A 115,343-nucleotide genomic window follows, 5' to 3' on the forward strand; every position below is an offset into this window, starting at 1 on the left:
GTTCGCCGTTTTGTTTTGGCGACTTTAATAATATATCACGCTGAAGCACTAGAGTCAATAGCTTTCTTTAACTTTTTTTAAAAACATTTCATTGTGAAACATTTCATCGTGCTAACAGTTTATATTGTGCTGTTTCTGAGACAGCTTGATTAGTTTACCACGGTTACCAACCCATGGCAATACCTAAATTAAAAAAGCTTCTATCCTATGATAAAAGCTCTTCTATAAAGAGATCGTTGCGGTTTTTAAGTGCGATGATATCACCGTTTGTTTCTAACTTGATCATTGGTCGTGTCGGTTGGCTTTCTTCTATAAAGACGATCTCACCGATATCATAGTTTGTAAGTCTAACACGGCTGCCCACTGATAAGGTGGAAAGACCCGCTATCATAGCTTGCATAACTTGATGATCAAATTTCCCAAACTGATCTTTCATCATCATCTCAAGCACTTTAAAAGGAGACTGCTTGCTTCGATATGGTCGTTCGGCAGTCATGGCTAAGTAAACATCAGCAACTGCTAGAACTTTACTAAATGGATGAAGCTTGTTTCCTTGAACTTTTAAAGGATAGCCTGACCCATCTGTTCGTTCGTGATGTTGAAGGACACCGAGAAGAACACCTTCTTTAATAGAGGGAATCTTTTTCAGCATGTTGTAGCCTTGAATCGTGTGTTTCTTCACTTCATCAAATTCAGCTGTCGTTAATGACCCGCTCTTTTTTAATAAAGTAGGCTGGACTTTTGCCATGCCGCAATCGGACAACACGCCTGCTAGGCCGATCTGTATGCAATCTCCGCTAGAGAAGTTTAACTTTTTAGCCAGGAACGTGCTAAGGATGCCTACTGCTATTGAATGGTGGTACATATAATCAGCACTCGTAGCGTAGTGGTGTAGCAAGAGGATCTCTTTCGGTACACTCGATCCTTTCTCTAATACAGGAAGAACACTCTGACGTACTTCGAGCATATCGACCCCACTGCCAGATTGCCAGTTTGTAAACAATTGCTTATAACGTTTTACCGTTTGCATATATAGCGCTGGAAAAGAAAGCTCTTCTTTTTGAGGCACTTGGGTATGTATTTGTTCTTCAGATATCGTCGCATCACTTCTATGATTCAGTGAATCTTTTACTCCACGTGTTGTGTTCACACCGAAAGTTGACTCATTCAACACATCTATCTCTTCGATCTGAAAACGAGTAAGTACGCGCAGATGCTCAACATTCAATCTCGTGTTTTTATTGACGATCGGCTGATTAGTCATCGAGAAGACATCCTGAACCAGCATCTGCCCGGCCTTAGCTTGACTCGTTTTTATCTTCATACAAAAAAGCTCCTTTTATTTGGAAGGTCATAATTTTATTTTACATATAAAAAAGAGGAAAATGTAGATACATTTTCCTCTTTTTAGAAATTATTCGTTATTCTCTTCGTTTGTGTCTGTTTCTGGAGCTGTTGTTTCTTCAGCAGGTGCTATACCTTCTTCACCTTCTGTAATGATTGGGTTACCTTCTTCATCCAGCAACTCATCCGTTTCTTCTTCACGTTCTACAACAGCTACTGTTGCTACGTGATTCGTATCATTCATAGTCATCAATCTAACACCTTGAGTGTTACGTCCCATTTGGGAGATGCCTGAGATGTTCATACGAATGATGATTCCTTTTGCTGTAATGATCATAAGGTCTTCTTCGTCCGTTACAGTTTTAAGCGTAACAACTGGACCGTTCTTTTCAGTGATGTTTACGGTTTTAATTCCTTTACCACCACGTGACTGAAGACGGTATTCACTCATAGGTGTACGTTTTCCGTAACCTCTATCTGTAACGATCAAGATATCTTGCGTCTCATCTAAGACTTCCATACCTACAACCGCATCGTCATCACCAAGAGTGATCGCTTTAACACCCGTTGCTGTTCTACCCATTGATCGAACATCTGTCTCTTGATAACGAATCGACATCCCTTGTTTCGTTCCGACGATGATATCTTTTGTTCCATCTGTTAAACGAACGCCCATCAGCTCATCTTCTTCACGAAGGTTTATCGCAAAAAGACCACCTTTACGGATGTTGCTATAAGCTGATAACGGAGATCGTTTCGTGATTCCTTGCTTCGTCATGAAGTTAAGGTAGATCTCATCACTTTCCATGTCTTCTACAGGTATTACAGCAGAGATCGTTTCACCTTGCTCGATCTGCAGCAAGTTGATGATCGGAATTCCTTTTGCTGTTCTGCCGTATTCAGGAATCTCGTAGCCTTTTAGCCTATAAGCCTTCCCTTTATTCGTGAAGAACAGGATGTAGTTGTGCGTATTTGTCGTAAACAACTGTTCAACAAAGTCATCCTCACTCGTGCCCATTCCTTGGATCCCTTTACCACCACGACGCTGTGAGCGGTAAGTAGAGATCGGAAGGCGCTTGATGTAGCCTTTGTTCGTTAATGTAATTACGATATTTGAACGAGGAATCAGATCTTCGTCTTCAATACTATTAAATCCTACAGAGATGATCGTACGTCTAGGGTTGTCGTACTTCTCTTTGATCTCGATAAGCTCTGTACGAATGATCTCAAGAATTCTTTGTTCATCTGCAAGAATCGCTCTCAATTCCGTGATTAAAGCAACAAGATCATTGTATTCGTTCTCGATCTTGTCTCGCTCTAAACCTGTCAAACGCTGCAATCGCATATCTAAGATAGCTTGAGACTGCTCGTAACTTAATTCAAACTTCTCCATTAAGCCTTCACGTGCAAGGTCCGTTGTTCTTGAAGCACGGATAAGTGCAATTACTTCATCTAGATGATCCAGTGCGATACGAAGACCTTCTAGGATATGAGCTCTTGCTTCTGCTTTTTTAAGATCAAATTCCGTACGGCGACGGATGATGACTTGCTGATGCTTCAGATAATGGTACAAACATTCTTTGATGTTAAGAACTTTTGGATGTCCATCAACAAGTGCAAGCATATTGATACCAAAGCTTGTCTGTAGTGCTGTCTGTTTATATAAATTATTTAAAATAACATTTGCATTCGCATCACGGCGTATCTCCATCACGATGCGCATACCGTTACGGTCAGACTCATCACGAAGATCCGTGATCCCTTCAATCTTTTTATCACGAACGAGCTCAGCGATCTTTTCGATCAAACGAGCTTTGTTTACTTGATAAGGAAGTTCCGTTACGATAATCGCTTGTTTTCCGCTAGGCATCTCTTCGATTTCAGCTTTTGCGCGGATAATGATAGAACCTCTTCCAGTTGTGTAAGCTTTGCGAATTCCTTCACGTCCTAGGATTTCACCTGCCGTTGGAAAGTCTGGGCCTGGAATAATTTCCATGAGTTCAGGAATCGTGATATCCGGATTTTCACTTACTGCTAAAATTCCATCGATGACTTCACCTAATTGATGCGGCGGAATGTTCGTTGCCATACCAACCGCGATCCCTGCAGCACCGTTAACGAGCAAGTTCGGAAAACGAGCAGGTAATACAACCGGTTCTTGTTCAGATCCATCATAGTTATCTTTGTAGCCGATCGTATCTTTGTTGATGTCTCGTACCATTTCCATGGCGATCTTAGACATACGTGCTTCTGTGTAACGCATCGCTGCCGCTGCATCGCCGTCGACTGAACCAAAGTTACCGTGACCATCGATCAGCATGTGGCGGAAGTTGAAATCCTGTGCCATACGAACCATCGTGTCGTATACAGCAGAGTCACCGTGAGGGTGGTACTTACCGATTACTTCACCGACGATACGAGCAGACTTTTTGTACGCTTTATCAGCCGTCATGCCAAGATCGTTCATCGCATAAAGGATACGTCTGTGAACAGGCTTTAATCCGTCACGCACATCTGGCAAAGCTCGGCTGACAATAACACTCATGGCATAATCCATGAACGATGCTTTCATTTCCGTACTAATATTAATTTCTTTAATCCGGGAACGTTCCATTTCAGACATTCATTTTACCTCCATAACCTCTTTAGAACAGGTTTTTAAAGCCCCCTAATTCGGCTCTTAAACGCACCGAAACTGGACCTTGTCCAGCTTCAGTATCTCTTATGTTCAGCTTTTGCAATGTTTACCGCTAAGCATTTTATATGATTATTTACTTTAAAGTAACTGCTTACCGCAAGCGTGCCTCACTTATATATCTAAGTTCGTCACATATTGTGCGTTTTCTTGGATAAAGTCACGGCGCGGTTCAACTTTGTCACCCATTAAGATATCGAACGTTTCATCAGCTGCCATCGCATCTTTCATTTCCACTTGCAGCAATGTACGTGTCTCTGGGTCCATTGTCGTTTCCCATAACTGAGATGGATTCATCTCACCTAGACCTTTATAACGCTGAAGCTGAGGCTTAGGCACTTGCGGAAGTTCAGCTAGCAACTTTTCAAGTTCTTTATCGTTGTAGGCATACTCTATACGTTTACCTTGCTGTATCTTATAAAGCGGAGGCTGTGCGATATAGATATAGCCGTGTTCAATAATCGGACGCATATATCTGAAAAAGAACGTTAGAAGCAACGTACGGATATGTGCACCATCGACATCGGCATCTGTCATGATGATGATCTTGTGATAACGTGCTTTTGTTATATCAAACTCATCGCCGATTCCTGTTCCTAAAGCCGTGATGATCGCACGTACCTCGTTATTTGAAAGGATCTTATCTAGTCGTGCTTTTTCAACGTTGATAATCTTACCGCGAAGTGGCAAGATCGCTTGGAAATGACGGTCACGTCCTTGCTTTGCCGAACCACCGGCAGAGTCACCCTCAACCACATAGATCTCAGAGATGCTTGCATCTTTAGAAGAACAGTCTGCCAGTTTACCAGGCAGTGACGATACTTCTAACGCACTCTTACGTCGTGTTAGTTCACGTGCTTTTTTAGCAGCAACACGCGCACGTAGTGCCATCATCCCTTTTTCAACGATTGATTTCGCAACGACCGGATTCTCGAGCATGAAGGATGAAAACGTCTCTGAGAAGATAGATTCTGTAATCTGTCTTGCTTCAGAGTTTCCGAGCTTCGTTTTCGTTTGCCCTTCGAACTGAGGATCAGGGTGTTTGATTGAGATGATCGCTGTTAGTCCTTCACGAACGTCTTCACCTGTTAAGTTCGTATCATTGTCTTTGAACAGATTGTTCTTGCGGCCATAATCATTGATCACACGTGTTAGTGCTGTCTTAAACCCTGACTCGTGCGTACCGCCTTCATGTGTATTGATGTTGTTCGCGAACGAATAGATGTTGCTTGCGTAGCTGTCGTTGTATTGGAATGCGATCTCAACCGAGATGCCGTCCTTTTCCCCTTCAACGAAGATCGGTTCTTCATGCAGCACTTCACGCGTACGGTTGATGTGCTCTACATAAGATTTAATCCCGCCTTCATAGTGGTATTCCTTTACAACTGGCTCTTCACCACGTTTGTCTTCAGCAATGATACGAAGACCACGGTTTAAGTATGCCAGTTCACGAATACGGTTTGAAAGAGTAGGGAAATCATATTCTAATGATTCAGTAAAAATTTCAGGGTCTGGTTTGAAGTGAGTACGAGTACCTGTTTTGTCAGTTTCGCCGATAACTTTAAGATCTGCAGTCGGCACGCCGCGTTCATAAGATTGATAGTGCAGTTTCCCGTCACGAGATACGGTAACTTCAAGCATCGTAGACAAGGCATTAACAACTGAGGCACCAACACCATGCAGTCCGCCTGATACTTTATAACCTCCACCACCAAACTTTCCTCCGGCATGGAGAACCGTCATGATAACTTCTAGAGCAGGTCTTCCCATTTTTTCATGCATACCTACTGGGATACCACGTCCGTTATCTACTACCGTGATGCTGTTGTCTTCTTCAATCGTAATTCGAATCGTGTCACAATGACCCGCTAAGGCTTCATCGATCGAGTTATCGACGATTTCCCATACAAGATGGTGAAGACCGCGTACGTTCGTAGCACCGATATACATCCCTGGACGTTTACGGACGGCTTCAAGACCTTCAAGTACCTGGATATTACTTTCATCATAATTTTGCTGTTGTTCTAACTGTTGTTCAGTCGTCAATTCGTTCACCTTCATTCCGGTTTAAAAACGCTTTATTTATAAAACCTTTATTTTATATTCCAGCCATTTTCAAGTTCGAGGCGATCAGAGGCTCTCTTTTTTAACGTAGAGGCAGAAAGAGGAGATAGATAGATCGTTTTATCTGTAATGATTACAGATTTTGCAGCATTTCCGCTTAAATCGGTCAGTGTCTGATTGTTCTCATGCTTTTTAAGAAACTCTAAAGCTAACTCAGAAGCCTTTAACGCATTGATATCCAATATCGCCAGCACATCTTTTGAATGAATAACTTCTTCATCACCTAAATGCAGAAGCAATGTCCTCACCTCATTTCAAACGTTCTATAGAGCCTGCGTGAACTTTGTAAGTTGCGGCTTTCTCAAGTGTTTCGTGGTGTATCCCTTCCACACTAGTCGTTGTAACAAAGGTTTGTACTTTACCTTGAATCGTATTTAAAAGATGCGATTGTCTGAAATCGTCTAGTTCAGATAACACATCGTCCAACAATAGTATCGGGTATTCTCCGACTTCTGAATGAATCAGATCAATTTCAGCGAGCTTTAAAGAAAGAGCAGTCGTTCTTTGTTGTCCTTGAGATCCGAATGTCTGCACGTCTTTTCCGTTCACTGAAAAAAGCAGATCGTCCCGATGAGGACCAAATAAAGAAGTTCCTCGGTCAATCTCTTTTTCTTTTATTTTACCAAACTTTAGATGAAACGCTTCTATCATTTTCGACAAGTCGAGCTCATCGCATACCTCTATAGTTGGTTTGTAATGAATTTTTAGAGTTTCCAATCCTCTCGATATCCCGTGGTGGATCGGTTCTGCCCAACTTTGAAGCTTTTCCATGTATTTCATACGTTTCAACGTCACTCTGGCTGCTTTATCAATAAGCTGTTCGGTTAAGATCTCGAGCATCGTCATGTTTTGCTGACTTTTGTTGCGATACATCTCTCTTAATAAAGAGTTTCGCTGAGATAAAATCTTTTGGTACACAGAAAGGTCATTTAGATAAACCGCGTTAACCTGTCCGATTTCCATGTCAATAAAACGACGACGCACCTGTGGACTGCCTTTTACAAGATTAAGATCCTCAGGTGCAAACATAACCACATTTAGATGTCCAACGTAATCGGTTAACCGTCGTTGTTCAATGCGGCTGATTTTCGCTTTTTTTCCTTTTTGTGAGATGACGAGACTTAAATCAAAAGAACTGTTTCTCTTTTTGATGCTACCCTCTATTTTAGCATATTCTTCGTCCCAAGATATCAACTCTTTATCTTTTGCTGTTCGATATGATCTTGCCATGGCCAAAACATAGATGGATTCCATGACATTTGTTTTTCCTTGTGCATTCTCACCTAGAAAAACATTGACCTTATTCTCGAATTCCAGAGATTGTTCTTTATAGTTTCTGTAATTCCTAAGCTGAAGCTTTTCAATATGCAAAGGGATACCCCCTATTCCGTTGTTACCTTGAACTCTCCTACTTCTGGAATGGACACGACATCACCCGCATATAGTTTCTTACCTCGGCGTGTTTCATGTTCTCCGTTCACAAGAACTTCATGTTCTGCTAAATACCATTTTACCATTCCTCCCGATTGGATGACATCGGTAGTTTTCAACAGTTGTTGAAGGGTGATGAATTCAGTGTTGATCTTTACGTTTTCCATTTTTTAAAAAACCTCCTGGTTGTTGCTTATTGCTTTGAAAGTGATTGATTTGCACTCCAGGTTGCTCGCTTTCCGCGGGGCAGGCGGTGAGCCACTTGCCGCTATGCGACATTAAGTGTCTCACCTGACCGCTTGTCCCGCAGGAGTCTCGCACCTTCCACTACGATCAATACTCGATGATGTGAAATAAACAAAATTCAAAAATAAAATTCATAAAATCTGTTGTGAAAATATTAGTAAAAACATCTCACTCTTACTAGTTTCTCCAAAAAACGGTGGACTTAGAAAGAAAAGAAAGCCACCGGTGATTCCGGCAGCTTTATATTTTAGTAAGTTCTTACAGGCAAGATTAATTGGCGGATCGAATCGTCTGATACGGGTTGGATAAGAAACGGTCTCATCGCACCTGTAAACAGGATGCTGATCTCCGTGCAATCCATCACTTTTAGAGCTTCCATCACATATTTTGCGTTGAATGAGATTTTCAGCTCTTCTCCCTCAATCTCCTCTGCGATCATGTGTTCAAATACTTTACCGATCTCTGGAGAATTTGAAGAAAGTTCGATTGTTTGGTTATCGAGTGTTGCTAGTTTCACGACGTTGTTTCTTCCTTCTCTAGCTAATAAGGAAGCACGGTCGATCGCTTGTAAGAATTCCTTCGTCTTCAACACGAATGTAGTCTTGCTCTCTGAAGGAATCAGTTTTGAAGTATCCGGATAGTTACCGTCTAATAATCTTGAGAACAATAAGATGTTTTTAGCTTTGAACAAGATCTGATTGTTCGTTACAACGATTTGAACCTTTTCAGCATTCTCATCAAGAATCTTTGAAAGTTCGTTCAAGCTCTTTCCAGGAATCACGACGTTCTGGAAGGAAAGCTCTTCACTTTGAGAATCAATCGGCATTTTTCGTTCAGCCAAGCGATGACTATCTGTTGCAATACAGTTTAGAACACCGTCAGTTAACGTCCAGTTAACACCTGTTAGGATAGGGCGTGTTTCTGAGGTGGACACCGCAAAGACAGTTTGGCGAATCATTGCTTTCAACAGATCACTTTGGATCTCAAAGACTAAGTTCTCTTCGATCTGCGGTAATCTAGGGTATTCTTCAGGATCTAATCCTAAAAGGCTAAATTCAGAAGCGCCTGAGCGTAGAGTTGTTTCAAAACGCTCACCTACTTCAATCTCAACAGAATCATTCGGAAGTTTTTTAACGATCTCTGAAAAATAACGAGCCGGAAGTACAACACTTCCTTCTTGCTTCACTTCGATATGTACTAGATCCCCTTCTTCAACCGGTATCAGTCGTTCAATTGAAATATCAGAATCACTACCAGTCAGATGAACACCGTCATACGTTACTTCCATTTTGATTCCCGTAAGAATCGGAATTGTCGTTCTAGAAGATACAGCTTTCATTACATCTTGAACAGCTTCAATCAACTGGTTTAACTGAATCTTAACTTTCATTATTTTGCCCCCCTGATATTTATTAAAATCTTTTAAAAAAATAGTAGTAATAGTACTAGGCGCTGTGAATGTGTGGATAACCCTAGAAAACAAAGATAGAACAGCCTATCCACATGTGGACAGACTGTGTATAAAGTAACTGCAGTTATTCACAGTATTCAGTGCGCTTATTTAATTCGATTTAAGCTGATCGTGAATTTCTTGCACTTTTCTTTGCAAAACATGATCGGTAATCAGCATAGTAGAGATCTTTTCATGAGCATGAAGTACCGTTGTATGGTCTCGACCACCAAATTCTTCACCAATCTTAGGTAAAGAATTATCTGTTAGTTCACGAGAAAGATACATCGCGATCTGTCTAGGAAAAGCTACAGACTTTGTTCGTTTCTTCGCTGTGAAATCTTCTAACTTCACATTGTAATGCTTGCCAACTACTTCTTGTATATGATGAATGGTCAATGTTCTTGGCTTTGCAGAAGGAATTATATCGCGAAGTGCTTCTGCTGCAAGATCTGCATTCATATCTTGGTTAATGAGAGATGAATAAGCGACAACGCGAATAAGTGCTCCTTCTAACTCTCTAATGTTCGTATCGATCTGATTCGCTATATAAAGCATCACTTCGTTTGGAATATCAAGGCCTTCTGCTTTTGCTTTTTTACGCAAGATTGCGATACGCGTTTCTAAGTCAGGAGGTGTGATATCCGTAATAAGTCCCCATTCAAAGCGGGAACGAAGTCTGTCTTCTAATGTCGGAATCTCTTTTGGAGGTCGATCACTAGAGATGACAATCTGCTTGCTTTCTTCATGAAGTGCATTAAACGTATGGAAAAATTCCTCTTGCGTTTGTTCTTTTCCTGCAAGGAACTGAATATCATCTATTAAAAGCACGTCCACACTGCGAAATTTGTTGCGGAACTCAACCGTTTTATTGTCACGAATCGAGTTGATGAACTCGTTCGTAAATTTTTCGGAGGATAGGTAAACGACCTTCGCCCCAGGATTATGTTCCAATACATAATGGCCGATCGCATGCATTAAATGCGTTTTTCCTAATCCAACGCCCCCATAAATAAATAGCGGGTTATAAGCTTTTGCTGGTGCTTCAGCAACAGCTAATGATGCGGCATGAGCAAAACGGTTTCCAGAACCGATAACGAATCGGTCAAATGTATATTTTGGATTCAACATACTTTGAGAAACTTCTTCGTGAGGCTCGTTTGCTGCTTTTGGGGCTTTTTTCATGGAAAGTTCCAGATCTAAGTCTAGTTCTGTCTGATTTTGTGGAATGATGAACTTTACGTCAAGTGCTGCTCCTGTTACGTCCAGCAGCGTCTCAGAAATGATACCTGCATATCTGGATTCCAGCCAGTCACGGGCAAACTCATTTGGCGCAGTAATGACGAGCGTATCATTTTGTAAAGCATGTGCCGTTGTTGATTTTAACCAAGTCTCAAAGCTAGGCTTACTGACTTTTGTTTCGATCGCAGCAAGTGCTTTGGACCATAGGTCGTTTATGTTTTCCAACCAATTTACCCCCCTTATCTCTTTCGAATCATCCTATTTCAGCAGTCATTTCCCTGTTGTATAAGAATTGTACACCCAGTGAATACCTATGAATAAAAATAAAAAGTCCACACCTTATGTGAATGATAATTAATATAGTAGATAATAGGATTATGAACAGTAAAACCATGTCTGTGGACAACCTTTATAACAGCTTTTGATAACTGTCCACAAGTTTATCCACAGGTTGTGAATAACTTTATTAGCAGTGCAGGTTGTTAACGAGTTAAAACACAACAAGCATATCAAAAATAATCAGGCTTGGCAACGAGTTATTGTTACTTATCCACAACGCCCATACCTTGTGTAGAAAAGTTGTCCACAACACTAGATTTTGTGTAAAACGTGTCGATAATTGGTGTGGATAATGAAAAGTATGTCGAAAAAGATGTCCACAGGTTAGGTCGTGAAGATTTTGGTGAAGCTTGTAGAAGGATCATATGGAGTTATTTTGTTGTCCTGCGATAATAGGGAAGCTGCGGTGGATCGTTAGCTCTGCAAACTTTGGTTTGATTCTAAAAGAGTGTTTTGTTTCTATTTACTTCGTTGGTTTGTTGATTGGAATGGAAGGTGCGAGACTCCTGCGGGACAAGCGGTCAGGTGAGACACTTAAGGGCGCAAAGCGGCAAGTGGCTCACCGCCTGCCCCGCGGAAAGCGAGCAGCCTGGAATGGAAATCAACTACTTTCAAGAACTTCACTAGCATTTCGAAACAGAGATCATCACTTTCAAGGGCAAAAAACTTGCAAAAAAACACAAACTTAAAATCCAGCTTGACAAATTTATGGGTCAGTCATTATACTTTATTAGACTGTCTTTTATAAGAGATATCCTCAGGGAGGTGTAATATACATGAAACCTACATTTCAACCAAACAACCGTAAGCGTAAGAAGGTACATGGTTTCCGTGCACGTATGGCTACTAAGAACGGTCGTAAAGTTCTAGCTCGCCGTCGTCAAAAGGGAAGAAAAGTGTTATCCGCATAGGCCACTGACATCAGTGGTCTTTTTTTACTTTTATAGAGAGAATTTTGCTCACTCCGAGTCCGTATTTTCTGTACGATGTCGTTTTTTCGAAGTAAAAGGTTTTATATGAACCAAACAGGCCGATACTGGGTGATGATCGAAACAAAAAGACTTTGGAATGAGATTGCATAATTGATGGAGTGTTAAATGAATGAAGAAAGAACAACGCATCAAAAAAAATGAGGAATTTCAAGAAGTCTTCAAAAAAGGAAAATCAACGGCTAATCGCCAATTTGTAATATACAGTTTAAGAAAAGAAGATCAGCCTGTTTTTCGCATCGGTCTTTCTGTCAGCAAAAAAGTTGGAAAAGCTGTTACGAGAAACAGAATTAAACGATCAGTTAAAGAAATCTTCCATAAATATAGTGAACAGCTACTCTCAGGCAGGGATTACGTGGTTATCGCGAGAATACCTACTGCTAATATGGACTTTCACGAGATGGAAAAAAGTCTGCTTCATGTTTTGAACAGAGCGAACGTTTTAAAAAAGAGGGTGTAAAAAAATGAGATCCTTATTTATAGGGATTATTCGTTTTTACCAGCTATGGATTTCCCCGCTAACACCGCCTTCATGCCGCTTTTATCCGACCTGCTCGCATTACGGTATAGAAGCTTTCAGGCGTCACGGTGTATTTAAAGGAATGTGGCTAACTTTTGTCAGAATTTCAAAGTGCCATCCTTTTCATCCCGGAGGCGTTGACCTCGTGCCTGAAAAAAGGGACAATAAATAATTGAGATAAGATTTATGATTTTAAGGAGGATAAGAGTGTGCGTAAGAAAATAGGTTTACTGATTGCCCTTTTCGCACTCATGGCTGTCCTATCTGGATGTGGATCGATGAATGATCCCATTACTAGTGACAGCACTGGAATTTGGGACACATATTTTGTATATCCGTTATCATGGTTGATCACATACTTTGCGACCTTAACTGGTGACAACTACGGATTAGCGATCATTATCGTAACATTGATCATCCGTACAGCGCTTCTTCCATTAATGATTAAGCAAACACGCAGTTCAAAAGCGATGCAAGAGATCCAACCTGAAATTCAAAAGCTTCGTGAAAAGTACAAGTCAAAAGATGCGAACACTCAACAGAAGTTACAGCAAGAAACAATGGCGTTATTCCAGAAGAACGGAGTTAACCCGCTTGCTGGATGTTTACCTTTATTGATTCAAATGCCGATTCTTTTAGGTTTTTACCATGCGATTATGCGTACGGGTGAAATCGCAAACCATAATTTCCTTTGGTTTGACTTAGGAGATCCGGATCCGTATTATATCTTACCGTTAGTAGCCGGTATAACGACATTCTTACAACAGAAGATCATGATGGGCGGAATGGACAACCCTAATCCGCAGATGAAGATGCTTTTATACATCATGCCAGTTATGATCGTTGTATTTGCGATTAATTTCCCAGCTGCACTATCTCTATATTGGGTGATCGGTAACATATTCATGATCGGACAGACATATTTCATTACGACCCCAATGAAAAAGAAAGAAAACCAAGTTGATGGGGGAGCTAAAAAGTGAAAAAGGTACAGGTAACAGGGAAAACGGTTGAAGAAGCAGTAGCAGCAGCACTAGAACAACTTCAGACTTCAAAAGATCAAGTAGAGATATCCGTTCTTGAAGATTCCAAAAAAGGTTTCTTTGGACTTGGCGGGAAGCCAGCAGTTGTTGAAGTAACAGTGAAAGCTGATCCTGTTAAATCCGCGATCGACTACCTTAAGGATGTTACATCCAAAATGGGAGTGCCCGTTACCATCACACAGCGACAGGAAAATGATCATCTTGTGCTGGATTTATCCGGTGACAAAATTGCGATTTTAATTGGAAAACGTGGACAAACGCTTAATGCGCTTCAGCTTTTAACGAATATGGTTGCAAATTCTGATCCTGCAAGCAAGCATGTGAAAATTGTGCTTGATGCTGAAAACTATCGTACCAGAAGACAGGAATCACTCGAGCGATTAGCTGAGCATTCTGCACAAAAGGTATTTTTTACGAAGAAAAGCTTTGCTTTTGAGCCGATGCCTGCTAATGAACGAAAAGTGATTCATTTAGCACTCAAAGAAAACAGAGATGTTGAGACTACGTCTGAAGGGGTAGAACCTTTTCGTAAAGTCGTTATCCGCCCAACATCCTCAAGCAAAAGATAAAAAAGCTTCAGAGGTTTATCCTCTGGAGCTTTTTGTTTGCGTCATCTAATAGCTACTAATCTTAAGTTAATGGCACGAGCACATTTAAACTCGTTTTAAGGCTTGATTTCAGCCACGTTTTCTTTACTGTGAGCACATTATGCGATACACTATTTTTTATTGTGGATATTTATGTCCATTTTTACTAAAACCTTATCACAGTAAGTATTTAAGGCCATACTAAAGGTAATTTATATAGAGCGAAAGTAAAGAGGAAAGCCGAGGTGAAACAACAATGGAATTTGATACGATCACAGCGATCTCTACTCCGATGGGAGAAGGTGCGATTGCGATCGTTCGTTTGAGCGGACCTGACGCAGTAGCCATTGCAGATAAAGTGTACAGCGGGACAAAACGTCTCTCTGAAGTTGATACACATACGATTCATTACGGAAAATTGATTGATCCGAAACTCGATCAAGCGGTAGAAGAAGTGATGATCAGCGTCATGCGTGCACCACGAACGTTTACGCGGGAAGATGTTGTTGAGATTAACTGTCATGGAGGGTTAGTTTCTGTGAACAGAGTTCTTCAATTGATTCTTCAGCAGGGAGCGCGCTTAGCTGAACCAGGAGAATTCACGAAGCGAGCATTCTTAAACGGCAGGATTGATCTATCTCAAGCGGAAGCGGTCATGGATTTGATCCGTGCGAAGACAGACCGTGCGATGAACGTAGCCCTCAACCAGATGGAAGGCCGTTTATCTTCACTCGTTATGCGTCTTCGACAAACGTTATTAGAAACAATCGCCCATGTAGAAGTGAACATCGATTATCCAGAGTATGATGCAGAAGAGATGACTCATTCTTTATTGAACAACAACCTTTTGACTGTAAAAAAAGAAGTGGAATCGATACTGCAGACGGCAAGTCAAGGGAAGATCCTTCGTGAAGGGTTGTCTACGGCGATCATCGGAAGACCGAACGTAGGTAAGTCCTCACTCATGAATGCACTCGTTCATGAGAATAAAGCGATCGTAACCGATATTGCGGGAACAACACGTGACGTTATTGAAGAGTACGTGAACGTAAGAGGTGTTCCTTTAAGACTCGTTGATACAGCAGGGATTCGTGAGACGGAAGACATCGTTGAAAAGATCGGTGTTGAAAAATCACGTAAAGTATTAAAAGAAGCAGATCTCATTCTGCTAGTTATCAATGGGAATGAAGAGCTCTCACTTGAAGATGAGAACTTGTTCCGTGCAGCTGCAGGACTCGATAAGATCGTCATTATCAATAAAACAGATCTTGAACTGAAAGCAGATATGAATCGAATAAAGGAACTATCAGAGAATTCACCCGCTATCTCAACATCTTTAGTAAAAGAAGAGGGAATCGATGAATTAGAGCAAGCGATCGCAAACCTGTTCTTTGCAGGCGGAATTGAAGCTAATGACTTAACATACGTATCCAACTCAAGGCACATCGCACTTCTGCAGCAGACGATTCATCATATCGATGAAGCACTCGGCGGCATTGAAGCGGATCTACCTATAGATATGGTACAGATTGATATTACAAGAGCTTGGGAGATACTCGGAGAAATCATAGGAGACACGGTTTCAGAAAGTCTGATCGACCAATTGTTCTCTCAATTCTGTTTAGGAAAATAAATAAAGGAGGAAAAAAACGATGGGATATAAAGCAGATACGTTTGATGTGATCGTAGTCGGTGCTGGACATGCCGGTGTTGAAGCGGCACTTGCTTCTGCACGTATGGGCGCTAAAACATTATGTTTAACGTTGAACTTAGATACAGTCGCCTATATGCCGTGTAATCCGTCAGTAGGCGGGCCGGCTAAAGGGATCGTCGTTCGTGAAGTTGACGCACTTGGCGGAGAGATGGCACGCAACATCGACAAAACACACATTCAAATGCGTATGCTGAACACAGGTAAAGGGCCAGCGGTACGTGCACTGCGCGCGCAAGCAGATAAATACCTGTATCAGCATGAAATGAAAAAAACGATGGAAAACACAGAGAACCTTACGTTACGTCAAGGGATGGTAGAGCGTCTGATCATCGAAGATGGCGTATGTAGAGGTGTTATCACAAAAACCGGGGCGGAGTATGCGGCAAAAGCGGTCGTACTAACAACCGGAACGTACTTAAGAGGGAAGATCATCATCGGAGAGCTCGCATATGAGAGCGGACCGAACAATATGGCTCCTTCAATCAACTTGTCTTATCATCTGCAAGAGTTAGGCTTTGATATGGTGCGTTTCAAAACAGGAACACCGCCGCGCGTTAATAGCAAAACGATTGATTATTCAAAAACAGAAATTCAGCCTGGTGACGATGTACCTCGTGCTTTTTCTTATGAAACAACCGAGTACATCACAGATCAGCTTCCGTGCTGGTTAACGTATACAGGTGACGAAACGCATCAGTTGATCAACGGAAACCTTCATCGTTCACCGATGTATTCAGGAATGATCGAAGGTACTGGACCGAGATATTGTCCATCGATCGAGGATAAGATCGTCCGATTCAATGATAAGCCAAGACATCAGATCTTCTTAGAGCCAGAAGGACGCAACACGGAAGAAGTATACGTTCAAGGTCTTTCAACAAGTCTTCCGGAAGATGTACAGAAGCGAATTTTAGCAACGATTCCTGGTCTTGAAAAAGCAGAATTGATGCGTGCAGGATATGCGATTGAGTATGACGCGATCGTTCCCACACAGCTTTGGCCATCTCTTGAGACGAAGCGCGTGAACGGTTTGTTTACAGCAGGACAGCTGAACGGAACGAGCGGATATGAAGAAGCGGCGGGACAAGGACTTATGGCGGGAATCAACGCTGCGTTAAAAGTTCAAGATAAAGAGCCACTTGTGCTCGATCGCTCTGAAGCGTACATCGGAGTATTGATCGACGATTTGATCACAAAAGGAACGAACGAACCGTATCGCCTTCTAACATCACGTGCGGAGTACCGTTTACTGCTTAGACACGACAACGCAGATCTGCGCTTAACGAAAAAAGGTCATGAAATCGGACTGATACCAGAAGATCGTTACGAACGCTTTGTAGAGAAGAAAGCATTAATTGCGCAGGAAATAGACCGACTCGAGCATGTTTCGATCAAACCGAACGAAATCGTGCAGCAAGTTCTTGCAGAGTCACAATCGACTCCGTTAAAAGAACCAATGTCGGCAGCTAGCTTGTTAAAGCGCCCTGAGATCACATATCCGGTCATTCATAAACTCGTACCAGCAGAAACTGCCTTACCGGAAACGGTGATGGAGCAGGTTGAGATTCAGGTGAAATATGCAGGATATATCGATAAACAGCTCGCGCAAGTAGAAAAGATGCGCAAGATGGAAAACAAAAAGCTTCCTGTAGATCTTGATTACATGGCGATCAACGGACTAGCTACAGAAGCAAAACAAAAACTTCACGAAGTTCGGCCTCTTTCTGTCGGGCAGGCATCACGTGTATCAGGGGTAAACCCAGCAGATATCTCTATTCTGTTGATCTATCTCGAACAAGGTAAACTGGCGAAGATCGCCCGTTGAGGGGGAACGTGAAAATCATGAATATAGAATTGTTTCAAACTTCCTTAAAAGAAAAGGGAGTCGAATTATCAGAAAAGCAGCTATCACAGTTCGAAACGTATTATAACCTGCTCGTTGAGTGGAACGAAAAAATGAATCTTACAGCGATCACAGAAAAAGAAGAAGTGTATTTGAAACACTTTTATGATTCTGTGACGGCAGGTTTTTATTTTAATTTCAAGCAAGACATTACGGTGTGTGACGTTGGAGCTGGAGCTGGGTTTCCAGCCATACCACTAAAGATTGCATTTCCAGAGATCAAGCTAACAGTCGTTGATTCTCTGAATAAACGCATTGGTTTTTTACAGCACGTAGTAGATGAACTTGGTTTGGAGGATGTTTCTCTGTATCATGACCGTGCAGAAACATTTGCGCACCGTCCAGAGTTTAGACAGACGTTCGATCTTGTGACGGCTCGTGCGGTTGCTAGACTGTCTGTTTTATCAGAACTTTGTTTACCACTCGTGAAAATTGGTGGGCACTTCTTGGGAATGAAAGGTGCTAACCTTCCTGAAGAAGTGAGAGACGGAGAAAAAGCAGTCAAACTTTTAGGCGGCAGAGTTAAAGATATTCATTCGTTCGTATTGCCGATCGAGGAGAGCGAACGCAATATCATTGTGATTGATAAAGTAAAAGAAACACCAAAGAAGTTTCCTCGTAAACCAGGAACGCCAAACAAATCTCCTATTTCATAATCTGATGCTGTGTTTCTATGTGAAACACAGCTGTTACATAAAAGAAAGATTTTTACAGACTTGCAGGATTATTGAACTAGAGAGAAGAATTAGTTAACAGGCAGATTACAAAAGGTGGTGTATTCGCATGAAGCATCCTTTTTCACGTTTATTCGGCATCGGCGAAAAGAGCCAGCAAACCTTAGATCCAGAACCAGCTGAAAAAAACGACAACGAAGAAGTACTTCAACTTCCGGTTCAAAGAATCATACCCAACCGGTTTCAGCCTCGTACGGTTTTTATAGATGAACGAATTGAAGAGTTATCACAGACGATCGAAGCTCACGGAATCATTCAGCCCATCGTCGTTCGAGGTATCGGCGACGACAAATACGAGCTGATCGCGGGCGAACGTAGGTGGCGTGCTGTCCAAAAGCTCGGGTGGGAAAAGATTCCTGCGATCATTAAAGAGATGGACGACTCGCAAACGGCTTCTGTAGCACTTATCGAGAACCTTCAGCGAGAAGAGTTAACCGCTATTGAAGAAGCGATGGCATATGCTAAGCTTCTAGAATTGCACGGACTTACACAAGAAGGCCTTGCTCAAAAGTTAGGGAAAGGTCAGTCTACCATTGCAAATAAGCTGCGTCTGTTAAAGCTTCCGCAGTCTATTCAAGATGCACTTTTGCAGAAAAAAGTGACAGAACGTCATGCTCGGGCATTGATCGTTTTGAAATCTCCTGTAAAGATGGAGGCCGTTCTCCAAGAAATCATCGAAAAGCAATTGAACGTGAAGCAAACAGAAGAACGTGTGAAACGAATGATCGAATCTGAAACAGCAGAAAAGAAGCCTCAATCGCGTCGTAAATCCTATAGCAAAGATATGCGACTAGCGATCAATACGGTCAGACAATCGGTTGACATGGTCGTGCAAAGCGGGCTATCGATCGATACTGAAGAAGAAGAGCATGAGGAGTTCTATCAGTTCACGATTCGCATTCCGAAAAAATAAAAAGATAAGGCCATCAGCTTGAATGGGAGCTGGTGGTTTTTTTGTTGGCTTTTTGAGTGCTGAGGGCCGGACCAAGTAATGCTCAAATGGGATGGGTGTGGGGTATCTGGTTTTCTGTGATTGTCGATTGATGTAGACTCGCGGATAAACAGGAAAAATTCGCTGGATTATCGCCAAAACTCGCGGAATTAAGTCGAAAATTTCTTGAATTGATGCTAGAATTTGAGGGATTTTTAGGTGGAATACCCCTCTCCGTATAGGTGGTAATCAGTTTCTGAAGCCTAAAAAGCCATTTCTTCAATTCTTTCTAATTTAAATTCCTGAAGTGGTCGGATTTTAGAAGTAATAAGTTGAGAACCGGACAAAATAAATCCTTCTTTTTCTATAATTCCGTACGTCATTTTATTTTCTTCGTGATAGAATAATAGATAATGAATGTTTTTAAGTGAGGTAGGTGACAACGTGGCCAAGACCATTGCAGTAGCCAACCAGAAAGGCGGAGTCGGAAAAACGACTACGTCGGTCAACCTTGGTGCATGCTTAGCATATTTCGGTAAAAAAGTATTGCTCGTAGACATAGATCCTCAAGGGAACGCAACAAGTGGTGTAGGTGTAGATAAAGGGGATATTGACCAATGTATCTACAACGTTCTTGTTGAGGATGTGGAAGTTAAAGATGTAATCGTCGAGACCATCTGTGAAGGTTTACATATCCTCCCGTCGACGATACAGCTTGCTGGAGCCGAGATCGAACTCGTACCCACGATCTCTCGTGAAGTTCGGTTAAAAAGAGCGTTAGAAAAGGTAAGTTCCAATTATGATTTTATTATTATTGATTGCCCGCCATCATTAGGGCTGCTTACCATTAATTCATTAACGGCTTCTGACTCAGTCATCATACCTGTACAGTGTGAATATTACGCACTAGAAGGATTAAGCCAGCTTTTAAACACAGTACGACTTGTACAAAAACACTTAAATACCGACTTGATGATTGATGGCGTGCTGCTTACTATGCTCGATGCACGTACAAACTTAGGTATTCAAGTTATTGAAGAAGTAAAAAAATATTTTCAAGATAAAGTGTATGAAACAATCATACCAAGAAACGTCAGACTATCAGAAGCGCCGAGTCACGGGAAACCGATTATTATTTATGATCCAAAATCCCGAGGTGCTGATGTTTATTTAGATTTTGCGAAGGAAGTGATCGGCATTGGTGAAAGGGTTAGGTAAAGGGCTGCATGCCTTCTTTCCTCCAACAGAGGCAGGAGAAGAAGAGCAGATAAAAGAAGTCAGTATATCAGAGCTAAGGCCAAATCCGTATCAGCCCCGAAAAGTTTTTGACCAAAAAGCCATTGAAGAATTAAAAGAATCTATTATCGAACATGGCATTCTTCAACCAATTGTTGTACGGAAAAGTATTAAAGGATTTGAAATCGTTCTAGGGGAAAGACGATTCCGCGCAGCTTCAGAAGCCGGATTAAAAGAGATCCCTGTAATCGTAAAAGATTATGACGAACAAAAAATGATGGAAGTTGCTCTTATTGAGAACTTGCAACGGGAAGATTTGAATCCTGTTGAAGAGGCTCAAGCGTATCAGAAGCTGATGGAACACTTAAAACTCACGCAAGAAGAGTTAGCTTCCCGCGTTGGGAAGAGCCGTCCTCATATCGCAAACCATATTCGTTTGCTTCAGCTTCCAAAACCTGTTCTTGAACTTTTATCCAACGGACAACTATCAATGGGGCATGGACGAGCACTGCTCGGTCTTAAGAAAAAGACGAAGATGCAGCCAGTCGTTGAACGGGTAATGAATGAAAACTTAAACGTGAGACAGCTTGAAAAATTAATCTCTGATATTAATATGAATGTTTCACGTGGAACAAAGAAAAAAACAGTACCAGCGAACGTTTTCTTCCAAGAAAAAGAATCTTCATTACGAGATCGTTTTGGTACTTCTGTTTCGATTAAGAAATCAAAACGAAAAGGTAAGATCGAGATCGAGTTCTTTTCACAAGATGATCTAGAACGCATTTTAGAACTGTTAGAAAAGTAAGCAGAAAACCATCGCTGAGGTGGTTTTCTTTTTTGGTATTTCTAAAAGAGTTTTGATTAACAGCTTAGCACTATTGATTCAATTGAAAGTATGCACCTTGATTCTTTCGTTATAGTAATCAAAGAGGAACTGCTTAGATAGGAGAGCATAAAAAAAATGTCACTGTTAGGAACGATAGTAAACGGTATTGCCATTATTGCAGGAAGCTTTTTAGGATTATTTTGGACAAATATTTCTGATCGTTATAAAGATACGATCTTACAAGCGATGGCTTTGGCTGTTACGATTTTGGGAATCGGAATGGGGCTGAAGAGTGAACAGTTCTTAATCGTGATCGCAAGTTTAGCGGTCGGCGGCGCTCTCGGTGAGTGGTGGAATCTTGAAGAGCGATTGAACGCGATCGGAAAGTGGCTCGAGACGAAGATAGGGAAGCAAGACAAGGGATCGGTTGCTACCGGTTTTGTGACAGCGACACTTGTTTTTGTTGTTGGAGCGATGTCGATCGTAGGTGCTCTCGATAGCGGGCTAAGACAACAGCATGATGTTCTATATACAAAGGCATTGATCGACGGATTCTGTGCGATTCTATTTACTTCAACGCTTGGCATCGGAGTCATGTTCTCTGCCATACCCGTCGTTTTATACCAAGGAATAATCGCCTTGATGGCTACACAGATTGATCGCTTCGTTTCTCAAGAATTGATGGACGCCTTGATTGTAGAGATAACGGGAACGGGTGGAATCATGATCGTCGCGATCGGACTGAATTTGCTTGGCATCACTAAGATTCGTGTCGCGAACCTTCTCCCGGGTCTACTCATCGCAACGATTTTAGTTTTTATCGTTGAAAAATGGGAAAGTATTTTAGCGTTCTCGCAAGGATTGATGTAACAAAAGCCGCTTCTATTTGAACGTAGAAGCGGCTTTTGTTATTGAATTTTATAAATGTCTTGTGAACGAGATTCGGTGCTTGCTATCATGTTTTTTTGTTGAATCTTTTTGCGTAAACAAGCCATATGAAGAGAATCAGCGATCAGATCAGCCATCTTCATCACAATGCTGAGTCGTGTGTTTTGAAGGACAAAATACTCCATAAACCCACTTACATTTACGATACCTGTAATGTGCATATCACCCACTGGAGGCAGCTGTTTGTTAACGCCAGCTCCTGGTTTAACAGGACCATCGTTGATCGAGACCATGCCTACGTGGTTTAATCGACCTAAGCAAGCATCAATTCCTATAACAAAAGCACCTGGATGCTCAATCGCAATCATCTTTAGCTTTTCTTCTAAATTAACCGCGTGAACGGGGTCATCTAGTGTGCCGTAAACAAAGAACGGAAAAGTATCTTTATTATGCAATTTTGTACCAACAAGCGGGCCTAATGCATCGCCTGTCGATCTGTCTGTTCCTATACAGACAACGACAACTGGCTGATGAGTTGATTCCGGAAGCATAGGTAATATTTGTTCGGTGATTCTGAGCATCGCTTCCTTGTCTTCGTGGTGCAATTTATATTGAATGGGTTTCCCTAATCCCAGCTTCCGTTTGAGGAACATGACATCCTCTCCTTTATAATGGTTCTACTAGTATACGGAAGAAATCCTTTTCTTATACATGGTAGAATACAATAATCACAGACTTTTGTTTAAAGTCTATACCCGTTTCACGTGAACTCGTAACTCTAGAAGTTTTTCTCAAAAGTAGATCACATATTTACATTTGATATTCTTAGCAAAAGCTGATTAAATAATTTCATAATCAAAGAGAGGAAGATGACCCATTGGCAGGTGCTAACTTACCGGAAACAGCAGAAAAAGCTGTCACGATTTTTTCCGATAAAGAATGGTGGACAGGCATTGCTACGACGAGCTTAAAGATCGTAGGAATCATATTACTCGCTATTATTTTCAAATACATCGTAAAAGCAGCTATCGCTAATGTTTTTAAAGTCCGGCTGAAATCTCCTCTGCGTTTAAGTGAGAGAAGAGAGAACACCCTATTTAGACTGTTAGATAATGTTGCTTCTTATGTTATTTATTTTGTGGCGATCTTGACCATATTAACGGAGTTCGGTGTAGATATTAAAGCGATTCTTGCTGGTGCTGGAGTGGTTGGTCTAGCGATCGGTTTTGGTGCCCAAAGTCTTGTAAAAGATATCATTACAGGATTTTTCATCATTTTCGAGAACCAGTTCTCTGTTGGAGATACGGTACGGATCACAAACTTTGAAGGAACCGTTGAAGAAATTGGATTAAGGACGACAAAAATTAAAAGCTGGACAGGAGAATTGCATATCCTGCCGAATTCGTCTATCACAGAAGTTACGAATTTTTCTGTTCATAACAGTATTGCGGTCGTTGACTTGAGTATTGCTTATGAAGAGGATATCGATAAAGCGCAAAATATTATTCAGGATGTTGTGAAGAACGCTAAGCCAAACTATCCTGAGATGGTTAAAGAACCAGAAGTATTAGGTGTTCAGATGCTTGGTGCATCAGAAGTGGTAATCCGTGTTACAGCAGAGGTACTTCCGATGACACACTTCAAGATCGCACGTGAACTCCGTAAAACGTTAAAACACGAGCTTGAAAGAGCAGGAATTGAGATTCCTTATCCTAAAATGGTCACGTATCAAAAAGAACCGGTGCCAAAAGAAAATAAATAAGGGAGAGCTGAAGTATGCAGCAAAAAGAATTTCAACTTCACGATGAAGTAGAAATGAAGAAGCAGCATCCATGTGGAACGAATCGTTGGAAAGTGATTCGTATGGGTGCGGATATAAGGATTAAATGCATGGGATGTCAGCATAGCGTGATGTTGCCAAGAGCGGAGTTCGCTAAGAAAATTAAGAAAGTCTTATCCTCTCCAGGCGAGTAACAATTCCTGTTTCACGTGAAACAAAAAACACGCGATATAATTTTATAAAATGATTAAACGTTCGAACCGGGTTACACGACCCGGTTCTTCTTGTTTTTTAAGATGATAAAACCTATAATTGGGAAGGATATTTTTTTATTACAATGAAAAGTCTTAGGATTTCTAAGCTTTATATAAAACAGAGGAGTGAATGAACAGTGGCTCTTACAACTGGAATCGTTGGTTTACCGAACGTTGGTAAATCTACATTGTTTAATGCTATTACACAAGCAGGTGCTGAATCTGCTAACTATCCGTTCTGTACGATCGATCCAAACGTTGGAATCGTTGAAGTACCTGACCACCGTCTTCAAAAATTAACAGAGATGGTACAGCCGAAAAAAGTAGTACCTACAACTTTTGAGTTTACAGACATCGCTGGAATCGTAAAAGGTGCGAGTAAAGGAGAAGGGTTAGGAAACAAATTCTTATCTCACATCCGTCAAACAGATGCGATCCTTCAAGTTGTTCGTTGTTTTGATGATGAAAACATCACGCACGTTCACGGAAAAGTTAATCCGATCGATGATATTGAAGTTATCAACCTAGAGCTTATCTTTGCAGATCTTGAGTCTATCGACAAGCGTGTTGCACGTGTTGAAAAGCTTGCAAAGTCTAAAGACAAAGAAGCTGTAGCTGAGTTTGCTGTTCTTTCAAAGATCAAAGAAGCTCTTATGCAAGAACTTCCTGCACGAAGTGTTGATCTAACACCTGAAGAGAAGAAGATTGTTCACACGATGCACCTTCTTACAATGAAGCCGATCCTTTACGTTGCTAACGTAAGCGAAGATGAGCTTTTAGAAGGCACGAACGAGCATGTTGAAGCAGTTAAAGAATATGCGGCACGTGAAAATGCTGAAGTTATCGTAATCTGTGCAAAAGTGGAAGAAGAAATCGCTGAGCTTGATGGCGACGAAAAGATGGCATTCTTAGGAGAACTAGGCATTGAAGAAGCAGGTCTTGATAAGCTGATCCGTGCTTCATATTCTCTTCTTGGTCTAGCTACTTACTTTACAGCGGGAGTTCAAGAAGTACGCGCATGGACTTTCCGTAAAGGGATGAAGGCTCCTGCATGTGCAGGAATCATTCACACGGACTTTGAAAGAGGATTTATCCGTGCAGAGATCGTAGCTTATGATGATCTGATGGCTGCTGGCAACATGGCAGCTGCTAAAGAAAAAGGTAAAGTTCGTCTTGAAGGTAAGGAATATGAGATGAAAGATGGAGATGTTGTTCATTTCCGTTTTAATGTTTAATAAAAGACTGCTGAGAAGAGGTTGATTTCCGTTGCAGGTGCTTCGCTTTCCGCGGGGCAGATGGTGAGCCACATTCGTACGTTTCACTCTTAAGTGTCTCACCTATCCACCTGTCCCGCAGGAGTCTCGCACCTTCCACTCCAATCAACTAGTCAGTGAAGTTTTTAAATAAACGAATCCGAAGCAATTTAGAAAAAACGAAGGAAAAGTTATCGCTTTTCCTCTTTTTTATGCTTTTTTCGAGAGATGCTTGTTTTATGCGAGATGTTTTGATATAATTCTTTATTGTGAGTTAATTGTCAACAAAATTTGTTATGATGATTTTCTCCTTGCCCGAAATAAATGTTTTGGGCCGCTTAGACCAAAAGGAGGTGAACGGAATGAAAAAGTACGAAATTATGTACATCGTCCGTCCGAATATCGAAGAGGAAGCTCTTAAGGCAACGAAAGAGCGTGCGAAAAGCATCCTAACTGACAACGGTGCGGAGATCGCGAACGAAAAGGAAATGGGTAAAAAGCGTTTAGCTTACGAAATCAATGACTTCCGCGATGGATATTACACGCTATTGGAAGTTAACGCTCCAAACGAAGCGATTAATGAATTCGACCGTCTTATGAAGATCAACGAAGATGTTCTTCGTTTCATGACAATCGTAGACGAAAGAAATTAATCCTTTAAGGAGTGGTTCTGAATGCTAAATCGAGTAGTACTGGTGGGACGTTTAACAAAAGACCCAGAATTAAAGTACACTCCAAACGGTGTGGCAGTTGCTAACTTCACACTTGCTGTCAATCGACCTTTTTCGAATCAGCAAGGTGAGCGCGAAGCAGATTTCATTAACTGTGTCGTATGGCGTAAGCCCGCTGAAAATGTAGCGAACTTCTTGAAAAAGGGATCGCTTGCAGGAGTGGATGGACGTTTGCAAACTCGTTCTTACGAGAACCAGCAGGGTCAAAGAGTGTATGTTACTGAAGTAATGGCAGAAAGTGTTCAATTCCTTGAACCTAAAAACGCTAATGCTGGAGGCCAGCAATATCAAGGCAACAGCAACAACTTTGGTGGACCATCAAATGACCGCGGATTTGGGCAGCAAAATCAGAACCGCAGCTATGGAAGTGACAACGGCTTTGGAGGACAGCAACAACAGCAGAATCCAAAACGTAATAACTTCAACGATGACCCGTTTGCAAATGATGGCACGCCGATCGACATCTCTGATGACGATTTGCCATTTTAAACTAACGTAAACTATGAATCGGAATATATAAAATAAAACTAAAGGAGGGGACCAACTATGGCTGGACGTCGTGGTGGACGCCAAAAGCGTCGTAAGGTTTGTTTCTTCACTGTAAACAAAATCACTTACATCGACTACAAGGACACTGATCTTTTAAAGCGTTTCGTTTCTGAGCGCGGTAAGATTCTTCCTCGTCGTGTAACTGGTACATCTGCTAAATATCAACGTCAATTGACTCGTGCGATCAAACGCTCTCGTCACATGGCATTGTTACCATATGTATCTGAATAAGATCGTTTAAAGAACGCAGCTGGGTTTCCTGGCTGCGTTTTTTGTGTTCAAAGATAGTAGTGAGTGTCTGATTTTGTCGAGGATTGTAGACTCGCGGATAAAAGCCTAAAACTCGTGGATAAACCGCTAAAACTTTAGGATTCAGGCATGAAATATGTGGATTGGAGCTCAAAACTTTTGGATTTCTCATCTATACTCATGAAAAAACGGCTTTGAAATGGCCGAGTCAGCCTCTATTGAACCATCGTAGTAGCTTCCCACACCATCTCATAACATTTTCACACATCATTTCCATGAAAACAGGTGAATATCACCTATTTCTGACCCTGCTCAAGCAAACCTTCCATAATTTGTTTACTTCTCTTCAAGTACGTCTATGCTAGAATTATCGTTTAAGTTGAATTACAGCGGTTATGTCACTACAATTAGAACATATGAAGAATTATATGAGGTGAATCATGCGCAATACTAAAGTATTGGTGGAAGGTGCCGTTGTTTCGGGCATTTATACGCTTCTTTTTTTGATCAGTATGTACATACCGTTATTTAGCTTGGTCTCGTTATTTATTTTGCCGCTCCCGTTTATCATTTATCTGTACCGGCAGGATCTTAAAGCGGGATTACTCCTATGGGCGGTCACATTTGGTGTGTCGCTGGCATTTGCGGGGCTTAACGGTATCATCGTTACCCTATTTGCTGGTTTGACCGGAATTGTGATGGGGGAACTTTATAGAAGAAAAAAACCAGCATTTGCGGTTCTGCTTGGGGCGAGTTTGTCGAACATCGTGAACATGTTAGGAACGCTCGCTATAGCTCAAGTATTCATGGGCATCAATTTTGTAAAAGAATTAGAGACTCAGTTTCAAAGTGCGATAGGAACAGCGGAGGATTTATATAAATCCGGTGGACAAGATCCTACCCAGATTGAGAAATTTAAAGAGCAAGCGGAGTTAATTCCGATGATGCTTCCGACATATATTATCGGAGGAGCGGTTATCCTTGCCTTTTTAACGCATATCGCCGCAAGAATGCTGATGAAAAGAATGCGTTATGATGTTCCGTCGTTCCCACCGTTTCGTGAGTGGAACCTGCCAAAATCGTTTTTGTGGTATTATATTATAGCGATTGTTTTAACATTCAGTATGCCTGAAAAGGGTACGTCTTTATATATTGTAACGATAAATTTGTATATGATATTATCGTTTGTACTTATAATACAAGGTTTCACAGTTATTTTTTATTATGCCTGGATAAAGAATTGGAAGAGAAAAAGAATCATATTGTTGATTATACTCTTGTTTTTGCTGAACTCTTTCCTGCCGATTCCTCTGGAAGTCGTTAAATTCTTAGGTATAATTGATTTAGGGTTTATGATCAAAAAACGGTTGAAACCAAAACAGTAGGAGCTGAAAGTATGCCAAAGTTTTTACTAAAACGGTGGCATGGTTATCCCGTCATCGCCTTATTTGTAACTTCTGTTGTTCTGGTAAGTATCATCACGTATTTTCATTGGATGATTGGAATGGCAGGCTTCGTGCTGCTAGGCGGTTTGTTTTATTATGCCATGAAAGCCGAAGCTAGTTTTCAGGAGGAGCTGGGCGATTATATTTCGACTCTTTCTCACCGCTTGAAGAAGGTGGGAGAAGAAGCGTTGATGGAAATGCCGATCGGGATTATTTTGTATGATGAGGATTTTAAGATCGAATGGGCGAATCCATACATGGGAGCCCTTATTGAAGAAGAGTCCTTTATCGGCCATTCTCTAAACCATGTTTCAGAAGAACTGATTCCTCATATCAAGAGTGATGCAAAGGAAGAAGTTATAAAGATTAATACACATAGATTTCAAGTGAACTTCAAAAAAGAAGATAGACTGCTTTACTTTTTTGATGTGACCGAGCAGTTAGATCTTGAACGTTTGTATGATGAAGAACAAACGGTCATGGCGATTATCTATCTCGATAACTATGAAGAAGTAACGCAAGGACTAGATGACCAGTTTCGATCAACGATCAACTCAAAAGTTACGTCTGTGTTGAATGAATGGGCGAACGTACACGGCATCTTCTTAAAACGAACGTCTTCTGAGCGATTTTTAGCTGTATTCAACCAACGAATCCTTTATGAGCTGGAGAAAAATAAATTCAGCGTACTTGATGAGGTGAGAGAGTCTACAGCTAAGCAGAATATCTCTCTTACGCTCAGTATCGGGGTTGCCGCTGGAACATCTTCACTGCCTGAGCTCGGACAGCTATCTCAATCGAGTCTGGATCTTGCTCTTGGACGCGGAGGCGACCAGGTTGCGATCAAACAGACGAACGGAAAAGTACGTTTCTATGGAGGAAAAACAAATCCTGTTGAAAAACGTACGCGCGTACGTGCCCGCGTCATCTCACATGCTCTGAGTGAATTGGTGGCAGATAGTGACAAGGTCATCATCATGGGGCATAAGAACCCAGATATGGACTCAATCGGTTCTGCAATCGGGATTTTGAAGGTCGCGCAAGTGAATGGAAAAGACGGGTATATCGTACTTGACCAAGCCAATATCGATATCGGCGTTCAGCGCTTGATGGATGAGCTGAAAGAAACAGAATCGATTTGGAAGTTTTTCATCTCGCCCGAAGAAGCGCTCGAGCTCGCATCGAGAGACACGCTTCTAGTCGTAGTTGATACACATAAACCGACGATGGTTATTGAAGAGAAACTGTTATCCAAGCTTGATCATGTCGTGGTCATCGATCACCATCGCCGTGGTGAGGAGTTTATTAAAGATCCGGTGCTTGTATACATGGAGCCGTATGCTTCATCTACAGCAGAACTCGTAACAGAACTTCTCGAATACCAGCCGAAGAGACTGAAGATGCGTATGCTTGAAGCAACAGCCCTTCTTGCAGGTATTATCGTTGATACGAAGAGTTTCACCCTCAGAACAGGATCTCGTACGTTTGATGCTGCATCTTATTTAAGAGCGCATGGTGCGGACACGATTCTTGTTCAAAAGTTTTTAAAAGAAGATTTAAACACGTATACAAGACGTTCCAAGCTCATTGAGAGTTCGGATGTTTATAAAAAAGGTATCGTCATTGCCAAGAGCTCTCCTGAGGATGCGTACAATCAAGTCGTGATCGCTCAGGCGGCAGATATACTATTAACTATGAACGGCATTCAAGCATCCTTTGTTATTGCAAATCGCATTGACGGCAAAGTAAGCATCAGTGCTCGTTCGCTTGGGGACATCAACGTGCAGATGATCATGGAGAGACTGGAAGGCGGAGGACATCTTACGAACGCTGCCTGCCAGATTGAGAACAGCTCGATTGATGAAGCAGAGATACATTTAAAACGTATTATTGATGAGTATATTGAAGGGGGAGAAGAGGAATGAAAGTAATTTTTCTTCAAGATGTAAAGGGTAAAGGCAAAAAAGGCGAGGTTAAGAACGTTTCTGAAGGCTATGCACGAAACTTCTTATTTCCGAAGAACTTAGCTTCAGAAGCTACATCAGGCGCTATGGCAACACTTCAAGGCCAACAGAAGAGTGAAGAGAAGAAACAACAAGCTCAATTAGAAGAGGCTGAAGCGTTAAAAGCAAAACTTGCTGAGATGACCGTTACGATCAAAACGAAAACAGGTGAAGGTGGCCGCGTTTTCGGTTCTGTGACAAGTAAACAGATCGCTGATGGCTTGAAAGAGCAAGGGATCAAGATTGATAAGCGTAAGATTGAGCTTGCTGAGCCGATTAAAGCACTTGGTTACACGAATGTTTCGATTAAAGTGCATCAACAGGTTACGGCAACTGTAAAAGTACACGTAACAGAAGAATAAAAGAGCCGGGTTTTCCCGGTTTTTTTGCGGGCCAAGAAAGCGTTGATCTCCGTTTCAGATGCTCGCTTTCCGGGGGGCGTGCGGTGAGCCTCTTAGCGCATAGCGCTGTTAAGAGTCTCACCTGTCCTGCTGATCCCCCAGGAGTCTCGCATCTTGCGCTCCAATCAACTTTTCAAAGAAGAAAAAGCTAAAAACCAATACTTTAATATAGCAAAACTGTTAAATATCGAAAAGGATTAAGGAAAGGAGGAACTACTATGAGTGATTTATTTGCTGACCGTATACCGCCGCAGAATATTGAAGCGGAGCAGGCTGTTCTTGGTGCGATCTTTTTAGAGCCCGAAGCTCTTATTACGGCATCTGAGATTCTGCTTCCGGAAGATTTTTACCGTGCTACTCATCAAAGAATCTATCGCGTGATGCTCGATCTTAACGCAAAAGGCGAGCCGGTCGATCTTATCACCGTTACGTCAGAGCTTCAGGATAAGAACCAGCTGGATGAAGTCGGCGGCTTGTCCTTCTTAACGGAGTTAGCGGATAGTTCTCCGACGGCTGCGAACATTGAGTATTACAGCAAGATCGTTGAAGAGAAATCTCTTCTTCGCCGGTTAATTCGTACAGCGACTGATATTACAGCGAACAGCTATGCGCGTGAAGAAGAAGTAGAAGCGATCTTAAACGAAGCGGAAAAGTCGATCTTAGAAGTAGCGAACCGGAAGAACACGAGTGCTTTTACAGCGATTAAGGATGTCTTGGTTCACGCTTACGATAACATTGAAGCTCTTCATAACCGTAAAGGTGATATTACGGGAATACCGACCGGGTTTAATGACTTGGACCGAATGACGGCTGGCTTTCAGCGAAACGATCTAATCATCGTTGCCGCTCGTCCATCCGTAGGTAAAACCGCGTTTGCTCTGAACATCGCGCAGAACGTTGCAACAAAGACAGAGGAGAATGTGGCTATATTCAGCCTAGAGATGGGTGCTGAACAGCTTGTCATGCGTATGCTTTGTGCAGAGGGTAATCTAGATGCACAGCGACTTCGTACAGGGTCTTTGTTACCCGAAGACTGGCAAAAGCTTACGATGGCTATGGGAAGCCTGTCAGCAGCTGGTATCTACATCGATGATACGCCGGGTATTCGTATTAATGATATTCGTGCTAAATGCCGTCGCCTGAAGCAGGAGAAGGGTCTGGGTATGATTTTGATCGATTACTTGCAGCTTATTATGGGTAGCGGGAAATCAGGCGAAAACCGCCAACAGGAGGTTTCTGAGATCTCTCGTTCACTAAAAGCACTTGCTCGTGAGCTGGAAGTTCCGGTTATCGCCCTTTCTCAGCTATCTCGTGGTGTTGAATCCCGTCAGGACAAGCGGCCGATGATGTCCGATATCCGTGAATCAGGTTCCATCGAGCAGGATGCCGATATCGTTGCCTTTCTATATCGTGACGATTATTACGATAAAGAATCAGAAGCGAAGAACATCATTGAGATCATCATCGCTAAGCAGCGTAACGGTCCAACAGGAACGGTAGAGCTCGCTTTCGTAAAAGAATATAATAAGTTCGTTAACCTGGATAGGCGGCATGATGAGAGTGCCATACCGCCGGGCGCATAAAAAAAGCAGCTGGAATTTATTCCGGCTGCTTTTGCATTTCTATTACTTTATTTTCTATTAACCACATTTCTATTCTGTTTTTCACTTTATCTTTTTGAAACGTCTGCCATTTTTCATGTAAACCGAGCTCAATCACTTTATCGGTAAAACGTTTGAAAGGCTCATCCTCATTTAAAGCGTGAAGCAGTTCGCTGTCTTGATGAAAGCTCTCAAATTCAACCATCCAGCTGAAGGATTCAACGTTCATCACCTTTGGAATCTCAATAAATCGGTCTGGTTCTTCGGTATCTAGAAATTCTAGGTTGGGAAGGCCACCGGTTTCGATCGCATCAAGCAGTATCGTTTGTTCATTTTTGTCTAAATAATAGATGTGGTTTGCTTTTGTATCCATATAAGCCACCATTAATTTTTCGATAAGCAAGTAATCGTACCTCCTAAAAAAGGTGAATACTAAAGGATACGATAAGGTTTTCGATCTTTTGGCTATAGAAATGTAAAATTATTACGAACGAAAATATTAATTTATCTTTTAATGTTCGTGTTTTTGATTGACTTCTATCAGATATATTGCTAAACTAAGCTTGGTTTTCAAGATTAGATGATAAATTCGTCAATCGTTAATTTCATGGAGGTGCAACCATGTCATCAGTAGTAGTAGTAGGAACACAATGGGGAGATGAAGGAAAAGGTAAGATTACCGATTATCTCTCAGAAAAAGCAGAAGTAGTAGCTAGATACCAAGGCGGTAACAACGCTGGTCATACAATCGTATTTGAAGGTAAGAAGTATAAGCTTCACCTTATTCCATCTGGAATCTTTTATAAAGATAAAATCTGCGTGATCGGAAACGGAATGGTTGTCGATCCGAAAGCAGTTCTTGAAGAGCTTGCTTATCTACACGGCCACGGAGTAAGTACGGACAACCTTCGTATTTCTAACCGTGCGCACGTCATTCTTCCTTATCACCTTCGTCAAGATATCTTAGAGGAAGAGAGCAAGGGTGCTAACAAGATCGGCACAACGAAAAAAGGAATCGGTCCTGCATACATGGATAAAGCAGCTCGTATCGGAATCCGTATCGCTGACCTTTTAGATCGTGAAGAATTTGAAGAGAAGTTAGAGCGCAACTTAGCGGAAAAGAATCGTTTATTCGAACGCATCTATGAATCAGAAGGCTTTACGAAAGAGCAGATCTTAGATGAGTATTATGAATACGGTCAACAAATTAAAAAATATGTAGTCGACACATCAGTTGTTCTTAACGATGCATTGGATGATGGCCGTCGTGTTCTATTTGAAGGCGCACAAGGTGTTATGCTTGATATCGACCAAGGAACATATCCATTCGTTACGTCTTCAAACCCTATCGCAGGGGGAGTAACAATCGGTTCTGGTGTTGGTCCTTCTAAGATCAACCATGTTGTAGGTGTTTCAAAAGCGTATACAACACGTGTTGGAGATGGTCCGTTCCCAACTGAGCTTCATGATGAGATCGGTAACCAAATTCGTGAAGTTGGCCGTGAGTACGGTACAACGACAGGACGTCCGCGTCGTGTAGGTTGGTTTGACGCAGTAGTTGTTCGTCATGCTCGCCGTGTTTCAGGGATCACGGATCTTTCTTTGAACTCAATCGACGTTCTAACAGGTATTGAAACGTTGAAAATCTGTGTAGCGTACAAATACAAAGGTGAACTAACGTATGAATTCCCAGCGAGCCTTAAAGAGCTTGCTCAATGTGAGCCTGTATTCGAAGAAATGCCAGGCTGGACAGAAGATATTACAGGTGTGAAAGATCTTGGAGAGCTTCCAGAGAACGCGCGTCATTATGTAGAGCGTATCTCGCAAGTAACTGGTATTCCACTTTCTATCTTCTCAGTTGGACCAGACCGTAACCAAACAAACATGGTACGAGGCGTATTCGCTTAAAAATTTGTGGCCCCTTGGTGAAACGAGGGGCTTTATTTTTGATGAAATAGAAATGCTTTCGTGAGTATTTTTAAGGATTCCAAAGTTTTTTTGAAAAATATACAGAAAACATATTGCCAAAGCTTCAATATCGTGATAAAGTAACACTTGTCGTGAAAAAACGACAAACGTTTTAAAACAAAGCACGAGCCATTAGCTCAGTTGGTAGAGCATCTGACTTTTAATCAGAGGGTCGAAGGTTCGAATCCTTCATGGCTCACCACTTTTTTTAAAAAAGTGGCCCGTTGGTCAAGCGGTTAAGACACCGCCCTTTCACGGCGGTAACACGGGTTCGAATCCCGTACGGGTCACCATTTTTTCTTTAAGTAAAGTAAATAAAAGCATTTAAAAGTGGACTCGTGGTGTAGTGGTTAACATGCCTGCCTGTCACGCAGGAGATCGCCGGTTCGACCCCGGTCGGGTCCGCCACTTTTATGGCTCGATAGCTCAGATGGTAGAGCAGAGGACTGAAAATCCTCGTGTCGGCGGTTCGATTCCGTCTCGAGCCACCATTTTACTTTAAAAATCCTAAAACATGTTGCATGTTCCTTGAAAAGGGAGCATGCTTTTTTTATTTTTTTGCGTACGGTCGGTCGCCGTTAGTGGAGGGTATGTAGCAAGGACGTCTTTGTCGAGAATGATCGAATGGCCTTTATTTTGTCTCTAAGACTTAATTGCCATCGAATTAGACTTAATTTTTTTTATTTCGACTTAATTGCATCAAGATTAGACTTAATTAACAGCTCAAGTACCCCGTGGGGTATCAACACTGACCCCTTCCGGCAGCAGAAACAACACCGATACACCTCAAAAAAAGCATGCAAAGAGACATGCACAGCACAAATCAGCTTATCCACACTAAGATTCATAACATTTTCACACCAACCATATACTTTTAATGCTGATAAAGAGGGATAAGTACTCAATCGTTCGAATATAGTGTATCAATTGGGATGAGGAAGGTAGTGATCATACAGATGGAATTTGAATGGGCGCTGTATTTGATCGCGAGTTACCTTGTTGGTTGCATCATGACAGGGTTTCTTGTAGCAAAGCTTATAAAAGGCGTTGATTTACGATTGTTAGGCAGCGGAAATATAGGAGCACGGAATGCTGGAAGAGTATTAGGGCCATCAGGATTCGTACTCACGTTAGCTGGCGACATCTTAAAAGCGGCTGCGGTCGTTTGGGCAGGCATACAATTTCAATTTCCCCCATATATACAGCTTCTTGGTTTTCTAGCGGTGATTCTCGGACATCTCTATCCCATCTTTCTTCGTTTTCATGGCGGGAAGGGAGTCGCTTCTTTTATCGGAGGGATGATTATTTTTCACCCCATATCTGCTGTTCTTGTAGCAGCTGCATTTCTGCTCTTTTATGGAATTAAAAGAAGTCTAACTGTAGCGGGACTTTTTGCTTTTGCGCTCACTCCTTTCTTCTACTGGCTGTTTGAAAAGCAGTGGCTAGAGACGTTACTCCTGATTCCAATCAGCTTCCTTGTTGTGTATGTTCAAAAAGAAGATATAAAAGAGCGCATCAAATTAACGGAATAGGTGTTAAATAAGGGTATAAATCGGTGAATTTATACTCTTTTTTATGTCGTTTATTTACAGTTGCATTACAAAATCCCTGAAATTCTGACAAAGCGAAATTCCTTATGATAGGATACTAGAGGTGCTAAAGGCATAAAGAGTAGTAGGTCTTTAGGCATATTTTAGAGATTATAGAAAGAATCTTTAGGGGGAAATAGAAAAAGTGAACAGTCGAAAAACCACTGAAAGATTTATTAAATATATCGCACTGCCGTTCGTTGCAGTGATTTTAATAGTGTCAGCATTCACGATGAATCCATCGAACACATCTGCGAGTAGCGACGATAACCAGTTGATCAAGACGGTTTATCACGTTTATGTAGATGGAAAGAAGGTTGGAACGGTTCGTGAAGAAAGTGTTGTCGACGAGACAGTCGACCAAATTCTCCAACAGGCAAAAGGTAGAAAGAATAACTTTGCTTTTGCAGTGAGAGAGTCTATCGAGCTTAAGCCTGAAAAAATGTTCAGACCAGAGTTTGATAACGAAGAAGTAAGAGAGAACTTGAAGAAGCAGCTAACGGTTGAAGTTGAGGCTTATCGTTTAGTCGTTGGCGGACAAACTGTTGCGTATGTTTCTAGCAAAAAAGAAGCAAAAGATACGTTGCTGAAGCTAAAGCTCGAACATGTTTCAAAAGCCGAGCTAGATGACATCGAAAAAAAGAAAGCTGAGAACGAAAAGCTTGAAGTACCGGACTTAAAATCGGGAGAACGTAAAGTGGTTGATATCGACTTTTCAGCGCCAGTTCTTATTCAAAAAGCGCAAACATCTATCAGTAAGCTCGTTACGGTAGATGATGCCATTTCTTCTTTGAAAGAAGGCAGTCTGCACAAAAAAGAGCATGTGGTTCAAAAAGGAGAAACGGTTCAATCCATCCTAGAAAAATATCACTTAACGATGGATCAGTTATTCACGTTAAACCCAAGGCTTATGTTAGTACCCGTTGTTCGTACAGGACAGGCAGTAACCGTTACTGAAAAAGAGCCTTATACCGAGGTCCTTGTGTACGAAGCAACACGTGTTCAGAATGAACTTCCTTTCCAGGTTGAGAAGCAAGAAGATAGTACGTTGGAAAAAGGACAGGTTAAAACCGTTCAAAAAGGACAAGTTGGCTTAGAAGATATTACGTATACAACAAGAAAAGCCGATAACAAAGTGCTACAAAAAGAAATTTTAGAGAAAAAGCAAGTGAAGACTCCGGTTACAGAAATTCAAAAGATTGGTACGAAAGTGATTCCTTCTAAAGGGACAGGAACTCTTTCATGGCCGGCTGTAGGTGGATATATTTCTAGCCATAAAGGCACGCGCTGGGGTAAAGAGCATAAAGGAATGGATATTGCTCGACCTTCAGAACGTTCAATCTTAGCTGCAGACAACGGTAAAGTTGTTTCTGCTAGGTGGGATGGAGATTATGGAAACAAGATCATTATTGATCACAACAATGGCATGAGAACCATTTATGCGCATCTTGATTCTATTTCTGTTTCATCAGGTGATGTTGTGCAGAAAGGATCAAAGATTGGTCTGATGGGTTCAACTGGGCGATCGACTGGAGTGCATTTGCATTTTGAAGTGTACGAGAATGGTGTGCTTAAAGATCCAGCTGATTTTGTAAGTGAAAATTAAAAAAATGTGAAAGTAGGTTGATTTCCGTTTCAGATGCTCGCTTTCCAGGGGGCGTGCGGTGAGCCTCTTAGCGCTCTGCGCTGTTAAGAGTCTCACCTGTCCCGCTGATCCCCTAGGAGTCTCGCATCCTACACTACAACCAACCTTGCAATGAAGATAAATAACAAACAAACCTCTTAGGATCTATAGCATCCTGGGAGGTTTTTCATGCTCAAAACGAATTGAATTACTTTCAGGATGTATTCCACACAGCGAACTTTCGACGGTGATCTTATGTGAACCCAACTTTTCTTTGTCAAAAATTAGAAGGTTTTGCTAGTAGTATGGAGAAAGTTTCAACTGTGATAAAATAGTAGAGATACCATATAATCGATACTACAAAATATTCTGCTATATATAAAATAGAGTTTCCGAAAGAAGGAGCGTTCTCATGGATAAGAAAATTCTCGTTGTGGATGATGAAAAACCCATTGCAGATATTCTGCAGTTTAATCTTGAAAAAGAAGGTTTTACTGTAAGTTGCGCATATGATGGCATTAATGCGTTAGAAAAGGTAGAAAAAGAGAAGCCGGATATGATTTTACTAGATATCATGCTTCCACTAAAAGACGGTATGGAAGTATGCCGTGAGATCCGTAAAAAGTACGATATGCCGATCATCATGCTTACAGCAAAAGACTCTGAAATTGATAAAGTATTAGGTTTAGAGCTTGGGGCCGATGATTACGTGACGAAGCCGTTCAGCACGCGTGAATTAATTGCACGTGTTAAGGCTAACCTGCGCCGTCATCAGCAGGAATCAGAGCGTGAAGTAGACGAGAACAATGAGATCACGATCGGTTCTCTCACGATTCATCCTGATGCTTATATCGTGACCAAACGTGGCGAAACCATCGAGTTAACACATCGTGAATTTGAACTGCTGCATTATTTAGCAAAACATATCGGACAAGTGATGACGCGTGAACACTTACTCCAAACCGTATGGGGATACGACTACTTTGGTGATGTAAGAACGGTCGATGTAACGGTTCGTCGTCTGCGCGAAAAAGTTGAAGATAACCCAAGTCACCCATTATGGATCATTACAAGACGCGGAGTGGGGTATTACTTAAGAAATCCTGATCAGGAGTAGTCATGATGGATAAAGTCAATTTTTTTAAATCAATACACGTTAAGTTTGTATTGATTTATGTATTGCTCATTTTAATAGCCATGCAAGTGATCAGCGTTTATTTTATCAACAACTTAGAATCTGATCTTCGGCAGAGCTTCTCTAAATCACTTTACGATAGAGTGAATTTATTAGAGTTTAACGTTGAGCAAAAGATGAAAGACAAAGATCGGTACAAAGATAAAAAGACTGACGATGGTGAAGATCCGATAACGCTTGAAGATGATATTCAAGCGTTAATTGACGAGGAATTTGAAGAGAAAGAGATTCAAGTACTTAATGAAGATGGCATGGTACTTGCGAGCAATAAACGGCAGTTAGTGGGGCAGATCAGCTTCAACCCGAAGATCAAGCTTGCTCTTGAAGGAACGGTCGATGATGAGATCATGCTTCATGAAGGCGAGCGGGTCATGGTGCTCGCTAAACCGATCAAAATTGATGCTACCGGTGAGAATATTGGGGCTATCTATTTAGTCGCTTCTATTGAAGGCATATTTAAACAAATCTCTCGTATCAATAGCATTCTAGTGACCGGAACCGTAATCGCTCTTATTATTACAGGGCTACTAGGTGTCTTTTTGGCGCGTACGATCACACGGCCTATGGCAGATATGAGAAAGCAAGCTCTTGTTATGGCGAGAGGGGACTTTTCTCGTAAAGTTCAGCTGTACGGAGATGATGAGATCGGTCAGCTCGCTATGACCTTTAACAACTTAACAACAAAGCTGCAAGAAGCAACGGCTATTACAGAGAGCGAGCGTAGAAAGCTGCGTTCCGTTCTTACGTATATGACAGATGGTGTGATTGCGACAGATCGTGAAGGAGCGATTATCCTCATGAACGACCGTTCTGAAGAGATGCTGAACATCTCCAGGCAGAACGCGCTAGGCACGCCTCTTATGGAGCTATTGCGCTTAAATACGGAATACACGTGGGAAGAGCTTTATAACGAATACGAATCCATGTTGCTCGATTTTAGTACAGACGATATGCACTATGTGGTGCGAGCAAACTTCTCAACGATACAAAAAGATGACGGGCCAATCAATGGTCTTATTTGTGTTCTTCATGATGTTACTGAGCAAGAACAGATCGATAACGAACGAAGAGAGTTTGTATTCAACGTTTCACATGAGCTTAGAACACCACTGACGACGATGAGAAGTTATCTAGAGGCACTGGCTGAAGGGGCGTGGCAGGACGAGAACATCGCTCCGCGTTTCTTAGAGGTTACTCAGAATGAGACAGAACGAATGATAAGGCTCGTAACGGATCTCCTTCAATTATCCAAGATGGACAGCAAAGATTATCGATTTAACTTTTTTGAGATTGATTTGGTCGAGTTCTTAAACGGCATAATCGATCGCTTTGAGATGCTTGAAAAAGAAAACATTGAATTATCTCGCTCATTGCCAACACATAAGATCAACGTTCAGCTGGATACCGATAAGATGACACAAGTGCTTGATAACATCATCTCGAACGCGATGAAGTATTCTCCTGAAGGTGGAACGATTACCTTTACAGCGGCTGTTATCGGACGCAAAGTGAAGGTAAGTATCTCAGATCAAGGCGTCGGAATTCCGAAGAACAACGTTTCTAAGATCTTTGATCGTTTCTTTAGGGTGGACCGTGCTCGTTCTCGAGATATCGGAGGCACAGGCCTAGGTCTTGCGATTGCAAAAGAGATCGTACTTGCGCATGGCGGAGACATTTGGGCAGAAAGTGAATGGGGCCAAGGAACGACCATCCACTTTACTCTTCCTTTAAAAAAGGTTAAGGAGGGGCTGCAATGAACTGGTTAAAGTGGATTACACATGCAAAAGAAGTGATCACCTTTTTCAAGAAGAATTACGAACATATTAAGTCTATCGCGCTCACTGTCTTAATCGGTATGAGCCTTGTTCTTACATGGAGCTTGTGGACATTCAAGCCAAGCTATCCATCACTTGAAGGAGCTCGTATCGTTAAGAAGCAAGAAGTTGATATTGAAGCCGGCGTGAAACAACTCGTCTATCCTACACAAGTGATCTATCACAGTGGAGACGAGTTATACGGACTTGAAGCGAACAACTTATTGAAAGAGTTTCATATGGGCTTGAACGAAACGAAATTTACGTTTGATACAGGTTCAAAAAATAATCGAGCTTTCGATCCAGATGAAAAATTCCTACGAGACAACAAGTACGTGGAGATTATTTTTCCAGTAGGTATGAGTCAGGATATTTACAAAGAGATCTTCTCGTTTGAATCCGAGATACAAGCTACTAAACCACAAAATGTTGATCGAATCTTCTTATACCAAGATAAAATGACTGATAGTATTGAAGGCTATCTTGTTTCTTATCAAAATAAAAAGATGCAAAAGATTAGGGCAACAAATAACCAGCTAAATCCATTAATAAGAGATATGGATAAGTGGGTCGATACGGGGAACTTAATTCCTTATATCCAGCATGATATTGAGGATGACGGGAAAGAAGGACAAGCAGAGATCCTTAGAAGATTTTATTTTCCTAAAGACTCGCTAGCCTTAACTCGCTATACGTACCTTTCAAAAGCAACAGGTGAGGATACGTATGAAATGTATAAAAAAGCGCTGTTCAAAGATCCGTTAGCCGTAAAAAGTGCTTCTGATAAAAATCAGATCACGTATGCTGATGGAACAGCTGCAATGGTTGTAAATGAGGTGCAAAATCGTTTCGCGTTTACAAACTTTGCGGGAAATCGGAATCCAAATACAACACCAAACATTTCACCACTCTATCAATCCTTAGACTATATCAATACGCACGCAGGGTGGGGAAACCCGTATATCCTTTCCGCTCTATCAACGTACTCAGCAAACTTCTGGCTATTTGTTGAGAATTTGCCTGTGTTGGATCCGGAGATGCAGATGAGCCTAGTTTGGTATGAAAATGAGCTTAAGGAATATCAGCGCTCACTCGTTCAGTTACAACTCGACCAAAAGTCTTATCTCTCACAGAAAGTCAACATTCAGTCAGGATTAGAAGTTAAGAAAGAGCTCGAAGAAAAAGATTACAACAAGAACTATGTTCAAGATGTTCGTATTGGATTTACGATGAAAAAGCAAAAAGAACCTCACGTATATAAGCTAGAGCCGCAATGGTTTATTAACTATGATGCTAAAGGATGGCAGCCATTATTTACAGAGACGGGAAAGGAAGGATATTAATTGAATTGGCAAAGAACAAAAAGCATTTTTATCCTTACCTTTCTTATCTTAAATCTATTTTTGGGGTATCAGCTCTATCAAAAGAACGACATTAACAACATCTCGAGACTCACTGATCAGCCTCTAGAAGAGCGTTTGGCGAATAACGAAATTTCACTTTCTGAGAAGCTGCCAAAATATAAAGAAAAACAAACCTTGATCAGTGCTCAGCGTTACAAGTTTTCTGAGGAAGAAAAGAAATCTCCTTCAAAGAACGTTTCATTGGATAAGGAAGCGAGCACAGACATCACCCTTCACTACGATTTTAGTAAACCGATGGATCTTCCGAAAAAGGATACGAAAGATCTGATTTCAGAGCTTAATCAATTTGCAGAAGAAAACATCTCACGCGGTAAAGAATATGCTTTTTACGAATGGGATAAAGAGAGCAACATCGTCTGGTTTACGCAGGTCTACCAAGAGAAAAAGGTCTTCTATAACCCTACTAATTTTGGTATTGTTGCGGATGCAAAAGATTACGATGTGCCGAACGGAATGATCAAGTTCACGCTTGATGATAAAGGAAACCTTACTAGTTTTACGCAAACTTATCTCTTTATTACGAGACAAGGAGCTTTCCAACAAATCATCTCACCTAGCAAAGCACTTGAGAAACTATTAGAAACAAACCTTCAAAAAGGTGATCATATACAAAAAGTGGAGCTTGGCCACTATAGCCTTGTAGGTGAAGGGGAAGTTCAGGTTTATACACCTACATGGTTCATAGAAACCAAGGACGGCCAGTATTTAGTTAATGCGACTGACAGTTCCATTCAAGTTTTGACGGAAAAGGCAGAGTAGAGAGGAACATGCGGTTATGAGTTTAAAATTTAGCGTTCTTGCAAGCGGCAGTTCGGGAAACGCTGTTTACGTTGAAACCGAACAAACACGCTTGCTCGTGGATGCGGGCTTAAGTGCCAAACAGATTCAAATATTATTTGAAAAAGCAGCATGCGGTGAGGTGGCTGACATTGATGGAATCCTCGTCACGCATGAACATAGCGATCACATAAAGGGACTCGGTGTGCTGGCTCGGAAATTTAAGCTGCCGATCTATGCGAACAAAAATACGTGGAATGCCATGAACGGTTTGATTGGTGAAGTGGCGACCGAGCAAAAGTTTGAGTTTGAGATGGAAAGTGTGAAAACGTTCAACGATTTAGAAGTTGAATCCTTTGGCGTGTCACATGATGCGGCGGAACCGATGTTTTACGTGTTTCATCACAACGGCCGAAAGCTAGCACTTATGACAGATACAGGCTATGTGAGTGATCGTATGAAAGGAATCATCCGTGACAGCCACTCGCTCGTGATCGAATCTAACCATGATATCAATATGCTCATGATGGGGCGGTATCCGTGGAACATTAAACGCCGTATTCTAGGGGACCATGGTCATATTTCGAACGAAGATTGTGGACATGCTCTCGCTGATGTAATCGGTGACGGTACAAAACATATCTACCTTGCTCACTTGAGTAAAGATAACAATATGAAGGATATTGCTCGTTTAGCCGTGGAGCAGACGTTAAAAACGTATGATATTTCAGCGGGTGAACAAGTGATCCTTCACGATACAGATGCGAGTCAGCCAACAAAATTGGCTTTAGTCTAAAATACTTACTTGTTTAAAGTAAGCCGTTTCCGGAAATAACAATAAGTGTGGGAAATTATGAAAAATAACCCAAAATGTCCATAATTTCAGGACTAATTGCTTATACTAGGTTATGAATTCATCCATTTTATTGTTGAAAGGAACGGTGAGGAGCATATGGGCTATTACGATGATGATTATGAATCACCATCTCGACAAAAAGGAAACCGCGGAGGAAAGTTTCTACCAGCGTTGCTAGGAGCCATTCTAGGCGGATTGCTTGTCTTATTTACAGTACCTGCACTAGGAGGAGCTGGTCTTTTACCAGATAATCTGTATCCTCCGAACGAAGAACAAAATGGTCTGGGTACTGACGAAAATGTGGAACAGCGAAAAGTGGATGTCGATTTAACAACGAATGTAACAGATGCCGTTGATAAAGCATCCGGAGCGGTTGTGGAAGTCATCAACATTCAGCAGACTGATTTTTGGAGCCAGCAGCCTGCAGGTACAGGATCAGGGGTTATTTATAAAAAAGAAGGCAACAAAGCGTATGTGGTAACAAATGACCACGTTGTGGCGGACGCTAACCAGATTGAGATCACGCTAAGCAACGGCACGAAGCTTAAAGGTACTTTACGCGGAACAGATCCTCTCATGGACTTAGCTGTAGTTGAGATTGATGGCAGCAAGGTCGATAGTGTAGCAGAGTTTGGAGTGTCAGGTGACTTAAAACGTGGTGAACCGGCAATCGCAATCGGTAACCCACTCGGAAACTTCCCTGGATCTGTTACACAAGGTATTGTTTCTAGTGCAGACCGTTCGATTCCAGTTGATCTGGATCAAGACGGAAACCCAGATTGGCAAGCTGAAGTTATTCAAACGGATGCAGCGATCAACCCTGGTAACAGCGGAGGTGCTTTAATTAATATCTCCGGTCAGGTGATAGGGATCAACTCTTCTAAAATCGCGCAGAACGAAGTAGAAGGAATCGGATTCGCTATTCCATCTGATGTAGCAAAACCGATCATCGAAGACCTTGAGAAATATGGTGAGACACGCAGACCGTTCTTAGGCGTTAACATCATTCCGCTTTCTCAAGTGAACACGTATCAACGTGAGCAAACACTGAAGATTCCAGACAGCGTGCAAGAAGGTGTTGTTGTTATGGAGATCACGTCAGCCTCACCAGCAGCGCGTGCAGGTATTAAGGAAATGGACGTTATTGTCGAGATGGGTGGAGAGAAGATCAAAGACCCAATCGCTCTTCGTAAGTTCCTTTATACAAAAGCGAAGATTGGTGATGAGGTGGATGTGACGTTCTATCGTGATGGGAAGAAGAAGACCGTGAAAGTTGAATTGAGCGGTGGTAATCAATCTCAATAAAAGGGAAACAGGGGGCTTTAGGGTCTCCTGTTTTTTCTTTTTGGTGTGGCTCTGGTGACTTTGAGAGTGAGTTGATTTCCGTTTCAGGTTGCTCGCTTTCCGCGGGGCAGGCGGTGAGCCACATTCGTACGTTTCACGTATAAGTGTCTCACCTGTCCCACAGGAGTCTCGCACCTTCCACTACAATCAACTTGACGGTGAAGAATGAAAATAAAAGACAAAAGATAAGAAATACAAATACCCCTACCATTTAAGAAAAATCTAATGTTGATTCCACATGTGGACAACTTTATTTTAGCGGATTGTTTACACACAGCTGTATATTCGTTAGTGTAATAAGAAGAATTGTGGATAAGTTAGGAGTGAAAAGATTTGGTTATTATTTGCTGCAAAGACCATGCTGAGCTTGCGATTGACATCATTGTGGATGAATTTGAAACGCCACCAGTTGTAGAGTTACTAACAGAGAATGATGAGTTATCAACAGGTTGTGAATACTGTGATAACAAAGGTGTATATAAAGTATCGAACATATGAACGCCTACAAGATATAGCACTAATTGTGCATATGTGGATAAGTTCTGGGGATAACTTATTTGAAAGGAAGTTTTCAACAAGTGAATATTTCAATCGTTTCCGTAGGGAAATTAAAAGAAAAATACTTAAAACTAGGTATAGATGAATACTTAAAAAGATTAGGACCTTATGCAAAAGTAGAAATTATCGAGGTTCCTGATGAAAAAGCACCTGAAACATTAAGTGATCAAGAGATGATCATGGTTAAAAACGCTGAAGGTGAAAGAATTCTGGCAAAGATCGGCCAAGATGTTCATGTGATTGCAATGGCGATCGAAGGAAAGGCTGTTTCATCGGAAGATTTGGCTAAGAATTTAGATCAGCTAGCGACTTATGGGAAAAGCAAAGTGGCATTTGTCATTGGAGGATCCCTAGGGTTAAGTGACGCTGTAATGGAGCGGGCGAATGAGAAGATTTCATTTGGAAAGATTACGTATCCGCATCAGTTGATGAAGTTGGTGTTGGTTGAGCAGATTTATAGAGCTTTCAGGATTAATAGAGGAGAACCGTACCATAAATAATAATTCTTTTAATAAGAAACAGCACCTATCTTATAAAGGTGCTGTTTCTTTTTGCAGTTTGTATTGGGTATCTAACTATTCGACACAGGATACTTCAACCCATTTTTCTTAATCTTATCTTTAATAATTGTCTCAACATCCAGATCAAGTTCACTACATAGCATGAGTCCGTAAATGAAAACATCAGCGATTTCTTCTTTAATATTTTCTATGTTTTGTTCTACAGCCTCTTCACTGCTTCTCCATTGAAAATCTTCTAATAGTTCAGCAGCTTCAATTGAAAGAGAAATGGCAAGATCTTTTGGATTATGGTGAGGTTTCCAGCCTCTTTCATCTCGAAATTCATTGATAGCGTTTATTAGCTGTTTAATTTCATTCATGTATGCTCATCCTTAGTCATAGTCTTTTTTGGGTTAAAATCTAGTTCATATAATTTTATCACTTTAGTGCAGGTAGTAGAGGATAAACTCGTAAAGCAGTTATGTTCAATGCAATACCAGTATTGTACAGTTGACAAAACCCCAACTCCATAATAGTATTGAAAATTATATTCATAACTAAAAAATATTTATAGATAGCAAGCTATGATCGCTGTAGGTCGTACTACAGCAGGAGCAGCTTCTGGAGAGACCGCTTTGTTAGCGGCGCCGAAGGGTTCACAATCTCAGGCAAACGGACAGAAGAGTATCGAATTTTGACTTTGTTGTGCCTGTCATATCTAGCGCAGTGAATGCTTTTTTCATATTCTAATGTACAAGAGATTGGAGATTCCTCCAGTCTCTTTTTTACGTTGTATTTGCATCTTAGAAGGAGGATTCATACGTGTCACAGCAAGAGTTGAAGAGAGATTTAGCTAACCGTCATGTGCAGCTGATTGCTATTGGCGGAACGATTGGTACGGGGTTATTTTTAGGTTCAGGAAAAGCGATTCAGCTTGCCGGACCGTCTGTTATTTTTGCTTATTTGATCGTTGGGGTCGCTTTGTTTTTTATGATGAGAGCGTTAGGGGAACTGCTGCTTTCAAACGCAGGTTATGAGTCGTTTACCGATATTGCGGAGGATTATCTTGGTCCGCGAGCTGCGTTTATCACAGGATGGACGTATTGGTTCTGTTGGATCATGACTGCGATGGCCGATGTGATAGCGGTCGGTGTCTATGTTCAATATTGGTTTGATATACCGCAGTGGGTTCCGGCGATTGTTTGTTTGCTTCTTTTACTTGGACTGAACCTATTAACGGTAAAGCTTTTCGGTGAATTGGAGTTTTGGTTCGCATTAATCAAGGTGATTACGATTCTAGCGTTAATTGTGATAGGCGTAGTTCTACTCGTTATGGGTTACCAGACGGATGCGGGAACGGTTTCCTTAGGCAACCTATGGGAACATGGAGGTTTGTTTCCTAATGGTGTGACTGGTTTCCTACTCTCGTTCCAAATGGTTGTGTTCGCGTTTGTGGGAGTGGAGTTAGTCGGTGTAGCGGCAGCAGAAACGTCTAATCCAAGAAAGAATATCCCGTCTGCGATCAATAAAATTCCACTTCGAATTCTATTTTTCTATGTTGGCGCATTGATCGTGCTGCTCTGCATCAATCCATGGACAGAGTTAAACGCAACGGAAAGTCCGTTTGTTAAAACGTTTAGCTTGATAGGGATTCCGCTTGCAGCTGGGATTATCAATTTCGTTGTACTGACTTCAGCGGCATCTGCCTGCAACAGCGGGTTGTTCTCAACGAGTCGTATTCTTTTTACGTTAAGCAAGAGTGAGCAGGCTCCTCGTTCTTTTAAGAAACTAACGAAAAATGCTGTGCCAGGAAACGCGTTATGGGTTTCGACTATAGTTGTTTCAGTTGGAGCGCTCCTCAGCAAGCTTATTCCAGAGCAAGCTTTTGGCATCGTAACGACCATCAGTGCCATCTGTTTCATCTGGGTGTGGAGCGTAATCTTGATTAGCCATATTAAATACCGTAAAACACGATCTGATTTGCACAAGAAGTCAACGTTCAAAGCACCTTTTGCTCCATTCATTAATTATGTGGTGCTCGCGCTGTTTGGGTTAATTTTGATCGTGCTGCTCGTGGCAGAAGCTACACGTCCGGCGTTATTGCTGACACCCATTTGGTTTATTTTATTATTTTTCTTGTATGCTTTTAAAAAACCTATGCTGAAATAAAAGGATTGGTTATTTGGAATGCATCATTGATCTGGATCCTTAAAGACATCTTACATTTTATAAGTAGCATCTTTAAGCAGGTGAAATGCAGGAAGCGACGAATTTTCCTTTAGAGTTAATTACAAGGAGGTTTTTAGGGTGAATTTGTCAAGAAATCGGAGAACAGACACTGCTTCAAAAGTAATCCCAGTTCCACCTCAAATCGTCTATCTAGCTATTATAAATCCGGATTCACTAATTCAATGGCTTCCGCCTGAAGGGATGTCGGGTAAAATTGATACCTATGATTGCCGTGAAGGAGGAGCTTATAAAATGACGCTTACGTATGAATTGGATGAGTTGATTCTTGGCAAAACGTCGTATAACACCGATGTGGCGGAAGGAACATTTTTGGAGCTGGTCCCAAACCAGCGAATTGTCCAATCTGTTAACTTCAATTCCGAAGATCCTGCTTTCTCGGGTGAGATGATACAGAAATGGATATTGGAAGATGTTTTGGGAGGCACTAATGTTACAATCATTTGTGAAAACGTACCAGAAGGTATTCGTAAGGAAGATCACGACACTGGACTAAAGTCCACGCTAGAAAATCTTGCTGCTTTTACTGAGAAATTGTAAATAGACACATGAAATTTATCGGATTAACAAGCCAGAGATTTTTTAAAATCTCTGGCTTGTTTCAGTTATTTTATTAATCTTTTTGTTTTTTAGTTTAGGGGCGTGGGGACGGTTCTCGTGCTTCTTATTTTATAATTAGATGGAAAGGTGAATCCTTTAGTGTTTACAGTTGTAAGTTAGGAAGCAGCAGAACCGTCCCTTTGCTTTCCCTACCTCCTCGCACTCCATCGATTTATGAGTCCAACTAGATGACCATTTACGAAAATAACCCCAAGGATAATAATTGCTCCACCTAGAATACTGGTATAAATAACCTTTTCATGTAGAAGTAGCACGGCTGCTATCAGTGTAGAGACTGGTTCAAGGTATAAGAAAACAGATACTTGAGTGGCCTCCAACACCTCTAATGCTTTTGCCCAGTACCAGTAGGCAATACCGGATACAAAGACTCCAAGGAAGATAAGATGAGCCCATTCTACGCCATCTAGAAGAGTAAGCTTTTCCCAGCTTTTGTTCTGAAAGATGAATGGGAGAGTAAGCAAAAGTCCCAAAGTACTCATGTAAAAGGTGAGGACCAATGCAGGCAATGGCACTTTTAGGCTTTTTAGTAAAACTGAATAAATGGCCCAATTTAAAGTACTGAGAACCATCAGTAGATACCCGATGTTGATCGAGAATCCTAATGACCTGTCTCCACCTGCTGTTGTGACCAGCAATACACCACTAATGGCCAAAATAATTCCAATAGCCTTTGGAAATGTCATCTTTTCATGCAGAAAGACCATGGAAAGAACGACGGTAAAAATCGGGGATAACGTAATGAGCCAGCCTGCAGAGGATGCATCAATGGATAAAAGTGCGCTTGCCTGAATAACTTGATGAAGAAAAACACCAAGAATCCCTAATACGATTAAGTGAGGGATATACTGTATCGGCAGCTTCATGGAATGTTCCTTTTTTACAAGGATAAGCACTAATAAAAATAATGCACCTATACCAAAACGGATGACCAGAAGTGTAAAGGGATCAAGCTTGTCCAATACCGCTTTAGTCGAGACAAAGGATATTCCCCAAAGGCTGATGGACATGGTGGCATACAATGAGGCTCCTAGCATTTTTCGAAATGAAATCATAGATAGGCTTTCCTTTCCCAGTCAATTGTTCTACCATCTTATGCTTGTCCTCGAAAAAACATGAGGATGAGAAGCTTAGCTAGAATCAAGAAAGTTCTTGTGAAACGAGGAGAAGGAAGCGGCAGAACGCGCAGATATCTAATAATCATACAAGTGCAAAGGTGATAGAAAAAGGCTGATAAAATAGTGACTGACGAAGAAGGGAAACAAAAGGAGTTCTCTTCTTTTTGCTTTTTCGTTTAGATAGTTAAAGAACAACCGAACGACCAACCTTTCGTTTTCATCTGTTAATTTCCTCATAACACGTTTATCTTTTTAATGAATTGTGCTCTAATAAGAAAGAGTTAAAAAAGCAGGTAGTTTATGTACACTATGGGTTAAATGAGCATTAGTGTATGTATCAAGAGTTTGCGAAATGAGGAATACCCATGAAAAGATTTAAGAAGTTTTATATAGAGATTACGAGCATCTGTAATTTGGCGTGTCATTTTTGTCCTCCAACTGAACGAGCTAAACAATTCATATCCATTGATGATTTTAAGAAACGTTTAGACCAGATCAAGCCTTATACTGATTTCATCTATCTACATGTAAAAGGTGAGCCGCTGCTTCATCCTAAAATTGATCAGTTATTGGACTTGGCCCATGAAAGAGGATTTAAAGTTAACATCACGACGAATGGGACGCTCATTAAAAAGAATTGGGACAAGCTCATTAATAAGCCTGCGCTCAGACAGATGAATTTCTCCCTTCATAGCTTCGATGGCCACGTTGGTCAGAGTATGACGGATAAAGAAGAATACGTTAGAACGATCCTTGCATTTGTACAAGAAGCAACGAGAGAGTCTTCGTTATTTGTTTCTTTAAGGCTTTGGAACTTGACGCAAGACAATGCAACGAACTTGGAGAAACAGCGTAACCGTCAGCTGCTTGAGATTATTGAGAATGAATTTAATCTCGCTTTTAAAATTGAAGAAAAGCTCACGCCGGGTAAAGGTATCAAACTAGCGGATCAAATTTTCATCAATCAAGATTACGAGTTTAAATGGCCGGCACTGCATGAAGAAGAGGACGACGGAAAAGGGTTCTGCTACGGCCTTCGCAATCAAGCGGGCATTTTGGCGAACGGTACAGTCATTCCATGCTGCCTAGATGGAGAAGGGGTCATTAACTTAGGAAATATTAATGAAACAGACTTCTCAACTATTATTGAAGGTGACCGAGCGAATAATCTTGTAGATGGTTTTTCGCGAAGAGAAGCGGTTGAAGAACTTTGTAGAAAATGTGGTTATCGTAAGCGGTTTGGTAAATAGTAGGAAAACATATGCAAGACATTTAAGGCGGGGAGTTACCCTGTCTTTTTTTTGGGCAAAAAAACGCACCTAATCTCAAGAGCTCTGAAGCAGCAAATTCTGCATCAGCATTGTGATTAGGTGCGTTCATTATTTATTATTTTAATTTAACATCAAATCGATCAGCGTCCATTACTTTTACCCATGCTGCGACAAAGTCGCGTACGAATTTTTCTTGGTTGTCATTCTGCGCATACACTTCAGCGAGTGCACGAAGTTCTGAGTTGGATCCGAACACGAGATCAAAGCGGGAAGCGGTTCGCTTCACTTCTCCTGATTTACGATCGCGACCTTCGTACTCGTTAAAGCCTGTTGATTTCCACTCTACGCCCATGTCGAGCAAGTTTACGAAAAAGTCGTTCGTTAACGTGCCAACGCGGTCTGTGAATACGCCGTGTTTCGTATTCTTATAGTTTGTTCCAAGAACACGAAGACCTCCGACGAGGACAGTCATTTCAGGAGCAGACAGACCTAGGAGCTGTGCTTTGTCTACAAACATCTCTTCAGGGCTTGTACTATATTCTTTCTTTTGATAGTTGCGGAACCCGTCTGATACCGGCTCTAGTACATCAAACGAAACATCATCTGTTTGTTCAGGCGTTGCATCACCGCGTCCAGGTGTAAATGGAACCGTAACATCAAAGCCTGCATCTTTTGCTGCCTTTTCGACGGCTGCACTTCCGCCAAGAACGATTAAATCGGCTAGGCTCACCTTCGTGTCGAGCTGGTTTTGTAGATCTTGATAGATTCCTAGCACTTTCTCCAGCTGTTGGGGTTCGTTCGCTTCCCAACTCTTTTGAGGAGCTAGGCGGATGCGTGAACCGTTCGCACCTCCACGCATATCAGAAACGCGGTATGTGCTAGCGGAGGCCCATGCCGTTTTAACGAGCTCACTCACTGATAGTCCTGTATTTAGGATCTTTTCTTTTAACTGAGCGATGTCAGATGGTGATAGATCATAATCTACACTTGGAACAGGGTCTTGCCAGATGAGCTCTTCGTCTGGAACCTCTGGACCGAGATAACGCACTTTCGGCCCCATGTCACGGTGAAGAAGCTTGAACCACGCGCGTGCAAAAGCATCAGCGAATTCATCTGGATTCTCGTAATAACGGCGAGAAATTTTTTCATACTCCGGATCCATACGCAATGCCATATCAGCGGTTGTCATCATCGTTTTCACTTTGATGGATGGATCTTCTGCATCAGGAGCCATATGCTCTTCCGTCATATCGACAGGTGTCCATTGGTAAGCGCCTGCTCTACTTTTCGTTAACTCCCACTCGTAACCGAATAGAAGATCAAAGTATCCGTTATCCCATTGTGTTGGGTTCGACGTCCAAGCTCCATCAATACCACTCGAAATGGTATCACGGCCTTTTCCGCTGCCGTGACGGCTTAGCCAGCCTAGTCCTTGTGTTTCGATGTCTGCTGCTTCAGGATCGTCACCTACAAGAGAAGGGTCGCCTGCGCCATGCGCTTTTCCAAATGTATGACCACCTGCGATAAGTGCAACGGTTTCTTCGTCATTCATCGCCATACGGCTGAACGTATCACGAATATCACGAGCACTTGCGAGCGGATCTGGCTTTCCGTTAGGTCCTTCAGGATTCACATAGATTAGACCCATTTGAACCGCAGCTAGCGGGTCTTCAAGCTCACGGTCACCCGAATAACGGTTGTCCGCTAGCCATTCTTTTTCCGTTCCCCAATAAACATCTTCTTCGGCATGCCAAATATCTTCACGGCCACCAGCAAAACCAAACGTTTTTAACCCCATTGATTCAATGGCTACGTTACCCGTGAAAACAAGGAGATCTGCCCATGAGATCTTGTTGCCGTATTTTTGTTTGATCGGCCATAACAGACGGCGAGCTTTATCAAGGTTTACGTTATCTGGCCAACTGTTTAGAGGTGCGAAGCGTTGAGAACCTGATCCACCCCCACCGCGTCCATCAGCTGTACGGTATGTACCTGCCGCATGCCAAGACATACGGATGAAGAAAGGACCATAGTGACCGTAATCCGCTGGCCACCAATCTTGGCTGTCGGTCATCAACGCATGAAGATCTTTTTTCAGTGCGTCGTAATCCAATTTAGAGAACTCTTCACGATAATTAAAATCGTCTCCCAACGGGTTCGATTTTTTGTCATGCTGGCGAAGAACATTTAAATTGAGTTGGTTCGGCCACCAATCCTTATTCGTAGTACCATGTGGCGCTCTTGAAGTCGTAATCGCACTATCCTTGTGGTGTGTGACAGGACATTGACCTGCTGATGTGTGTTCTTTTTGATCGGGCTTGTTGTTGTTTTCCATTACAATTTCCCCTTCCTTTTTTGGAACTTAAAATTGCAAAACACGAAAAGCCATGATGTTAAATATTTGATAATTATGATAACTCAATTATAGAGGACAGGAATGTGGATTCAAAGCGTAATGCACTTTTGATGTTCACATTAAGGACTATGTATGAAACGACCGCTCTGAAAGGAATCTTGAGCCATAAATAAGTATGGTAAAATGAACAATAACAATTAGAAATGAGGAACACTGAATGTCTAACCTACCAAACTGCCCAAAATGTAGCTCTGCTTATGTGTATGAGGACGGAGCTTTTCTCATTTGCCCTGAATGTGCTAATGAATGGTCCCACGAAACAGAGAGTGAATCTGACGAAAAGGTTGTAAAAGATTTCAACGGAAACATCCTTCAAGATGGTGACTCTGTATCTGTTATTAAAGACCTTAAAGTCAAAGGTACATCTTCTGTTATTAAGATCGGCACGAAAGTAAAAGGCATTCGTCTCGTTGAAGGCGATCATGATATTGATTGTAAGATCGACGGATTTGGCGCGATGAAATTGAAGTCCGAGTTTGTAAAAAAGATATAGAGATTCAGAATAACCACCATTCTTCGGTGGTTATTTTTTTCGTAAAATAATCCTACTCCTCAAGATCCTAATTGGTTAATCCTTGTCCTTCCAGTATTTAACGCCTATTTTTTCTCAAAAAAAGCTGAAGAAACATAAATAAAAAAAGGTTAACAATCGAATACTTAGGGTATTTAAAGAAAGTATGTGTGCATAAAAATTTTAAATACAAACCTTTATATTCTACTATAGTAATTATTCATAGATTGATCGCAAAAGGAGAGGCAGAATGAATATACATTTTGAACAAAAAAAGCAGCAATTAGGTATTCGGGAAATTTGGGGAAGCAAACAGCAATCCATTTCTTCTGTCTGCTTTGATTCCAGAAACGTAACCAATAACTCTTCCTTTGTCTGTATAACTGGAGAACAATTTGACGGTCACACCTTTATTGAAAGTGCTATCCAGAACGGTGCAGTTGTGGTGGCCGGTGAAAATAAGAAGGTTTTAAAAGAGGCGAGCGAAGTTTATAGAGATCGTACATTCTTACTCGTTGAAGATGCTCGCGTATTTATGGCTCAATTATCTATCCTATTTAACGAACGTATACATGAACAATTAATAACAGTTGGTATTACTGGTACGAATGGTAAAACGACGGTTGCAGCTTATGTTAGATCGTTGATGAACCTTTGTGATGTAAAATCCGGTTCGATCGGAACTACCGGTATGATTTCCTCTACAGGAAATCTGGACATAAAACAGTCAACGCCAACAACGCCTGAAGCGCCTGATCTTCATCACATTTTCAAACAGTTTGTAGAGAATGGTGATCAGCTCGCTGCGATGGAAGTTACTTCTGTTGGAATTGAACAAAAAAGAACAGCGGGCATCCATTTTGATGTTGCCATCCATACAAACTTGTCACCAGAACATCTAGAGTTTCATCATACGTTTGAAAACTACAAACAAGCGAAGCTAAAGTTGTTTAAACAAGCCAAAAAAGCGGTTGTGAACATAGATGACGAAGGTATGGGTAAAGAAATCGTTGAGTTGTTTACTGGTCCTTTGCTAACGTACAGCATGAATGAAGAGAGCGATGCGGATGTGATCGCTACGGATGTTAAGCAGGTTTCGAACGGTACTTCATTTACCTTATCACTTCACGGAAAACGTTATTCTGTCATAACACCTTTTTACGGATCTTATAATATCGCGAATCTGCTTTCTGCAATCTGTACAGGCATGCATATTGGAATACCACTAGAAAAAATGCTTCAAGTTCTTCCTGAAATGACAGGACCAGAAGGAAGATTTGAAATCATCCATAAGCAAAAACGAAAGATCATTTTGGATTACGCGCACACACCGGTTGCGTTACAAAACCTTGTAACAGAAGTGAAAAAGCTGCCATACAGTCGACTGATTGTGTTAGTCATGGGTATCGGAATAAGAGATAAAGAGAAGATGCCAAAAATGGCAGAAACGATTGAGAACCAAGCGGATGAAATCGTCGTGTCTGTCGATCATCCAGGATACAACGATCCGAGTGAGATCGTTGGTCACGTGATGAAAGGGTTCAAAAATCCTGACGCACCTAACATTCATTCAGAACTTACGCGTCATGATGCAGTGATTAAGGCATTGTCTCTGAGTGAAGAAAATGACATTGTTCTCCTCACGAGCGGCTGCATCAATGGGGCTCAAATTGTAAAAGGTGAGAAGATCCCTCACTCTGACAAAGACATCATTGCTGACTTTTTTAGAAGTAAAAAAGTGGCGAAGAGTGGGAGAATGTTTGCTTCTTCTAAGATAAGATGGGCTGCACCTAAAAAGAGAAACATTTTATAATAAAGTTAGGATAAACTTGAACCCCGTTATGGATATAGCGGGGTTTTTACTCGTTTTGTTTTCAATAAACGAAACATCGAACACGCTGTTTTTACAGTTAAGGGGCATAACCCCTGAACAACCCGGGTATTGGTTAATACTTACAAAATGTTGAGGGAGCTGACAGCGTGAATACACTTTTCTTAGTTTCTTTTTTAGTGAGTTCGATTGTGACAGGTGCGAACTCGAGCGAAATGGCTTTAAATCGGACGAGCAATGACTTAACTCAGAACGAAGAGGAAACACAGAGTTTTTCTGAGCCTATCAATACGGCAGAACAGCAAGAGGCTGTATTAAAATTCATCAATGTGGACGTGGCAGCAGTATCTACCTATGAAGTACAAGCCTTTGATTCTTTAGCTAGCGTTTCAGGTGCAAACTATACAGACGACGAAACGATGTATTTGGAGTTAGTGGAAACGACGATTCCTGCCTATGAAAAAGCAGTTTCCCAAGCAAAAACCATCGATGTTCAAGGAGAAGAATTAGTGGGTATGAAAAGGCAAATCGTAAAAGCTACCGAAACATTTTACGAAGGCTTAATTCTTCAAAGACAAGCGTTAGAACAACAAGATGAAAATCTGATGACACAGTCTAATCTGAAATTAAAAGAATACTTTCAGTTGGTAGACGCTTACCACGCAGAGATGGAGTTGTTGAGCAAGAAATACGACATCGAATATAAAGATGCTCCAAGTCAATCAGAGCAATTGGAGCAAACAGAAGAAGGAGATTTCTTGTAAATGCTAATCCAATGAATTGAGTTAGTGATAAGACATAGACTTCTAAAAGACATCATGGATAAGTTGTTTGGAGTGTAAGGTGCGAGACTCCTGGGGGATCACCGCACGCCCCCCGGAAAGCGAGCATCCTGGAGCGCAAAACAACCTCTTTCAAATCTTCTAGACATAACAAAAAAAGTGGCTACCCTGTAAAAGGATAGCTACTTTTTCTTAATGTGCCTTTGATTCACTCACTTCTTCATCTCGCACTGCAAAAACTTTCTTCGCAATCGTTAACGCGTTCAACACACGAGGAAAACCTGTATATGGGATCAAGTGCGTGATGCTCTCCACGATCTCTTCTTTTGTCAGTCCCGCCGTCAGCCCTGTATTGATATGAAGCTCCAACTGAGGCTCCGTTCCTTGTGTCACTAGAGAAGATATCGTTACAAGCGCTCTTTGTTTGTTCGTGAGTCCTGCTCGTGAATAAATCTCGCCGTACGCAAATTCAATAATGTATTTCCCTACATCAGGCGCGATATCTTGCAGGTCATCTGAGATTTTTAAGTGCGTTGAAATGTCTTTGTTATCCGTTAACGTATACTCCATTAACTTATCTAATCCATTTTGAAAACGATCTTTTTCCATGAGTAGTGCCTCCTATAATCTGTATAGGAACAACTTTATCTCACTTCAAACTATTCGTAAAATACATATAATATATCTAAAGTATGCATTATTGTTATAATTTTAGATCTTATTCGCTAAATGGTGAAAGCATATTAATAAATTCTCGAGTCGCATACGTAACGTATTTATCTTTCTTTTTTATAATACCTAGCTTATAAGGCAGTGAAGGATCAACAATCGGAATGGCTTTAATCAAATTTTGATCTACCTTTTTTGCAATTGACTCTGGAAAGATCGAAACCCCCAAGTTCTCCCCAATCATACCGCTGATAAAGTCCCACTGTGAGCTTTCATAGGATATCTTCGGATGAAAACCAGCTGTAATACACTCTTCGATTACACGATCATGTAAGGTAAATCCTTCTTTGAAGATAATAAAAGATTCATTCTCCAATTCTTTCATCATTACTTTTTCTCTACCTGCGAGCGGATGTGAGTGATGAACAAACAACATGAGCTGCTCCGTTAAGAAAGAAACAATCTCAAGTTTATCTTCATTTAAGGGCATGACGACAACCCCGAGATCTAAGAGTCCGTCATTCACTTCTCGCTGAACACGGTTCGCGCCATGCTCCACGAGCTGAATCTGTATTTCCGGATAAGAAGCTTTGAATTTCTTGATGATTTTAGGGAAAAATAAAAAGCCGATAAGCGGGGGAATTCCAATTTTGATTTTCCCTTTTTTTAAGTTCATTAAGTCGTAAAGGTTTGATGATAGGTTGTCTAAAGACTCTAGAATCATCTTGCTCTGTTCAAACACGATCTCGCCGGCTTCTGTTAGTTCGATCTGCCTGGAAGAACGATCGATCAGTTCCATCTCAAGTTCGTCTTCTAAACTTTTTACCATTTTACTAAGACTAGGCTGAGATAAATGCAGTACGGTAGAAGCTTTCGTGAAGCTTTTGTGCTTGGCCACAGCATGAAAATAGGTCAATTGTCGAATATCCATAGAGAGAACTCCATTCTATAACTTTTGTGCATACTATCTATAGTTATAATTCATTTTACTTAATAAATACACAGGAGTAAAATGTCCTTCGTGCAAAGAAAACTTTTGAAAAGTAAGTGCTAATAGATGAAAGCGCACTCTTTCTATATAAAAAAGGAGGAAAGATTTTGATTAGTATCATAATAGGTCTGGCTCTACTCATGTTTTTTGCGTACCTCGGCTGGTCGATCATCTGGGTCGCTCCAATCGTAGCGGGTATTGTTGCTCTAATGAGTGGTTTAGACTTGATGGACGCGTATACCAATACGTATATGACCGGCTTTGTAGATTTCGCAAAAGCATGGTTTCCGATCTTCTTATTAGGAGCTGTACTCGGTAAGTTGATGGAAGATACGGGAGCTGCTAAATCGGTTGCGATTCAGTTCACGAAGTTTATTGGTGAAAAACGTGCGATTCTCGGAGTTTTGGTAGCATCAGCTGTCTTAACTTACGGTGGTGTGAGTCTGTTTGTTGTTGTGTTCGCTATCTATCCGATCGCATTGGCATTGTTTAAAAAAGCAGATATCTCTAGAAGATTGATCGCACCTACGATCGTTCTTGGGGCATTCACGTTTACGATGACTGCTGTACCAGGTACACCACAGATTCAAAACTTAATTCCGATGAACACGTTTAAGACAACCCCTATGGCGGGTACCATTATCGGTATTGTAGCTACGCTGATCATGGCAGTTGGCGGCTATTTCTGGCTGAAGTTCAGAGAGAACCGTTTAACAGCAGCTGGTGAAAAGTATACAGAACCAAATAAATCAAAAGAGAATGAAGATGAAAATGAGGAGAACCTTCCAAACTGGATTCTTTCATTAGTCCCTTTAATCGTTGTAGTTATTTTACTTAATTTCTTAAAAATCGCTCCAATTCCTTCGTTGTTAGCTGGAATTCTAGCCATTCTTCTTATTAATGCAAAGCAATACAAAACGTTCATTCCTTCTATGAACGAGGGTGCTAAAGGTTCTGTTATGGCCATCATCAATACGAGTGCTGCCGTTGGATTCGGTGCGGTTGTAACGAGTGTACCGGACTTCGACAAAATCACTGATATGCTTTTAGGAATCTCAAGCAACCCGCTCGTATCTGAATCCTTAGTCGTACAGCTTTTAGCGATGATCACAGGTTCAGCATCAGGTGGTATGGGAATCGCGTTACAAGCTCTTGGCGGAACGTATTATGATTTGTCTCAGTCAACAGGCATGAGTCCTGAAGCGTTCCATAGAATGGCATCCATTGCCTCTGGAGCATCGATCCTGCCTCATAACGGAGCATTGTTAACCCTTCTTGCGGTAACACAGTTAACGCATAAAGAAACGTACAAAGATGTATTTGTAGTCGCTTTAATTATCCCTACCATTGCCGTAATCGTAGGAATCATTATGGCAAGCATGGGTATTATATAAAAACTTTTTAGGAGTGAGTCGTATGGTAGAAAATAAAGTAGTCGTTATTACAGGTTCTGCAAGTGGAATCGGATTTGAAATCGGAAAAACATTCGCAGAGAACGGAAGCAAAGTAGTCTTAACTGACCTTAATGAAGAAGGCGTTAAAAAGGCTGCAGAAGAATTAAAAGGTCTTGGACTTGAAGCAATCGGTCTTAAAGCTGACGTTACAAGTGAAGAAGACATCAAGAGCATGATCGAAACAGCTCACAAGGAATATGGCCGAGTTGACGTTCTGATCAACAACGCTGGTCTTCAGCACGTTTCACCAATCGAAGAGTTTCCAACAGCTAAATTCGAACTCATGATCAAAATCATGCTAACTGCACCATTCATCGCAACAAAGCATGTAATGCCGATCATGAAGCAACAAGGTTTCGGACGTATCATCAACATCTCATCCATCAATGGTTTGATTGGATTTGCTGGAAAAGCGGCTTATAACAGTGCGAAACATGGTGTAATCGGTCTTACAAAAGTAGCAGCATTAGAATCAGCAGCAGAAGGTGTTACAGTTAACGCGCTTTGCCCAGGTTACGTGGACACACCACTTGTTCGTGGTCAGATGGAAGACTTAGCGAAAACAAGAAACGTTTCATTAGATAAAGTCCTTGAAGAAGTTATCTATCCATTAGTTCCTCAAAAACGTCTTATGGAAGTTAGCGAGATCGCAGACTATGCGATGTTCCTATCAAGCGACAAAGCGAAAAGTGTGACTGGACAAGCAATCGTAATCGATGGCGGTTATACTGCTCAATAATCTTAGTTTTGATGAATCTCAGCCATTTTATTGGCTGGGGTTTTCTTTTTGGGTGTTGTAAGAGGCGGCCTTTATTTATCAGGGTTGAGGGTATATGGATAGAGGATAGCAGTCGATTAATGTCGACTCGTCAATATATGAGCAAAACTTGTGGAATTATAGACGAAACTAGCGGAATTAATCCTAATATTTTACGAATCAGGACCGGATTTTCCGGAATGATCTTGCCATATACCCCTTATGGTATCAACTAAAATCACCTATGAGACACGAAATGAAGCTTAAGATTTGTATACCATAGAAAAAACCGACTAGATCATCATGTTTTAGTCGGTTTTGTTCTTTTTATTCAATTTATCACCTATATAAAAGCAAGCATCACCCTAAAGTGCTTCTCTAACCACTTTCTTATAATGAAGAACAGATAGCACACCAAAGATCGAATAGAGGATCGTATACATGACCATGACGATGATCATAGGTGTCCAGAGTTCAGCTCCGAACAGGAACCAACCCGATTGTACGGCGAAATAACTGTGAAGCAAGCCGACCACTAATGGAATTCCAAAGTTAAAGAGCTGCTTATACTGAATACCTTTTAACAGGTCACTCTGCGTGTAACCTAGTTTTCGCAGAATCATATAGTTTGGCTTCTCACTTTCTCCTTCATCCATCTGTTTGAAGTAGAGGATACATCCAGAGGTGACGAGGAAAGTCAGTCCTAGGAAACCTACGATAAACATCATGAGTCCCATGTTTTTCTTTTGGTTCGTGCTGATCTCATGACGAGATTCATTGTATAGCTTTTTATACGTTTCGGTTGATTTAAACAGTTTATCTGCCTCTTCCAGTTGTTCTTTATTTTTAATGTCGACCCCAATATAGAGGCTGGATTCTTTTTGTACCTTAGGATCGATATCTTTTTGCATCTTTGTAAAAATAGCATCATCAACGATTGCGGTTGGAACACCTCCAGCTGTGAAATACCAAGATACGGGATATATATCTTCTAAGCCTACATAACGTTGAGTGAGCGTTTCGGTCTTTCCTTTTATTTTGATGGTTCCAGAATTCTTTAATGGCATAAACTTTTGAAGCAGATCGTCATAGCCAGTAAAGACCACTTCATCCCGTGAAACTTCCATGCCAGATACTGACTTTTCACTGATTAAAGGGAGTGGCATCGCTTTTGGATCGATTACGAGTTCTTCTAAGCTTCGATCAATAAGCTGTGAAGCATTCACCGTCACCTGGACCACTTCAATCGATTTTTCCGAATACGGAATATTGTTCTTCTTTAAAGCGGATTGGAACGTATCAGCGGACTCTCTATCAATGATTGAAAAGTCATGCGGAACATTTTTTTCAGCCGTTTTCTCTGCCGAATAATACGAGATATATGCAAGGCACAACAAAGCAATTGAGAGCGCTGAGACGGTCGTAATGATCATAAGCAGAAGTGCGTTCGACTTCATGCGGAACATAACCGATGCGAGAGACATCACTTCGTTGATCGATAGGTAGCCACCTTTTCGTTTTCTTATTAGGTTAAGCAGAAAACTGACAGAGCCTTTGTAAAAGAAATACGTACCTAAAATAACGGCAGCCAAAATAAAGATCATTGCTCCAAATAATTGAGGCATCGTTGTAAAATCGCCGCCAAACAGTTTGGAAGATACGATATAACCTGTCGTGATTAGAACGAGACCCACGATTCCCATCACCATCTCAAAGCGAGATAGTTTTTTCACAGTGATCTCAGTAGAAGAGGTGACACGGAATAGAGATAGTATGGTCTGCCTTTTAATGAACGTGTAGTTCATGATCATGATTAACAGATAGATCGCTGTAAAAACCAGAACGGTTTGTAGGAGTGCTTGTGGTGAAAACCTTAGAGATGCGATCGAATCTACACCAGTCGTCTTGAACAAAACGAGAATCATTAATTTTGAAAACGAAAATCCTGCAAAGATTCCGATCAAAAGAGAACCAAAGTAGAGGAATAAGTTTTCAATAGAAAGAATGCGAAAGATCTTACTTTTCGTCATCCCGATCAATTGGAACAGCCCGATTTCTTTGCTGCGTCGTTTGATAAAGATGTTGTTCGCGTAAAGCAGAAAGACGGATACGATTACAACAAGCAGGATAGAAGCGGCTCGAATCGCGGCTTCACCTTTTACTGAACCTTCAACAGCATCCATCGACGGATCATATTGAAGCGTTACAAATGCAAAATAAAGAGCAGAACTGAATACTAAAGCAAAAACATACAGGTAATAGTTTCTTAAGTTTTTCTTTAAATTGCGAAAGATGAGCTGATTAATGTTCATGTTGAACACCACCTAAAACACCTTGCGTTTTCATAATATCCTTAAAGAAACTCTGTCGATCTTGCTCTCCTTTCATAAGCTGCGTGTAGATCTGTCCGTCTTTTATAAACACCACACGGCTGCAATAGCTTGCTGCTACAGGATCATGGGTCACCATTAGGATCGTCGCTTGTCTGTTCTGATTAAGCCCGCTTAATTTGTTGAGAAGGTCAGACGCAGACTTGGAATCGAGTGCTCCGGTTGGTTCATCCGCGAAGATGATACTTGGCTCATGAATGAATGCACGCGCTGCAGATGTTCGCTGCTTCTGCCCACCTGAGATCTCGTTCGGATATTTATCTTTTATCTCAGAAATACCAAGCTCGGTTGCGACTTGCTCAAATTTCTTTTCAGCTTCCTTTTTCGGTGTTTTCGTTATCGAAAGCGGCAGCAGAATATTTTCTTTAACGGTCAATGTATCTAAAAGGTTGTAATCTTGGAAGATGAAACCAAGGTGGTTCTTTCTGAACTCTGCCAGCTGTTTTTCTTTCATAGCTGTCATCTCAAATGAGTTGATATGAATCGTACCTTCGCTCACTTGATCGATAGAGGATAGGACGTTCAACAATGTCGTTTTACCAGAGCCAGATGCTCCCATAATACTGATGAACTCACCTTTTTCAACAGAAAGATCGATGCCTTTAAGGACGTGCTGTTTATTATTTTTATTTCCATAGCTCTTATGAAGCTTAACGGCTTTCAATATACTCATGATTTTATTTACCCCTCTCTGATAGTTTCATTATAGAAAGCATTTCAGCTCTTTTCCTTCTGTTCAACGAACAAAACAGAAAAGCATGTGACACTTTCGTCACATGCCCATCGTTTGATCAAACTCATTTCTTTTTGGGAAAGCGAGCGTGACCGTTGTTCCTTCATTCCGTTTTGACCCTACAGAGAGTTGAATATGTAAAGAGTCTGCCGCTTTTTTGGCTAAATATAAGCCCATGCCGGTGGAAGCTTGATCCTGATGGTCTGTCGTTGACGTGAACCCTTTATCAAAGATACGAGGCATATCCTTTGCATCAATTCCTCGACCAAAGTCTTGAATCGATAAATAGTTTCTGTCGTTCATCTTATAAGAGTTGATGATAATCTCTGATGAATGGCTGTATTTCACAGCATTCGTTAAGATCTGGCGAATGATAAATGCTAACCATTTGGTATCACTTAAGACATGGGTGACTTCAAGGTTAAAATCAAAGCCGATCCCTTTTTGGATACACCACGACTGTAGCGTTTTAAGTTCGGAAAAAAGCAGCGTCTCAAGATCAGTCACTTCCATATAAAGATCGTTCTTAATAAAAGGAATCCTTTTTTGATGAAGCTGTTGATCGAGTAGAAGGTGGATGCGAAGCCACTCGTAGGTCAGATCTCCTTTTAATGGCGTATCGTCCATTCGCTGTATCATAAGGTGCATCGCTGTCAGCGGCGTTTTCACCTCATGAATCCAGGCTAGGAGATCGTCCTTTTCCTGTTCGATCAGTAAACGGTTCTCAGAAGCTGTTTGTTTTAAATGCTTTGTTTGTTCGGTAATGCTGTTTTTAACGATTTTTTCAAAAGGTGTAGAAGGTGATGACATATTAGAAAGATCAAAATCATTTTCTCTTTCCTCAAGCTGTTGGAAAAAAGCTGTTTCCTTCTGATACCGATAAAAAAGAAAGAGGACAAAGACAATAAGTGAAATAAAAACGATATAGCCAACAGCAGAAAGGGGGATTGCTGGATCTAGATAGGCAATCAAGAGAAGGATCAGCTGTTGTAATAAAAACAAAAATATCCAGCTGCTGCGTTCGATCAAATAGCGTTTGATCATATAGAATCCTCTTCTATTGCACGATAGCCTTGTCCGACTTTCGTCTCGATGAATTGTCCGAGTTCGATTTCCTCTAGACGTTTTCTTAAACGATTCACATTTACGGTGAGGGTATTATCACTAATGAACTTTTTATCATCCCATAAGCTGTTGATGAGATTATCACGACTTACAATCTTATTCTTCTGCTCGATTAAGAGTTTCAGAATGAACACTTCATTCTTAGTTAGTTCGACGGAACCTTTTTCGTTCGTTACGATATTCTTTTCATAATCAATTTGAGCGCCACACCACGTTTTGAGACTAACGATGTCTGTATTGTAATTATAAACACGCCGAAGAATCGCATGAATCTTTGCGATCAATACTTCAAAATGAAACGGTTTTTGGACAAAGTCGTCTGCTCCAAGCTGCATGGATAGGACCATATCGCTCGGATGATCACGCGAAGACAGAAAGATGATCGGTACATTAGAATGCGATCGAATATTTCGGCACCAATGAAATCCGTCAAACTTCGGTAGCTGAATATCGATTACAACAAGGTCAGGTTTAACCTCTGTAAACTCCTGCATCACTCGTCCAAAGTCAGTAATGCCATACACTTCATACGACCATTGGGACAATCGCTCTTTTATCTCGCTGAACAGTGTCGAATCATCTTCAATGAGCAAAATCTTAAACATCATTTATCACCACATCATTACTTGATATGTTTTTCAGTCTATAGCAAAACTTGGATATTTTCTAGGATGTGCAATTTTTTAATTGGTTTTCATATGCTTCGGAGCTCTTGAAAGTGGTTGGTTTCCACTTCAGATCGCTCGCTTTCCGCGGGGTGTGCGTTGAGCCTCCTAGCGCTTTGCGCTGTTAGGAGTCTCAACTGTCCCACTGATCCCGCAGGAGTCTCGCATCTTACGTTCCAACCAACTTCACAATGATGAAAGGAAAAGTGATGCAAATTTACAGCAGAAAAAAGATGCCTTCTGTATATAGGCATCTTTTCTAGAAAACTTATGATGTTACAACCTCACTCATCAAAGCATGGGTATTTCCTTCTGAATCCTTATAAAATACCATCCATGTCTCAGTATGCTCCATCTTAGCGGCAATATGAGGGGAGTCTAGGAAAGTTACATCTTTCTGTTTAAGGGCTTCATAAGCTTCTGTGATGTTTCCTACTTGAAAGTATATAACGGAACTTGCTCCTGCAAATTCGTCTTTTTCAGGAAGACTGAGGAGTATTCTTAGACCGTTACAATTGAAAAAAGCCATATTTTCTGTGCTGAAAAGAAGTTGTAAACCTAATACGTCCTTATAAAAGTGAATGGAGCGTTTGATATCTTGAACGGGTACAGCAACTTGTCCAACTCTTTGAATGACATTAGTCTGAATCGTCATGTGAATCTCTCCTTTATCATTTTCTTCATCATAAATGAAGGTTAAAGTAATTTCTTATCCAAAATCACCTTTTTACGATATTGAAGGGGGGAGATGCCCATATGTTGTTTAAATAATCTGCTGAATGAAACGGGGTTATTCAATCCGATTTCATAAGTAATATCAGTCATGGAGTATTCAGAAGTCTGGAGCAACGTTATGGCTTTTGCGATCCTTAACTCAGCAATATGCTGAAAGGGTGTTCTGTTGTAGATGGTTGAATAATTTCTCAACAGGTGATTAGGAGATAAACATGAGATTTCTGCAATTTTATCTAATGTAAGCTGTTTATCAAAAAAGGCTTTTATGTATTCATGTGCGATGCTGACTCGTTTATAAATTTCCTCGCGTGTTGATTTACGGACTAAATCTAACCGATCGATTTCTTTAAAAGTTTTTATTTGTTCTCTGAATAGAGTGGTCATTATGGAATGAAATTGTTCATCTAACATGTTGGAGTCAAGTGAGTATTGATTAGTCATATGTTTTAAGAGGTTCATTTGCTGAGTCAGAACCTGGCTTTGTTCATACGTTTTTTCAAAAAATGAAGCAGATGTATGATTACTAAAAGGGTTATCTAAAAGTCGGCGAGATGTATCTGACAAATTGCGGAATACATCGTTTGCAAAATCTTCTTGGAAAAAGACACAGAACGATTCTACATATTTGTGTTCTTCTATGGTTAAGGTGTAAGGACCTTGATTGAGTAGCAGATAACTTCCTTCTTCAACAGCAAAATATCCTCGGTTCGTTTTGTAATGAGCCCTTCCGTTCGAAAAGGTTTTAATAGAGAGAAGTCCCGTGCCATCCCAATGAAATTGCGCGCTCTTTGCATGAAGGATGTAATTGGATTTGCGTACGTTATTTTCAGTCATATGATTACTCCTAAAAGAGTTAGTAATAGGGAAATTATACCTTATCAATCAAGATCTACGAGAGGATTTTTAATCAATGTTCCACATGAAACAATAAATTATGGTCGCATTCATGTTAAAGTAAATATATGGAATTAATGAGAGGGTGGGATAATTTATTGAGGAATAATACAATTACAATTTCAATTCTTATACTCCTATTGTTAACAGGGTGTAGTAGAGTAACGCATAATACGGATTTGGAGAATTCCATTCAGTCTATTGTAAAAGACAAAAATAAAAGTCAGATAAACATAGACTCTTTAGCAAATTTTGAATGGGACAAGGGATATTTATTTCCACCATATACAGCAGAAGAAAGTATGGAGAAACAGATGGGCGTGAATTTTAAAGACCGTAGTAATATTTATAGCAGAGATGACATCTATCTATTAGTCTTTCTTAATAACGAAAAGGTTGTACAGTATGCGGAAATAAAACGTAACCAATCGGATTTTTCGATTGATGCTACGGAATATATTACTCCAGCAAAAGCTTTAATAAAAATTAATAGACATTGATTAAATTTAGGCAAAATAAACCGCAACAAGGTTCGTTGCGGTTTATTTTGCATGTCTGTATTTAAAACCTGCTTAACCTATCTTCGCACCCTCAAAACGAGTGGCAATTGGATTTACTTCTATTTCTATCGTTGCACCTGATGGACTCGAAGCGACTACTTGAACTTCATCGCCTCTTCTTAACTCGACGAGAGATGACGTAGCGACAATCGCATTTGGCGATGTAATCATTTCTTGATTTCCTGCAACAATCTCACCGTTTACACGGATGCCAACGAATGCAGAATAGGGTGTTCCAGTATAAATCGGCAAAAAGATACTAGCTGTAAACGTATATATTCCGTTGCTCTTTGGAACAAACGTTGATGTATCTGGATTGTATTCATTGTTGCTATCAAAAACCTCTACCGGATAGATGACTTGATTAGGTGTGGAGCCTAAAATAAATTGAAACAGGTCTTTAACCGCTTTAAAGGCAGAAACCTTTTGACAAGGCTGAACCTTTCTATGCTTGCACTCACAATCTCTTTTCATATGTGCGTACGGATTCTGATCATAATGGTAGTACATACAAACTTTCCCTCCTATTTTCACTCTAATCTAGAAAATAGATCAGAGAATAATCTAATAGATTATTACTAGTAGATTATGCGGACAAGTTGTAAGTGGTGTGTATGAATAGAGGTAGGGGAAGGTAATTTACTAGAAAGAATGAAAGAAAGCGATTAGAAAGTCCTAACCGCTGTTTAAAGGTGGCATCGCGTATTCTAGCTAATCATATTTCACAACTGGCCATTTTTCTTTGCGGAGGGAATTCATGAGTTCAGGGCTAGCATTTAAATTACTCTGCACGATTTCTTTAGGTGTTAAAGCCATCCATTGGTTCAATGAAACATCTGCAAAACGGTCACTTTTAAAAATCTCTAAAAACCATAGACTTTTATTTCCGGTATTCTGCACATAATGACCAAATGCGAACGGAACATATCCTACATCTCCCGCTCGTACGTCAAAAGTTCGTGCCGTTCCATTTCCAGCGAAAGCGGTCATCCGCCCTTGACCGGCTAAATAATATTGCCACTCATCATTATTCGGATGCCAATGCAACTCTCTCATTCCGCCAGGTTTTATTTCTACTAAAGCGGCAGCAATTCTCTGTGAGATCGGAAAATTAGTAGAGTCAACTATTCGTACGGTACCACCGGGTGTAACGAGTGGTTTTTGAGCCATTAAACGGTGCGTGAAGCTCAACGGTACAGTTCCATATGGATCAGGTACGGCTTGTGTTTCAATCGGACCGGGAACCGTAGACTGATAAATATAACGTTGTTCAGTCGGAATGTTTGCGAATGCGCTCTCCGGTATACCGAAGTTTGCTGAAAGCACCTCTTTCGGTGTATGTGCAAACCAATCTGAAATAGAGAATGTGCTCAGATCGGAGAAATTCCCATCATCGAATACGAGTAAAAACTCACAGCCTTCTTCAAGTCCTTGAATCGAATGAGGAATGCCGGGAGGGAAGTACCAAAGATCACCTTCACCAACATCGGCGATGAAATTTCTGCCGTTTTGATCAACCGAGGTAATTCGAGCACGGCCTAATATCATATAAGCCCATTCCGCTTCTTGATGCCAATGAAGCTCCCTTACACCACCTGGGGTCAGACGCATGTTTACTCCAGCAAGCGTCTTTGCGACAGGAAGCTCACGAACCGTAATCTCTCTCGACCAGCCTCCAAAATTTAATTGCATATGTGTATCAGAATAGGAAAACCGTAAATTTGGGACAGTTCCTGCATCTGTTGCAGGTGAAACTAACATATCCGGATTTTGTATATCACGCATAATGTCGCGAGGTCCTAAATCGGTCGCGCCCGCACCATCACTGCGAATCGGCTGAGGAATCTGCATTGGTCTTCGTTGCTTGTGCTCTTTTTTGTCGTTATCCATGTGATGAGCTCCTCTCTATAAGAAGGTTCAATCGTCATCTCTGTATTCATATGGAGAGGACATCTTAAACATGCAGATTACTTGAGGAGGATCTTAACAAAGAAAAAACACCTAATAAGCTTGCCGCAGCTTATAGGTGTTTCGTATGTGTGAAAATATCGTCTTGGTGGCTTTTAATGCGCTTTAATTGTGCCACGATAATGATGCTGATGATCACGAGCAAGAACCAGGAGCTGATCTTACCAATATGCACGAGTGACCAAGAGGCTTCTTGATTGGGATACTGCCAAGCTCCGAGAAACGTTGTAATGTTTTCAGCGATCCAGATAAAAAATCCGATCAACAAAAAGGAAAGAAGGATCGGCATTTTATAAACACGTTCGTTGATCGTATAATGAACAACCGTCTTATAAAAGATAGGGAATAAAAGCAGAATTAGAATCCATCTGGCATCAAATAAGTAATGATGAGTAAAAAAGTTTAAGTAGATTAGTACGCATATCCCAAAAGAAAAGAGGGGATTCGGCCAGCCCTTAATCTGAAGGTCTAACCTCCGCCAGCTTTGGCAAATATAGCTCGCAACACTTGCATACATAAAACCGCTGTAAAGAGGTACACCGTAGATCTTAGAATAAGCGTCTTCAGGATAGCTCCAGGATCCCATATGAACTTTAAATAGCTCTAGAGCAAGTCCAATCAAGTGAAAGACACAGATGACTTTTAGTTCATCTATCGTTTCAAGTTTCGTTACGATCATGGCAACTTGTGTAAGGAGACAAAGAAGGAGTATGAAATCGTATCGAGGGATGAACGGGATGCTGACGAATTTTGAAAGAGCTAACGCACCAAAGATGATGACTGGAAAGATACAAGAAAGTGCTTGTAAATAAGTGAATGTAAGAAGCGCTCTCAAATTAAACCACCCTTTTATGAGTTGATATGGAAATATATTGTATCCATAATAACCTATGGTGATCTAAATCTCATCATATAAAAAAATGTTTAGTTTAACATGAATCTGTTAGTTGACTTCGTTTACTTAAGCGCTGCATCCGCTAACGAATAAACGATCGCATCATCTGTTGGTGGATTATGAAGGCCGGCTCTTACATCTCGAAAATGCCGCTGAAGCGGATTTTGTACAGAAAGACTACGAGCCCCAACGATTCTCATCGCGAGATCAACGACCTTGTTCGCACTATTTGTTACAGAATGTTTAACGGCAGCGAGTTCTGTACCTAGATTTTGACGTTGTTCAGGGTGGTTTACCCATTTTTCAGCAACGGCATGAAGGATCGTTCTTGCTTGGAATAGCTCAAGTTCTATCTTACCAATCTTTCTTCTCACCTCTGGTACGTCTGAGATCGGTCCTGATAAAGTGTTAGGGCTATACTCTGACGCAAATTCAATCGCGTAATTCCGCGCTGCTCTTGCGATACCTAGGTACACAGCAGGCACCTGAAGATACCAGCCTTTAGGTATGAGGTTCTTCCCATCCTCTACGACTAGAAGATTTTCTTTTCGTACATAAACGTCTTTCAAAAGAAGGTCATCACTTTTTGTTCCTCTCATCGAGATGCTGTCCCATGTTTCTTTTACAAAAACCCCTTTATCACGGTGATTCACTAAGAAAAATCCTTTATGATTGGTTTCTGAGATGGTAGCTGTAATGACTGAGTAATCAAGTGCTTCTGCCATAGAAGTAAAAGCTTTACTTCCGTTGATCAGCCATCCATCTGCTTTCTTGTCTGCAGTTGTAGTAGGAATACCGCCTCGAGACGGACTTCCCGTCGCACGCTCTGTTTGTGCCAAGTTAATGAGTGCTTTCTGTTCAACAATTTTCCGGCTAAGATCAGCGAACGAGTTACCATTCCAATGCCGATTTTCTGCCGCCTCTAAAAGAGTACCGAGATGCCAGCCAAGAGAAAGAGCAGTAGGAGCATCCCCCTCAGCTAAATGCTCTTGAATGGTTAAGAATTCAACTAGATTTAATCCTTTACCACCAAATTCCTTTGGAATGGTAAGAGAAAGAAAGTCATGATTCTTAAGATCTTGAAAGTTTTCATAAGGAAAAACACCTTCTTGATCTACAAAATCTGCACGTTTCTTAAAAATTTCTTTTAGTCCTAGAGCGGTACTAACCGCTTCTTGAAAACTATTTTCCTGAATATTTTTTCTCAAAGGTATGCTCATAGTTCCCTCCTAAATTTTTTATCAGTAAATGGTTTTTTGTAATTAATCTTCAGGGATTAGTTGATTGGAGTGTAAGGTGCGAGACTCCTGCGGGACAGGTGGGCAGTCCGAAAAGTGAAAGTGGCTTGTCCAGCCCCGACAAGCAAAAGGTGAATAGACAAGGAAGGTGCTCTTTGCCTTCATGGTCTATTTAACTTTTGACCTCGAGGGGCTAGCCACTGCAACTAGACAGGTGAGACACTTAAGAGTGAAACGAACGAATGTGGCTCACCGCCTGCCCCGCGGAAAGCGAGCACCTGAAACGGAAATCAACAGCTATCATCTACTTTACTTTTAATCAAAACAAAAAAGCCCTCTTTCAAAGACGAAAGAGGACGTAGATTCCATATGCTTACACGCTCTCTCATCTATCAGACATTCAAAAAACATCTGCTGGAATTAGCACCTTTCTTTATAAAAAGCGGTTGCTGCAGGATCGTAGGACCAGTTCCTCCCCTGACTCTTGATAAGATACATTATTTAATTATTAGTCATCACTATAGAGGATAAAGCAAACCACTGTCAACTAAAAACTGATTGTTAAGAAAATTATTTTATTTCTCTAAATTCCATTGACAGTCTATTTTTATTCCTGTATATTTCGTTACTAAATTGAATAATATCGATTCCTTATCGAGAGAGGTGGAGGGACTGGCCCTTTGAAGCCTCGGCAACAACTATTTTTAGGATTGTGCCAATTCCAGCAGGCGAAAGCTTGAAAGATAAGAGGAGATCTATATACGTATGTTTATTTCACGTATTTTTTCAACCTCTTCTCATCGCTGAAGAGGTTTTTTTATTTTCTCTTGGAGCGGGTACAAAAAAATCGGTTGGAGGAAATTATTTTGGGTAAAGAAATTTTGTTAAACGCGTTTGAGATGACAAGTGCCATGCACAATTCTCATGGTCTTTGGAAGCATCCGGAGAACAAGAGACATAGAAGCTATAAAGATCTGAATTATTGGATCGACTATGCGAAGCTCTTAGAAAGAGGAAAGTTTGACGCTGTATTTTTTGCGGATGTGTTAGGGATTTATGACGTTTATAAACAAAGTAAAGCTCCTTCTATTCGTGATGGGCTTCAAGTTCCATTAAACGATCCGGCACTTCTCGTGTCGGCCATGGCAAGCGTAACAGAGAACCTGTCTTTTGCTGTGACGGTGAGCACAACCTATGAGCAGCCATTTGGCAACGCGCGTCGTTTTTCTACTTTAGACCATCTAACGAATGGGCGAATCGCATGGAATGTAGTCACTTCTTATCTGCCAAACGCGGCGAGGAATTTTGGACTGCAGAATATGATCAAGCATGATGAACGGTATAACATCGCGGATGAATATCTGGATGTTTCGTATAAGCTTTGGGAGAGCAGCTGGGAAGATGGAGCTGTTGTAGAAGATGTTGGAAACAATAAATTGGTGGATCCTGAAAAAGTTCATGAGATCAATCATGAGGGGCAATACTTCAGCGTTGAAGGACCTCACTTGAGCGAGCCTTCTTTGCAGCGGACACCTGTGATCTACCAAGCGGGAACGTCTGAGCGTGGACGAGACTTTGCGGCCAAGCATGCTGAATGTATTTTTGTAGGTGGTCCAACGCCAGAGAGAATTCGATTTTATGCTGACGATATCCGTAAGCTCGCTACAAAACACGGCCGAAATCCAGAAAACATTAAAATCTTTTCTTTTTTAAACGTGGTGGTAGGAAAAACGACTGAGGAAGCTGAGGAAAAATTCAAAGAGTATGCAAGTGTTTGGAGTGCTGATGCTGCAAAAGCTCAATATGGAGCAAGTGGATATGATATCGCGGAATATGAAGATTTAGATCCGGAACTTCCATTCTCGTACAATAAATCAACAGAAGGCGGACATTATAAGGCCGCTACGCTCACTACGGATGCTCCTAAACCGTTAACAGTGGGAGAGGTATTGAATCGCTTCGAGTCACCTGACAGAGGTAGTTTTATAGTCGGCAATCCAGAGGAGGTAGCGGATGGTATACAAAAGCAGTTCGAAGAGTCTGGGGTGGATGGTTTCAACCTTAATCACCTCGTAACACCAGGAGACTTAGAAGCTTTTGTGGAGCTTGTTGTACCTGTTCTTCAAGAAAGAGGACTCTATAAAAAAGAGTACAACAGTGGCACGCTTCGTGAAAAACTATTCTCACCCGGACAGCCGCTGCTGCCAAACGATCATCCTGCAGCTAGATTTAGACCGGTGCTAACGGAAAGTAAATAAATAGAGAGTGAGTGAGGAGAGAAAACATATGAAACGATTTAACATATTTCTTACAGCAGCTTTATTAATCGGCATTTTAGCGGGATGTGGCGCTTCGGGTGAAAAAGAAAGTAAAGAGATTACGCTCGGCGCAACTGTGCCTTACAGCGATATGCTTGAAAAAGGCGTAAAGCCATACCTAGAGAAAAAAGGATACAGCGTTGAAGTGAAAGAGTTTAATGATTATGTACAACCGAACATCTCTTTAAAGAGCGGTTCGCTAGATGCAAACCTGTTTCAGCATAAAGTGTACATGGACGCTTTTTCAGAAGAGAATGATATGAAACTAGCTTCAGTTGTTACCGTACCCACTGCACCAATCGGTATCTATTCAAAAAAATTCAAGTCTATAGACGAGATCAAGCCTGGAAGTACGGTTTCACTAGCCAATGATCCTACGAATTTAGCAAGAGGACTTACTGTTTTGAGAGACAATGGACTAATTGAGATCGATTCTTCAGCAAACCCGTTAAGAGTCTCAGAAAAAGATGTGACAAAAAATCCAAAGAACTTGAAGTTCCAGCCTGTTGAAGCTGCTCAAACTCCAAGAACTCTAGACTCGGTAGATCTAGCTGCGGTAAACGGAAATTTTGCAATATCGTCGGGTCTAGATCTAAAGGATGCACTCGTAAAAGATAAACTTCCAGAGAAGATCATCAATCGAATCGTTGTACTAGAGAAAGATAAGAATTCACAGCTAGCAAAAGATCTTAAAGATGCAGTAGAATCCGACTCGTTCAAAAAGGTCATACAAAGTGATTTTGAAGAGTTTCATAAGCCAGATTGGATGAACAAGTAACTCCATAAAAAATCAGCTTATTATTTCGTGGAAAAGCTGTACGAAAGCCGTTACCAACTCTCTTAAATGCTCATAGAATACGTTATGTTGACTCAAGGGGGGATTAATATGAGTAACTGCCCGCACTGTGGCCTTTTCCGATATGATTTAAGTGGCTGTATCTGCTCTGATAAAGATTTTAATAGTGATTGGAATCAAAGATACATTGAAGAAATTTTCAATCCAAACAACAATCAGGTGAATGGATCTAAAAAGACGAGACGTCAGAATCTCTTAGATCTGTAAGAACAAAAAAGACTTATTTATTCTTACTATAAACGTTAAAAAGCCGACTTATGATTTTCGCTTCGTTAAATCATAAGTTGGCTTTTTTAAATAGACCATGAAGGTAAAGAGCACCTTCTATTCACCTTGCCTCGAGGGGCTAGTCACTGCAACTAGGCAGGAGGCTCACCGTTCGGCCCATGGAAAGCGAGCAACCTGGAGCGTAAATCAATTACTGTCAACGAGCATCCAAGAATACGATAACAATACAAAAAGCAGACCTTACAAAGAAGATCTGCTTAATTATTATCCATTACTTAGCGAAGCGATGGAGGAGTAGCGAGCTTTCTAACACTAGAATTAGAATAAACTCCATTTGTTTGGTTAGAAGTAGGCATTGAAAGATCCTTTTGAATGACGATACTAGAACCAAGTTGACCTTGTACCTTAAAGCCCCAATGCTGGAAGGTTTTTAGTGCATCCGTGTTCTCTTCATCAACTGTACCAAAAACAGTACGAATCCCTTGTTTCATAAGGTGACTCTCAAATACGGGAAGAAATGAGGTAGCGATCCCTTTTCCTTGATGCTTCGTATCTAACACAACATAATCCACAAAAATCGTAGGGCCGATTCTGAATCGATAACATACAAAACCAATAATCGTGTCATTGCTATCACAGACAATCATGACCTCGTTGGCCATTTTTATAATCATTTCAATCACGTTTTTACGGACTTGAAAGTTACTTACTACCATATCAACTAAAAAAGGATCATCCTTACCAGGTACCCGTTTGCGAATATACAATTATATTCCCCCTTATATTACTTTACGAAGGGAAGATATAAAGAAATAAATAAAAGATGATTCACTTCAGAAACACATAGGTTACATTAGAACATAACTATTATTTATTAAAAATCCCCCTTGCTTGTACTATATGTGCTTGTCCTTGAAAGGGGTCTGGATACCGTCCTAATTCTGGTGAAAAAGGCTCTATGTAACATAGTGTTCTTAAAACATATAAAAGCCGAAGAGAGTCTCCGGCTTTTTACTTACTTATGCTGCTTGTTTCTTACCTTTTTTTCTTTTCTTAAATCCTAATAGGCTACCGATTAAGCTCACTATAGACACCCCCTTCTATAAGCGAACTGTTGAGAAAAAGAACAATCAGTCATGTTTTCTTCTCTACTCTATCTTACGCAAGCTTGTCTCAATGGTTTGGACGATTCTAAAAAATGGATGCTAAAAAAAATACATTTACAAATACATACAGAGATTCGTTTATAATTTAAGAACTAGCATGAAAAAGGAGTACAGTTTATGAATGTTGAGCGCGAGCAACGAAAACAGATATTCAGAGTTTTGGAATATATTGAAGAGCATGTAGAGGATTCTTTATCTTTAGAAAAACTGGCTGGCATCTCTACTTATTCTCCTTTTCACTTTCAACGGATTTTTAAAAGTATCGTTGGTGAAACACCAGCTGCCTATGTGAAAAGATTTCGATTGGAGAACGCGGCACATCGATTGATCTATGAATCCTATATCCCCATCACGCAGATTGCGATGTTGTGTGGATTCTCTTCCTTATCGTATTTCACGTATTCTTTCCAATCTTATTTCAAAACGAGCCCGAAAAACTGGAGAGAAGGAGCTTATCTCCAGCAATTTCCTCGGGAATATGAAGATAGCAAGAAATCTAAACAAGTTCGCAACCCATCGAAAGAAAAAGAGGAGAATGCTCCTTATAATGAGTTTAAATGGCTAGATTTATCTAAAATAAGAATTGAAACTTTTCCAAACAGCGCTACGATTAAAGGTCACCACTTTGGGATGTACACGAGTGGGGTTTCTGAAGCTTGGGAAGAAGTTCATAAATGGTGTGAATCAAGAAATCTGATTGATTCACATACGTTGTTTCTCGGCGTACCGCGAAACAATCCATACATCACGCCTCCTGACAAATGCCGTTATGATTGTCATATTACGATCAGTGAATCAATAGCTGATTCTATCGCGTCTGATGATACATCCAAGTTTGTTGGTGGAAAGCATGTAGTATATGAATTTGATGAACCTGTCGATTATTCAGAACGCAATCTGATAATTGACTGCTACTCTGAACTGTATAGCTATTGGCTTCCAAGAAGCGGGTTTAAATATTTAAGTAATCCAGTAGAAGTCATAGAGATCCAACAGGACGGAGACACGTTAAAAAGGGAAAGTAAGATTAAAGCGATTGCCCTAGCCATTGAACCAAAATAACGAGGGGGCCATTATGGAACTAAACGGAGTGCTATTAAACACGACAGCGATTATCGCTGGGGGACTTTTATATATGATCTACGGAGGCATCTACTATTCAACGATACTCGGAAAGAAAAAGGAAAATGGTGAGACAGGACCTTTTAAATACATTTTTTCCGTAATCGTTGCCTTTATCAGTTCATTTCTTATGTCTTATCTTATCGGATTATTTGGAGCTGATAGTGCAGTAGAAGGACTCATGGTTGGGTTCATCATAGGGATCTTGATTACGATGGTCTATTATAAAAACACACTTTTCGGTTTACTGACAAGGAAGTCTTTTATCATTGCAATCGGAGACCACCTAGTGATTTTCACACTACTTGGATTGTTGCATGGATGGATGAATTAAGGATGAAGAAGCTTAGTTGATAAGCTTCTTTTTTATGTTTGTCCAATCTAAAGTTAAGTTAAGAAGGTAGATAATTTCCACTCCAGGATGCTCGCTTTCCGGGGGGCGTGCGGTGAGCCTCTTAGCGCATAGCGCTATTAAGAGTCTCACCTGTCCCGCTGATCCCCCAGGAGTCTCGCACCTTGCGTTCCAATCATCTTTCAAGGATGCCTCTGAAAGTTTCTGCTTGCCACTATCTAAAAAGAGCCTTTTAAATATAAAAAAACCACTGACATAATGGAGGACCATCACATCAGTGGTTTCAAATTTTAAGATTAACGGATACCTTTCATCTTCTCTTGAATCTTAGGTGAGATGACGAATAGGATAAGTGATAACACAATCGCAGCTCCACCGATCGTACCGAAGTACATCATTTCTGTTTCTGCAGAATAGAACTTAACGATTTGTGCGTTGATCGCTTGTGCAGCTGCACTTGCTAAGAACCATAAGCTCATTGTTTGTGCAGAGAACGCTGCTGGAGCAAGCTTCGTTGTTGCAGAAAGTCCTACTGGAGACAATAGAAGCTCACCGATAACAACGATAAAATAACTAAGCACTAACCATAATGGACTTACTAGTGAATCTTCTCCACCAAAGTAAGCAGGAAGAAGAATGACTAAGAAAGATAATCCAGCAAATAACAAGCTAAGTGCAAATTTCTTAGGTACTGACGGTTGACGTGTCCCAAGCTTTACCCACATCCATGCGAAAAGTGGAGCAAGTGTAATGATGAATAGTGGATTTAGAGATTGGAACCAAGCTGGTGAAATCTCAAGTCCTGCAAATGTTAAATCTGTACGCTTGTCCGCATAAGCTGCAAGAATCGTTGAACCTTGTTCTTGGATCGCCCAGAACATAACAGCAGCGATGAATAGCGGGATGTAAGCAATAATACGTGAACGCTCGTCTGACGTTGTTTTTGGACTGCGATACATAACCACAAAATAGATAGTAGGAATCGCGATACCAAAAATACCAACTAGTGTAATGAATACTTCAAGTGTGAAAATACCTGCTGGGATGGTTGTACCTAAAATAACAGCTAGTACAACTGCAGAAATACCAACGATAATTGATACTTTCTTCTTCTCAGCTGGAGTTAATGGGTTAGGCACATACGTACCTGCAAGCCCAAGATTCTTTTTCTTTGTTACAGCAAATACAATTAGTCCTAATAACATACCAACAGCTGCGATACCGAAACCTAAGTGGAAACTCTTTTTAGCAACTTCCCCAACGATTAACGGAGATATGAAGGCACCAAGGTTGATCCCCATGTAGAAGATACTGAAACCTGCATCGCGACGAGTATCGCTAGGAGCATAAATATCACCAACAACACTGGATACGTTAGGTTTAAGTAAACCTGTACCTAAAACGATGAAGACCATGGAAATAAACAGCATAGTCAGATCGCCTGGTAATACAGCTAGGACGATATGACCAATCATGATCAAAATACCACCATAGAATAACGCTCTAGAAGTACCAAAAACTCTGTCTGCTAACCAACCACCGATTACACCGGACATATATACAAGTGAACCATAAATGGACATGATTGCTAGTGCAGTGGACTCTTCAATCCCTAGACCACCTTTTGAAACTTCATAGTACATGTAGTAAATTAGGATTGCACGCATTCCGTAGTAAGAAAAGCGCTCCCAAAACTCTGTGAAGAAAAGAGTGAACAAACCTTTAGGGTGTCCAAAAAATCCTTTTTGCGGGACACTATCCACAATTTTCTGTCTATTGATGTCTGACATATGACAACCTCCTCTTAGTACATTAAATATAATACTTTGAAATATTTATTATTGTCAAAAGTTTTCGGCTTATCTATTATTACAGGTTCTTATGCATACGTAAATGGAAATTACACCCTATATGGGCATAATGGCTTATATCTATGCATAAATAGGGTATAAAAAGTGTATAAAAGTAGTGCGGAAATTTACTTACGTAGTATGCTCAAAAAAATAAAAAAATTGTAAGGTGCTGGGAAAGAGGCTCAACCATTGTGTACATAGTGAAATGTTTAGTACTATAGAAGAATAAGTTTACAGGTAGTGAAAAGAGGTCTTTTTACATGAACAAAAATTCCATTTATGGATTAACGATAGAACAACTAACTGAATGGCTCGGGCAACATGGCTATAAACCATATCGCGCTTCACAAGTTTGGAACTATTTATATAGAGAGCGAGTAACCACGTTTTCGGACATGGTCGATATCAAAGCAGATTGTATTGATTTATTAACCGAAAACTTTACCATTCAAACGCTTCAGGAGCACGTTAAGCAGGAAGCATCTGATGGAACGGTAAAATTTCTCTTTAAATTAAATGATGGCAACTTGATCGAAACTGTACTGATGAGACACAAATACGGTTTATCGGTATGTGTAACCACTCAAGTCGGTTGCAACATTGGCTGCAGTTTTTGCGCAAGTGGTTTGTTAACCAAAACACGAGATCTTTCAAGTGGGGAAATCGTTGAGCAAATCATGAACGTGCAGCATCATTTGGACGCTGCAGGTGAAGGAGAAAAGGTAAGTCATATCGTTGTAATGGGAATCGGTGAGCCTTTTGATAACTTCGAGAACATGATTGATTTTCTTAAAATTATGATCGACCAAAAAGGTCTAGCGATTGGATCGAGACATATTACAGTGTCTACGAGCGGGATCGTAAATAAAATGTACGAGTTTGCAGATGTGAACATTCCCGTAAATCTCGCATTATCCCTTCATGCACCAAACAATGAACTGCGTACGAAAATTATGAAGATCAACCGAGCTTTCCCTGTTGAAAAGCTGATGGATGCGATCAACTATTATATCGAGAGAACAAATCGCAGGATTACAATAGAATATATTTTATTAAAAGATGTAAATGATCATGTAGAAGAAGCCGTGGAACTCGCAGCTCTTTTCCAAGATAAAAAGAAAAAAACGTATATCAATTTGATCCCTTATAACCCAGTTGATGAACACAGCCAGTATCAGCGAAGTGACCAAGAATCGGTTCTCGCGTTTTACGATACGCTCAAGAAGAACGGAATCAACTGTAAGATTCGTCAAGAGCACGGTACAGACATCGATGCAGCTTGCGGTCAGTTAAGAAGTAAACAGATCAAGAAGGATAAAGATCGATCGATTACGTCGTAATGGAAGACTGTTTACTCCTAAAAGTGCGTGGTGAATGGAAGTGGACAGTAAAAATGGCCAAGTAGACAGTAAATGTGTAAAAGTGGACAGTATTTCATCGAAAGTGGACAGTAAAACTCAAAAAGTGGACAGTATTTTCTAAAAAGTCGACAGTAAGCACACTTTGAGGTGTTTGCTCGCTACCCACATGTCTGTCTACGCTTTAAAACTGCCCCTGTGTAGAGGTAGTTTTGTTGATGGCGACAGTAATCTGTCTGATTCGTAGATTAATCTGTCCAATTCAAAGATTAATCTGTCCGATTGGCCACATAATCTGTCCAATCTGCACCGTAATCTGTCCATTTCAGCCAATAATCTGTCCAATTATATATTTCAAAAGCAGTATTGAATTCGAAAACAGCCTAATGGAAAGAGACCAGTTGAAAAACTGGTCTCTTTTTATTAAGTTGACAACTGTAAAACAATTACATATGATATTGGTAATTCAATGGAAGGGATGGTGTGTTTGTGAGCGTTGTCGTTCTTAACTAAAACAATTTGGATATCGGTTTACAAAAGAAAAAATGAAACGGATTGTCCGGTTTATTTGCTATGTCTTTTGTTTGCCACCAATAGTTAAGAACAGCGGTCAGATACAAGCCATCATACTCAAACCCTTGATGCTGCGGACTCTTCTTATGAGCCGATTTTTTTATGCATTTTTTAAGGGTGAAGTCTATCTATGAGGCAGAAATGACATGTTCATTTCTGTCTTTTTTTATTGGCACGTTTCCTGGCCTCTGTTAAGAGGAGGGGATAAAAAACGATATTTTAGTACTTGTTTTATGCTATTAAAAATTTTGGAGGTAGATCCATTGAATACACAAACAATGAACATGCTTGAATATAACAAAATTAAAGAACAACTTGCGTCTTTTGCATTAAATAGAGCTACAAAAGAACAAATAGAAAAGCTTCAACCTTCTTCTAACCTTTCTGTGATTCAATCATGGATGCTCGATACGACGGAAGCAAAACGTATTTTAGAGAAGAGTGCGAGTGTTCCAATCGCTAATTTAAACGGTTTGGAGCAAGTTCTAGAGATACCGAAAAAGGGATTGAATCTATCCCCTGAACAACTCACATTAATATTTGGACTTTTAGAAAACGTGAGCCGAATGCAACGATTCATGAGAGACAAAACTTCTGTAGGACCCAGCGTATCTTCTTATGCGTACTCTATGTTTGACCTAAGTGATTTAAAAGAGGAGATCTATCGCTGTATTCGTAACGGTGGAGTCGATGACCATGCTAGCAAAGCTTTATTAAAAGTAAGAAAAAAGATTATTGTTGTCGAAGAAAGAATTAAGTCGAAGCTCGATAACATGATGAAGTCCTCTGCTTATCGTGATATGTTACAAGATCAGATCGTTTCCATGAGAGATGGTCGTTATGTCATTCCAGTTAAGAGTAAGTACAAGCGGAATATTGACGGCCAAGTGCTGGATAGTTCTTCAAGCGGTGCTACAGTATTTATAGAGCCTCATGATATCCGAAAATTTCAAACCGAAATCAGTATGCTTAGAGCAGAAGAAGAGATTGAGATCTCTATGATTCTAGGCGTGCTCACAGGTATGGTAGCGGGGTATGAGAGAGAATTGCACATTACGATTGAAGCGATGATTCATTACGATTTTATATTTGCGAAAGCGAAGTACAGCAGGACATTAGATGCTAATGGAGTTAAGTTGAACCAAGAAAACGTGATAAGTATCATAAACGGAAAACATCCGTTGATCGGTGAAAAATGTGTTCCATTACATTTTAATTTAGGAAAAAGTTATCAGTCACTGGTGATCACAGGACCTAATACAGGAGGAAAAACGGTAGCCATCAAAACAGTAGGTTTATTAACCTTAATGGTTCAAACCGGGCTTCATGTACCTGTTGATGAAGATAGTGAATTTTCCATATTCAGAGACGTTTTTGTTGATATTGGGGACGGGCAAAGTATCGAACAATCCTTAAGTACGTTTTCTTCCCATATGACGACAATCATCTCTATTTTAAAAGATGCAGGACCACAGGATCTAGTCATCTTAGATGAATTAGGTGCTGGAACGGATCCTTCTGAAGGAATGGGGCTTGCCGTTGCTATCCTTGAAAGATTGTACAGCAAAGGAAGTATGATCTTAGCCACCACTCATTATAGTGAAATAAAAGAATTTGCTGCCGTTACACCTGGATTTGAAAATGGATCGATGGAATTTAATCTTGAGACGCTTCAGCCTACGTATTCTTTAATTATCGGTAAAGCTGGTAAGAGTCAGGCCTTCTCGATCGCAAAAAAGTTGGGGATGGACGATGAAATTATCCACCGTGCACAACAGGTGACTCAAAATAATAGTTATCCACATGTGGACAAAGATAGAGATGTTAAGTTTTCCACAGCACAATATGGAGAGCTAGCTAGTTTGAGAGAAAAGGCAAAAGCAAATGTTAAAAAACAGCATGTGAATATACAAAAAAACACAGTGCATCCTGAGAACGTTTTTCATATCGGTGATCGCGTGTTTGTATCAAGTCTTAAAGCAGCAGGAATTGTGTACAAATTAGAGAATGATCACGGTGAACTAGGTGTTTTAGTTGGAGAAAATAAACATATCATTCATAAAAAGCGCCTTAAACTCCATATTGAGAGTAAAATGCTGTATCCAGACAATTATGATATGGACATTGTTTTTGAGTCAAAGGAAAATAGAAAAAAGGATAACGCTATGAAAAAGCGTCATGTTGAAGGCCTTTCTATCGATAGGGAAGATCACTAAGTGAGGGAGCTAAATGAAGAACTCAGTCACATGTAAAACGATAAGCATGATGGAACTAACCGAGGATTTCCTAAATGGATTCAACCGATATCAGCAAACAAAGCAGGTTTGGTATGTAGAGGATAAAATCTACAAAATGAAGGATGATTATTTTATTGATGACTGGTCTCACGAAAGGAAGTTACAGATCATTCAGGAGTTAAGAAAATGTGTAAGCAGCGGGGGAGTAGTTGCTGCAGCATGGCTAGAGAAGCAGTTAGTGGGCTTTGCGAATGTTGAAAGTGAACGTTTTGGTTCAGATGCGCAATATGTAGAGCTTCCATACCTACATGTCTCAAAAGACATACGGGGTACGGGGATAGGGAGAAAGCTTTTTGCTTTATGCTGTCATGAAGCAAAGAGGCTAGGTGGTAAGAAACTTTATATCGCAGCGCATCCGTCTATTGAATCACAATCGTTTTATCGTGCTGTAGGGTGTTCACCGGCAGAAGAAGTGAATGAGCGTATTTTCAAAAGAGAACCATTAGATATTCAACTTGAAAAAGTCCTATAACAAAGGGAAAGAGACATCTAAGTAGTGCTAGATGTCTCTTTTTCAATTACAATCTCTTCAGTTACAGCTTCCTCGATGTCTGAAGCAATATCTATCGCTTTTACAAAATGATGGTCGCAACGAATGCTTTTTAGTGTTATATCATTGGCACGATGCGGTCCTCCGTATACTTTTACTGCAGGTCCAGAGGTTGTAAAATCTTTTACGACAACATCGTTTAAGATTACGTTACGAGCGCGATATTGAATGGCGATTAGCGGGTGTCCATCATAGTTATATGTGCGATCACCGAGTACGGTTAAACCATTTATAACGACATGGTTATACCCTGATATCACTAGGCTGCGAGGTGTTGAATCTTCGTAGAGCTCTGTATATATAGGAGCGATGCTAAAGAGATTAGTAGCTGAGATATGATGAGCTGTTTTCGATTCTGGATCCATATCCTTATGATGGCCGATATGACGAAAATTGTAGGATCGGTTATCGTTCACAGATAGATGACCATAGATGTGTACATTTGTAGCTGCAGAAGCGTTATGATGTGCTTTAATCTCAACACCTCCAAAGCAACGCGCTGTTGAATTGTTCAAAAGCCAAACATTATGAGAACCGTCATCAATTTCAATGCCATTAGAGTTCGAAAATCCTTTCTTATGGGATCTTCCGCTCGGGTCACACATATGGGAATTCGAAATAAAGATATACTCACTGTGGTGTGTGGTAATGCCATCATCACCAAAGCCGTAGCCATTGAGATTGTCTAACCAGATGTATTTACTTCCTCCTCTTGAACGAGTACCGTCCCCGAGGTAAGTATATAGCGAAGAAGACACATCATACCCGTGCAGCCCTGGATTAACTGCTTCTAGGTCAAACATCCAGCCATAAGTGACGTTAGCGAAGGTTAAACAGCTTGATCGATTGTTTCCTGCACTTGTTTTTTCTTTAGGATCAAGGCGTTCTATGTTCCAATCCAGCGTCATCCCTTTTACAGCTATGTTTCGGTTCCCTTTGAAATGGTTCTTATTTGTAATCAACCATTCTGCTTTAGGACAATCATCATGCAGTTGAAGGGTCGTTTTACCTTTTCCTTCCCCTATTAGAATCGTCCACGAAGGCAATTTGATGCCTTTTGTAATGAATTTTCCTGCTGGAATACGTACAATTACTCTTCCTTTGCCGATTGCTTTTTTAATAGCCTCCGTATTATCGGTTATTCCGTCTCCAACTGCTCCATAGTCTGCTACGTTTACTTCCTCTTTTATATAACGATAAAGCATCTCGTACTGGTCATTTAACTTCGAGATCCACCTAGGATAAATGCGATCTTGTTCATCTTTATCCCAATCGGTTGTTTCGACGTCTTTGTAGCGAACTTTCTTTATAACCATACTTTTTGTTGCATATTTGATCCATTCAAAAGAATTTCTATTCTGTTTTCTATGTTTTTTTAGTGAATCTTTGAACAGATTCTCTGAAGATTTTAAATCAATAGATTCTGTACGAGCGTGCTTTTTTCTCAGGTGTGCTATCAAGTTTTTGTTAGTGAGTGGATCATGTTGTTTATCAAGTGAAATCATTAAATGATCACCTCGGCCTTCAAATAATAGAATATAATTCATGATTTCCCTATCTAAAATAAAATAATCAGCATGTCAAAAGAGTAGGGGAGAGTCGATTTAATAACCTGTTTTTTGGATGCAAACAAAAATGTTTGCAAGTTTACAAATACGTTTGCATTTGTTTGCTTATTTGTTTGCAAGTTTACAAAACTGTTTACTTGTTGGTGTATAAGGGTTTAATGCAATTAATGTATATTGTTTGCAACTATGTTTGCAAGTTTACAGAAAATGTTTGCGTGTTTACAAATGTATTAAATAGAAAAATAGGCATTGTTTAATTTTAAATAACCCTCTAATCTATTTATATAGCAACAAAATAAAGATTTGAAAAAAGAAAGGATGTACGCCCATGAGTAATTCTAGAATTGCTGCAGTTGATGTAGGTAACGATTCACTAAAAGGAATTTTCGGTACATTAGAACATGAATTAAACATCCCTAACGTAATTGCTAGAGATATTGAGGATCGTCCTGTAATCGGGATTGAGGAGTTAGACAGCAAAGATCCTTTAGAAGGCATACATATTCGAGTTCACTCCCCTGCCCTAAAAGAAAACAATGTGATTTATCGTGTTGGTCAGCTTGCTGCTAAGAGCGATAACTCTACTGAACTAGATCCAGGAAGCAGTAAATCAGAAGAAGATCAAACATTGATCATGCTTTTCGCAGCATTGGCTCTTGATGCTGTAAATGAAGATAATGCTAAAACATTTACGAAAAACAACAATGTGATTGATACAAGCTATATTTTAGGAACTGGCCTTCCTCTACGTGAAGTAAAAGAAGGTAAGGACGCGGGTTACCGTTCAAAACTACTAGGATCTGTTCACCAAGTAGAATTCTTAGTAACGCCTAAGTACCAAGGAATTAAAGTAAACTTAAAGTTTGAAGAAGTAAAAGTGTATCCAGAAGGATTCGCAGCTTTTATTAACCTTGTGATGGATAACGATTTAAACATTACTAACAAAGATCTGATCGACAAACCTATTCTTATTCAAGATATCGGCGGTCTGTCTACAGATATCGCAGTTATCAAGAATAGAAACGTTGATGATGATAAAGCTCAAGGCTTTAACCTTGGTGTTTCTGAAGCGCTAGAACAAATTAGAGAAGAAATCCGCTCTAAACATGGCGTGGAATTAGACAGCCGACGTGATGTAGTAGATATCATTACGAAAAAGACGAACCGCAACCACATCATGGTTCGTGGTAGTCGCACGAGTGTACATGACATTACAGATCGTATTTTAGTCGACTTAGCGAAAAAACAATATCGTCTTCTTCGCAACGTCTGGCAAAAGAACTCGCAAACTGAAATCTGCTATTTTGTAGGTGGAGGATCTGCGGTGCTTAAAGATTATATTAAGACGCTTAACAATAACCTAGATGGCTACAATATCGACTTTTTTGAAGACGAGAAGGAAAGTATCTGGATGATGGCAAACGCTTATTATAAGCTGATCTCTGATCACTTAAGAAGAACTGCGCCAAAAGAGAAAAAGAGCGAGGATAAAGACAAAAAAGCCGTTAAAGCTTAAACAAGGGTGATGAAATGGACAAGAAAGCATCCAATGAGATTACAAGAGGTAAAACGATTGCTTTTCGTATCCCCTCTGACACCCCAGATCACGTCATCAAACAGCTTCAAAAGCTGAAAGAGACGGAGAGGCGCAATTTTTCGAGCAAGATCTCAGAGTATGTTCTTCAAGGTGTTAGTCAAGACATCCAAAGAGATCGAGAGACGATTACAATACCGTTGCCGAAAAATTTAAGTAAGATGCAGCGTGATTGGTTGAAGCATGAGCATTCAGAGGCCTTGTTAGGTAATATTTTGTATCAGCTCATTTCCAATCCTGTAAGAACAGCATCTTTACTGGCGGCTTTAAACAGCAACTCAACCGATATAGACCAAGCCCTATATCTGCAGGAAGATATAGCGCGCGATGTGGATTCGCTGGAGCAGTACGAAAATCCACTTGAAACCGAACACTCAACTGATGATTTTGACGATGATGATCTCAGTCAATTCGATTGGAACAGTGCAAAGCGAGATGAGCCTGAAGAAAAAGAAGAAACACAAAGTCCTGAGCAGGAAATGGAAGATCTGCTTGGGGATTTCCTTGCACATATGAATAAGTAACTAGAGAACGCAGCTGAATCTTCAGCTGCGTTTTTTTTATGATGATGAGCTTTTAGTAGTTATTCGGGGTATGTGAGAGAAATAGAGAGTGCGTAATTTGTCGAGGATTGTAAACTTGCGGATAAACGACTAAAACTTTTGGATTGAGCGACTAATCTCGTGGATAAACAGCCGAAATTTCTGGATTGGGTCGCTAAACTTCTGGATTGAAATAAAATAATACCCATCTAGGTATATGAAACGATCAGTTTCGGTACACGAAACAGTAACTATTTTGATTTTAAAGGAGTAGAACTTTTATAAAATATCAGTTTGCTTCCAACACAGGTAGGGAAAGGTCTCTTTGTGATGTGAAAATACATAAAGAGAGGATTAGTTATATGAGCGATCAGAATAAAGTGAACGGCAACAGCAAGAACGAACAGCTGGAACAGTATCGTGCAGATGACAAAGGCAAAAAATTAACGACCAATCAAGGGTTAAAAGTTGCTGAAGACGAGTTCTCGCTAAAAGCGGGAGAACGTGGTCCAACACTTATGGAAGATTTTCATTTTCGGGAAAAAATGACTCACTTTGATCATGAAAGAATTCCAGAGCGAATCGTACATGCTCGTGGGTTCGCGGCTCATGGTGAGTTTGAATTATATGAGTCTTTAGGAGAATTTACAAAAGCGGATTTCTTAAATGACACCTCTAAAAAAACACCAACGTTCGTACGTTTTTCGACCGTAGCTGGTTCACGTGGATCTGCTGAAACGGTGCGTGACGCGCGCGGTTTTGCAACAAAGTTTTATACAGAAGAAGGAAACTACGATCTTGTCGGAAACAATATTCCTGTATTCTTCATACAAGATGCGATCAAGTTCCCCGATCTGGTTCATGCGTTAAAACCTGAACCTCATAACGAGATGCCGCAAGCAGCAAGCGCGCATGATACGTTTTGGGACTTTGTAGCCAACAACCAAGAATCAGCTCATATGGTGATGTGGGCAATGTCAGACCGAGCAATTCCACGAAGCTTTCGTATGATGGAAGGGTTCGGCGTCCATACGTTCAGACTTGTGAACGACGAAGGAAAAGCACATTTTGTGAAGTTCCACTGGAAGCCAGTCTTAGGCACACATTCTCTCGTGTGGGATGAGGCGCAAAAGATCTCCGGGAAAGATCCGGATTTTCACCGCAGAGACCTTTGGGAATCCATTGAAAATGGGGATTACCCTGAGTATGAACTAGGACTTCAAATTATTGCAGAAGAAGATGAATTTAACTTTGATTTTGATATCTTAGATCCGACGAAATTGTGGCCCGAAGAAGATGTGCCGGTAAAACTTGTCGGCAAGATGACATTGAACCGAAACGTGGATAACGTGTTTGCCGAAACGGAGCAGGTCGCTTTTCATCCTGGTCATGTTGTACCTGGAATCGATTTTTCAAACGATCCTCTTCTACAAGGACGCTTATTCTCCTATACAGATACACAACTATCTCGTCTTGGGGGACCGAACTTCCACGAGCTTCCGATCAATCGACCTGTTTGTCCGTTTCATAACAATCAGCGTGATGGAATATCACGACAGACGATCAACAGAGGGCAAGTGAGCTATCATAAGAATTCACTTGCAGCGAACACACCTTCACCTACTCCAGAAGCAGAAGGCGGATATGTTCATTATCAAGAGAAAGTGGACGGAAGAAAGATCAGAGGCCGAAGCGAGAGCTTTAAAGATCACTTCTCTCAAGCCACACTTTTCTGGAACAGTATGAGCGAGCCGGAAAAACAGCATCTAAAGAATGCTTTTAGCTTTGAACTCGGTAAAGTGAAAAGTAAATCGGTTCAACAGCAAGTCGTTGATATGTTTGCAAACGTGAACTTGGAGCTTGCGACTGCTTTTGCCGAAGCAATTGATGCTGTACCTCCACAAGGAGAAGAATCTTCCGTAACGAAGTCTTCACCTGCTCTAAGCCAGCTGAATACGGTTAAAAGCCCAAAAACAAGAAAAGTAGGGGTTATTGTTGGGTCAACTGTGAGTGGTGAAGTAGCAGAAATCCTGCAATCTTTAAAGAGCAGCGGTATTCAAGGTGAATGTATCAGTGATAAGTTAGGAAAACGAACGGCGGATGATGGGTCTGAGCTAGAGGTCATGCATACGTTCTTAACGGGGACTTCCGTTATCTTTGATGCTATTTATGTGGTAGGTGGAAGTGATGGTGCTACGTTTAAGAAGAATGCCTTGCACTTCGTTAATGAAGCCTTCGCGCATTTTAAACCGATTGGTGGTACTCATGAAGGTCTTCAGTGGCTAAAAGAAGCAGAACTAGCTGGAGAACCGGGTGTTGTAAGTGGTGAAGGAAAAGATGAGTTTGTAAAAAACTTTACTGAAGCTATTTCCGTACATCGACATTGGAATCGCCAAGTATAAGGATTTAAAGAACAGTGGGCAACGTGTTCACTGTTCTTTTTTAATGTTCTAAGAATGAAAAAATGGCAACGATACAAACTACATATGAATCAAACATGAAGGAGAGTTCATATGTATAAAAAAATGCTAAGTATGATTATGGTGCTTGCAATAACGGTTCCTATTTTTACAACACCATTAATAGCAGAAGCCAAATCAAAGCAAAGAGTTCAAGGGCCGTGTTATAGCCAGAACGCGATTGATTTGTATTCTTTGCAAAGAAGGCTGTGGAAAGACCATGTTTATTGGACGAGATCCTACATTGTTAGCGCGACTGAAGGAGCTAAGGATCAAGACGCTGTATTAAAGAGACTGTTGCAGAATCAAACCGATATCGGTAACTCCATCAAGCCCTATTACGGAGATAAAGCCGGGAACGAACTCGGGAAATTATTAACAGAGCATATTGTCATCGCGGGGCAGTTAGTAGATGCGGTGAAAAAGGGCGATACGGCGAAAGCAGCTAAAATCAATAAAGATAGGTATCGAAACGCTGATGATATCGCTAAATTCATGAGTAAAGCGAATCCAAACTGGTCAGAACAACAAGTAAAAGAAATGCTATACACACATCTAAAATATGTGACAGACGAAGCTGCAGCAAGGCTTAAAAAAGATTATGCTGGCGAGATCGTGATCTTTGATAAGAACAAAAATCATATGGTGATGTTTGCCGATGAAATAACGAATGGTATCATGAAGCAGTTTCCAGACTCCTTTAGAACGTCATAAGAAAAAGCCTCTCGAGATTGAGAGGCTTTTCGCTATTTATCCTTGTTTTTGTCCTTTTTATTGATCTCTTTTTGATCAATGGCACCTTGATTGAACGTATCGTTGATCTGCTCGTGAACGGTTTCTAATTCCTTATCTGTTTTTGATTTGTTTTTCTTGTCGAGTTCAAAGTTTTTCTCTGCGATGTCCTCGGATTGTTTTTGTTTATCTGTCTTGTCGCTCATGAATGAATACCTCCTATTTTAGAAAAAGGGTCTACTTATCCTTTTCCCCCTCAGTTTTCCCTGAAACATGCTGAATTAAAATAAGCCTTATCCAATGAGGGATAAGGCTTGTTTTTGACGAGGCTGCTTAAGCGTATATTTTAGTCCTTGAAAGTGGTTGATTTCCGCTCCAGGTTGCACGCTTTCCACGGGGCGAACGGTGAGCCTCCTGTCTAGTTGCAGTGACTAGCCCCTCGAGGTCAAAAGGTAAACGGTCAAGAAGGCAAAGTGCGCCTTCCAAGCCCATTTCCCTTTTGCTTGTCGGGGCTGAACGAGTCACTTCCACTTTTCGGACTGCCGCGTTGCGCCATTAGGAGTCTCCACCTGACCGCTCGTCCCGTAGGAGTCGGCAACCTTATGCTACAATCAACTTGCAAAAGATTAGAAAAAACATTTATAAGCTACTGACTTTTAGCAGTAACCTATTAAAAGAAATCAAGGAAAGCTGCGGGCTTGTTTGTAATAATTTTTTCAAAACGTTCAACGTCTTCTTGTTTTCCTTTGATTTTGCCGCATGAAAATAAAAACGGGGGCTTTTGTGAGCCTAAAAGAGCTGCTGCTAACGTTTGTACATCCATAACTAATGCTTCTGCTCCCGTTTTTGAATCTCTTGTAACACCATCTTCATCGATAGTGAACGTACCGTTGTTCCATTCAGCTTTTTCATCCGTTATGGATAGAATAAGTCTACCTTCCATGTTTTTAAACGGATATTGCTTTAAAAAGCTTTCAACATCTACAATTCGTGCCATGAAGTATGGATAGTGCTCTTGGTGAATCCGTGGATTGTTCAGTAAAAACGGAAGCTGATCATCGGATGGCGCTACTATCTTTACCTTGTCCACCATCGAATCATGCTGACAGATAAAATTCCATAAAGCTCGACGCGCATCATCGTTTACATAGATAAACTCTTGAACATCAAGCAATTTATCTGCTACCTTGCAGCATAAATATCCCTTTGGTACTCCGTTTTCATCCTTATACAGGATACGGTTGTAGCCTTCTGTGAACACATGATTGTTCCACCAATAGTCTGAGCGCACAAGCAGATGATTGTATGAATGGAACCACCCTTCATAAACCGTATTCAGTAAGTCATTTCCGTCTTCTTCAGATAACCTGGAAATCGTTCCAGAAACATCTTCATAACGGACGAGATCGCTCTTATTTAGTGTATATTTGTTCAATGAGGCAGTAAGCTCCCAGCCGAACCGACGATAGAATTGAATATTGAAAGGATGCAGAAAGCTGATACTTTGGCCATTTTCTTTCATCCTAATAAGCGCTTGTTGTAATAGGCGGGTGACTGACCCTTTTCTGCGATGCTCTGGCCATGTAGCTACACCTGCAATTCCACCCATTGAAAAGCGCTGGTTTTCAATAGAGATTTCTAGAGAATGAATGTGAAGTTTAGAAATAAGCTCTTCGTTTTCAAACTCTCCCCAAATTTCTTGTCTTTTCATCATTTCATAACGTTTTGGCAGATCCTCTTTCTTTACGATGTACTGAAAAGCATATTGAGAAAGCTGTATGGATTTTTCAAATTCTGTTTCTGACAATACTCTACGTTCCATTTTGATGACTTCCCTTTCCTCCTTCATAGTACAAGTTAGATAAGAGGGTTGAAAAGAATTTCGATGAAAAAATTTTTGGTCTTTGTTTTTAACACTAAGAGCATCAATAAATCGCAGTAAATAAAAATGTTAGTATGTATATAGAAGTGAAAAATAATGGATATTTATAAAAACTATCGAAATTATATTCATTTGGAGTTATAATTATAAACTGTTGTGCATAATCACAACGTATAAGCGAGGATCAGCATGCGCATTCATAAATATATAAGTTTAACGGGTTTTTGTTCTAGAAGAGAGACGAATCGGCTATTGAAGAGTGGCCGGATTTCTATAAATGGTGAGATTGCAAATAAAGATAGTTTTGTACATGAGATGGATACTGTCCTTATTGATGGTAAAGTAATTCCTCAAAAAGCGTCAGCAATCTACCTCGCTTTTAACAAACCAGTTGGAGTCACGACCACATCAAATCCTGATATTGATGGAAACATTCTAGAATATATCGATATGTCGGAGCGTGTTTTTGCTGTTGGTAGGTTAGATAAAGCCTCCCAAGGTTTGATTCTATTAACGAATGATGGAGAGCTGGCAAATCGGATTTCACAATCTGATTATGGTCATGAGAAAGAATATGAAGTGACAGTCGATCAACCTGTTACCGAATTGTTTCTTCAAAAAATGGCTCAAGGTGTTCTCATCTTAAATGCTGTAACCAAACCTGCGAAAACAGAGCTTGTAAGCAAGTTTGTTTTTAGAATCACGCTTACCCAAGGATTAAACAGGCAGATTCGACGTATGTGTAAAACGCTAGGATACGAAGTAGAGAAATTAGAGCGTATACGCATTATGAATATACACCTTCATGCATTGGAAACTGGGAAGTGGCGGTACTTAAGGGATGACGAGCTTAGTGACCTAAAAAAAGGTTTAGAGATTTAGTGAAAAAGGAAAGAAACACTAGTATTTTATAAAAAAACTAGCATTTCTTACAATATTGCGAAAATTGTAGAATCAACATATACTTGGAAATGGAAAGTGTATGAAAGCGCTTTACATCGTAGGAAGAGAGGCATAAGATTATGGGTTTACCAAAACAACAGATTGATGATCAAATGAAACAAACAAGTTCTAGTCGATTAATGAAATTTATAGTACCATCACTGGTTGGAATATTTTTATTTATGATTCCTATCTCATATGATGGGGAAATTACCATTCCTGTAGCGATTTTAGCAGGGATGTTGCAGGATGGAATAGGTCCACATATTCCGAAGATCATGACGGCTATCATAGCGATTACGGTCATTGGATCTTTAGGAACATTCTTGTTTAAGCCTAAAGCAATCGTAAATAAACCGTTTTTAAATACATTGTTCAATGTGAATATCGTATGGCAATTGATTCGTTTAGTAGGATTGATTTTTGCTGTGATGACGTTGTTCAAGCTTGGGCCGGAAGCGGTATGGTCCGAAAATACAGGGCAGCTTCTGCTTTTTGATTTGATTCCTGTATTGTTTTCTGTGTTCTTATTTGCAGGACTGTTCTTACCTTTGTTATTCAACTTCGGCTTGTTAGAGCTTTGTGGAGCTATGCTCGTTAAGGTGATGCGTCCCGTTTTCAAACTGCCTGGGCGATCTTCTATCGATTGCTTAGCATCATGGCTTGGGGATGGAACGATCGGTGTTCTATTAACGAACAAACAGTATGAAGAGGGATATTATACGAAGCGTGAGGCAGCTGTAATCGGTACAACATTTTCTGTCGTATCTATTACATTCGCGATTGTTGTTCTTGCTCAAGTAGATTTGGCTCATATGATTGTTCCGTATTATTTTACGGTCGTTTTAGCAGGGTTAATTTGTGCGATTATTATCCCACGCATCCCACCTTTGTCCAGAAAGCCTGATACGTATTATGAGGGCGCAAAAGAAAACGTGGCAGATGAAGTGATTCCTGAAGGTCAGACACCTTTTCGATTTGGTCTTAAAAAGGCGGTTGAACGCGCTGATCAAAATAAAAAGGCTGCACCGTTAGTGAAAGAAGGAATTCAAAACGTACTTGATATGTGGATGGGCGTTGTACCGATCGTAATGGCAATCGGAACATCTGCATTGATGGTCGCAGAGTTCACACCTTTCTTCACGTACCTTGGGGCACCTTTTGTACCAATCTTAGAGTTGCTGCAAGTTCCTTATGCATCAGATGCAGCACAGACGATCGTAATCGGATTTGCGGATATGTTCCTTCCTTCTATCATTGGAGCAGGTATTGAAAGTGAGCTGACTCGGTTCGTAATCGCGGCAATGTCAGTTATTCAATTGATCTATATGTCTGAAGTTGGCGGTCTGCTATTAGCTTCTAAGATTCCTGTTAACTTTAAAGAACTAGTTATCATCTTTTTCTTACGTACTTTCATCTCACTTCCGATTGTTGTGGGAATGGCACATCTTATGTTTTAAAAGAAAAGCTGCTCAGAGGAATGTTCCTCTAAGCAGCTATTTTTGTGTGTTATAGAAGCTCTTGTATATGTTTTTCAATCGTTTCAGGCTTGTCCGTTGGGGCAAAGCGCTTAACAACTTGTCCGTTTCGGTCTACTAAAAATTTTGTGAAGTTCCATTTGATCGCTTTAGACCCCAAGATTCCTGGTGCTTCGGCAGCTAAGTATTTAAATAGGGGATGCGCTCCATCACCGTTTACGTCTACTTTTGCGAACATCGGAAAGTTAACGCCATAGTTCAACTCGCAGAACTCCATGATCTCATCACTTGATCCTGGTTCTTGAGCTCCGAATTGGTTACATGGAAATCCAAGCACGGATAATCCTTGTTCTTTATGGCTTTCGTAAATGGATTGAAGACCTTTGTACTGAGGGGTAAAACCGCATTTACTTGCTGTATTTACAATTAAGAGCACATCGCCTTTGTAAGTGTCTAGGTTTGTTTCCTCGCCTTTGATCGTTTCAACTGAAAAATCGTATACAGACATTTTCTCAAGCTCCTTATTTTTGTATTTTTTTTAGTGTAACGGTAAATGGTACGGCTTTCACTAAAAATGCTCGAAGTGGTAAAATAAGGAGCTGGCTTAAAAGGGGGAAGATAAAAATGGACGCAGTGTTTCATGTGGAACATCAAGTTTTTAATTATCGTGTGGCTGCCGTAATGATTAAAGAAGGTCGAGTCCTCATGCATCGAGCAAAAACGGAGACAAACTGGTCATTGCCAGGTGGACGGGTGAAGCTTGGAGAAGATGCGCAGACAAGTTTGCAGCGTGAGATGAGAGAAGAACTGGATTTGAACGTGACGGTTGATGGTTTCTTATGGACAGTTGAAAACTTTTTTACATATGCAGAAAAAGAGATACACGAGGTTGGATTATATTTTAAGATCACAGCTGAAAACCCGTTGCCACTTCATGATGGTGAAGAATTTACCGTGTTAGAAGCAGATCGGCTTGTTTTTAAATGGGTATCATTAGAGGATTTGAATGAGTATGTGCTGCATCCCCAAGTGGTGAAGCAAAAGCTGATAGAAGGTTCTTTTGAGCCGGATTATTTCTTAGTAGACCAATCATAACGAGTAATAATGCAAACTCAACAGGTACGAGAATAATGAAAAAGGTAAGTAGCGAGGTTAACGAGTGTTTAGCTGTTTTGCTGCTTACCTTTCTTTATTACGCCTGTTTAATCAGATTCTTCTTCACTGCTGTTATTGTTGTAAGCCAATCCACAAGAGCAACGACAATCACCGAATAAGAGATGATAAGCAGCAGGGAACTCTTGATTGACTACCTGTACGCCACGTGCAAACTCTTTTACATCCGTTGGTACGCGGGAGAGCGCGTCAGCTTTCTTTTGAGAATCGATATAAGCTCCAGGTGGGACAAAACGATTCTTTCGAATACGCACTCCGTTCGTCACTACGGCATTGTAGGAAATAAAGCTCCCTTTCTCCACAGTAGCGTTATAAACGATCGCCTTAAAGCCTACGAATACTTTTTCTCCGATAAAACAAGGCCCGTGAACGAGAGCGCCGTGTGCGACAGAGACTTCATTGTCGATGTAGATGGAATACTTTCTGCCATCAACTCTGACGAATTGATTCGTTAAACCATGAAGAATGACGCCATCCTGAAGGTTGGTATTAGAGCCGATATAAAATGGCGTTCCTTCATCTGCCCGAATACTCACGAGTGGTGCGACATATACGTTCTCTTGTATTCTTACATCACCGATTACGCTAGTAAATGGACTTAAAAATGAACTTTGATCAATGGTTGGTGCGATCTGAATTGGATTAAATGTCGTCTTAGGATTAGGGCTAACAAACGGTTGAAAGCCATCTCCGCAATCATTATGTTTCAAAACTACCCACCCCTTACATTTTATCTTCTCAGCGTATGCAGAGAAGAAAGAAGTGGAAACCCGTCTAATCAATTGTACTCGTCCTATGTGATGTTACCGCGCAAATAATAGTCTATGTCCACCCCACTTGTACAAAGTGGGGTGTTTGTATTTGTGTGGGGTCAGACCCCACTACGCCTTGAGGCTTATGTAAAGATACAGCTACGGCCAGTTTTGAGAAAATGCTGAGGGAGGTAAGCTAAAGATACGAAAGGAGGAAGCCAAAATGAAAAAATTAGGCTTGCTTGTAGTTGGAGGAATTGCAGCAATCGTTTTGATCGCAAATCTAGGTCCGATGGTTGGCCTTGGAATCGGTCTGGCAGTCATGTATTACGCATTTAAGAAGGCGATGGCTGCAAATAGTGGAGGAAAGAAATTTTGGTGGGGTGCTCTATCGGTCGTAGGACTTTGTGTGTCCGTTAGCAATCTGCCTGCGATATTAGGTGCTGTCGCGATCTATGTTCTCTACGTGGTTTATAAGAAATGGAATCAATCAGCATCGGTAGAAGAGAACGACAGTAATGACCCTTTCACCAATTTTGAAAGAGAATGGGCAAAACTTAAAAATAGCTAAAAACAAACGCTAAAAAGGAGCGAATCATTATGAATTTATTTGAACGCATCAAAAACTCAATCTCGGCAGATGTACATGAGCTTTTAGATCAAAAAGAGGAAAAAAATCCGTTATCTCTTCTGAATCAATATTTAAGACAATGTGAGTTAGAAGTCAATAAAGCACGTAAGTTAGTCGAGCGTCAGCAGCTGTTAAAAGACCAGTTCGTACGAGAGATGGAAGAAGCAGAGGCAAAAGCAGCGAAGCGTGCTCATCAAGCTGAAATCGCTCAACAAGCGAACGAACAAGAGCTGTATCAATTCGCACTTCAAGAAAAAGAACAGCATGGACTACGAGCAGCCCACTTAAAAGAATCTATGCTGCAATCAGAAAAAGATCTTGTAGAGCTCGAGCAAAAATATGAGCAGATGAAACATAAGCTCAAAGATATGCAGATCAAACGCATGGAATTGATGGGTCGTGAGAATGTAGCGCGTGCTCACCAGAAGATGGACCGTGTGATCGATCCGTCTCACTCCATAAAAAAATCGGCATTCCGTTTTGATGAGCTTGAAAGCTATATGGATCGTCTTGAGCAGAAAGTAAACGCTGATTATCATGCAAGCTCGATGGAAGCGAAGCTAGCGAAACTTGAAAAAGATTGGAAAAAGGAAGAATCATCTACTACCGTTTAAGGCAGTATGTGATACGATAAAATAAGAGACAAGGCGCAAATTGCTGCGCCTTTTACCTCGTTTATGACAGAAAGTGAGTGAGTGCAGATGCTGAATCGGAAAAGAAGTGATTTCATAAGTTGGGGGCTTTTACTAGCGGTTGTTTTGGTGTTATTAGAAGCTACCTTAAACGGAGGAGGAATCTTATTTTCTCTCTTGTTTAGTGCTGCACTCCTGTTTTTTGGACGAAAACGAATGCCGAGGCGCTCCGGTAAAATTATGTTCTGGCTCGGTGTTTTCATCGCTGTCATGAACGTATTAAGCATGTTCACCTTTAAGCTCTTACTAGTAGCATTCGTTATTTATGTGATTTATGAATTTTATCAGTCTAAACAAAATCCTGTTTTCGTTACGCCTCAGTTCGAACAGGTTCCGACTATGACACAAGATGATGTATACAAAAAAGAAACGCTATTAAAAAACATCCTTTTAGGCACTCAGCAAACCCCAGAGCATGTGTATGAATGGAACGATATTAACATCCAGTGTGGCCCTGGTGATACGATCATTGACTTGAATCAAACGATTTTACCTGATGGGGAATCGGTTATTCTGGTTCGCGGTACGATCGGAAATATTACGATCTATGTTCCTTATGAGATGGAGGCGGCGGTCAGCCATTCTATGATTATGGGGAATTCAAGGATTTTTGACCGAAGTGAATCTAAGCTTTTCAACCAGACGCTCTTTTATCGAACGAAAGGGTATGGAGAGGCGAATAAAAAAATTAAAATCGTGACAAGTATGTTTGCCGGAAGTCTGGAGGTGAAACGGGTATGAGTACTGTTTTACGCCATATGTTCTCCGGTATCGTAGCTGCATTTGCTGTAGCGATCGTGCTAGGGTCTATCGTTTACACGATATTTCCGATCAATAACTGGGATTTTTTATTACAGAAACACTTGCTTGATATCCCTGTTGCTTTCGTCTTGCCTTTTTTAGTATTCATCATGGGCGCGTTCTTTGGTTTGAATTCGGGCATCACATCTCGTAAACAATTAAACTCCATCAATCGTACACTGAAATCGATTGAAGACGGTAGGCAAGTAGACATGAAAGAAGTGAGCAGTCTTGAGTTGCGAACGATAGCGAAGCGGATGGAAGGCATTCAAAAGCAGCTAGGGGAAAAGATTCGTCAGTCCCAAAAGATGGCTACCGAAAAAGCGGTCGATCAAGAGAAGCGAATACAGGAGATTATTTCCCAAGAAAGAAACCGTTTGGCGAGGGAACTTCATGACTCTGTTTCGCAGCAACTTTTTGCTGCTAGTATGATCATGTCTGCTGTAAATGAAACGCGCAGAGAAGAAGACACTCGTGAAACCAAACAGTTAAAACTTGTTGAAGAAACGATCCATCAGACACAGCTGGAGATGAGAGCACTTCTGCTGCACCTTCGTCCTGCTGCATTAAACGGAAAATCATTGCAGAAGGGAATGGAAGAGCTTTTACAGGAGCTTCTGCAAAAAGTGCCGATCGAACTGAAATGGAAGATTGAAACGATTCCTCTTGCTAAAGGAGTCGAAGATCACCTGTTTCGTATTCTTCAAGAATCGGTGTCTAACATCTTAAGGCACGCACAGGCCAATAAAGCTCAAATCTTACTGGTCCAAAGAGACGATCTGATTATCCTTCGCATTGAAGATGATGGTGTTGGCTTTAAGATGGATCAGGAAAAAACAGGTTCTTACGGTCTGCAGAACATGCATGAACGGGCAGCAGAAATTGGAGGAACACTTAAGATTGTGAGTTTGCCAGGCGAAGGAACGCGGCTTGAAGTGAAAGTACCTATTTTAAAAGCGGGAGATGACAGCAATGATCAAAGTATTATTAGTGGATGATCATGAGATGGTGCGTATCGGGGTTTCGGCTTACCTTTCTGCACAGCCTGATATCGAAGTAACGGCAGAAGCAGAGAACGGAAAAGTAGCGATTGAGAAGGCACTAGCGCTGAAACCGGATATCATCTTAATGGATCTTGTTATGGATGAGATGGACGGGATTGAAGCAACAAGAGAGATCACATCGGCATGGCCAGAAGCGAAAATCATTGTGGTAACAAGTTTTCTTGATGATGAAAAGGTATATCCGGCACTCGAGGCGGGGGCTTCTAGTTATATGTTAAAAACGTCAAAAGCGAGTGATATCGCTCAAGCTGTTCGCGATACGTATCATGGGAAATCCGTTCTTGAACCGGAAGTAACAGGGAAGATGATGAGCAAGATGCGGAAAAAACAGACGCGCGAGCCACATGAAGAGCTGACTGCGCGCGAGATGGAGATCCTTTTATTGATGACGAAAGGGAAGACGAACCAAGAGATTGCTGATGATCTGTTCATCGCATTAAAAACAGTCAAAGTACATGTGAGTAATATATTGAGCAAGCTGGATGTACAAGATCGTACGCAAGCTGTTATCTATGCGTTCAACCACTCACTCGTGTAACGCTTATTCTGCCTGCACAGAGATATGCTGAAAGGTTTTGAAATCAAAGAGACCTAGGTCTGTAAGCTTTATCTCTGGAATTACAGGAAGAGTTAAGAAGGATAGGGTCAGGAACGGATCAAAATCCCCGTTGAATCCAATCTCCTTTAATTTTTCTTTTAAGTGGATGATCTGTTGATTGACTTCTGTAAATGGTCTGTCTGACATCAACCCTGAGATCGGAAGCGGGACAGATGCGAGCACTGCTCCGTCCTTCACGATTACATAGCCACCTTGCATCTCGCGTATCGCCTCGATCGCGACCAACATATCCTCATCATTTGTTCCGGCAACGACTAGATTATGTGAATCATGTGCAACAGTTGAAGCGATCGCACCGTTTTGGATAAGAATGCCTTTTACCACGCCTAGCCCAATGTTTTCGGTCTTGTTGTGACGTTCGATCACAGCCATCTTCAATAAATCGTTGGTGGTAGAGGGTACGAATCTGTTGTTTTCTGCTGTTGCGGCTACCATCTTCTTTTTGGTTACGATCTGATTCGGTATGATTTCAATCACATGCATGGGCTTACCGTTTGTAATTGAAATAGCTAGCTTTTCGGAATCTATCTTCGTCATATTTACTGACTGTGTTAAAGAGGCTGGAGGCTCTGAACTTTTAAATGCTGCTCCGTTGTATTTCCCATCCTCCGCAACCTGTTTTCCTTCTACCAAAACTTTAGAAATGACAATAGAATCTAGATCATCAAGCAAAAGTAAGTCTGCTTTGTAACCTGGAGCGACAGCACCTTTTTCTTTTAAACCGTAACATTCAGCTGCGTTCAAGGTTGCGAGTTGAATGGCTTGAAGAGAATCCATACCTTCTTGAATTGCGAGCCTCACGTTATGATCTACGCTTCCTTCTGCTACCAAATCATCCAGGTGCTTATCATCTGTACAAAATAAAAAGCGACGAGCGTTATTCGGAGTTACAGCTTTTATAAGTACTTTTAAATTTTTGGCTACAGATCCTTCGCGTATAAGCACGTGCATCCCTCGAGAGATCCGATCTAATGCTTCATCCTTTGTTGTACATTCGTGGTCCGTCGTAATCAGTGAGGAGCGATAGACGTTGATGCCATTAGCGTCTAAACCTGCCGCGTGACCGTCGATCATTCCGTTTTGATCAGCTGTAGCAACGATTTTTTGAAGCATATCCTCATCCCCTCTAAAAACAGCAGGAAAATCCATCACTTCAGCTAAACCGAGGACACGTGGATGAGCTAAAAAAGGTTCAAGGTCAGATGCTTTTAAGACAGCACCTGCATTCTCAAAAGGAGTTGCAGGAACTGATGAAGGAAGCATCACTCGTACGTCCAGAGGAAGCCCTTCAGACTGATCCAACATAAAAGAGATCCCATCAGCTCCAGAAACGTTGCCAATCTCATGAGGATCCGTTATGACCGTTGTAACACCATGGGCGAGCAGCACTTTGCTGAACTCTGCCGGCGTCACCATAGATGACTCGATGTGAACATGGCCGTCAATGAAGGCAGGCGATATAAATTTGCCCGTTGCATTAATGATTTCAAGTCCTTCGTACTCCCCAATACCGGCAATATAGCCATCAACGATCGCAACATCGCCTTCCATAACTCGAAGATTAAACACATCAATGATTTTTCCGTTTTTTATTACAACATCTGCTGGAATTCTTTTTGTACTAACATCAATTCGTTTTTTTAGAGCATCTATGTTCATGAAGTGAACTCCTTTAAAAAAAATCTATCAACTAGTATACGGATATCCAATGTATTCCATGTACAGAAAAAACGGTCCCGAGGAGGTGACCGTTTTTGTGTTAGGCATTCAATATGTCAATAACTCGTCCAACTTGACCGTCTTCAAGGCGTACTTTAATGCCGTGTGGATGTGTAGGTGAGTTCGTTAAGATATCTTTTACAATACCTTTAGTTTTCTTGCCAGAACGCTGATCTGCTTTTAAGATTACGTTCACAGGAAGACCAGGGGTGATATTTGCTCGCTTACGATGCATTAAACACCTGTTCTCCGTGCCTGGTTGTTTGCTTTTTTGGTTTGCTGGTTTTTTAGCTGGTTCGCCACTTTCACTGGCCCCTTGCTAAATGATCCGCCTGATTGCTGTGCTTTCTTTTCAGCTAAGCGCTGCTTCGCGATTTCTTGAAAGCTTAATTTCTTTTTCTCCTCAGCCATCTTAGTCACCTCTATTTTTTCTTTTTAAAATCTGCTTCTTTTAAATAACCTTCTGCTTCTGCATATGTTTCGAATGCAGCTTCTAGTGCATCATCTTCATCAAAGATGAACCACATGCCATCTTCTCCTACGAGGCGAATTTCCTCGTGGCTGTGGCTGTACCAGTGTTCTTCTTTACGTTCTTCTTCTTTATCAGAACGATCTTTCTTTGGCTGCTGCCAACCATGTTTTTTCGATAGAAACTCCATAGATTCTTGGATCAGAGCGATTAGTTCTTCTGCTTCGTAGTCACGGATGTTCACATAGCCTTTGTCGTTTTTTACGCTCTGTGGCAGGTGTCCGCCATAAACGAAGCCGTTTCCGTTCGGGTGAAGGTGGTACACGACGATTTTCTTGTCTTGTACACTTTCCTCGAAGTGGAAGTTTAAGCGGCCAAGGGATACCTCGTGCATGTCGAGCTCTGGGAAGTTTTCTTCGATTAAAGCAATTTTATCTTCAAATGAAAGCATGGTTTATACTCTCCGTTTCTTTGTTGTGATTGGTTGATTATATCATACTGAGAGGTGAAAACGAAAAGGTCTCTTGTGGGAAATTCTGTGTTGTGGTTGGGGGAGTCGATCTCCGTTTCAGGTGCTTCGCTTTCCGCGGGGCAGGCGGTGAGCCCCATTCGAACGTTTCACGTTTAAGTGTCTCACCTGCCCACCTGTCCCGCAGGAGTCTTGCACCTTACACTACAATCAACTTTGCAAGGGTGTCAGAAAAATTAAAGGACATTTCCAGATCCTTTCAACCACTCATACAAAATATATAAAACAAGAAAAGCCGACAAAGAGAGGTTACCTAAGTAACTTTCCTGTCAGCTTCTTCTGCTTTAGCGTGTTGTTGTTTCTTTTTGGATGGATTTTTCGAGTTCGAACCAATAGTCTGCCAGTGTTTCCATGCCTTTGTCGAAGTTTTCGAGATGGAAGTGCTCGTTTGGTGCATGGAAGTTTTCTGTTGATAGTCCGAAGCCCATTAATACGACTGGGATGTTCAGCATTTGATCGAACGTTGCTACGATTGGGATCGATCCGCCACCACGTGTGAATGCAGTTGGTACACCGTACACTTTTTCATAAGAACGTGCTGCCGCTTGGATGGCTGGGTGATCGAACGGCGTTACGTATGGAGCTCCTTTATCAAAAAGGGTAACTTTCACATCAATGCCAGCTGGCTTATGCTTTTCAATGTGTGCTTTTACTTTTTCAATGATCTCATCTGGCTCTTGGTTCGGTACGAGTCGGCAGCTGATCTTTGCGTGTGCTTTTGCAGGGATAACAGTCTTGATTCCTTCTCCTTGAAAGCCTCCCCACACGCCGTTTAACTCTAATGTTGGGCGTGCCCAAGTACGTTCGATGTGAGAGTAACCTTCTTCACCTGTAAGCTCGGTAACACCAAGCTGGTTTTTAAGCGCTTCTTCTGTTAGAGGAAGAGCACGGAACGCTTCTCTTTCTTCTTCTGTTAGTTCTTGGACATTATCATAAAAGCCATCTACTAAAATACGGCCGTTTTCATCACGGAATGATTGAAGAAGCTCGGTAATCGCGTGCAGCGGGTTCTGAACAGCTCCGCCATATAGACCGGAATGCAGATCACTATTTGGTCCCGTCACATCCACTTGCATCGCACACATGCCACGAAGGCCGTAACAGATTGCTGGCTTTCCGCGGTCTAGCATGCCCGTATCTGAAATGACGATAACGTCTGCTGCTAGTAAGTCTTTATTTTCCTCAATGAACTTTGGAAGACTTGGACTGCCGATCTCTTCTTCACCTTCAATACAGAATTTGAAGTTAAGAGGCAGCGTACCTTCTGATTTTAGTATGGCCTGTAGTACTTTTACGTGCATGAACGTTTGACCTTTGTCATCTGATGCTCCGCGCGCGTACAGTTTGTTATCGCGGATGGTAGCTTCATAAGGAGGGGATTCCCATAGCTCGATCGGATCAACTGGTTGTACATCGTAATGGCCATATACGAGTACGGTCGGTTTGCCTTCTGCTTTTAACCAGTCTCCATAAACAACAGGGTGTCCGTCTGTTTCATAGATTTTTACGTTGTCCATTCCGGCATTCGTCAGGCTATCTGCGATCCATTCCGCCCCTTTTCGAACATCTTCTTTGTGCTCAGGCAGTGCACTTACACTTGGAACAGCAAGCCAGTCTGTTAATTCTTTTAGATGCGTATCACGGTTTTCTTTTAAATAGTTTACGATTTTTTCAGTCATATCAAAATCCTCCTTATGTACGTTATGCTCTACTTCTTAGTTTAATGGAGTTCAGCTCGGAAATGAAATATTCTTTATCTTCTTTTTTCAGTATCTGTTGGCCAGCTCGCTGTGCAAGATCATAATATTCTTGCATACTTCTTTCATCATTTTTTACTGAATAAGCACGAGAAACAGCCTCATAAGCGAAAGCAAGGTCAAAATCGGTTATGTTGTGTTCTAAACAGAGTTCAAGAGATTGTTTCCCGTGGAACATTGCTGACTCGCTCATGTTTAGAATGGCATACACTCTTGATAGCTGCCATTCTCCACGAGCAAAGTGGAGAGGTTCTCCGATTTGTCCCCAATGAAAGCGCGAGGCGTGGGCGGTATGTATCATTTCTAAGTCATCTTCCTTCGTGCGGTCTTTCTTTTCGATCAAGTCCCACGTTTTGTTGAAAGTATCTACAGCCTGTTTGCGATGCCATTCTTTGAGAGTTAACTTCTCCATCCATTTCACACACCTTATGTATTTGTGGTTTACTAAAGGTAAAGCTATCGGTATGAGTATTCTGTATAAATGAACATTTCCCTTTATAAAAGATAGAAAGAAGTGCATAGAGTATGGAGAAAAAAATAGGTTTTATCGGGTTTGGAAAGATGGCGCAGGCGATGGCGGGAGGTATGATTAGTTCAGGTTTGATCAGTCCTGATCAGATCATTGCGAGCATGCGAACGGAAAAGACAAGACTGTATGTCGAGAAACAATATGGTATTCACACGTTTTCTTCTAATAGTGACGTTGCAAAAGGAGCTGACGTGCTGTTTCTTGCGGTAGCGCCATATTCTTATTTTGAAGTGATTAAAGAGGTAAAGGAATTTGTAAAATCTGATGCGATCATCGTAACGATTGCAGCTGGGATTACAACGGAAGACGTGGAGCACGCTTTCGGCAAACGAGTGAAAGTGGTACGAACGATGCCGAACACGCCATCACTTGTCGGAGCAGGTATGACGGCTGTTTCTGTAAATGATGAGATAACGGATGAAGACTTAGAGACGATTGAGAAGTTGTTGGGAAGCTTCGGTAAAGTAGAGGTGATCGTGGAATCTCAGATGGATGCGATTCCTGCGATCAGCGGCTCATCTCCAGCTTACGTGTACATGATGATTGAGGCGATGGCAGACGGAGGCGTCGTACAAGGCTTGTCACGCGATCAATCTTATCGTTTAGCCGCACAAGCGGTTTTAGGAGCAGCGCAGATGGTGCTTGAAACAGGAAAGCATCCTGGCGAGTTAAAAGATCAAGTAACGTCTCCAGGTGGAGCAACGATTGCGGCGGTCGCAACACTCGAGCAAGAACGCTTTCGTGGTGCAGTATTAGCCGCGATGGAAAGCTGCACAGAAAAAGTAAAGAAATTGGGGAAAAAATAGATGGGCTTTAAGGAATTAGGTATTCATGATGAATTTATAGATATTTTGCTTCAAAACGGAATCGGTGAACCTACGCCTATTCAAAAGGAAACGATTCCTATCATCTTAGAAGGTAAAGATGTTGTGGGACAAGCTCAAACGGGGACGGGGAAGACGCTTGCTTTCGTGCTTCCTCTTCTGCAAAAAGTTGATGCTGAACGGGATGCGGTTCAAGGGTTGATCGTTGCCCCGACGCGCGAGCTTGCCATTCAGATCACTGCAGAAGTTCGTAAACTTACAGAAGCTCTCGGTGAGATTAACGTGCTCGCTGTTTACGGTGGGCAGGACGTGATCGCGCAGATGCATAAGCTAGAGAGCAAGGTTCATGTGGTTGTCGCAACACCTGGAAGACTGCTCGATCATATTCGCCGAGAGACGATCGACTTATCTCATGTTTCAACGTTCGTGTTAGATGAAGCGGATCAGATGCTTCATATCGGATTTTTAGATGACATTGAAGACATCATGTATGAGGTGCCTGAGGATCGTCAAACGTTACTTTTTTCAGCGACGATGCCTGATGAAGTGAAAAAGCTAGCTGAAATGTATACAAACGATCCTCAAGATATCCATGTGAAAACGAAACAGATTACATTAAAGGAAATCCGGCAGCGAATCGTGGAAACAACGGATCGTGGGAAGCAGAACGACCTTGTTCAAACAATCAGACTGCTACGTCCTTATCTAGCGATCATTTTTTGCCGAACGAAAAGAAGAGCAAGCAAGTTGAACGAAGCTCTGCAAAATATGGGATACAATTCTGATGAACTGCATGGTGATCTTTCTCAAGCGAAAAGAGAAGACGTGATGCGACGTTTCCGTGAAGGGGAGATTCAATACCTTGTGGCAACGGATGTGGCGGCACGTGGACTTGATGTTGATGGAGTCACGCACGTTTTTAATTATGACATCGCGCTCGATGCCGAAAGCTACATTCATCGAATTGGAAGAACGGGGCGTGCTGGTGGAAAAGGACTGGCGGTTACGTTCGTTGCGCAAAAAGACCGTCGTTTGCTGCAGATTATCGAGCGAGAGACGGATCAAAAGTTGAATGTTTTAAAACTTGAATATATGTAAGATTATATCTTTAGAAAGTGGGCTATCCTTTTGGATGGCTCCTTTTTTGTGGGTATATAATACCAACTATTATTACCAGGTAACAAAAATAGTTGCTTCATAAAACAAACCTTGTTACGATTGTATTGTACGAGAATTCGAAAGAGTCAGATTAGAGGAGTTGAGCAAATGAAAGATTTACAATCGTTTGGCTGGTATGCAGCAAAGATCGCTCCAAAGCTGCCGAAAGAAGCCTTTAAGCCAGTCCCATCCCGGTTATGGGGAGGACTAGTCTATCTATTGATCGTAATCGCCGGTATTTTAGTTATCGGGTTATTAAATAATTTACACCCTTGGTTAGGGATTGGAATCGCAGTTATTCTAGGAACGTGTTTTGCGGGTATGGGCTTTTTAGGCCATGAGATCCTGCACGGCACAGTTATCCGAAAGCCGTGGCTTCGTGACTTTTTAGGAGCAGTAGCTTTCTGGCCGTTAAGTGTTGGACCTAAGCTCTGGCGTAAGTGGCACAACACGACACACCACGTTCACACACAGCATGATGGGAAAGACCCGGATGCGTGGCCAACATTAGAGAACTTGTCTCACAAACCATTGCTACAAAAAGTGTACAAGCTCCCGATGTGGATGCGTTCGATCGTAAGCTTTGCTTTCTTGTCTGTTTCGTTTACGCTGCATGGACTTTTCATGTTCAAACGGTTTATTACAGAGTTCAAACCAAGTAAACGACCTTCAGTGTGGATTCAACTGCTATTGCCGTGGGCGATGTGGCTAGGATTGTTGGCGTGGCTAGGACCCGTTAAATGGTTCTTTGCGGTCTTGCTACCGTTATTGATCGCAAACGCAATTGTAATGAGCTATATTTCAACCAATCACCGCTTGAACCCAATGACAGACGTGAACGATCCGTTAGCGAACAGCTTAACGGTTACTGTTCCAAAATGGATCGACGTGATTCATTTTAACTTCTCTTACCATACGGAGCATCATTTGTTCCCTGGTATGAGTCCAAAATATTACCCGCTCGTGAAAAAGCACATTAAAGAAATGTGGCCAGAGCGCTATCACGAGATGCCGCACTGGAAAGCACTTGTTGCACTATGGAAGACGCCGCACGTGTACTTTAATCAGACTCAGTTTGTAGATCCAGCACCTGGTAACCTGTATCCTTCACTTGGGCATGGGATGAATGAGACGGAAACTGTGGAAGAGAAGAAGCGGGAACGAAAACCAGTGAGCCGCACATCGAAAAGCATCCATTAATTTGGGTGTTTTTTTGTTTGGGTGGGAGTGAGTTTTGAGATTGGACAGATTAATTGCTGAATTGGACAGATTATATGCAAGATTGGACAGATTATTGCTCGAATTGGACAGATTATACTCAAGATTGGACAGATTCATAACTCAATCGGACAGATTTCTATTCCTGAAGGTCATTTAGGGAGCTTAAATCATACGTTCTTCCTCTAGTTACACCTGTATAAGGCAATTTCATAGATACTAAGAGCTTGGATGCTACCGAAATAGAAGAAAGCTTCAGAAAATCACGAGCTTGCTGGTTGGTTATCGTAGTTTGGATGAAGAGGGAGTAATCTTTGAGCGCTCTTATGTGAGGATTCTTGCTAGTATGTGAACAATGCGGACAATTCCAGGTTCGATAGCCTTTTTTCATCTCGAAACCCAAACACCCCTCACACTGCACCCCTTTAATAATCATCTCCTTACTAATTCTATACCGCTCCATTACATTCACATCCCGTGGGGTGTGTTCCTTGATTAACCGGCGAGTAATCTTGTTCATTATATCTCCAGCAACAATCACATGCTGTTTATACTTTCGTTGTAGTTGCCGGATCCGGTCTAGCAATTGGACGCTATGAATCACTTTTTTCGATATGCGGCTAGACTCATCGTTCGTTTTTAAGACAGATTGAGAATTAGTCATAACCACGAGAGCCTCGATCGGAACGGAGGGGAATTTATTTTTACTCATCCAATGTTCAAGCTGGTATTTTTGGCGTTCAACTTGTGCGATAGGATCTTGAAAGGGTTCTTCTATACCGTTTTTTGTGCGTATTAGTTGATTGAAGGTATGATCGAAGAAAAGGTTTCCGGAGATGTTCTTCACTTCAATAATAAGCATGTACGTAGGATTAAGAATGAGCGTGTCGATTTGGAAAAAAGTAGATTCATGGGGAATTCGGAGGTCGTGCAGAACGTGGCATTCTTTCTGGTTCGGAAGCATGTTCAAAAAATAGTTGATAGAGTCTTCACCGCGAAAACCGGCCGTCATCTTGCCGATTTCTAATTCAAGATTCTGTTTAACAAGATCATCTTCTAAACGGTTCATCAAGAGCTGAAGCTTGTTCATATAGACTGGCTTCAACCTTATCTTTTTTATCATAGCATCACTCCTCAATTTAAAATTCTTCTTATCACACAAAATATCCTTTAAAACGCTATAGGATTGATCGAAGGATTGGTAGAATAGAGGGTGAGTGATTTGCTGCTGAAGGAGAAGAAATGATGAAAAAAGAACTAAACTGTGATAGCTGTTTGATGCCGATTAAAGAGAGGGAAGAGCTGCGTACGGTATGGGCCTTTTTTAAGTTGCGACCGTATCATAGATCGTGTTATGAAAATTCCTTACGAGGGGCGGGTCTTGTAGGAACTCAGCCGATCAATGGATTTTCAGGAAATTTAACAGCGCTTGTTGCGTTTGTTTTAGCGTGGTTACCGTTATTCACGAATTTATCGCCTGTTTTAACAATCGTGGGTACATTGATTGTACTTCTGCGACTGTATTCCTTTATTCGGTTTGAAAAAAGGTTATCACATTAAAAAAGCGTGCTCTCCCTAATCGGATAGCACGCTTTTGTTTGTTAAGCTTTCACGCGATATACGCGCGCTTCATAAGGTTGTAATGTTACGCTTGATACATCCTCATGATGTACAACTTCTTTGTTCGCTAACAATAGATCATTAGCGTTCAATTTCAAAGCCGTTTCGAACTTCGCTTCAGTCTTAGAAAGGTTCGTGATCACAACGATCTTTTCCTCTCCAAGTGTGCGTGTGTACGCATAGATCTGTTCATCTTCTTCAAGAATCAGATCATACACACCGTACGTGAAGACTTCGTTCTTTTTCTTTAATGCGATCATTTTCTTATAAAAACTTAAGATCGAATGCTCGTCTTGTTCTTGTTTCTCGACGTTGATCTCTGCAAAATTTGGATTTACTTTCATCCAAGGTGTTCCAGTTGTGAATCCAGCGTTCACATCGCTGCTCCATTGCATTGGAGTACGGCTGTTGTCACGAGAAGATGCCCAGATCACAGACATGATGTCTTCATGCGCGACGCCTTCTTCGCGCTTGATGCGGTAACGGTTTTTGTCAGCTACATCGTCATAGTCTTCGATCGAGTCAAACTGTACGTTCGTCATACCGATCTCTTGACCTTGGTAGATGAACGGTGTTCCTTGCATCAAGAAGTACATTGCACCAAAGCTCGTTGCACTTTCATACCAAAACTCGTCATCATTGCCCCAAGTGGAAACAACACGAGGTTTGTCATGATTTTCGATGAACAATGCGTTCCAGCCTTCTTTTTCAAGGCCCTTCTGCCAGCGTGTTAATACTTTTTTTAGTTCAACGATATCCACTTCTGGATTTGTTTCTGCATCCCAAAGGCCAAGGTGTTCGAATTGGAAGATCATGTCCATCTTTCCGTTTTCTTTTCCTACCCAAAGGTCCGCTTCGTCAATCTTAACGCCGTTCGCTTCACCAACCGTCATTACATCATAGTTCGCATATGTGCGGTCTTTGAATTCTTGTAAAAACGTGTGAATTCCTTTTTGGTTCATATGCATGTCAAAGGAAGACACATATTTTTCGTTCTTAGGGTTCGGCATGTCAGGGAAGCCGTCACGCTTTTTAATGTGACTGATCGCATCGATACGGAAACCATCGATTCCTTTATCCAACCACCAGTTGACCGTGTCATAAAGAGCTTCACGAACTTCAGGGTTTTCCCAGTTCACATCTGGCTGTTTGGTTGAGAAAACATGGAGGTAGTATTGATCTGTTTTTTCATCATATTGCCAAGCTGATCCGGAGAAAATACTTTCCCAGTTGTTTGGCTCTTTCCCATCTTTACCGTCTCTCCAAATGTACCAATCACGCTTCGGATTGTCTTTTGATGAACGAGACTCGATGAACCATTGGTGCTCGTCACTCGTATGGTTAAGAACAAGGTCGATGATCAGCTTCATATCACGCTTATGAACTTCCTCCATAAGGAGATCGAAGTCTTCCATCGTTCCAAAGTCGTCCATGATATCTTGATAATCGGAAATGTCATATCCGTTATCATCATTTGGCGACTTGTACATCGGGCAGATCCAGATCACGTCGATGCCAAGGTCTTTAATATAATCTAAGCGTTGAATGATCCCTTTTAGATCGCCGATTCCGTCTCCATTAGAATCTTGGAAGCTGCGAGGGTAAATTTGATAGCCAACGGCTTCTTTCCACCAAACTTTTTCCATAATGTTACCTCCATGTTTTCTCTTTAACAACACGCCAGGGGATACCGCATAAACGGCTCCCCATGGTTTGTTTGATTTAAATATTTTTCCGTACTCTTCGTTGCTGTTGAGGGAGTTGATCTCCGTTTCAGGTGCTTCGCTTTCCGCGGGGCAGGCGGTGAGCCACATTCGGACGTTTCACTCTTAAGTGTCTCACCTGCCCGCCTGTCCCGCAGGAGTCTCGCACCTTCCACTGCAATCAACTTATCTAAGAAGCTGATTAAGAAACAAAACCATAAAAAGCGAATTCTTTAAATCTTTATCGTAACAGCAACACCTGCATGATCGGAGACCACCGGTGTTTCTTTGCCGTTAAAACGCACGAATGATTGAAGCACGTCAACAGGCTTGCTGCTTAAGATATAATCGATCCTGCGTCCAGCTTCGTTATCGTCCCAACCGGCAATAGATCCGATGATCGTTAAACCGTCATCTTTCTCTGCAGCCAGTTCGTATGTGTCGTAAAGGCCTTTTTCTTTTACATAATCAAAGCCTTCGCCACAAACGTTCGCATCGTTGTTTAAGTCACCCATGATAAAAGAAAGACCTTCTTCAGGAATGTACTGCATCAAACGATCGAACTGACCTTTAAAGGGTTCGATGTCATCTTCCCACCAGCCGAAGTGCCCGGAGAAGAATTGAATATCTTGTCCTTCATAAGAGATCGTTGCTTTTACGATTTTACGTGTTTTCCAGTTGTTCATATCTTGTAGATCAGAAACAAAAAAGCTTTCATGCGACGCAATCGGATGGCGGCTTATGATCGCCAAACCTTCTTCGTACGTTACATAGCCATAGTGGGCCATATCCCATACAAAGTCATAATCTTCAACGCCAAGTTTTCTCACTAGCTCTAAAAGAACAAGGGCATAATTATCTTTTTTGATGTTGTCTTTTACAAGAGGAGCGTCGATCGATTGCATAACCTCTTGAAGCGCGATAACATCATAACGCTGACTCGCGATATCGCGAGCAAGCATCTCTAATTTTTCCATCTGGTTCTCTTCTTGCCAAGCATGAACGTTTAACGTTAATAGCTTCATGAATTACATCCCCAAACGATCTTGAATATCAGATTTTAATACGTCAGCTTTTGGTCCGTAAATCGCTTGAACACCTTTATCTTTGATGATCAGACCAAGTGCGCCGTTTTCTTTCCATTCTTTTTCCGTACCAACACCCGTTGTGTCTTTAACCGTTACACGAAGGCGAGTCATACAAGCGTCAACGTCTTCAATGTTGTCTGCTCCACCTAAAAGCGTGATGATCGCGGAAGCTTGAGAGTTGTCTGAGCCTGTTGCTGCTTCGTTTTTAGCAGGTGCAGCATCACTTTCTGTTGTTTCGATATAGTTACCCGCACGACCTGGAGTAGGCAGGTTGAACTTTTTGATCAATACATAGAAGATCGAGAAGTTTAATCCAAAGAATACGATACACGTTAGAGCAAAGTTGATTAAATCACGTGTTAATCCTGCTTTTACAAGCAATGGTGTACGAGTTAACAATTCGATAAAACCGAATGCGTGAACACGCACGTGGATAAGATCCGCTACCGCGAACGCAAGTCCAGTCGTGATCGCGTACACAACATAAAGAAGTGGAGCAGCAAACATGAACATGAATTCGATCGGCTCTGTTACACCTGTTAAGAATACAGCGAGTGCTGCAGATAAGAACATAGACTTGTACTTTTTACGCTTGTCTTTATCAACGTTCATGTACATCGCAAGTGCGATCGCAACAAGAGATGCCGTTGAAAGAACAACTTGTCCCATTTTAAAACGAGCTGGTACTACATCATTTAAAAGTGCTTGATACGCTTTTGTATCTCCAGCAGCTAAGAAGTTGTTAAGATCGTTGATCCAAGCCAACCATAGTGGATCTTGTCCAGCTACAGAAGATCCTGCTCCTGAACCCGTCATGATTTGATACGTTCCACCGAGCTCCGTATAGTTGATCGGCACCGTTAACATGTGGTGAAGACCAAATGGTAATAATAGTCGCTCTAGCGTACCGAACACGAATGGCGCGATAACTGGAGCCGTATTACGAGATGTTGCGATCCATTTTCCAAAGTCATTCAGTAGTGATTGGATAAACGGCCAAATTAATGCTAGTAGTAAAGCTGTAACCACAGACCATAAAATAACAGCGAATGGAACAAAACGTTTTCCGTTAAAGAATGCTAATGCATTTGGAAGCTTGTTA

At 41.0% G+C, this 115,343-nt stretch carries 108 protein-coding genes, 4 tRNA genes, 1 pseudogene and 3 riboswitches (1 of these 116 running past the window's edge); of the genes and pseudogenes, 71 read left to right on the forward strand and 42 right to left on the reverse strand.

Annotated elements, in window-relative coordinates; all coding sequences use genetic code 11:
* Positions 1 to 205: 205 nt before the first annotated feature.
* The 8 genes from IHV10_RS17960 to dnaA form a co-directional block, all read right to left on the reverse strand.
* Entirely contained in the window at positions 206 to 1,324 is a 1,119-nt protein-coding gene (locus tag IHV10_RS17960) for an HD-GYP domain-containing protein (protein WP_197132720.1), read from the reverse strand.
* 90 nt (positions 1,325 to 1,414) lie between these two features.
* Positions 1,415 to 3,967, reverse strand: a complete 2,553-nt coding sequence (gyrA, locus tag IHV10_RS17965; RefSeq protein WP_197132722.1) for a DNA gyrase subunit A — start codon at positions 3,965 to 3,967, stop codon at positions 1,415 to 1,417.
* A 186-nt stretch (positions 3,968 to 4,153) separates the two neighbouring features.
* Entirely contained in the window at positions 4,154 to 6,100 is a 1,947-nt protein-coding gene (gyrB, locus tag IHV10_RS17970) for a DNA topoisomerase (ATP-hydrolyzing) subunit B (protein ID WP_197132725.1), read from the reverse strand.
* A gap of 32 nt (positions 6,101 to 6,132) precedes the next feature.
* Positions 6,133 to 6,402, reverse strand: coding sequence for an extracellular matrix regulator RemB (gene remB / locus IHV10_RS17975; RefSeq protein WP_066399572.1), 270 nt, complete (start codon positions 6,400 to 6,402; stop codon positions 6,133 to 6,135).
* Between the two features lie 10 nt (positions 6,403 to 6,412).
* Positions 6,413 to 7,534, reverse strand: a complete 1,122-nt coding sequence (recF, locus tag IHV10_RS17980) for a DNA replication/repair protein RecF (RefSeq protein WP_191755494.1) — start codon at positions 7,532 to 7,534, stop codon at positions 6,413 to 6,415.
* Between the two features lie 11 nt (positions 7,535 to 7,545).
* Positions 7,546 to 7,761, reverse strand: coding sequence for a S4 domain-containing protein YaaA (gene yaaA / locus IHV10_RS17985; protein WP_066399568.1), 216 nt, complete (start codon positions 7,759 to 7,761; stop codon positions 7,546 to 7,548).
* A gap of 326 nt (positions 7,762 to 8,087) precedes the next feature.
* Positions 8,088 to 9,230 (reverse strand): DNA polymerase III subunit beta, encoded by a 1,143-nt coding sequence (dnaN, locus tag IHV10_RS17990; protein WP_066399565.1) that lies wholly within the window; start codon positions 9,228 to 9,230, stop codon positions 8,088 to 8,090.
* A 171-nt stretch (positions 9,231 to 9,401) separates the two neighbouring features.
* A complete protein-coding gene (gene dnaA / locus IHV10_RS17995; RefSeq protein WP_066399562.1) occupies positions 9,402 to 10,757 on the reverse strand; it encodes a chromosomal replication initiator protein DnaA in 1,356 nt (451 codons plus the stop codon).
* Positions 10,758 to 11,236: 479 nt separating this feature from the next.
* Between dnaA and IHV10_RS18000 the strand changes: the two genes are divergently transcribed.
* The 13 genes from IHV10_RS18000 to IHV10_RS18060 all read left to right on the forward strand — a co-directional run bounded on the left by IHV10_RS18000 (position 11,237) and on the right by IHV10_RS18060 (position 22,224).
* Positions 11,237 to 11,560: a hypothetical protein gene (locus IHV10_RS18000; protein ID WP_197132729.1), complete on the forward strand. Its 324-nt coding sequence runs from the start codon at positions 11,237 to 11,239 to the stop codon at positions 11,558 to 11,560.
* An 87-nt stretch (positions 11,561 to 11,647) separates the two neighbouring features.
* Complete coding sequence (gene rpmH, locus IHV10_RS18005) at positions 11,648 to 11,782, forward strand: 50S ribosomal protein L34 (RefSeq protein WP_007201576.1); 135 nt, start codon at positions 11,648 to 11,650, stop codon at positions 11,780 to 11,782.
* Positions 11,783 to 11,972: 190 nt separating this feature from the next.
* Positions 11,973 to 12,320, forward strand: a complete 348-nt coding sequence (gene rnpA / locus IHV10_RS18010; RefSeq protein WP_066399560.1) for a ribonuclease P protein component — start codon at positions 11,973 to 11,975, stop codon at positions 12,318 to 12,320.
* A 4-nt stretch (positions 12,321 to 12,324) separates the two neighbouring features.
* A complete protein-coding gene (gene yidD / locus IHV10_RS18015; protein WP_082861542.1) occupies positions 12,325 to 12,552 on the forward strand; it encodes a membrane protein insertion efficiency factor YidD in 228 nt (75 codons plus the stop codon).
* A 37-nt stretch (positions 12,553 to 12,589) separates the two neighbouring features.
* Positions 12,590 to 13,363, forward strand: a complete 774-nt coding sequence (gene spoIIIJ / locus IHV10_RS18020; protein WP_197132732.1) for a YidC family membrane integrase SpoIIIJ — start codon at positions 12,590 to 12,592, stop codon at positions 13,361 to 13,363.
* Positions 13,360 to 13,992, forward strand: coding sequence for an RNA-binding cell elongation regulator Jag/EloR (gene jag, locus IHV10_RS18025; protein ID WP_197132735.1), 633 nt, complete (start codon positions 13,360 to 13,362; stop codon positions 13,990 to 13,992). The genes spoIIIJ and jag overlap by 4 nt, the downstream gene beginning before the upstream one ends.
* Positions 13,993 to 14,266: 274 nt before the next feature.
* Positions 14,267 to 15,643, forward strand: a complete 1,377-nt coding sequence (gene mnmE / locus IHV10_RS18030; protein ID WP_197132737.1) for a tRNA uridine-5-carboxymethylaminomethyl(34) synthesis GTPase MnmE — start codon at positions 14,267 to 14,269, stop codon at positions 15,641 to 15,643.
* A 19-nt stretch (positions 15,644 to 15,662) separates the two neighbouring features.
* The gene (gene mnmG, locus IHV10_RS18035; RefSeq protein WP_197132739.1) at positions 15,663 to 17,549 is read left to right on the forward strand and encodes a tRNA uridine-5-carboxymethylaminomethyl(34) synthesis enzyme MnmG; all 1,887 of its coding nucleotides are present in this window, start codon (positions 15,663 to 15,665) and stop codon (positions 17,547 to 17,549) included.
* A gap of 17 nt (positions 17,550 to 17,566) precedes the next feature.
* Positions 17,567 to 18,283, forward strand: coding sequence for a 16S rRNA (guanine(527)-N(7))-methyltransferase RsmG (gene rsmG, locus IHV10_RS18040; RefSeq protein ID WP_197132740.1), 717 nt, complete (start codon positions 17,567 to 17,569; stop codon positions 18,281 to 18,283).
* 127 nt (positions 18,284 to 18,410) lie between these two features.
* Complete coding sequence (gene noc / locus IHV10_RS18045; protein WP_197132742.1) at positions 18,411 to 19,274, forward strand: nucleoid occlusion protein; 864 nt, start codon at positions 18,411 to 18,413, stop codon at positions 19,272 to 19,274.
* 462 nt (positions 19,275 to 19,736) lie between these two features.
* Positions 19,737 to 20,510, forward strand: a complete 774-nt coding sequence (locus IHV10_RS18050) for a ParA family protein (RefSeq protein ID WP_191755486.1) — start codon at positions 19,737 to 19,739, stop codon at positions 20,508 to 20,510.
* Positions 20,491 to 21,333 (forward strand): ParB/RepB/Spo0J family partition protein, encoded by an 843-nt coding sequence (locus IHV10_RS18055; protein WP_197132744.1) that lies wholly within the window; start codon positions 20,491 to 20,493, stop codon positions 21,331 to 21,333. The genes IHV10_RS18050 and IHV10_RS18055 overlap by 20 nt, the downstream gene beginning before the upstream one ends.
* Positions 21,334 to 21,489: 156 nt before the next feature.
* Entirely contained in the window at positions 21,490 to 22,224 is a 735-nt protein-coding gene (locus IHV10_RS18060) for a DUF554 domain-containing protein (protein WP_137791313.1), read from the forward strand.
* A 38-nt stretch (positions 22,225 to 22,262) separates the two neighbouring features.
* Here the strand turns inward: IHV10_RS18060 and yyaC are convergent, their stop codons facing one another.
* Entirely contained in the window at positions 22,263 to 22,895 is a 633-nt protein-coding gene (gene yyaC / locus IHV10_RS18065; protein WP_197132746.1) for a spore protease YyaC, read from the reverse strand.
* 224 nt (positions 22,896 to 23,119) lie between these two features.
* Here yyaC and IHV10_RS18070 point away from each other — a divergent pair, with 224 nt between their 5' ends.
* The 10 genes from IHV10_RS18070 (at position 23,120) to dnaB (ending at position 32,490) form a co-directional block, all read left to right on the forward strand.
* On the forward strand, positions 23,120 to 24,004 hold the full coding sequence (locus IHV10_RS18070) for a mechanosensitive ion channel family protein (RefSeq protein ID WP_231618389.1): 885 nt from the start codon (positions 23,120 to 23,122) through the stop codon (positions 24,002 to 24,004).
* Between the two features lie 14 nt (positions 24,005 to 24,018).
* Positions 24,019 to 24,216 (forward strand): DUF951 domain-containing protein, encoded by a 198-nt coding sequence (locus IHV10_RS18075; protein ID WP_066244210.1) that lies wholly within the window; start codon positions 24,019 to 24,021, stop codon positions 24,214 to 24,216.
* 197 nt (positions 24,217 to 24,413) lie between these two features.
* Entirely contained in the window at positions 24,414 to 25,511 is a 1,098-nt protein-coding gene (gene ychF / locus IHV10_RS18080) for a redox-regulated ATPase YchF (RefSeq protein WP_137791310.1), read from the forward strand.
* 380 nt (positions 25,512 to 25,891) lie between these two features.
* The gene (rpsF, locus tag IHV10_RS18085) at positions 25,892 to 26,182 is read left to right on the forward strand and encodes a 30S ribosomal protein S6 (protein ID WP_066399533.1); all 291 of its coding nucleotides are present in this window, start codon (positions 25,892 to 25,894) and stop codon (positions 26,180 to 26,182) included.
* Positions 26,183 to 26,203: 21 nt separating this feature from the next.
* Positions 26,204 to 26,749, forward strand: a complete 546-nt coding sequence (gene ssb / locus IHV10_RS18090; protein WP_066399530.1) for a single-stranded DNA-binding protein — start codon at positions 26,204 to 26,206, stop codon at positions 26,747 to 26,749.
* A gap of 57 nt (positions 26,750 to 26,806) precedes the next feature.
* Entirely contained in the window at positions 26,807 to 27,040 is a 234-nt protein-coding gene (rpsR, locus tag IHV10_RS18095; RefSeq protein ID WP_066399523.1) for a 30S ribosomal protein S18, read from the forward strand.
* 458 nt (positions 27,041 to 27,498) lie between these two features.
* Positions 27,499 to 28,443 (forward strand): YybS family protein, encoded by a 945-nt coding sequence (locus tag IHV10_RS18100; RefSeq protein ID WP_197132749.1) that lies wholly within the window; start codon positions 27,499 to 27,501, stop codon positions 28,441 to 28,443.
* Between the two features lie 11 nt (positions 28,444 to 28,454).
* Positions 28,455 to 30,428, forward strand: a complete 1,974-nt coding sequence (locus IHV10_RS18105) for a DHH family phosphoesterase (protein ID WP_197132751.1) — start codon at positions 28,455 to 28,457, stop codon at positions 30,426 to 30,428.
* Positions 30,425 to 30,868: a 50S ribosomal protein L9 gene (gene rplI, locus IHV10_RS18110; protein WP_197132754.1), complete on the forward strand. Its 444-nt coding sequence runs from the start codon at positions 30,425 to 30,427 to the stop codon at positions 30,866 to 30,868. Before IHV10_RS18105 ends, rplI begins: the two co-directional genes overlap by 4 nt.
* 257 nt (positions 30,869 to 31,125) lie before the next feature.
* Positions 31,126 to 32,490, forward strand: coding sequence for a replicative DNA helicase (dnaB, locus tag IHV10_RS18115; RefSeq protein WP_144696584.1), 1,365 nt, complete (start codon positions 31,126 to 31,128; stop codon positions 32,488 to 32,490).
* Between the two features lie 16 nt (positions 32,491 to 32,506).
* Here dnaB and IHV10_RS18120 read toward each other — a convergent pair whose 3' ends face one another.
* Positions 32,507 to 32,911 (reverse strand): UPF0158 family protein, encoded by a 405-nt coding sequence (locus tag IHV10_RS18120; protein WP_197132757.1) that lies wholly within the window; start codon positions 32,909 to 32,911, stop codon positions 32,507 to 32,509.
* Between the two features lie 218 nt (positions 32,912 to 33,129).
* Here IHV10_RS18120 and IHV10_RS18125 point away from each other — a divergent pair, with 218 nt between their 5' ends.
* The 15 genes from IHV10_RS18125 to rlmH all read left to right on the forward strand — a co-directional run bounded on the left by IHV10_RS18125 (position 33,130) and on the right by rlmH (position 46,157).
* On the forward strand, positions 33,130 to 34,416 hold the full coding sequence (locus IHV10_RS18125; RefSeq protein WP_197132760.1) for an adenylosuccinate synthase: 1,287 nt from the start codon (positions 33,130 to 33,132) through the stop codon (positions 34,414 to 34,416).
* A 186-nt stretch (positions 34,417 to 34,602) separates the two neighbouring features.
* Positions 34,603 to 34,678 (forward strand) — tRNA-Lys (locus IHV10_RS18130).
* Between the two features lie 16 nt (positions 34,679 to 34,694).
* Positions 34,695 to 34,769 (forward strand) — tRNA-Glu (locus tag IHV10_RS18135).
* A gap of 39 nt (positions 34,770 to 34,808) precedes the next feature.
* Positions 34,809 to 34,884: transfer RNA gene (locus tag IHV10_RS18140), tRNA-Asp, on the forward strand.
* Between the two features lie 7 nt (positions 34,885 to 34,891).
* A tRNA-Phe gene (locus tag IHV10_RS18145) sits at positions 34,892 to 34,967 on the forward strand.
* A 453-nt stretch (positions 34,968 to 35,420) separates the two neighbouring features.
* Positions 35,421 to 36,008, forward strand: a complete 588-nt coding sequence (locus IHV10_RS18150) for a glycerol-3-phosphate acyltransferase (RefSeq protein WP_197132763.1) — start codon at positions 35,421 to 35,423, stop codon at positions 36,006 to 36,008.
* A 202-nt stretch (positions 36,009 to 36,210) separates the two neighbouring features.
* Positions 36,211 to 37,671, forward strand: a complete 1,461-nt coding sequence (locus IHV10_RS18155) for a peptidoglycan DD-metalloendopeptidase family protein (RefSeq protein WP_197132766.1) — start codon at positions 36,211 to 36,213, stop codon at positions 37,669 to 37,671.
* Between the two features lie 430 nt (positions 37,672 to 38,101).
* Positions 38,102 to 38,806, forward strand: a complete 705-nt coding sequence (yycF, locus tag IHV10_RS18160; protein ID WP_066244253.1) for a response regulator YycF — start codon at positions 38,102 to 38,104, stop codon at positions 38,804 to 38,806.
* Between the two features lie 5 nt (positions 38,807 to 38,811).
* Positions 38,812 to 40,641: a cell wall metabolism sensor histidine kinase WalK gene (gene walK / locus IHV10_RS18165; RefSeq protein WP_197132769.1), complete on the forward strand. Its 1,830-nt coding sequence runs from the start codon at positions 38,812 to 38,814 to the stop codon at positions 40,639 to 40,641.
* Positions 40,638 to 42,041: a YycH family regulatory protein gene (locus IHV10_RS18170; RefSeq protein ID WP_197132772.1), complete on the forward strand. Its 1,404-nt coding sequence runs from the start codon at positions 40,638 to 40,640 to the stop codon at positions 42,039 to 42,041. Before walK ends, IHV10_RS18170 begins: the two co-directional genes overlap by 4 nt.
* On the forward strand, positions 42,042 to 42,881 hold the full coding sequence (locus IHV10_RS18175; protein ID WP_197132775.1) for a two-component system regulatory protein YycI: 840 nt from the start codon (positions 42,042 to 42,044) through the stop codon (positions 42,879 to 42,881). It begins immediately after the preceding gene.
* 16 nt (positions 42,882 to 42,897) lie between these two features.
* Positions 42,898 to 43,695, forward strand: a complete 798-nt coding sequence (locus IHV10_RS18180) for an MBL fold metallo-hydrolase (protein ID WP_197132778.1) — start codon at positions 42,898 to 42,900, stop codon at positions 43,693 to 43,695.
* Between the two features lie 156 nt (positions 43,696 to 43,851).
* The gene (locus IHV10_RS18185) at positions 43,852 to 45,060 is read left to right on the forward strand and encodes a S1C family serine protease (protein ID WP_197132790.1); all 1,209 of its coding nucleotides are present in this window, start codon (positions 43,852 to 43,854) and stop codon (positions 45,058 to 45,060) included.
* Between the two features lie 372 nt (positions 45,061 to 45,432).
* Positions 45,433 to 45,597 (forward strand): CxxH/CxxC protein, encoded by a 165-nt coding sequence (locus IHV10_RS18190; protein WP_066399497.1) that lies wholly within the window; start codon positions 45,433 to 45,435, stop codon positions 45,595 to 45,597.
* Positions 45,598 to 45,677: 80 nt separating this feature from the next.
* Positions 45,678 to 46,157 (forward strand): 23S rRNA (pseudouridine(1915)-N(3))-methyltransferase RlmH, encoded by a 480-nt coding sequence (gene rlmH, locus IHV10_RS18195; protein ID WP_197133090.1) that lies wholly within the window; start codon positions 45,678 to 45,680, stop codon positions 46,155 to 46,157.
* A 71-nt stretch (positions 46,158 to 46,228) separates the two neighbouring features.
* Here the strand turns inward: rlmH and IHV10_RS18200 are convergent, their stop codons facing one another.
* A complete protein-coding gene (locus IHV10_RS18200; RefSeq protein ID WP_197132792.1) occupies positions 46,229 to 46,537 on the reverse strand; it encodes a nucleotide pyrophosphohydrolase in 309 nt (102 codons plus the stop codon).
* 231 nt (positions 46,538 to 46,768) lie between these two features.
* Positions 46,769 to 46,847, forward strand: a riboswitch (glycine riboswitch).
* 132 nt (positions 46,848 to 46,979) lie between these two features.
* Between IHV10_RS18200 and IHV10_RS18205 the strand changes: the two genes are divergently transcribed.
* Both IHV10_RS18205 and IHV10_RS18210 read left to right on the forward strand, forming a co-directional pair.
* Positions 46,980 to 48,326 carry an amino acid permease gene (locus IHV10_RS18205; RefSeq protein WP_197132795.1) on the forward strand — a complete coding sequence of 449 codons (1,347 nt, stop codon included), beginning with the start codon at positions 46,980 to 46,982 and terminating at the stop codon, positions 48,324 to 48,326.
* Between the two features lie 138 nt (positions 48,327 to 48,464).
* Positions 48,465 to 48,944 carry an SRPBCC family protein gene (locus IHV10_RS18210; protein ID WP_197132798.1) on the forward strand — a complete coding sequence of 160 codons (480 nt, stop codon included), beginning with the start codon at positions 48,465 to 48,467 and terminating at the stop codon, positions 48,942 to 48,944.
* A gap of 209 nt (positions 48,945 to 49,153) precedes the next feature.
* Here the strand turns inward: IHV10_RS18210 and IHV10_RS18215 are convergent, their stop codons facing one another.
* Positions 49,154 to 50,077, reverse strand: a complete 924-nt coding sequence (locus tag IHV10_RS18215) for a DMT family transporter (RefSeq protein WP_197132801.1) — start codon at positions 50,075 to 50,077, stop codon at positions 49,154 to 49,156.
* A gap of 428 nt (positions 50,078 to 50,505) precedes the next feature.
* Here IHV10_RS18215 and IHV10_RS18220 point away from each other — a divergent pair, with 428 nt between their 5' ends.
* A complete protein-coding gene (locus tag IHV10_RS18220) occupies positions 50,506 to 51,390 on the forward strand; it encodes a radical SAM/SPASM domain-containing protein (RefSeq protein WP_197132804.1) in 885 nt (294 codons plus the stop codon).
* 136 nt (positions 51,391 to 51,526) lie between these two features.
* Here IHV10_RS18220 and katG read toward each other — a convergent pair whose 3' ends face one another.
* Positions 51,527 to 53,746 (reverse strand): catalase/peroxidase HPI, encoded by a 2,220-nt coding sequence (gene katG / locus IHV10_RS18225; RefSeq protein ID WP_197132807.1) that lies wholly within the window; start codon positions 53,744 to 53,746, stop codon positions 51,527 to 51,529.
* A gap of 238 nt (positions 53,747 to 53,984) precedes the next feature.
* Here katG and IHV10_RS18230 point away from each other — a divergent pair, with 238 nt between their 5' ends.
* The 3 genes from IHV10_RS18230 (at position 53,985) to IHV10_RS18240 (ending at position 56,933) form a co-directional block, all read left to right on the forward strand.
* Positions 53,985 to 54,320, forward strand: coding sequence for a zinc ribbon domain-containing protein YjdM (locus IHV10_RS18230; protein WP_197132810.1), 336 nt, complete (start codon positions 53,985 to 53,987; stop codon positions 54,318 to 54,320).
* Positions 54,321 to 54,588: 268 nt separating this feature from the next.
* The gene (locus tag IHV10_RS18235) at positions 54,589 to 56,151 is read left to right on the forward strand and encodes a UDP-N-acetylmuramoyl-L-alanyl-D-glutamate--2,6-diaminopimelate ligase (protein WP_197132813.1); all 1,563 of its coding nucleotides are present in this window, start codon (positions 54,589 to 54,591) and stop codon (positions 56,149 to 56,151) included.
* 167 nt (positions 56,152 to 56,318) lie between these two features.
* Positions 56,319 to 56,933, forward strand: a complete 615-nt coding sequence (locus IHV10_RS18240; RefSeq protein ID WP_197132816.1) for a hypothetical protein — start codon at positions 56,319 to 56,321, stop codon at positions 56,931 to 56,933.
* Between the two features lie 210 nt (positions 56,934 to 57,143).
* Here the strand turns inward: IHV10_RS18240 and IHV10_RS18245 are convergent, their stop codons facing one another.
* Positions 57,144 to 57,560 carry a carboxymuconolactone decarboxylase family protein gene (locus IHV10_RS18245; protein WP_197132819.1) on the reverse strand — a complete coding sequence of 139 codons (417 nt, stop codon included), beginning with the start codon at positions 57,558 to 57,560 and terminating at the stop codon, positions 57,144 to 57,146.
* A gap of 109 nt (positions 57,561 to 57,669) precedes the next feature.
* Positions 57,670 to 58,551, reverse strand: coding sequence for a LysR family transcriptional regulator (locus tag IHV10_RS18250; RefSeq protein ID WP_197132822.1), 882 nt, complete (start codon positions 58,549 to 58,551; stop codon positions 57,670 to 57,672).
* A 167-nt stretch (positions 58,552 to 58,718) separates the two neighbouring features.
* Between IHV10_RS18250 and IHV10_RS18255 the strand changes: the two genes are divergently transcribed.
* Positions 58,719 to 60,005, forward strand: a complete 1,287-nt coding sequence (locus tag IHV10_RS18255) for a GntP family permease (protein ID WP_197132824.1) — start codon at positions 58,719 to 58,721, stop codon at positions 60,003 to 60,005.
* Positions 60,006 to 60,027: 22 nt separating this feature from the next.
* On the forward strand, positions 60,028 to 60,804 hold the full coding sequence (locus IHV10_RS18260) for a 3-hydroxybutyrate dehydrogenase (protein WP_137791278.1): 777 nt from the start codon (positions 60,028 to 60,030) through the stop codon (positions 60,802 to 60,804).
* Positions 60,805 to 61,187: 383 nt separating this feature from the next.
* Here the strand turns inward: IHV10_RS18260 and IHV10_RS18265 are convergent, their stop codons facing one another.
* The 6 genes from IHV10_RS18265 to IHV10_RS18290 all read right to left on the reverse strand — a co-directional run bounded on the left by IHV10_RS18265 (position 61,188) and on the right by IHV10_RS18290 (position 67,304).
* Positions 61,188 to 63,134 (reverse strand): ABC transporter permease, encoded by a 1,947-nt coding sequence (locus IHV10_RS18265; protein ID WP_197132826.1) that lies wholly within the window; start codon positions 63,132 to 63,134, stop codon positions 61,188 to 61,190.
* Entirely contained in the window at positions 63,124 to 63,885 is a 762-nt protein-coding gene (locus IHV10_RS18270; protein WP_197132828.1) for an ABC transporter ATP-binding protein, read from the reverse strand. Before IHV10_RS18270 ends, IHV10_RS18265 begins: the two co-directional genes overlap by 11 nt.
* Positions 63,886 to 63,984: 99 nt before the next feature.
* Positions 63,985 to 64,989, reverse strand: a complete 1,005-nt coding sequence (locus IHV10_RS18275) for a sensor histidine kinase (protein ID WP_197132830.1) — start codon at positions 64,987 to 64,989, stop codon at positions 63,985 to 63,987.
* Positions 64,986 to 65,675, reverse strand: coding sequence for a response regulator transcription factor (locus tag IHV10_RS18280; protein ID WP_197133092.1), 690 nt, complete (start codon positions 65,673 to 65,675; stop codon positions 64,986 to 64,988). Before IHV10_RS18280 ends, IHV10_RS18275 begins: the two co-directional genes overlap by 4 nt.
* A gap of 328 nt (positions 65,676 to 66,003) precedes the next feature.
* Entirely contained in the window at positions 66,004 to 66,384 is a 381-nt protein-coding gene (locus IHV10_RS18285) for a VOC family protein (protein WP_197133095.1), read from the reverse strand.
* Between the two features lie 47 nt (positions 66,385 to 66,431).
* Positions 66,432 to 67,304 carry a helix-turn-helix domain-containing protein gene (locus IHV10_RS18290; RefSeq protein WP_197132832.1) on the reverse strand — a complete coding sequence of 291 codons (873 nt, stop codon included), beginning with the start codon at positions 67,302 to 67,304 and terminating at the stop codon, positions 66,432 to 66,434.
* A 158-nt stretch (positions 67,305 to 67,462) separates the two neighbouring features.
* Here IHV10_RS18290 and IHV10_RS18295 point away from each other — a divergent pair, with 158 nt between their 5' ends.
* Complete coding sequence (locus IHV10_RS18295) at positions 67,463 to 67,864, forward strand: hypothetical protein (RefSeq protein WP_231619616.1); 402 nt, start codon at positions 67,463 to 67,465, stop codon at positions 67,862 to 67,864.
* A 72-nt stretch (positions 67,865 to 67,936) separates the two neighbouring features.
* Here IHV10_RS18295 and IHV10_RS18300 read toward each other — a convergent pair whose 3' ends face one another.
* The 4 genes from IHV10_RS18300 to IHV10_RS18315 all read right to left on the reverse strand — a co-directional run bounded on the left by IHV10_RS18300 (position 67,937) and on the right by IHV10_RS18315 (position 72,007).
* Positions 67,937 to 68,434, reverse strand: coding sequence for a C1q-like domain-containing protein (locus IHV10_RS18300; RefSeq protein ID WP_197132834.1), 498 nt, complete (start codon positions 68,432 to 68,434; stop codon positions 67,937 to 67,939).
* A 201-nt stretch (positions 68,435 to 68,635) separates the two neighbouring features.
* On the reverse strand, positions 68,636 to 69,814 hold the full coding sequence (locus IHV10_RS18305; protein ID WP_305069423.1) for an oxalate decarboxylase family bicupin: 1,179 nt from the start codon (positions 69,812 to 69,814) through the stop codon (positions 68,636 to 68,638).
* A gap of 130 nt (positions 69,815 to 69,944) precedes the next feature.
* A complete protein-coding gene (locus IHV10_RS18310; protein WP_231619617.1) occupies positions 69,945 to 70,727 on the reverse strand; it encodes a DUF817 domain-containing protein in 783 nt (260 codons plus the stop codon).
* A gap of 122 nt (positions 70,728 to 70,849) precedes the next feature.
* Entirely contained in the window at positions 70,850 to 72,007 is a 1,158-nt protein-coding gene (locus IHV10_RS18315) for an acyl-CoA dehydrogenase family protein (protein ID WP_197132836.1), read from the reverse strand.
* A 400-nt stretch (positions 72,008 to 72,407) separates the two neighbouring features.
* Positions 72,408 to 72,519, reverse strand: a riboswitch (SAM riboswitch).
* A gap of 154 nt (positions 72,520 to 72,673) precedes the next feature.
* A riboswitch (SAM riboswitch) is annotated at positions 72,674 to 72,775 on the forward strand.
* Between the two features lie 116 nt (positions 72,776 to 72,891).
* Between IHV10_RS18315 and IHV10_RS18320 the strand changes: the two genes are divergently transcribed.
* The 3 genes from IHV10_RS18320 to IHV10_RS18330 all read left to right on the forward strand — a co-directional run bounded on the left by IHV10_RS18320 (position 72,892) and on the right by IHV10_RS18330 (position 75,406).
* Positions 72,892 to 74,283 (forward strand): LLM class flavin-dependent oxidoreductase, encoded by a 1,392-nt coding sequence (locus IHV10_RS18320; RefSeq protein WP_197132839.1) that lies wholly within the window; start codon positions 72,892 to 72,894, stop codon positions 74,281 to 74,283.
* 28 nt (positions 74,284 to 74,311) lie between these two features.
* Positions 74,312 to 75,121 carry a MetQ/NlpA family ABC transporter substrate-binding protein gene (locus IHV10_RS18325; RefSeq protein WP_197132842.1) on the forward strand — a complete coding sequence of 270 codons (810 nt, stop codon included), beginning with the start codon at positions 74,312 to 74,314 and terminating at the stop codon, positions 75,119 to 75,121.
* Between the two features lie 108 nt (positions 75,122 to 75,229).
* Entirely contained in the window at positions 75,230 to 75,406 is a 177-nt protein-coding gene (locus tag IHV10_RS18330; protein ID WP_197132846.1) for a hypothetical protein, read from the forward strand.
* A 296-nt stretch (positions 75,407 to 75,702) separates the two neighbouring features.
* Here the strand turns inward: IHV10_RS18330 and IHV10_RS18335 are convergent, their stop codons facing one another.
* The gene (locus tag IHV10_RS18335; RefSeq protein WP_197132848.1) at positions 75,703 to 76,194 is read right to left on the reverse strand and encodes a GNAT family N-acetyltransferase; all 492 of its coding nucleotides are present in this window, start codon (positions 76,192 to 76,194) and stop codon (positions 75,703 to 75,705) included.
* A 516-nt stretch (positions 76,195 to 76,710) separates the two neighbouring features.
* On the opposite strand from IHV10_RS18335, the gene IHV10_RS18340 reads away from it, so the two are divergent.
* Both IHV10_RS18340 and IHV10_RS18345 read left to right on the forward strand, forming a co-directional pair.
* On the forward strand, positions 76,711 to 77,655 hold the full coding sequence (locus IHV10_RS18340) for an AraC family transcriptional regulator (protein WP_197132850.1): 945 nt from the start codon (positions 76,711 to 76,713) through the stop codon (positions 77,653 to 77,655).
* Positions 77,656 to 77,668: 13 nt separating this feature from the next.
* A complete protein-coding gene (locus tag IHV10_RS18345; RefSeq protein WP_197132852.1) occupies positions 77,669 to 78,049 on the forward strand; it encodes a DUF1761 domain-containing protein in 381 nt (126 codons plus the stop codon).
* A gap of 314 nt (positions 78,050 to 78,363) precedes the next feature.
* Here IHV10_RS18345 and IHV10_RS18350 read toward each other — a convergent pair whose 3' ends face one another.
* On the reverse strand, positions 78,364 to 79,857 hold the full coding sequence (locus IHV10_RS18350) for a peptide MFS transporter (protein WP_197132855.1): 1,494 nt from the start codon (positions 79,855 to 79,857) through the stop codon (positions 78,364 to 78,366).
* 323 nt (positions 79,858 to 80,180) lie between these two features.
* Between IHV10_RS18350 and rlmN the strand changes: the two genes are divergently transcribed.
* From rlmN to IHV10_RS18365, 3 genes are all read left to right on the forward strand, one after another.
* Positions 80,181 to 81,260 (forward strand): 23S rRNA (adenine(2503)-C(2))-methyltransferase RlmN, encoded by a 1,080-nt coding sequence (gene rlmN, locus IHV10_RS18355; RefSeq protein ID WP_197132857.1) that lies wholly within the window; start codon positions 80,181 to 80,183, stop codon positions 81,258 to 81,260.
* An 854-nt stretch (positions 81,261 to 82,114) separates the two neighbouring features.
* Positions 82,115 to 84,067 (forward strand): endonuclease MutS2, encoded by a 1,953-nt coding sequence (locus tag IHV10_RS18360; protein WP_197132859.1) that lies wholly within the window; start codon positions 82,115 to 82,117, stop codon positions 84,065 to 84,067.
* 13 nt (positions 84,068 to 84,080) lie between these two features.
* Positions 84,081 to 84,620 (forward strand): GNAT family N-acetyltransferase, encoded by a 540-nt coding sequence (locus IHV10_RS18365; protein WP_197132861.1) that lies wholly within the window; start codon positions 84,081 to 84,083, stop codon positions 84,618 to 84,620.
* A gap of 17 nt (positions 84,621 to 84,637) precedes the next feature.
* On the opposite strand, the gene IHV10_RS18370 is transcribed toward IHV10_RS18365, so the two are convergent.
* On the reverse strand, positions 84,638 to 86,203 hold the full coding sequence (locus IHV10_RS18370) for a glycosyl hydrolase family 28-related protein (RefSeq protein WP_197132863.1): 1,566 nt from the start codon (positions 86,201 to 86,203) through the stop codon (positions 84,638 to 84,640).
* Between the two features lie 391 nt (positions 86,204 to 86,594).
* Here IHV10_RS18370 and IHV10_RS18375 point away from each other — a divergent pair, with 391 nt between their 5' ends.
* The 4 genes from IHV10_RS18375 (at position 86,595) to IHV10_RS18390 (ending at position 91,575) form a co-directional block, all read left to right on the forward strand.
* On the forward strand, positions 86,595 to 87,782 hold the full coding sequence (locus tag IHV10_RS18375; RefSeq protein WP_066399370.1) for a ParM/StbA family protein: 1,188 nt from the start codon (positions 86,595 to 86,597) through the stop codon (positions 87,780 to 87,782).
* A gap of 14 nt (positions 87,783 to 87,796) precedes the next feature.
* On the forward strand, positions 87,797 to 88,384 hold the full coding sequence (locus IHV10_RS18380; RefSeq protein WP_197132865.1) for a hypothetical protein: 588 nt from the start codon (positions 87,797 to 87,799) through the stop codon (positions 88,382 to 88,384).
* A 380-nt stretch (positions 88,385 to 88,764) separates the two neighbouring features.
* The gene (locus IHV10_RS18385; protein WP_197132868.1) at positions 88,765 to 90,804 is read left to right on the forward strand and encodes a catalase; all 2,040 of its coding nucleotides are present in this window, start codon (positions 88,765 to 88,767) and stop codon (positions 90,802 to 90,804) included.
* 111 nt (positions 90,805 to 90,915) lie between these two features.
* On the forward strand, positions 90,916 to 91,575 hold the full coding sequence (locus tag IHV10_RS18390; RefSeq protein ID WP_197132871.1) for a glycosyltransferase: 660 nt from the start codon (positions 90,916 to 90,918) through the stop codon (positions 91,573 to 91,575).
* Between the two features lie 32 nt (positions 91,576 to 91,607).
* Here IHV10_RS18390 and IHV10_RS18395 read toward each other — a convergent pair whose 3' ends face one another.
* A complete protein-coding gene (locus tag IHV10_RS18395) occupies positions 91,608 to 91,799 on the reverse strand; it encodes a DUF4025 domain-containing protein (protein WP_197132874.1) in 192 nt (63 codons plus the stop codon).
* 464 nt (positions 91,800 to 92,263) lie between these two features.
* Positions 92,264 to 93,415 carry a GNAT family N-acetyltransferase gene (locus IHV10_RS18400; protein WP_197132877.1) on the reverse strand — a complete coding sequence of 384 codons (1,152 nt, stop codon included), beginning with the start codon at positions 93,413 to 93,415 and terminating at the stop codon, positions 92,264 to 92,266.
* A gap of 249 nt (positions 93,416 to 93,664) precedes the next feature.
* Here IHV10_RS18400 and IHV10_RS18405 point away from each other — a divergent pair, with 249 nt between their 5' ends.
* Both IHV10_RS18405 and IHV10_RS18410 read left to right on the forward strand, forming a co-directional pair.
* Complete coding sequence (locus IHV10_RS18405) at positions 93,665 to 94,357, forward strand: pseudouridine synthase (RefSeq protein WP_197132880.1); 693 nt, start codon at positions 93,665 to 93,667, stop codon at positions 94,355 to 94,357.
* 140 nt (positions 94,358 to 94,497) lie between these two features.
* Complete coding sequence (locus IHV10_RS18410; RefSeq protein WP_231619618.1) at positions 94,498 to 95,877, forward strand: YjiH family protein; 1,380 nt, start codon at positions 94,498 to 94,500, stop codon at positions 95,875 to 95,877.
* A gap of 49 nt (positions 95,878 to 95,926) precedes the next feature.
* Here the strand turns inward: IHV10_RS18410 and IHV10_RS18415 are convergent, their stop codons facing one another.
* Entirely contained in the window at positions 95,927 to 96,403 is a 477-nt protein-coding gene (locus IHV10_RS18415) for a glutathione peroxidase (RefSeq protein ID WP_197132883.1), read from the reverse strand.
* A 116-nt stretch (positions 96,404 to 96,519) separates the two neighbouring features.
* Between IHV10_RS18415 and IHV10_RS18420 the strand changes: the two genes are divergently transcribed.
* A complete protein-coding gene (locus tag IHV10_RS18420; protein WP_197132885.1) occupies positions 96,520 to 96,990 on the forward strand; it encodes an NUDIX hydrolase in 471 nt (156 codons plus the stop codon).
* A 107-nt stretch (positions 96,991 to 97,097) separates the two neighbouring features.
* Here IHV10_RS18420 and IHV10_RS18425 read toward each other — a convergent pair whose 3' ends face one another.
* A complete protein-coding gene (locus tag IHV10_RS18425; protein ID WP_197132887.1) occupies positions 97,098 to 97,778 on the reverse strand; it encodes a carbonate dehydratase in 681 nt (226 codons plus the stop codon).
* Positions 97,779 to 98,043: 265 nt separating this feature from the next.
* On the opposite strand from IHV10_RS18425, the gene IHV10_RS18430 reads away from it, so the two are divergent.
* The 5 genes from IHV10_RS18430 to IHV10_RS18450 all read left to right on the forward strand — a co-directional run bounded on the left by IHV10_RS18430 (position 98,044) and on the right by IHV10_RS18450 (position 101,546).
* Positions 98,044 to 98,391, forward strand: a complete 348-nt coding sequence (locus tag IHV10_RS18430) for a flagellar basal body rod protein (protein ID WP_197132889.1) — start codon at positions 98,044 to 98,046, stop codon at positions 98,389 to 98,391.
* Between the two features lie 29 nt (positions 98,392 to 98,420).
* The gene (locus IHV10_RS18435; RefSeq protein ID WP_231619619.1) at positions 98,421 to 99,065 is read left to right on the forward strand and encodes a PspA/IM30 family protein; all 645 of its coding nucleotides are present in this window, start codon (positions 98,421 to 98,423) and stop codon (positions 99,063 to 99,065) included.
* 87 nt (positions 99,066 to 99,152) lie between these two features.
* Positions 99,153 to 99,884 (forward strand): cell wall-active antibiotics response protein LiaF, encoded by a 732-nt coding sequence (liaF, locus tag IHV10_RS18440; RefSeq protein ID WP_197132891.1) that lies wholly within the window; start codon positions 99,153 to 99,155, stop codon positions 99,882 to 99,884.
* Positions 99,881 to 100,942 carry a sensor histidine kinase gene (locus IHV10_RS18445; RefSeq protein WP_197132893.1) on the forward strand — a complete coding sequence of 354 codons (1,062 nt, stop codon included), beginning with the start codon at positions 99,881 to 99,883 and terminating at the stop codon, positions 100,940 to 100,942. Before liaF ends, IHV10_RS18445 begins: the two co-directional genes overlap by 4 nt.
* Entirely contained in the window at positions 100,917 to 101,546 is a 630-nt protein-coding gene (locus IHV10_RS18450) for a response regulator transcription factor (protein ID WP_197132895.1), read from the forward strand. The genes IHV10_RS18445 and IHV10_RS18450 overlap by 26 nt, the downstream gene beginning before the upstream one ends.
* Positions 101,547 to 101,549: 3 nt before the next feature.
* On the opposite strand, the gene ade is transcribed toward IHV10_RS18450, so the two are convergent.
* The 6 genes from ade to IHV10_RS18480 all read right to left on the reverse strand — a co-directional run bounded on the left by ade (position 101,550) and on the right by IHV10_RS18480 (position 106,513).
* Complete coding sequence (gene ade, locus IHV10_RS18455) at positions 101,550 to 103,286, reverse strand: adenine deaminase (RefSeq protein ID WP_197132897.1); 1,737 nt, start codon at positions 103,284 to 103,286, stop codon at positions 101,550 to 101,552.
* A 100-nt stretch (positions 103,287 to 103,386) separates the two neighbouring features.
* The gene (locus IHV10_RS18460; protein ID WP_066399319.1) at positions 103,387 to 103,581 is read right to left on the reverse strand and encodes a YwbE family protein; all 195 of its coding nucleotides are present in this window, start codon (positions 103,579 to 103,581) and stop codon (positions 103,387 to 103,389) included.
* Positions 103,581 to 103,757, reverse strand: coding sequence for a hypothetical protein (locus IHV10_RS18465; protein WP_171005587.1), 177 nt, complete (start codon positions 103,755 to 103,757; stop codon positions 103,581 to 103,583). The genes IHV10_RS18460 and IHV10_RS18465 overlap by 1 nt, the downstream gene beginning before the upstream one ends.
* 11 nt (positions 103,758 to 103,768) lie before the next feature.
* The gene (locus IHV10_RS18470) at positions 103,769 to 104,266 is read right to left on the reverse strand and encodes a hypothetical protein (RefSeq protein ID WP_197132899.1); all 498 of its coding nucleotides are present in this window, start codon (positions 104,264 to 104,266) and stop codon (positions 103,769 to 103,771) included.
* 362 nt (positions 104,267 to 104,628) lie between these two features.
* Positions 104,629 to 106,023 (reverse strand): dipeptidase, encoded by a 1,395-nt coding sequence (locus tag IHV10_RS18475; protein WP_197132901.1) that lies wholly within the window; start codon positions 106,021 to 106,023, stop codon positions 104,629 to 104,631.
* A gap of 22 nt (positions 106,024 to 106,045) precedes the next feature.
* Positions 106,046 to 106,513, reverse strand: a complete 468-nt coding sequence (locus IHV10_RS18480; protein WP_197132904.1) for a hypothetical protein — start codon at positions 106,511 to 106,513, stop codon at positions 106,046 to 106,048.
* Positions 106,514 to 106,626: 113 nt separating this feature from the next.
* Between IHV10_RS18480 and proC the strand changes: the two genes are divergently transcribed.
* The 3 genes and pseudogenes from proC (at position 106,627) to IHV10_RS18495 (ending at position 109,812) form a co-directional block, all read left to right on the forward strand.
* Positions 106,627 to 107,436: a pyrroline-5-carboxylate reductase gene (gene proC, locus IHV10_RS18485; RefSeq protein WP_197132907.1), complete on the forward strand. Its 810-nt coding sequence runs from the start codon at positions 106,627 to 106,629 to the stop codon at positions 107,434 to 107,436.
* Positions 107,437 to 108,507 (forward strand): annotated as a pseudogene (locus IHV10_RS18490) (DEAD/DEAH box helicase); the annotation flags it as partial.
* A gap of 213 nt (positions 108,508 to 108,720) precedes the next feature.
* A complete protein-coding gene (locus IHV10_RS18495) occupies positions 108,721 to 109,812 on the forward strand; it encodes a fatty acid desaturase family protein (RefSeq protein WP_197132913.1) in 1,092 nt (363 codons plus the stop codon).
* Positions 109,813 to 109,969: 157 nt separating this feature from the next.
* Here IHV10_RS18495 and IHV10_RS18500 read toward each other — a convergent pair whose 3' ends face one another.
* Positions 109,970 to 110,953, reverse strand: a complete 984-nt coding sequence (locus IHV10_RS18500) for a nuclease-related domain-containing protein (RefSeq protein WP_197132916.1) — start codon at positions 110,951 to 110,953, stop codon at positions 109,970 to 109,972.
* Positions 110,954 to 111,075: 122 nt separating this feature from the next.
* Here IHV10_RS18500 and IHV10_RS18505 point away from each other — a divergent pair, with 122 nt between their 5' ends.
* Positions 111,076 to 111,390 (forward strand): hypothetical protein, encoded by a 315-nt coding sequence (locus tag IHV10_RS18505; protein ID WP_197132919.1) that lies wholly within the window; start codon positions 111,076 to 111,078, stop codon positions 111,388 to 111,390.
* 41 nt (positions 111,391 to 111,431) lie between these two features.
* Here the strand turns inward: IHV10_RS18505 and IHV10_RS18510 are convergent, their stop codons facing one another.
* The 3 genes from IHV10_RS18510 to IHV10_RS18520 all read right to left on the reverse strand — a co-directional run.
* Entirely contained in the window at positions 111,432 to 113,096 is a 1,665-nt protein-coding gene (locus IHV10_RS18510; RefSeq protein WP_197132922.1) for a glycoside hydrolase family 13 protein, read from the reverse strand.
* 290 nt (positions 113,097 to 113,386) lie between these two features.
* Positions 113,387 to 114,178 (reverse strand): endonuclease/exonuclease/phosphatase family protein, encoded by a 792-nt coding sequence (locus IHV10_RS18515; protein ID WP_197132925.1) that lies wholly within the window; start codon positions 114,176 to 114,178, stop codon positions 113,387 to 113,389.
* Positions 114,179 to 114,181: 3 nt separating this feature from the next.
* A protein-coding gene (locus IHV10_RS18520) for a PTS transporter subunit IIBC (RefSeq protein ID WP_231619620.1) crosses the window boundary here: on the reverse strand, positions 114,182 to 115,343 show its 3' portion. Its footprint extends 500 nt past the window's final position; the window shows 1,162 of its 1,662 coding nt (coding positions 501-1,662); its start codon lies beyond the right edge, outside the window — the gene reads right to left on this strand; it ends in the stop codon at positions 114,182 to 114,184.

This window comes from Fictibacillus sp. 5RED26, assembly GCF_015903895.1.
In the GTDB taxonomy this organism is placed as follows: Bacteria; Bacillota; Bacilli; order Bacillales; family Fictibacillaceae; genus Fictibacillus; species Fictibacillus phosphorivorans.

Bases quoted from the DNA above. Each gene is read 5' to 3' on its own strand.
- IHV10_RS17960 (WP_197132720.1), bottom strand. From the start codon at position 1,324: ATGAAGATAAAAACGAGTCAAGCTAAGGCCGGGCAGATGCTGGTTCAG.
- gyrA (WP_197132722.1), bottom strand. From the start codon at position 3,967: ATGTCTGAAATGGAACGTTCCCGGATTAAAGAAATTAATATTAGTACG.
- gyrB (WP_197132725.1), bottom strand. From the start codon at position 6,100: ATGAAGGTGAACGAATTGACGACTGAACAACAGTTAGAACAACAGCAA.
- yaaA (WP_066399568.1), bottom strand. From the start codon at position 7,761: ATGGAAAACGTAAAGATCAACACTGAATTCATCACCCTTCAACAACTG.
- dnaN (WP_066399565.1), bottom strand. From the start codon at position 9,230: ATGAAAGTTAAGATTCAGTTAAACCAGTTGATTGAAGCTGTTCAAGAT.
- IHV10_RS18000 (WP_197132729.1), top strand. From the start codon at position 11,237: ATGGAGTTATTTTGTTGTCCTGCGATAATAGGGAAGCTGCGGTGGATC.
- rpmH (WP_007201576.1), top strand. From the start codon at position 11,648: ATGAAACCTACATTTCAACCAAACAACCGTAAGCGTAAGAAGGTACAT.
- rnpA (WP_066399560.1), top strand. From the start codon at position 11,973: ATGAAGAAAGAACAACGCATCAAAAAAAATGAGGAATTTCAAGAAGTC.
- yidD (WP_082861542.1), top strand. From the start codon at position 12,325: ATGAGATCCTTATTTATAGGGATTATTCGTTTTTACCAGCTATGGATT.
- mnmE (WP_197132737.1), top strand. From the start codon at position 14,267: ATGGAATTTGATACGATCACAGCGATCTCTACTCCGATGGGAGAAGGT.
- mnmG (WP_197132739.1), top strand. From the start codon at position 15,663: ATGGGATATAAAGCAGATACGTTTGATGTGATCGTAGTCGGTGCTGGA.
- rsmG (WP_197132740.1), top strand. From the start codon at position 17,567: ATGAATATAGAATTGTTTCAAACTTCCTTAAAAGAAAAGGGAGTCGAA.
- noc (WP_197132742.1), top strand. From the start codon at position 18,411: ATGAAGCATCCTTTTTCACGTTTATTCGGCATCGGCGAAAAGAGCCAG.
- IHV10_RS18060 (WP_137791313.1), top strand. From the start codon at position 21,490: ATGTCACTGTTAGGAACGATAGTAAACGGTATTGCCATTATTGCAGGA.
- yyaC (WP_197132746.1), bottom strand. From the start codon at position 22,895: ATGTTCCTCAAACGGAAGCTGGGATTAGGGAAACCCATTCAATATAAA.
- IHV10_RS18075 (WP_066244210.1), top strand. From the start codon at position 24,019: ATGCAGCAAAAAGAATTTCAACTTCACGATGAAGTAGAAATGAAGAAG.
- rpsF (WP_066399533.1), top strand. From the start codon at position 25,892: ATGAAAAAGTACGAAATTATGTACATCGTCCGTCCGAATATCGAAGAG.
- ssb (WP_066399530.1), top strand. From the start codon at position 26,204: ATGCTAAATCGAGTAGTACTGGTGGGACGTTTAACAAAAGACCCAGAA.
- rpsR (WP_066399523.1), top strand. From the start codon at position 26,807: ATGGCTGGACGTCGTGGTGGACGCCAAAAGCGTCGTAAGGTTTGTTTC.
- IHV10_RS18100 (WP_197132749.1), top strand. From the start codon at position 27,499: ATGCGCAATACTAAAGTATTGGTGGAAGGTGCCGTTGTTTCGGGCATT.
- IHV10_RS18105 (WP_197132751.1), top strand. From the start codon at position 28,455: ATGCCAAAGTTTTTACTAAAACGGTGGCATGGTTATCCCGTCATCGCC.
- rplI (WP_197132754.1), top strand. From the start codon at position 30,425: ATGAAAGTAATTTTTCTTCAAGATGTAAAGGGTAAAGGCAAAAAAGGC.
- dnaB (WP_144696584.1), top strand. From the start codon at position 31,126: ATGAGTGATTTATTTGCTGACCGTATACCGCCGCAGAATATTGAAGCG.
- IHV10_RS18125 (WP_197132760.1), top strand. From the start codon at position 33,130: ATGTCATCAGTAGTAGTAGTAGGAACACAATGGGGAGATGAAGGAAAA.
- yycF (WP_066244253.1), top strand. From the start codon at position 38,102: ATGGATAAGAAAATTCTCGTTGTGGATGATGAAAAACCCATTGCAGAT.
- walK (WP_197132769.1), top strand. From the start codon at position 38,812: ATGGATAAAGTCAATTTTTTTAAATCAATACACGTTAAGTTTGTATTG.
- IHV10_RS18170 (WP_197132772.1), top strand. From the start codon at position 40,638: ATGAACTGGTTAAAGTGGATTACACATGCAAAAGAAGTGATCACCTTT.
- IHV10_RS18180 (WP_197132778.1), top strand. From the start codon at position 42,898: ATGAGTTTAAAATTTAGCGTTCTTGCAAGCGGCAGTTCGGGAAACGCT.
- IHV10_RS18185 (WP_197132790.1), top strand. From the start codon at position 43,852: ATGGGCTATTACGATGATGATTATGAATCACCATCTCGACAAAAAGGA.
- IHV10_RS18200 (WP_197132792.1), bottom strand. From the start codon at position 46,537: ATGAATGAAATTAAACAGCTAATAAACGCTATCAATGAATTTCGAGAT.
- IHV10_RS18215 (WP_197132801.1), bottom strand. From the start codon at position 50,077: ATGATTTCATTTCGAAAAATGCTAGGAGCCTCATTGTATGCCACCATG.
- IHV10_RS18220 (WP_197132804.1), top strand. From the start codon at position 50,506: ATGAAAAGATTTAAGAAGTTTTATATAGAGATTACGAGCATCTGTAAT.
- katG (WP_197132807.1), bottom strand. From the start codon at position 53,746: ATGGAAAACAACAACAAGCCCGATCAAAAAGAACACACATCAGCAGGT.
- IHV10_RS18230 (WP_197132810.1), top strand. From the start codon at position 53,985: ATGTCTAACCTACCAAACTGCCCAAAATGTAGCTCTGCTTATGTGTAT.
- IHV10_RS18235 (WP_197132813.1), top strand. From the start codon at position 54,589: ATGAATATACATTTTGAACAAAAAAAGCAGCAATTAGGTATTCGGGAA.
- IHV10_RS18245 (WP_197132819.1), bottom strand. From the start codon at position 57,560: ATGGAAAAAGATCGTTTTCAAAATGGATTAGATAAGTTAATGGAGTAT.
- IHV10_RS18250 (WP_197132822.1), bottom strand. From the start codon at position 58,551: ATGGATATTCGACAATTGACCTATTTTCATGCTGTGGCCAAGCACAAA.
- IHV10_RS18260 (WP_137791278.1), top strand. From the start codon at position 60,028: ATGGTAGAAAATAAAGTAGTCGTTATTACAGGTTCTGCAAGTGGAATC.
- IHV10_RS18265 (WP_197132826.1), bottom strand. From the start codon at position 63,134: ATGAACATTAATCAGCTCATCTTTCGCAATTTAAAGAAAAACTTAAGA.
- IHV10_RS18270 (WP_197132828.1), bottom strand. From the start codon at position 63,885: ATGAGTATATTGAAAGCCGTTAAGCTTCATAAGAGCTATGGAAATAAA.
- IHV10_RS18275 (WP_197132830.1), bottom strand. From the start codon at position 64,989: ATGATCAAACGCTATTTGATCGAACGCAGCAGCTGGATATTTTTGTTT.
- IHV10_RS18280 (WP_197133092.1), bottom strand. From the start codon at position 65,675: ATGTTTAAGATTTTGCTCATTGAAGATGATTCGACACTGTTCAGCGAG.
- IHV10_RS18290 (WP_197132832.1), bottom strand. From the start codon at position 67,304: ATGACTGAAAATAACGTACGCAAATCCAATTACATCCTTCATGCAAAG.
- IHV10_RS18300 (WP_197132834.1), bottom strand. From the start codon at position 68,434: ATGTACTACCATTATGATCAGAATCCGTACGCACATATGAAAAGAGAT.
- IHV10_RS18305 (WP_305069423.1), bottom strand. From the start codon at position 69,814: ATGGATAACGACAAAAAAGAGCACAAGCAACGAAGACCAATGCAGATT.
- IHV10_RS18315 (WP_197132836.1), bottom strand. From the start codon at position 72,007: ATGAGCATACCTTTGAGAAAAAATATTCAGGAAAATAGTTTTCAAGAA.
- IHV10_RS18325 (WP_197132842.1), top strand. From the start codon at position 74,312: ATGAAACGATTTAACATATTTCTTACAGCAGCTTTATTAATCGGCATT.
- IHV10_RS18330 (WP_197132846.1), top strand. From the start codon at position 75,230: ATGAGTAACTGCCCGCACTGTGGCCTTTTCCGATATGATTTAAGTGGC.
- IHV10_RS18340 (WP_197132850.1), top strand. From the start codon at position 76,711: ATGAATGTTGAGCGCGAGCAACGAAAACAGATATTCAGAGTTTTGGAA.
- IHV10_RS18345 (WP_197132852.1), top strand. From the start codon at position 77,669: ATGGAACTAAACGGAGTGCTATTAAACACGACAGCGATTATCGCTGGG.
- IHV10_RS18350 (WP_197132855.1), bottom strand. From the start codon at position 79,857: ATGTCAGACATCAATAGACAGAAAATTGTGGATAGTGTCCCGCAAAAA.
- rlmN (WP_197132857.1), top strand. From the start codon at position 80,181: ATGAACAAAAATTCCATTTATGGATTAACGATAGAACAACTAACTGAA.
- IHV10_RS18365 (WP_197132861.1), top strand. From the start codon at position 84,081: ATGAAGAACTCAGTCACATGTAAAACGATAAGCATGATGGAACTAACC.
- IHV10_RS18370 (WP_197132863.1), bottom strand. From the start codon at position 86,203: ATGATTTCACTTGATAAACAACATGATCCACTCACTAACAAAAACTTG.
- IHV10_RS18375 (WP_066399370.1), top strand. From the start codon at position 86,595: ATGAGTAATTCTAGAATTGCTGCAGTTGATGTAGGTAACGATTCACTA.
- IHV10_RS18380 (WP_197132865.1), top strand. From the start codon at position 87,797: ATGGACAAGAAAGCATCCAATGAGATTACAAGAGGTAAAACGATTGCT.
- IHV10_RS18385 (WP_197132868.1), top strand. From the start codon at position 88,765: ATGAGCGATCAGAATAAAGTGAACGGCAACAGCAAGAACGAACAGCTG.
- IHV10_RS18390 (WP_197132871.1), top strand. From the start codon at position 90,916: ATGTATAAAAAAATGCTAAGTATGATTATGGTGCTTGCAATAACGGTT.
- IHV10_RS18395 (WP_197132874.1), bottom strand. From the start codon at position 91,799: ATGAGCGACAAGACAGATAAACAAAAACAATCCGAGGACATCGCAGAG.
- IHV10_RS18400 (WP_197132877.1), bottom strand. From the start codon at position 93,415: ATGGAACGTAGAGTATTGTCAGAAACAGAATTTGAAAAATCCATACAG.
- IHV10_RS18405 (WP_197132880.1), top strand. From the start codon at position 93,665: ATGCGCATTCATAAATATATAAGTTTAACGGGTTTTTGTTCTAGAAGA.
- IHV10_RS18410 (WP_231619618.1), top strand. From the start codon at position 94,498: ATGGGTTTACCAAAACAACAGATTGATGATCAAATGAAACAAACAAGT.
- IHV10_RS18415 (WP_197132883.1), bottom strand. From the start codon at position 96,403: ATGTCTGTATACGATTTTTCAGTTGAAACGATCAAAGGCGAGGAAACA.
- IHV10_RS18420 (WP_197132885.1), top strand. From the start codon at position 96,520: ATGGACGCAGTGTTTCATGTGGAACATCAAGTTTTTAATTATCGTGTG.
- IHV10_RS18430 (WP_197132889.1), top strand. From the start codon at position 98,044: ATGAAAAAATTAGGCTTGCTTGTAGTTGGAGGAATTGCAGCAATCGTT.
- IHV10_RS18435 (WP_231619619.1), top strand. From the start codon at position 98,421: ATGAATTTATTTGAACGCATCAAAAACTCAATCTCGGCAGATGTACAT.
- liaF (WP_197132891.1), top strand. From the start codon at position 99,153: ATGCTGAATCGGAAAAGAAGTGATTTCATAAGTTGGGGGCTTTTACTA.
- IHV10_RS18445 (WP_197132893.1), top strand. From the start codon at position 99,881: ATGAGTACTGTTTTACGCCATATGTTCTCCGGTATCGTAGCTGCATTT.
- IHV10_RS18450 (WP_197132895.1), top strand. From the start codon at position 100,917: ATGATCAAAGTATTATTAGTGGATGATCATGAGATGGTGCGTATCGGG.
- ade (WP_197132897.1), bottom strand. From the start codon at position 103,286: ATGAACATAGATGCTCTAAAAAAACGAATTGATGTTAGTACAAAAAGA.
- IHV10_RS18460 (WP_066399319.1), bottom strand. From the start codon at position 103,581: ATGCATCGTAAGCGAGCAAATATCACCCCTGGTCTTCCTGTGAACGTA.
- IHV10_RS18465 (WP_171005587.1), bottom strand. From the start codon at position 103,757: ATGGCTGAGGAGAAAAAGAAATTAAGCTTTCAAGAAATCGCGAAGCAG.
- IHV10_RS18470 (WP_197132899.1), bottom strand. From the start codon at position 104,266: ATGCTTTCATTTGAAGATAAAATTGCTTTAATCGAAGAAAACTTCCCA.
- IHV10_RS18475 (WP_197132901.1), bottom strand. From the start codon at position 106,023: ATGACTGAAAAAATCGTAAACTATTTAAAAGAAAACCGTGATACGCAT.
- IHV10_RS18480 (WP_197132904.1), bottom strand. From the start codon at position 106,513: ATGGAGAAGTTAACTCTCAAAGAATGGCATCGCAAACAGGCTGTAGAT.
- proC (WP_197132907.1), top strand. From the start codon at position 106,627: ATGGAGAAAAAAATAGGTTTTATCGGGTTTGGAAAGATGGCGCAGGCG.
- IHV10_RS18495 (WP_197132913.1), top strand. From the start codon at position 108,721: ATGAAAGATTTACAATCGTTTGGCTGGTATGCAGCAAAGATCGCTCCA.
- IHV10_RS18500 (WP_197132916.1), bottom strand. From the start codon at position 110,953: ATGATAAAAAAGATAAGGTTGAAGCCAGTCTATATGAACAAGCTTCAG.
- IHV10_RS18505 (WP_197132919.1), top strand. From the start codon at position 111,076: ATGAAAAAAGAACTAAACTGTGATAGCTGTTTGATGCCGATTAAAGAG.
- IHV10_RS18510 (WP_197132922.1), bottom strand. From the start codon at position 113,096: ATGGAAAAAGTTTGGTGGAAAGAAGCCGTTGGCTATCAAATTTACCCT.
- IHV10_RS18515 (WP_197132925.1), bottom strand. From the start codon at position 114,178: ATGAAGCTATTAACGTTAAACGTTCATGCTTGGCAAGAAGAGAACCAG.